Raw genomic sequence first — 85,486 nt, forward strand, 5'->3', positions numbered from 1 at the left:
AGCATCCTCATCACTCCAAGTTTTAATACTTCTATTTTAAAACAAAAAAAACTGTAGGCAAAGTCGATTTTCATCGAGTTTGTCTACAGTCTGAAACCACCTTAAAGGTGGTTTTTTTTATTAGGGTAGCAAGAAAACTATTTGAAAAGGATACTATAACTAAACGGCTAAATTAATTAATTTTTGATATGATTATACCCTCTATCGTTTCATTAAAAGAAAATTCCATATTAACCTTTTGGTTTTTATCAAAGTACCCCATTATTTTCGCACCAGAATCATCTCTTTCGTAGTAATTTTCTCCATATTCTTGTATAACATCTTCCTTTGAACTGCCCTTTGTTATTTTCTTTGATGTTTTATATGTATTGCTTGAAAAAAAATAACTAGCAACTTGCCCATTAACTATTTGAAATTCTATATCACTATTATCTCTATCTTTCCCATATATTAAATAGGTGGATTTTGACTTTTCTACCTCTTCAACAAAGTCTGGTTCTCCTAAAACTTCTTTAATCTTATCTTCTGTTGAATTTAAAGAAATTGTATTTACTTCCTCTGACAAACTTGTGCTATCAGTATTTTCATAGAAATCCATTTTATTAGTGGTTCCACAACCACTTAATACAATAATTGATAATAGTAAAATTGATACATACGGAAAAATCCAAACATTAAATTGTCTCCTTATAAATTAGTTGATAGCCATTGAGTTTTAGATTTGATCTGCTTGTTCAGTTTTAATTTCACTAATAATTTCTAGTTATTCTTTAGCAATTATGATCAACAACTCCCCCGTTCATTTTAAAAAAGTTATTTTAATATTACCATTTATCTAAATATTTTATTTACATTAGCCAGTAAAGCCCTTAAACTTTTGGTTACCATCCATATTCAAATAGAGTACTTGGATTTTCATTTATCGAGGAGGAATTTTGTATGCAAAGATTACAAGAAATTTTAGAGACCAGAGATTTTATTATGAGCAAAACGGACAATCAGCCAAAAATCGGTATGATTTTAGGATCGGGGTTAGGATCTCTTGCTAATGAAATTGAGAACCCATTCAAAATCCCATATAGTGAAATTCCTCACTTTGCAAAATCCGAAGCAATTGGACACGCAAACGAACTAGTAATCGGGCAATTGAAAGGTAAGACTGTAGTGGCTATGAAAGGACGCTTTCATTATTATGAAGGATATACACTAGATGAAGTGACATTTCCCGTACGTGTCATGAAGGCATTAGGGGTGGAGCAATTGATCATTACCAATGCTTGTGGCGCAGTTAATACAGACTTTAATCCAGGTGATTTAATGCTCATTACCGACCATATCAATTTAGTTGGTACAAATCCTCTCATAGGACCTAATAATGATGAATTGGGTACTCGCTTCCCTGACCTTTCCCAAACTTATCATCCTGACTTGCGAAACATTGCGTCCAAAGTAGCTAAGGAAAAGAACATTTCCTTGCAACAGGGCGTCTATGCTTGGTGGAGTGGTCCCGCATATGAAACACCAGCGGAAATTCGAATGATTCGTACGCTGGGGGCAGACGCTGTAGGGATGTCAACCGTTCCGGAAGCCATTGTAGCCGTCCATGGCAAGATGAAAGTGCTAGGGATTTCCTGCTTAACGAATATGGCTTGCGGGATTTTAGATCAACCATTAAGTCATGATGAAGTGATTGAAGTTGCAAGTAAAGTTAGAACGCAATTCGTTGGATTGGTCAAAGGAATTGTGGAAGAAATGGAATAGTAATAGAATTGTAGGCATTATGCGCCCCAAAAAAAGATTGTCGAGATAACTATATCTTCTCGACAATCTTTTTTTATCTCTACATGGAGCTTTTCCTAGAGCTTCATTCCCATCCGGCTCTTATAGCGTTTAATAAGGAGTTGGCAATCGACGCTGACAACCCCGACGACCGGATATAACTTTTCATTGAGGAAGCGTTCCATCTCCTGATTATCCGTGAAGATTCCATGCATATGCAGCTTACTAGGCCCCGTCATATGATACAAACTCGTTACTGCAGGCTCATCCTCCAGTTGTTGTGCCACCGATTCCAAATATTTAGGCTCCACCTCGACATTGAAAAATGCAGAAACATGAATGCCTATCTTAGCCGGATTGATGACAGCGGTAAAACGTTCAATCACCCCTTTTTCCACTAAATGATTGATTCTCGTCTGAACCGCCACTCTCGACAGTTCCACTTGCTTTGCTAAATCCGTATACGAAATCCGCGCATCTTCATGCAAGATCGAAATGATTTTCTTATCGATTTCATCCACCTTGGTGCTTGGAATTCTAAAGTCCTCTGCCATCTATGTAACTCCTTTTCGAATCATTTATTCTATTATCTCAAAGGATAGGGCCCTTCACCAATTATTTTCATGCAAAAGAAAAACTGCCAGAAAACCGGCAGTTTCGTTAATGAAGAATCAATAGCCAAATATATAGTCCAAACAGAGTAATGAATAGTGTTGGAACAGTCAGGATGATTCCTACTTTAAAATAATATCCCCATGTGATCCGGACACCTTTTAGCTTTAATACATGGAGCCATAAAAGTGTGGCCAAAGAGCCGATTGGCGTGATCTTTGGTCCTAAATCGGAACCGATGACGTTGGCATAAATCAGAGCATCCTTAATAGGCGCCGTTGTTTGAACTTCCGCAATGGCCAAGGCATTAATCATGACCGTTGGCAGATTATTCATGAATGAAGATAGAATAGCCGCAATGAATCCCATGATAATCGTCGCCGAAAACAAACCTTGATTGGCCGTTGCCTTAATGACGTCAGCTAACAGACTAGTCAGTCCTACATTTCGCAGTCCATATACGACCACATACATCCCAATCGAGAAGAATACGATATTCCATGGGGCACCGTTTAAAACGGTACGGATTTTCACGGCTGGACTTCTTCTTGCCAAAATCAAAAGGACAATGGCAATTGCACCAGCCACAAACGAAACGGGTAAACCTACAAACTCACTTGAAAAATAGCCGACTAGAAGAATAGCCAGGACGAACCAGGAAATCTTGAACATACGTGGATCCTTTACCGCTTCGGCAGGACGCTTCAAATGAGAGGAATCATAGGTTACAGGTAGATCCTTTTTGAAAAACAAATACAATACGAGAATGCTAGCTCCTAAACTGAATAAAGTCGGAACGATCATCCGGCTGGCATATTCGCCAAAACCGATCCCGAAAAAGTCCGCTGATACAATATTCACCAGATTACTGATGACGAATGGCAAGGAAGTTGTATCGGCAATGAATCCGCTCGCCATGATGAATGGGAGCACCATCTTATCGTCGAACTTCAATGCTCGCACCATCGCTAGCACAATCGGCGTCAAGATCAATGCCGCCCCATCGTTTGCAAAAAGCGCCGAAACGATGGCTCCTAGAATCATCACCAAAATGAAGAGACGGAAGCCTTTACCATCTGCATATCGGGCCATGTGAAGCGCAGCCCATTCAAAAAATCCAATTTCATCTAAAATTAACGAAATGATAATCAGGGCCACGAACGTCAATGTCGCATTCCAAACAATCTGCGTCACATCACTTACATCCTGGAATGAAACAACACCGAACAAAAGAGCGATGATCGCCCCTCCGCAGGCACTCCAGCCAATTCCCAGACCCTTTGGCTGCCAGATGACCAACACTAATGTAATCATAAAAATAAGTAGAGCTAAAAACGTCGAACTCATGATGCCAGCACCTCTAAGCCACTCCTTCTATAAAACTTTCGTCCTTTAACTATATAAGAATACTAGTTTTTACACAACGTACAAAGGCCACCAATCTCTTGGTAGCCCCCTGTCAATATGAACCTTCCAATTCACTTTCTTCTACATACCACAGGAAAGGTACATCCACATAATCATTCCCTGTTCCATACCCGATTCCATCGGTAGGCACTGTAGGAAAAACTACCTTACCATCCTTGTCATAGAATCTATTCCCTATTTTAAATGTTTGTCCATACTCAAAGAACCCATCAAAACTGGATTCCTTCTGTACTTCTGCATACTGATCCATAAGAGTCCGCCAGCTATCCGGATATTTTTCCACTCCATATGATTTATCCTCAACCGTGATGCTGTGCATCATTTCTAATCCGGGTTCATAGGTCGCCTCATCCCCTGATACACTGAAATTCCTATCTTTTTTCATAAACGCCTTAATTTCAGACACTTCGTCCTTTGGATTTAGATTCCACATAAAAAATGAATCTCCTTCTCCATTCCAGGCCTTTGGCTCACCCCCATTATCTACGGAAGCCGCTCTCCACTTTTTGTCCTTCCATACCCAGAAACTCATCCCGTATTCTTTGCTTTCATTGATGAAAGGGACAAAAACATGGGTTTCATCTAAATAAAGAACGTCTTGAATAACCTTGGGTTCTGCTTCAGGAAAAAAAGAATTGATTCGTTTAATCACTTGTTTATCCGTAAGAAATGCTTCAGGTTCTCTAGGAGCTCGAATGATAAAAAGGACACCCACTATAAGGAAAATCACGATCAATAAAATGATGGTTTTCGTTTTTTTATTCATTTCTTTCAGCACCTCCGATCAACACAGATTCTTCAGACCGGAAGTAAACCTGGCCTCCATTATTCGGTGTAATGAGGAAACCCTTTCCATCATCTTCTACATAAATGACTGTTTTAAGTCCGCTGCCCTTTTCAGGAACCGTTCCTATCAAAAGATAAGGGAACCGTTCTTTATACCCGTTCTTTTCATTAATTTTATAATACCAAGATTCACTTTTGATTTGATTTTGTTTCATCTTGTCCACCTGTACTTGCAACACTTCATTATTCAATGTGACATCCTTGCCAGCTGGGTGAGTGATAATCAGGGAAGCTTTTTCAACGTCCTGCATATAGGTCGAGGGTTGATCTTTTGGGAACATTAAATGTTCAAGCGGCGAGTTTAAGAATGAAGAAGCAAAAAAGATGAAATTCACGCAAAACCCTAGCCAAGCATAACGACGGTACCGCGGCCAACGCTCTGTATTGTCCTTTCTTCTCAAAAACCAATATAAAAAGACGACCCCTAATGGCAATATTGGTATCTTTGTCACTTCACTTGATAAATTAAAATGAATACTGAAAGAAAAAATCCCAATGAGCATAACTAGGAGCCCTTTCCATACCTTTGGCGGATTCTGTTGTTTTTTGTAAACAACAAAGAATAGTAGGGCAATAAGTAAATAACTGAAGACTAATAGAATAAAAGAGGGCATATGTACAAACACGTTCTGCTTCATTTTCAACTCATCCTCCCACCACTTAACGGATGTTTACCTATTAAATGTAATATAATCACTCTACCATATCCCATCTCTTTTGTAACCGCAGCCTCCCCCACCTTACTTAGTAATAAAGATGGGGTCTTACCTTTTATTGAAAACCGCGGTTATAGGTATCCACAGCTTAATCCTTCGATTGAACAGTATTCATTATATTTTTATATTCCTTATCATTGATGATTCCCAACTTCTTGAACAAGGTGGAATATCCAATGATTTTCTTTTGGGTACGGTTCGTAAAATTCATATGAATCCTCTCCTTTTTTATAATCTATGCAATTCCGACAAAATGTTTCCTTAAGGCAAAATAATTTGTACAAACTAAAATAAAAAACATGTCCTCCATTAGCAGGACATGTTTTTTAGAGGTCATGAATGACTATATGAACTCAATGCCAAAAAGACCTTATCGATAAAGGGATAAGGTCTTTTGACAGCTCATCATCATTATTTAGATGATAGTTCACTTTCCGTTACCCATTGATGATTTTTCACTTCAATCCCACCATCGGTAGGTTTGTAATCAACCATATAAACGGTAGTGGTATCGGCTTCCTCAATGACACCTTTTGCGCCTTCCATACCCTCCATATGATCGGTATCAAGAGTCACTTCAGTACCTGGTTCTAACGGAACTTCCCCAGCATCCTCGATTTCTTCATGGATCACCCATTTATGATTTTCAACTTTTTTATCCTCTGTTGTAGGTGTATACGTAACGGAATAAGCTGTCGTATCATAGGCTCCGACAATTGTTGCTTCGGCGCCATCCATGCCTTCCATATGATCTGATTTAATCGTTGCTTTACTTCCCACTTCATACTTTGGATTCTCTGCAGCTTTCAAACCATCAGGAACCTCTGCCTCATTGGAAGTATCTTTAGCATGGTCCATATGATTCGTTTCCTCTTTAGTCGTATCTGTATCCGTACTTTGTTCCGTTTTCGGTGTTTGATCCGTGCTTTTCTCTTCATTATCATCATTACATGCGGATAATGCGAAAGCTGATGCCAAAGAAACCAAACCAATTGCTAATTTTTTGCTTTTCATAGTTGTAGTCACTCCTAATAGATTATTTAATAAGTCGAAACAGAATGCTAGCCTAAAATATATGTATGTACTCTGCTCACCCTTACTACATGTGTAAGTATCCTGTCTCTCTTATATTTTTACCCCATTAGAATCACCATAAACATGGATTATTTGACATGATGAACAACACTATCTCTTTATATTGATTCCTTAACCCGAATGTTCGGACTAAAATTGATTCGTTTGTTTATAGCAATCTCTAGAGTTTCCAGCCCCTATTCCGAGATGGTTAGAGTCTGCTGAATTCTTGAAAGGCAAAGTTCATATGGGAAAATCGGAAGCGTTTGCAGTTAATATATAATAGAAGAAAGTCGTCCATGAGGAGAGATTTGAAATATTCGTTTTTAGGGGATCTGCATTCAAAAAAACTAAAAGCAGAACAATTTCAGTAATGGTTCTGCCACATGATTCAAAGAGTATACAGCTAGCTAGGTATTGTTTCTAGTCGATCAACTTGATCAACCCATTGTATCGTTAATAAATTCGGCAGAGTCGACAGTTCATGATGAATCTGAATATATTTTTTGCACTTCACTGTCGCAACACACTCAATAATAGAATGTTGATCTTCTATCAATACTTTATAGCTACCTACATTCGGTAACGAATAATTAGGTAGTAGACCATTCTTCTGACAATATTTCGTTTTATAAAAGCGTCCCAATAGCCTCGGTAATTCACTAAGCTTCCGTTCTGATAAATACCTCCGAATCAAGGTCGAACTGATTTTTTGATCATTCCACTTTAGCTCTTCGACAACTGAGAGGCCTACTTGCTGGATTGCTGCATAAGTTGCCAGGGTATGAACAGTTCCACTCGCTTTTGCCCCATATGTGTAATCGAAACCGCAAATGATTTCCTTAGCATTCAACCCAATAATATAATCATCTAAAAAATCGTTCGCTTCTACTTTAGCTAATTCCTTTGTGAATTCCACGATATAAAAAATATCCACTTCAAGCCTTTCTAGTTTCTCAACCTTTTGTTCTAGCGGCTCAAGATAGGAAACTTCTTTATCCGAAAATAGCACACTTTTAGGATGCGGAAAAAAAGAGAGAACCGCTAGTGATAAGTTTTGTGCTTTTGCTTTTTCTTTAGCGGTTCGAATAACTTTTTGATGCCCTAAATGCACACCATCAAAATAACCAAGGGCCATCGCTACATGGGGAGCGGTTTGCTTAATCTCTTGTAAATTATTCGCATTCACATAGATTACCTTCATTGCGATTCTCTCCTTTTTCTTTATCTTGCTAGATTTTGTGCCACTTCATAAATTAAATCTTCTTGCCCACCAACCGCTTTCATTTGGCCGATTTTCATTAAAAGGTCCCGTTCGTCGACACCAAATTGTTTTGCGGCCTTTTGTGCATGCAATAAGAAGCTTGAGTACACGCCAGCATACCCTAAGGTTAAGCTACCGCCAGTTATTTCTTGTGATTGTTGCATGATGGGCGCAATTACATCATTCGCCGTGTCCATTAATGTATATAAATCGATGCCCGTTTCAAAACCTAGTTTTTCTAAAACAGCGACCATTACTTCTGTTTGTGTATTACCGGCCCCTGCACCTAATGCACGCATGCTTCCATCAATATAAGTGGCTCCAGCCTCCACCGCTGCAACTGTATTAGCCATGGCCATCGATAAATTGTTATGGGCATGAAAACCAATATCACATTGTAAAGTTTGTTTAAGCGCTGTAATTCGCTCGGTTACATCTTTTGGTAACATGGCTCCAGCCGAATCTGTTACATATACGATCTCTGCTCCGTAACTTTCAAATAATTTTGCCTGCTCCACGATTTTTTCAACAGGTGCCATATGGCTCATCATTAAGAATCCAGCTGTTTTCAAGTCGAGTTTGCGTGCTAATTCAATATGTTGGGCAGCTACATCGGCTTCTGTTACGTGCGTTGCTACACGAACCATTTTCGCCCCTAAGTTCGCTGCATTTTCCAAGTCATGTTTTGTACCGATTCCAGGAATCAATAATACAGCGACTTCTGAAGTCGTACATTCTGATACAGCCACTTCAATCAGTTTCAGTTCATCGGTTGCTGACAAACCATATTGTAAGGAAGAACCACCCAAGCCATCTCCATGTGATACTTCAAAATAGCGAACACCCGCCGCATTTAAACCTTTTGCTGCAGCACGTACTTGTTCCTCTGTAAACATATGGCGGACAGAGTGACTTCCATCACGTAACGATACATCTAAAATATTTAATGTCATGAGATGACCTCCTCCTTCCCTCTTTGTAAATGACGTGCCATTTCATTGCCGACTTGCACGGCAGCTGCCGTCATAATATCCAAGTTACCAGCGTAAGCCGGTAGATAGTCTGCTGCCCCATTCACTTCGACAAATACGGATACTTTCCTACCTTCAAAAATCGGCGACACTTTTAATGTATAACCTGGTACGTAAGCTTGCACTTCCGCTACCATGTCGTGAATCGACTTGGTGATCGCTTCTTCATGACCTTCTTCTTCGACCAAAGCATGGATGGTATCACGCATAATAACTGGTGGGTCCGCAGGATTCAAAATGATAATGGCTTTCCCTTTTTTCGCACCTCCTACCACTTCGATCGCTTTAGAAGTTGTACTTGTGAATTCATCGATATTTGCGCGTGTACCAGGACCGGCAGAAAGGCTTGAAATGGTTGCGACAATTTCAGCATACTCTACCGACACAATCCGATTTATGGCATGAATGATGGGAATTGTCGCCTGACCGCCACACGTAACCATATTCACATTCGGTTTATCGATATGCTCTTTTAAATTTACTGGTGGAACTGTAAATGGTCCGATTGCAGCTGGTGTTAAATCAATTACTTTTTTATTGGCAGCCGTTAATCGATCGCTATTATGCTTATGTGCATACGCACTTGTCGCGTCATATACGATATCCACTAAATCAACACGTTCCATGAGTCCGTCAATCCCGTTTGAAATTATTTCATATCCGCGCTTCTTTGCACGTTTTAAACCATCGGAATTCGGGTCGATGCCTACCATCACACTCATTTCCAATACGGGGCTGCGCTCGATTTTGTACATTAAGTCGGTGCCTATATTTCCTGACCCGATGATTCCCACTTTAAGCTTCGTCATTTTTTCACCACTTCCTTAGAAATGTTAACGCTTACTTTTCCGAGCTGACCGAAGTCCACTTCGAATTTATCGCCTGTTTCAAAGGTCACGGCTTTTGATAGGGCTCCTGATAAAACAAACATGCCAGGCTCGATGGAGATCCCATATGTACTCACTTCATTTGCTAACCATACCACCGCTTGGAGCGGGTTGCCTAACACGGCCGCGCTCGTTGCTTCATCTAAGAATTCACCATTTTTATGCACGGTCATTGGTATATTCGTGATGTCTTCAATCTCTTCAAGCAGGGTCCGCTTTTCTCCTAAAATGGCACCTGCCGAAGAGCCATTGTCCGCCACTGTATCCTCGAACTTTATTTCCCAATTCGCAATCCGGCTATCGATCACTTCCACTGCTGGCACAACATATGCCGTGGCATCGATTACATCCTGCACCGTCACGTCAGGTCCTTTTAACTCTTTATTGAAAACAAATGCGATTTCAAATTCCACCTTTGGTTGAATGAAGGACTCAGTCCTTAAACCATCAGCCTCGTCGTAAACCATCGTATCTAAAATGAAGCCGTAATCCGGTGTATAGACATTCAACATTTCTTGCATCGCTTTACTCGTCAACCCAATTTTCAGCCCTTTTACAGACGCCCCGTTGTCCGTCTTTTGACGAATTTGCGCCAATTGCACGGCATAGGCATCAGCAGGGGTAATCTTTTCATAAGTTTCAGTTAATGGTGCAATGGGCTGTTTCGTACGTTCCGCTTCAAGCAATGCTTCCGCCATTTTTTGTGTATTCATAGACCATTCTCCTTTTATGAATTGACTGTTTCTACCGCATTCAACTGATGATATTTACCACTGAAGAACAATAACGGATTTTTATCTTCAAGATGTAAGTCGATTACTTTACCAATGAATAATGTATGGTCACCTTCTACATGTTCCGATACGACTTCACATGCAATTTGGGCGATGGCCCCTTTTAATACAGGTTGTTCAGCCAATGCTTCGAATTCTACTGCATCACCAGGTCTCCCAGCGAAATGACGTGAATAATGCTCTTGGTCTTCGGCTAAAATATTAACTGTGTATTTTTTGGATTGTGAAACTTTCTCTAAGAATTTTGCTTTATGTCCAACGGAAATTAAGACAAGCTTAGGATCCAATGATATTGACACGAAACCATTTGCCGTCATTCCATGTGTTTCACCTTCGTTTTCTGTTAAAAGAACGGTTACACCTGTCGCAAACTTTCCCATTGCATCTCTAAATAAACGATCATCCATCCTAATTCCTCCATTCGTAACTGAATAATTCAATCATAAATCAGTCCATTTAAAATTATCATTGTATTTTTTATTGAAAATTCAGATAAAAACAATAAAATTGCACATGAAAATAAATTTGAATTCTTTGTGAATTATTTTTACAAAAAATCAGCTGTATCATATATCCTTCCATTAAAAATTCCACATTGCAAATCGGAAATTTTTCTTTTTCATTTTTGTTCTCTTTCAAAACACAAATTAGTATCCTTATTTTTTTGCTTGTAAATCTCTTTTTTTTCAAATAGAATTCTGTTCATGGAAGAAAAATTTCCGAATTTTCCCACCATTCACTATTATTCTTGTAGAGAAAAGTGAAAATAATGGTGAAATGTGTGCCTTTACTTACAATAATGGAGGTGTTTGATGATTCCAATGCCAAATTGAAAGCGTTATCACTACTTTTCAGAAAAAGACAGAAGTATCAGACCACCAATACTTTTTTGAAAAACAATTGTGGATGGGGAAAATACGGTAATACAAGGGGGATTTTCATGCGTTGGGTTGTATTAGCTTTTCTATTCTTACTATCTGTTTTAAATTATACGGATAAATCGGTTTTAGGATTAGCCGCAGAGCCAATCATGACTGAACTGAATCTATCTTATGATCAGTTTGGTTTAGTAGGAAGTAGTTTCTTCGCTGCTTACGCTGTCGGAAGTATCGTTTTAGGTACCTTAACGTATCGCTTCAACACAAAATACTTATTAATGATGATTGCTACTGGATGGACCATTTCATTAGCAAGCGCTTATTTTGTAGAAACGTTAACACACTTAATTTTACTGCGTGTTGTCTTAGGTTTCTTCGAAGGTGGTACGCTCGGTCTGTGCATCGTGCACTTAGCACGATGGTTCACTAGTTCACAACGTGGCGTCGCTGCAGCTATCATGACTTCTGGTACAACAGTTGGAACGTACTTGGCTGCACCACTTTTAGTTAAAGGCATCACGAATTTTGGTTGGCAGCACACTTTCGCATTATTAGGGATAGCAAGCTTTGCATGGGCGATCCTCTTCTTCTTCATGAGAGACGAGCCAAAGCAACCCCTCATCGAAGACGTAAAAAGTTTAGCCTCCAACAAGGAAGTACCGTTCAAACATATCTTTAAAGTATTCATCAACCCTTATGTATTATCGATTTTAGTTGTAGGTTTCGTATCCATGTGGATTACAACTTGGGTCCTTACATGGGCACCAACTTACCTAACACAAATCGTGGGTCTTGAGCCACAGCGTATGGGCTTAATCTTCGCTGCAATGGGCATTTCAGGAACAGTGTTCGCAATTTGTATAGGTAAATTCACAGACTACTTATTCAAGAAAAATAAAAGCCTTATCAAATCTTATGATCGTGTATTAATTACAGTATTGCTGGTCGGCGCTGCTTCTTATGCGATGACCACGATTGTCGCTTCACCGGTTCTAGCCTGTTTGTTCCTAGGGATGGGCTTAATCATAAACACTTGCTTATTACCGTTAAATACAGCGATTAAAACATTGATCATTCCGAAAAATCTAGTAGGTAGCGTAACGGGTGTCTCATTATCCATTTCAAGTATGGCTGGAGTAATCGGGCCATGGATTACCGGGTACTTGATTACACAAGCAGGCGATAACGTGCGGTCAGGCTTCAACTTAGGTGTGTTGGTCATCGTTAGTTTATATGTTGTTACGGCCATCGTGTTAGTAGCCACACGTAAATTAAAAATCACCGCAACTGAAAAAGAAGATGCTCGTCGTGCTACAGAAGAAGAGCAGATAAACCTTGACATCGCCCCAGGGCGATAATACTCAACCATGGGTTCATCACATGTAAACAGACTGAAGACAAACTCAAAGAATGAGTTTGTCTTCAGTCTGTTTTGTTTATAAAAGCGGTTTACGTAACTCTTCCATCCATCTCGAGCCTAATGGTTGATAGACTCCGCTCTTATCTTGCAAATTCCTCGAAGCTTAAGCTATCCGACAAGATCAGTACCTGAATGACTAATAAGGTATACGCTGCAGTCGATGCGTCTTTCAGTGAAATTTGTAGTTGCTCTTCGATTTGCTTGATACGATATTGGATACCGCCGATAGATAACGTCAACTCGTCCATCGTTTCTTTCAAGCGCTGACTATTTAATAAATAGACGTAAAGCGTATGCAATAATTCCTTTTTACGGGGATCATCAAAATTGTATAAGTCTTTTAACGTCTTCTTCGCCATTTCGTGCAGATGCTCCATGCTCATGTTCTTTACGATATCCCCAAGCATTCCTAAATCTTCGTAATCCGTTAGCAGCTTATCGTTGGGAAAGCGCTGTGCAACACGCGCCTCTTGTAGCGAACGCTCGAAATCTTTGAAGTTACTAAATGTTCCGCTAAGCCCGATCGAATATTTATAATTGGCATTTTGCTTCTCCATCTTTTGAAAAATTTTCGTGATTTTCTTATTCCAGCCTTGCTTATCACTATTTAGCGAATTGAGGAGCGCAATTTCCTCACCAAGCACTGCAAAAATACAAGGCAAATCCCACTCTTTTGCCAACTTGGACAGCTGTGTCAACTGGTCATGAATGTCGATGATTTCTTTATTTTTCTTTTTCTTTTTGACACTGATAATACCTGTAGAGAACGGCGGCTGAAATTTAAATGGTAAAAATTTATAGTAAGATTCGATATCTTTAATTTTCCGATTATGAATTAAGCGCTCCAAAAGTGAGCTACGCATCCTTTGTTGCTCTTCAAACTGCGCCTCCTCATATAAAATACATAAGGCCACCACCGTAGAAATCCGCTCTAAAAATAAGTGGTCGTTTTCATCCATATCCTTTTCATCAAAGTAGAAAAATGAACAAGTGGCATAATTCCTTTTGTTAATAAGAACAGGTGCCGTCAACTTCCTGAATGTTTCGCCTTTGTAATGCGAAACGTTATGCGTATCGTCGAAATGCGATAATTTCACCTTATCTTTTTTTATTGCTAGTTGCTGTTCTTCCGTTAAACCAAAATGGCTTAACGCATTGCCATGGATATCCTCAATCAAAATCGATATGTTCAACAGCTCGGACGCAACCTGAACAATTTCATCCATCGAATGTTTATCTGTTACTTTTTGTGTGAGCTGACTATTAAACAATGAAATTTTCTCGAGCACTTGCTTATGGTGTAAAAGTGCATCATAAGTCATTTCAAGTTCAGATAAAATGTTGTCGTTTTGATAAAGGTGGATAAGCTCTTCCTCATCTTCGAGCCAATCGCTCTCCAAGCGCACTTTAAACTCACAGCACGGATCACCTTTTGCGACGCACTTGTACTCAACGGCAATAATCGATTCACCATACTCATAGGTCAATGCACCACTTGCAAACCCACATAACATATGACAAACACATTCGTTTGCTACACCATAATTTTTTAGGTGTAACGCGGCTTCGAATGATTCTACCCATTGTCCCCACGTATCGATGCATTCAACCGTGCCATCTGGATGTCGCACAATTTCCCCCATGAAAATTACATCCTTCACGTGACCTAAGCGTGAATGTCTCTTACCGACTGGATCTATCGAGTCTTTATTTTGAAGCATCTTTCTTGCTGATTCCATCCCGAACTCTTTCCCAAATCGAAATAAAAAGCCTTTTGTTTTATGAGAACCAATGTTGTTAAACAAGCTGTTCTTTAATGTATGGAAGGCATTTGCCGACATTAAAATATTTTTCGTTTCGCTGGAATCAAATGCAATTTCGCTCATTAAAATCACATCCCCTTTGACTATCTATTCCTCATATTACAAAAGTGAAATTGATTTTTCAATAAATTTTAAAGATTAACACTATTCTTTCAATAAAAATCAGTATAACGTTTGAAATTATTAACAGGTATACTCAAAACAGAAAATAAAAGCACATCAGTATGAGGAGGCAAAGCGATGACAATTCTTGAAGGGTTTCATAATAGTTACATATTGGCAAACGGTGTACGTACACATTATTCCTGGGCTGGAACAGAAGGACCAGCTGTAATTTTACTGCACGGTGCAGGACCTGGAGCATGCGGCGCAGCAGGTTGGCGTTTTATGTTACCTGCATTAGCTAAAGCTGGCTTCCGAGCATATGCAGTAGACCAACTTTCAATGGGCTTTACCGACGCCCGCCCTCACGCATGGCCTGTAAATGGTCATCAAAGCCTAGTGGATCATGTACATGATTTCATTGAAGCATTATGCCTCGACGAAGTATCACTTGTCGGCAATTCACAAGGTGCTTACGTTGCAGCTAAATATGCCATAGACCACCCAGAAAAAGTAAATAAAATTGTTTACATCGGTAGTAATACCATCTATCAAGCGATGCATGAAGTACCTGAGAGAAAGCTGCGGTCATTCTTAGAAGTGATTGGTTATGACTATACAGAAGAATCCTTACGTAAATTCATGTACCGTAATTCAAGCGAAGACACGGTCATTCCTGAAGAACTGATTCAACTACGTCATCAAGCGGCAACCCGCCCAGGCGTTAAAGAATCCAATCAGGCGTTCGATGCCTACTTAGCGAGAATGAACGAAGAGCCTAAGCTTTGGGATCGTTACTGCATGAAAGATACCTTACCAAAATTGAAAATTCCAGGCCTATTCATTTGGGGTAAGCAAGACGCCGTTGCACCAGTGGAGACAGGTTATAAACTCGAGAAACTATTACCGAACATATCATTTGAATATATAGAAAACTGCGGTCATCAAGCTCAAACGGACCAACCGGAAATCGTGAACAAACTTGTCGTTGACTTTTTGGCAGTGGAAAAAGATCAAGCCGTTACAGCACAATAAACTATTTTTGAAAGGATTGATCAAATGGTAACAATAGTTGAAAGTAAAGGGCTGTATGAAGAAATTATGCAAAAAGCAAAGCGCATCGGTGAAGCCGCAGAGTTAGAAGCAATCGAAGCTGATCGAAATTCGACCGTGTCCCCACGCATCGCGGAAATTATTCGTGAGGAAGGCATTCACCGTTTGATTTTACCGAAAGAGTTTGGTTATCCACAACTCGATTGGCATACATTCGTTGATATGGTAAGCACAGTTGGTTACCATAACTTATCAGCTTCATGGTTAACCTACTTCTTCTCCGTGCATAACTCTTGGGTTTGCTACTATCCTAAGCACATTCGTGATGAAGTCATTAACCAAGGTGGCTTTGTAGCTGACGTATTTGCTCCCATCGGTAAAGTGGAACCAGTTGAAGATGGCTATGTCGTTTCCGGAAAGTACAATTTTGTAAGCGGTATCAATTACTGTGATTGGGTTGGCGTTGGCGCCATGATGAAATTCGAAGACAATGACAAGCCCGAACGTGTCGGCATTTTATTGAAGGTTTCTGACTTGGAAGTGGTAAAAACTTGGGATTCCCTTGGTCTTCGTGGATCAGGCAGTAATACATTGATCATTGATAATGTTTTCGTTAAGCCTGATGCCATTTTACGCTTCAGCAAAATAATCGAAAAGAGCCAACCGCCATATGAAGATTTCGATCAAGACTATTTATATTACAATACACCATTCTATCCTGGATTCTATGTAGGGTTCGCCGCAATGGCTGTTGGTGGTGCAGAGCGTGTAGTTGACGAGTTCGAAAAGCATACAGCCGGCCGCGTCCGCTTCTCTGGCATAAACGAAAAGGATTCTCCCACAAGCCAACGCGTGCTTTCGGAGTTAAAGCTAGAAATGATTTCTGCAAAAAGCTTATTGAACGAATACATCCGGATGATGGAAGAAGATAAAGGTGGTCCATACGAAGGAGCAAAATATAAAGCGATTCGTGCAAAAATCATCGATAAGTGTACACAAATCGGTGTTAAGGCCCTACTGACTTTAGGTGGGCACGCATTATTAAAAGGTCATCCGGTAGAAATGCACACTCGTGACCTGATGGCAATCGCCACACACATTACTTCTTTATATGAAGACGGCATATTAGGATACGGTAGAAATTTATTCGGCGTTCAAACAAACATTCAAGGGTAATTTCAACATCGGAAAGTATGATGGATAAAGATTGAAATCATATTTTCCTTGTCCTCTTATTAAAAAAACATGACTATGAGGTGAATATAAATGGAAAAATTTCTTTACGCACCGGAAATTGCAAAATTAGGACACGTAGCTTTAGTATCAGCAGATCTTGAAAAATCTTTATGGTTCTTCCGCGACACAATCGGGTTAGAAGAAACCGAAGTGATAGATGGTGTACATTACTTGCGCGCTTGGGGCGATTTCGAACACCATACATTATCCATTACAGCTGGTGAAACTTCTTACATCGATCACATTGGCTGGCGTACAAAACGTCGTGAGGACGTAGCAACTTTCGCTAAATTATTAGAAGATGCTGGTACAGAAGTACGTTGGATAGAAGCAGGCGAAGAAGTAGCCCAAGGGGAAGCAGTCCGCTTCGAATTACCAAGTGGTCACCGCTTTGAACTGTATTACGATATGGAAAAAACACCTGCTGATGAATCTCGTAAATCAGTGCTTAAAAACCAAACGTATAAATCTTGGGCCAAAGGTGTATCACCACGTCGCATCGACCATGTTAACTTACAAACTTCACAAGATAACGCTGTGATCGTAAATTACTTACAACAAGCATTAGGCTTCAAGCTACGTGAATATTTCGTAAATCCAGACGATGTACAAGTCGCAAGCTGGTTATCCGTAACAAACTTAGTTCATGACGTGGCAATCATGTCTACATCCCGTTCAAAAGAACCAAACGAAATGCATCATATCGCTTATTGGTTAGACAACTCCCAAGACTTACTACGTGCTGCTGATATTTTATGCGAAGCTGATGTACAATTCGTAGGCCCTGGTAAACACGGTATTTCTCAAGCCATGTACATTTACGTAAAAGATCCAGGAAGTGGCTTACGTCTTGAAATCTTTACAAACAGCTATTTAATCTTCGAGCCAGACTGGGAGCCAGTGAAATGGACGTATGAAGAATACTTGAAAAACGGATCTGCCTACTGGGGCGACCGTCGCCGCGATGACGTAGATCGTGAAGCACAAGTTAAGGAATTAGCGAATTCATAATAAATTGACCACCAGCCATTCATGATGAAGGATGCTGGTGGTTCTTATGCGATGAATGTTATATAGGAAGGGGTGTCTCTATTGAAGGCAATGTTAAAAGTGTTAATCTTATCTTTCATTGGCGGTTATATTTTTAGCTTGCTGCACATCCCTATTCCCTGGATGCTTGGCCCAATTGTTGTCGTCATGTTAGCTCAATTTGTTTATAAAGGACCGCTTAGATGGTCCAGCCAAATGCGTGATTTAGGTGTCGTCATGGTCGGGACCGCGATTGGTGTACAATTCAACACCGATTTATTCGGCATGATGAGCTCCATTTTACTTTACATGATAACCCTAAACGTCATTTTGATCGGCGGTTCAATCGGCATCGCCTACTTAACGAGCAAATGGACAAAAATCCCGGTGAAAGCTGCCATATTAGGCGCCATCCCAGGCGGTTTAGGACAAATTGTCGTCTTTGCCGAGGAAGAAAAAGTTAAAGATATCGGCGTTATTTCTTACTTTCAAGTAATTCGACTTTTACTGGTCGTTGTTTTCGTACCATTTATCGTCGCTGGCCAAGTAATGAGCAAGCCACCAACTGACGCTAAGCTAACAATCAGTTTAGTACTACTAATTGCACTTGCTTGGGGTTGCTCTCATTTAATGAAACGCATCCATTTGCCGGTCGCATTTTTCATTACACCCATTCTTTTATTCATTACATTGCAACTCACAACACCACTGGCAATGCCTCAAATACCTGGCATAATCATGGATATCGCTCAGTTACTAATCGGTGCCCATATCGGACTCATGCTCAAGCCGCATATGATCAAACTGCCGGTACGTGTACTTATAGGGGGTATTTTCAGTGCCTTTGCACTGATCGCGCTAACATTTGGATCAAGCTTTTTCATGTCCTTTGCATTGGATACAACCTTCGCTACAAGTTTCCTAAGCACCGCCCCAGGGGGCTTAGATCAAATGGTGTTATTAGCGAATGCAGTACATGCAGATGTCTCGCTTGTTTCAATGTTCCAAACGTTCAGGCTCCTGTTCATTTTTATTTTAATTATGCCTTTGATGAAAATGTATTATCGTTGGCAAGGAAAAAAGAAATTGCCTAGCATCAAAAGAGCCATGTAGTAAAGAACCGATCATGTATATACCTATGGATAAGACGCTCCGATGATTGAAATTCATTCAGTGGGGCGTTTTTCGAATCTGATGAATGGTGAAACCAATTACCATATAATAGTAGAAACACATTCAAAAAAACCATGTATCTACATGGAAGTCTGTGGGCTAGATTGCTACAAATGCGATGAGGTTACGGATATTAGAGATTCAAATAGATAGAATACCATTTCTTGAACGAACCGGGAAAAATAAAAGGCATGAGCCCGGTACAATACCGAACTCACGCCCAAGGAACTGCATATCAGTTCCTTCCTCGACAATAATAGACTATATGCAGTTGGTCATGTTCTTCTTAACTGCTTACATATAACTAACTTCTAGTATTCAGCCACTCTACTTCTCCGCCTGGATAATCGCTGAGACAATATATTCTTCTACCTTATGTTCCGGTGCCCATTCCTTGATGAATTCTTTGGATTCATCTTTAGGGATAATGGAGATGTTCTTAAACCCAGCTTGTTTCATCGTCTCTGACAATTCTTCAATTGAAGATGCCCCGGCGATGCATCCGGAGTAGAGGTTCATATCCGTTTGCAATGCTTCAGGCAGATTCGCAGTCAACACGATATCGGAAATCGCTAATCTCCCGCCCTTTTTCAGAACACGATACGCTTCCTGAAAGACTCTTCCTTTATCCGGGGATAGGTTGATGACGCAATTCGACATGATCACATCAACGAATTGATCGGCAACAGGTAGATGTTCGATTTCCCCTAAACGAAATTCGACATTTACGAATTGATTTCTTTCGGCATTGCTCCGAGCTTTGCTAATCATTTCCGGTGTCATGTCAACGCCTATGACTTTTCCTTTTTCCCCCACTTTAGGAGAAGCCAAGAAAGCATCGAACCCTCCCCCGCTCCCAAGGTCAAGGACGGTCTCCCCCTCTTTTAAGTCCGCGATCGCCTGAGGGTTTCCACAGCCTAATCCCATGTTTGCGCCATTCGGGATATTTTGAAGCTCTTCTTTGGTATATCCCATCTTTTTAGAAATCTCTTCGACGGAAATATTTTGGTTTTCTTCGGGTGTACAGCAGCTTGGCGCACAACAGCTGTCAGAGTTCACGACTTTAAGGGCGATTTTTTTATAATTACTTCGTACGCTTTCGCGGATTTCATCTTTTTTCATTTCACTCATTCTCTCCATATCCTTCCCATTCATATTTAGCAGCAAGAGTTTTCATTATATCCTGTAAGCACTATGCCCATTTCACCATTTTCCTCTTCTACATCTATGGTTACATCTGATAACTGTTCCTTCATCTCAGATTGAATGGCAATGTTCACCCCATTCACTTCTACCACCATATCATTTGTTTCTGCTTCTTGTAAGGCAACGCCAAGGTTCATTCCGCAACACCCTGCAATTCCATAAAATCGTAGAGTGGATACGTCATTTGCCTTCATCGCTTCTTGTAAATACTCTTTTGCTTGATTGGTCATTTTCATGTTCTATTCCTCCAATAGGTTTCGCATGTCATTTTTACATGTCCAGAATTTGATGCAATTGCTTGATTCCCTTTGGCTCTTCCCGGCTCCAAGGGAGGATGACAGTTTGGTTGCCGGATAGCTCTTTCACTTTCTCGATCCATTTCTTCTCTCCCTTTGCTTTCCTGGTAAGCATCGGTTCCATTGTATCCGTGACGAAAAAACTTTGGTTGATGAGCCACCAATGGATGGATATATTCGCCCGTTTCAAATCTTCTGCCAATCGTTTTGCTTCCAAAACAGGTGTCATCTCAGGAAGTGTCGTAATGATGATGCTCGTATAGGACCCGTCTCTTAATTTTGGCAACAAATCGCGTACCGGCTCTGGTATATCACCAGAAGAACGGGAAATTTCTTTATGATAAGCTTCAGATGCATCCAATAATAGAAGGGTATGACCTGTTGGTGCCGTATCAATTACGACCATGCTATCTTTGGACTGCGCCACAACATTGGCGAGTGCCCGGAAAACGGCGATTTCCTCGGTACAAGGAGATTCCAGGTCTTCTTTTATAAAGGCCAAGCCTTCTTCATCCATCGTTTCACTTGCTTTGGAAAGCACTTCATCTTTATACTCTTCCACGACTTTCTTCGGATCGATGCTGCTTATCGTTAGATTGTCATATAAGGTGTTAGCATCAAAAGTCCAAGCAATATGAGCGGCTGGATCCGTGGTCGTTAAGTGGACCTTTTTCCCTTTTTCGGCGAGTCCCAAGGCGACAAGTGACGCTACTGTCGTTTTTCCTACCCCGCCTTTTCCCATCGTAAGGATGACCCGATGGGAGTTTGATTCATAATAATCTACCAAATCTTTAATAGAGTGATGAGGGATCGTTTCTATTTCATCTAATAAGTTTTCAGACTCCCCATATGTTTGAGTGAACCATTTCTCCATGTGATTGATTCCTGTGATGGCAAATGAAACAAGAGGCAAATAAAAAGTCGGATGTTTTTTCAATGGATACGGAATGTCTTCCAATGCCCGCTGTTGTCGGTCATGCAAGGCATTTGCGTAACGATCACCTCGATCCGTCTGTTCGAAGACACCGTTCACGATCAAGAGTTGATTGGCAATCCCGATTTCCTTCAACTCATCCGACGCACGTGCCGCTTCCCTCAATGGCCCCTCTTCAGGTCGGCTCACAAGGACTAGTGTAGTCTGCCCTTTGTCCGCCAACACCTTGACGGCCTTCTGATACATCTGCTTCTGACTTTCCAATCCCGCTAACGGACCCAGGCAAGATGCCCCGTTTGTATTTACATCTAAAAAACCGGACCATGCAGTTGGTAGTTGCAATAACCTCAGCGTATGACCAGTTGGTGCGGTATCAAATACAATCCGGTCATATTCCTCCGTAATTGTTGAATCCGTCAAAAGGGTCGAGAATTGGTTGAATGCCGCAATTTCTACGGTGCAAGCCCCTGACATTTGCTCTTCCATCGTTGCAAGCACCGCATCTGGTAACTTTCCTCTATACGGGGCCACCATCCGTTCCTTGTATTCGGTTGCCGCTTGGACAGGGTCCAAGTTCAGGGCATACAGGTTCGATGTGCCCTTGATCAATTGGGGATGATTGGTTAACGGTTGCCCGAATACATCTTGTAAGTTCGAAGCGGGATCTGTACTGATCAACAGAACTTTTTTTCCTTGCTTCGATAAAGAAAGGGAAAGCGAACTTGCCACGGATGTTTTCCCCACTCCACCTTTGCCTGTGAAAAATATAAATCGCGTTTGTGGGAAGAATTCATCAGTGAATAACTTCATGTCAGCTCTCCCCATCTTTTTGCGTCTTCAGTGACAATCGCACTTTCGGCTTTTGGATCAGTTCCTCAACAGAGAACCCCGTCCACCTTCCCAACTCCTCATTACTTGGATAGCTCCCTGTTCGTACCACGTTTCCATCAACGAAAACAATCGGTAAGACATCCGGACCCTTTTCGTTCAATAACGTACTCACTTGTTCATGTTGCATGAACTGTTCGGTATCATTGGTTAAATTATATCGTTCGATCGGATAATCCTTTTTCTTCAGATTACTTGTCACAAAAGACATCCTTAATAGCTCAGGGTCGATTGAAGGACCGCATACACCTGTAGGGCAACACATGGCAGGGTCAAAAATCTGTATTTCTTTCATTGAAGTCACTCCTTTTTATATAAATAAGCAGATGCCTATATTACGGATAAATCAATAGCCAAGTAATTTGCCTTGGCTATTTGCAGGCTCATTCTCCCATTTCAGCGAATTCTTCGATCCGTTCGCCAATTTCATCACGCACGCGTTGGAAGAAGGACCACTTTTCCTCATCGGTTCCTTCCGCTTTGGCTGGATCATCAAAACCCCAGTGGACTCGCTTTACTTGTGGAGGCGTGATTGGGCAATGCTCGTCTGCATGCCCACACAATGTAACCACTAAATCTGCATGATTCAAGGTTTCCCTATCAATCACATCCGATGTATGATTGGAAATATCAATGTTTACTTCCCTCATCGCCTTAACAGCATTGGGATTCAATCCGTGAGCTTCCAGGCCTGCACTTTTCACAGTCCAATCCAGTAAGAACTTTTTCGCCCAGCCTTCTGCCATTTGGCTCCGGCATGAATTGCCTGTGCATAAGAAGTAGATGGTTTTTCTATGTGTCATGAAGGTTTCCTCCTGTATTGAAAACAAACAGTTATAATTTAATGGTCCGGAAATATTTCTTTTCCCAACGTAGAGCGACATGGACGAGAGCAATCAGTACCGGCACTTCCACGAGTGGTCCAATGACCGCCGCAAACGCCGCGCCGCTATTGATTCCGAATACAGAAACGGCCACCGCAATCGCCAGTTCAAAGTTATTGCTTGCTGCCGTAAAGGAAAGGGAAGCCGTAACCGGATAGGATGCTCCTGCCTTTCTTGATGCAAAAAACGATACGGCAAACATGATTAAGAAGTAGATGAAAAGCGGTATCGCAATCCGCACTGCATCAAGCGGCAAGGCAATGATGGTGTCCCCTTTTAAAGAGAACATCATGACGATCGTAAACAATAAAGCAAACAATGTTAATGGGGAGATCTTGGGTAAGAACTTATTCTCATACCACTCCTTCCCCTTAACTTTCAACCCAATGAATCGGGTCAACATCCCTGCTACGAAGGGGATGCCAAGATATATCATGACGCTTTTCGTGATTTCCCACATCGATATCACGACAGATAGGTTCTCCATGCCGAATACGCCAGGTAACACATTCAAGAAAAAGTAGGCGAATACGGAATAGAATAGGATTTGGAATATCGAGTTGAACGCCACGAGTCCCGCGACATACTCCCTATCTCCCCGAGCCAGATCATTCCAGACAATGACCATAGCAATGCAACGGGCCAAGCCAATCATGATCAATCCGGCCATATACTCCGGATAATCGCGTAAAAAGAGAATCGCAAGGAAAAACATCAAGACCGGCCCTAACAGCCAGTTTTGAAACAAGGAGAGCAGAAGCACTTTCCAATCCTTGAACACGCGCCACATTTCTTCGTACTTCACTTTTGCAAGCGGTGGATACATCATGACGATTAACCCAATTGCGATTGGTATAGAAGTAGTTCCTACCGAAAAGGTATCTAATACACTTTTGAAATCGGGTACCCATACTGCAATCATGACTCCGACGAACATCGCCACAAATATCCATAGAGTAAGATAGCGATCCAAGAAGGATAATCGCTTTGTTACACTTTTATTTTCCATCCTTTTCTCCCCTAACATGATGAAGAATTAGCATTCCGTTGAACAACATGGAGCCTGGACAGGTTCTAAAGAATCGATGATGGCTTGAATATAAGGCTGTTGAACATCATTTAATCGGAAATGTTTCCATGTTCCCTTTTTTCTTTCTAAAATGATTCCTGCGTCTTTTAATTTTTTCACTTGTTGACTGACTGCTGGCTGGGAAATCTGCAGGATATTCACAAAATCACATACACAAACTTCACCTTGTTTCAGACATGCCAGCAACTTTAACCGGTTCGGGTCACTCACGGCTTTTAACAGACGAGACATCTCCTCGATTTGGTTCATCTAGTGTCCTCCCACTATACATAATTAAATGCTTATATAATATAATGCTTATGTTATCACGATAGGTTTGACCGTTGCAAGGGTTTTGGCTTGGAGAGATTTTATCAGAGTACTTCTCGAATTGCCTTCATGAAAAAAAACTGCCGATCTCCCGGCAGCCTCCATTCCTTATAAATACTTGCGGTGAATCCCTTTTCCGTCGTAGGAAAACATGACTTCTTTCCCCTCCATGACCGATTCCATGTGCACAGGACGTCCCCAGAGCTGGTGGATATAGGGCATGACTTTTTCGAGATATTTCAGGTCGAGTTCAATATCTTCGTACCAGTGTTTCAAATACAGCTCGCCATTTCGCATATAGTCGCCGTCATTGACCGTGATATACGGGAATCCGCCGTTCACCCGCATGCTGACGAGCTGATCGCGCACCTGTTCCCATGCCTTATCAACGATTTTGTAGTCTTTGCCTTGCTTTTGGAATAAATACATATCCTCACGCATGACAAGATCTTTGGTCAAATAGTTACGGAGGAAGGAAATATCCGATTCTATTTCCCTGACTTCGAACATTTTTTCCCGGCCCGTTCCTGGCTTGATGCCGAGCTTGAGCATTTCCTCTGTCGGGTTATCATAGCGTTCTTCGATATCTTCAAACACCTTCAGCCCTAGATAATAAGGATTGATGCTCGTTCGTGATGGCTGCACGACTCCGGCATTCAGTTTTGCAAATTCAATCGATTCGCCAGAGGTCAAATCCAGTTCACGCATGATCCTTTGATGCCAGTACGATGCCCAGCCTTCGTTCATGATTTTCGTTTCGAGCTGCGGCCAGAAATAGAGCATTTCCTCTCGGATCATGGTCATGATATCTCTTTGCCAATCGGTTAAATCCCTGCTGTATTGTTCAATGAATAGCATGATATCTTTTTCAGGACGTGGCGGGAACTTCTTACGCCTTTTAGCGGTCGGATGCTTCTTCACATCTCTGTCTTCGAGATTCCATAAATCATCATACTCCGTCGCTGCCGGCTTGATTTCCTCCTCCTCTTCCTCATCCTCCATCGTCCAGGCAAGCTTCGGCCTCATCAGTGATGGGTCGATATGTTCCTCGATGGCAAGAAGGGCATCAAGGAATGTTTCCACTTCCCGCTTGCCATGCAACACTTCGTATTCCCGGATTCTTTCAGCCGTGGCCGACATGCTTTCTACCATATCCCTCTTGGTGTTCCGGAAACGGACATTATTCTTGAAGAAATCACAATGCGCCAAAACATGCGCCACGATCAATTTGTTTTGCACAAGTGAATTCGAATCCAGCAAGAACGCATAACATGGGTCAGAGTTAATGACCAATTCATAGATTTTGCTTAATCCGAAATCATATTGCAGCTTCATTTTATGAAATTGTTTCCCGAAGCTCCAATGTGAAAAACGGGTCGGCATTCCATACGCACCAAATGTATAAATGATTTCCGATGGACAAATTTCATAACGCATCGGGTAAAAATCCAATCCGAATCCAGTGGCTATTTCTGTGATTTCACTGATGGCATATTCCAGAGCCTTCTGCTCCGATCCATTCATCTTATATCCCCCTAGTCTTTTGTCTTTAGTCTAATGTATGAAAAAAGGGCGGAAAAATGCTTTGTTCCTTCTTAAAGGGCAATCGTACATAGAAAAAAGACATCCTCCAAAAGGGAAGATGTCAGGAATCAGTAGAACAGGCACTCTTTCTTACTATTACTTGGCTACTTCTGCATGTAATGCCCGTTTTTTCGTTTTTGAGCGAACCCACGAAATGATAAGAGCTGCAATGATGACAAAACCTAAATATCCTGTAAGAGGATATACCGTACCAACCAATTTAATGAAGCCAACAAAGCTGGCAAGGAAAGCTAACATCCCTACGACGATGACCGAGATTTTAAAATTCTTTGTTTCGGAAGGTACAAGTCTAGCAGTAAATGCGTACAGCATACCAACTGACGTATTATAAATCATGCCTAACAGCACTACGGACAGAATATTTCCCAACCAAGGCGAGATTTCATTTGCTAAATAAAGAGTGGGCATGCTTACTCCCTCAATCGATTTAAGGTCGGACATCATCCCCATATTGATTAGAAGTAATAAAACCCCTAAACCTATCCCGCCTAAAATGCCTCCCATTCCTGCTTCTTTCTTGCTTTTCATTGTGCCTCCCATTACGGCCAGCATCGCGATTCCAGCCGTCATATTATAAGAAACATATAGCAATGAACCCATTAGCCAATTTCCCGTTGCGGCCGTTTCTTTACTGGATGAGGCAATGATTTCACTGAAGCTAAGATTTGATGTAAAGAATGAATAACCCGCAATGACAATCATGATGATGAATAAGAATGGCGTTACGGCACTAATGATCGACATGATTTTATCGACTTTAAGCAAAAGCGTTCCAATGGTGAGGATCGTCATGATCGCGGCACCCACGATACTTGGGATGCCAAATTGTTCTTCGAAAATAGATCCGGAACCTGCAATCATGATCACCGTTACGCCAAATAAGAAAAAGGTAATGATCACATCGACAACCCTGCCTAGATGACGGCCACAAAGGTGATCGATTATGCTTTTATGAGAGCGTGTTTGAAGCGAGCTCCCTAACTCCGTAACTTGCATTCCAAGGAAAGCGAATAATACAGTCGCTACGACAATTCCCAATACACTATAGATTCCAAAGCTCGTGAAAAATTGCAATACTTCTTGTCCTGAAGCAAAACCTGCCCCTATGATGATTCCAATATATGCGCCTGCTAGATTGATACTGTTCTTCATGGAAATCCACCCCAATTTAAAGATAATTCTGACAATTTAGTGCATGGGTAGCTTTTGGCTACCTCACGTTTAAAGCTCCGCCAATCTTCAGTAAGAAAATACCAAAGCTTGGCGGACTCAACCTGCTCAATTTTTGTATCGTTTACTATAGGAGGTAAATTCATCGACAATGGTCGTATCTACTTCGTATCCAATACCTGCCGTCTTTGGCACGGTGATGACCCCATCTTCCACCGTCACTTCCGGCTTAATGATGTCTTTATGCCAATAATTCGCAGAAGCGGCCGTATCGCCAGGCAATGTAAAATTATCAAGTGTGGTCAATGCGATATTATGTGCACGACCGACCCCAGATTCCAACATGCCACCGCACCATACTGGCACGTTTCGCTCTTTACATAAATCATGAATTTTCTTAGCTTCCGTTAAGCCACCCACTCTACCAATCTTGATATTGATGATTTTACAGCTTCCCAAATCCAGCGCCTTTCTGGCATCTTCGACGGAATGTATGCTTTCATCCAAGCAAATCGGTGTTGTGATGCTCGCTTGCAATGTCGCATGATCGACAATATCATCCGATGACAAAGGCTGCTCGATCATCATTAAATCGAATTGATCCAGCTGTTTCAATAATTCGATATCCTTCAAACGGTAAGCCGAGTTTGCATCCGCCATGATCGGTACATCCGGATAACGATTACGTACTTCCCTGATAACATCGACGTCCCAGCCCGGCTGAATCTTTATCTTGATTCGTTTATAACCATCTTTCAGTCCATTCTCGATTTTTTTCAATAAATCTGGAACGGTTTTTTGGATACCGATACTGATGCCGACATCGATTTTATCCAGCTCTCCACCTAGTGCCGTGCTCAGTGGAATGTTCTTTTCTTTCGCGTACAGATCCCAAATAGCTCCTTCGATTGCCGATTTCGCCATATTATTTTTCCTAATATGAGCGAACAGTTCCGCTACTTCACCTGGGTGCTCTATTTCTTTATCAAGCACGAGCGGAATCAGGAAATCCTCCAGCATCGTCCAGTTCGTTTTGATGGTTTCTTCGTTATACCATGGCGCGGCAAAAGCTACAGATTCAGCCCATCCTGATAATCCCGCTTCATTTTTCACCTCTACTAAAATAAACTCTTTATCCACGAATGTACCAAAGCTAGTTGTGAATGGAGCAATCAAATCCATATTCAGATGACGTAAACGCACTTCTTTTATTTTCATGTTTAATTCCCCCACTTATTTCTGTTTTTGTAAGATGTAATGTTGTATGTTGTCCTCTTTGATCCGTTCAATTCCCACTACAGCATATCCCTGGGCAAAGAGGTTTTTGAATATCTCTCTTGTTTTCGAACGCCAATCAATCGCCAACGAAAGATTTTCCTTCTTCATTTTTTGTATCTCCGTTGGTATCGGAATGGCAATGACGTCTGCTTGTGTATCCAGCCTATATTCCGTGATGACTGGAAAACCTTGTTCATCCTTTTCTATCGTCACTAATTGTGACGCTTCACTAGGGAGATTCCCATCCGACTGCAAATCTTGATTGATCGTCCATTCCACCATGAAGCGGTCCGTCGACAGCCCTTCATTAAGTGAGCCTTCAAGCTTTCCGTAGCAATCTTCCATATAGGTACGGCAAACTGCTTTAAGTTTTCCGATATTTAAATTCGCATTCACGCTTTCCAATGGATCGTATGTCCAGCAAATCAAGTCGTAGCCCTTTTTCAGTGCTTCTTCTTTTTGTGCCAATTTAAGCAATCTTCCGTACCCCTTCTTTTGATGTTCCGGGTGGATCGCCAACAAGTGTGAGCAAAGAAAGACCTTTCCATCCTTAAAACCAGGGAAGCTGTATTGAAAGCCCACTAACTGCTCATCGAGGTAACCGCCTATGACAAGCCCCCCGTTTTTAACTGCCGTCAGCGTCTGGTGGGTTGGTATGGAATCCATCCCCCATACAAGCGTCTCTAATTGTTGCACCTCTTGTAACTCTTCTAATGTCGATAATGATTTGATGTGTAATTCATGAGTCATGGCGATCCCCTTCTCCATATTTATCGAAAGTAAGAAGGATGGCTTTCGTTACAATTTCGATCCCCGAAAGCAGCGCTTCTTTATTAAAGGTCATAAGTGGATGATGCAGGCCTGGCGTTAAGCCACAACCCAATCCAAGCATCGTCGCTTTAATGGTCGGTTTCTTCAACGTATAAAAATGAAAATCCTCTCCACCAGTCGTAATGACGGGAGGCACCAAATTTTCTTTACCGAGTGTATCTGTTATGGCTTCTGCCATGATGGCTTGGGCTTGTTCGTCAACATGTGCAGCGGCTACATATGCACTTGGTTCAAGGGTAATTTCAACGCCATTGGCAATGGCCAGAGCTTGTGCGATTTTCTTCACCTTCATGGTCAATTCCTTCATGACATCATTATCCTGGGCGCGCAAGTCCAGCGAAAAAGTAGCCTTCCCTGGAATGATATTCGAACTTTCCCCGCCTGCAGAAAACTGCGTCATTTTCACGGAATAAGGGATGGAAGGATTAAGATGGATGCTGTTCAACAATGTGATGAAAGAGGCCCCGATCTCGATTGCATTTTGACCTTGATGGGGCCTTGCACCATGTGCATCCGTTCCTAGGATTTCGCCCTTTATGAACTGTGCTGAACCATGAACGATGGCTGGTGCCGCCTGGCCATCGCTCACTTCCTCCGCAGGCCTTACATGCACGCCATACAGAAAATCTATATCATCGACGACTTTTTCCTCAATCATCTTCAAGGCACCCGTTCCTTTTTCTTCTGCAGGCTGAAAAAGGAATTTGAGTTTCCCTTTTGGTTGAAAGTTCATTTCCTTCAATACAAGGAAAACGCCAAGAGCCAGAGTCATATGCCCATCGTGGCCACATGAATGGTTGGCCTGGAATGTGTCATTCACTTCTTGCCATAATGCATCGATATCCGATCGTAGGCCCACCGTGAACCGGCCTTCCCCCATCTCACCAATCACGCCGGTACAGTCGGAAAATCTTGTCACGGTACATTGGTTTTCCGTTAAAATGTCCGCAATGAAGTCTGTTGTCTTCACTTCATTCCAACTCGTTTCTGGATGAGCGTGCAGATGGTCAAATATCTCGATGATCCGTGGTCTTAACTTTACAAGCGATTGTGTTATATCCATTTCCAACTCCCCTTCAGAAGAAAAAATCATCCTGTTTAAATGTGTCGTATTTAGACTTTCTATCTTTGAATCCTTGTTCGTCTTTTATTGAGACACCCGCTACTAAACTATTCAATAAGGAAAATAAAACAGGTGCTGTATCGATGGTCGAAGTCTTCGGCGTTGATACCGGTAATAAGACATCCGCGAAATCTGCAAGAGGGGCAAGTTCGGAGTCGGTAATCCCGATCACAAAGGCCCCAGCCTGTTTAGCCATCTCCGTAATTTTCACCGTTTCTTTCACATAACGGTGAAAGGATATCGCTATGAAAACGGAACGTTCCGTCATTTTATCCAATTGTAAAAAGATATCGTCTGTATCCGGCCGGTATAAATGAACATCCTCCTTCACAAGCCTTAGTGTGAACGTCAGCCAATGTGCGGCCGAAAAGGATAAACGATGTCCGGAAATTAAAATACTATCGGCTGACGTAATTTTGTCCACCGCTTTTGTAAAATCCTCATTTGATAGATTATGTATGGTCTTTTTGATGCTCTCGATATCTTGTTCCATCACTTGTGCCATGAAGTTTGGCTCGTTTGCGACTTCGAGTTTAGAAGTATGGTATTCATTCAAGCTACTGCTCTCGAAAATCAGCTGATTGCGAATCAGTTTTTGAAGTTCAGCAAAACCACTTAGCCCTAGCGAATAACAAAAGCGAATGATCGTGGTCTCACTCACGCCAATTTCTTTCCCTAACACTTGAGCTGGACTGACGGCAAATGTATGGGCATGAGTCAACAAGTATTTGGCCACTTTTTTTTGCCCAGTCGTTAATGCCGGGAATATCTCTTTTGCTTTTTGCTGAACATCCATAAAATCCTTCCCTTCAGTAACAAAAATGAATCGTATACTTTTTTTAAATAGATTTGAAGTTCTAACTTCACTGATAATAGAGAACATTCTAACACCCACCTTTCCATAAATCAATAATATTCTGAATATTTTAATAAAATAATCAAAATGAATTCGAAAAAACCCACGAAGAGTATCTCCGTGGGTTACATCTATCTTTTATTTTTTGTGGCGCTTTGCGTAGCCACATCGTTTACAGAGTTCTTCAACGGCGCATCTTCTCGAGAAGCCATCATACATATTCTTCGCCCGTTCGCCATCCAGGATTTCTTCTAGGGATGAATCGAATATATTCCCAAGTGGTATCTTTCCTTCACTATCCAAGCAACAAGGAACCACCGTACCATCCACCAAGATTCCTAGTTGATCTCTCAATGCATAGCAGAAAATATTTTCATCAATGATATCGCGGTCAAGTTCCGGCCACTCGAATTTTTCCGCCATATTGATATAAACCCGATCCTTCAGTTTGATATTATTCTTTTCCTGAAGGGCTTCACTTAAACGAATGTCTAGTGAAAGCTTCTCTTCCAACATCGAAAGAATATCATCATTCAACCCATTACTCGCTTTAAGTTCATCTGAATCCATATTCCATAGTCGTATGGCACAGATCACTTCACTCGTTGCATTTGCCTCATTAATGAAATCCGTTATATTACTTACGTAACTTTCCAGGCTATTGCTCGTATCGTTCGCTTCAAAACTATGAAGGGAAATATTCACCTGACGAAGCGCTTTTTTAGACAGAAGCTTATCCTTCACCTTTTGGATCAGTGTGCCGTTTGTCGTAATATTCACTTTCAAATCATTCTCGGCGCTAATATCCAGGAACGTGCCCAAATCTTTATTCAAAAATGGTTCACCCATTAGATGGAAATATATATGGTCCGTATGTGGTTTTATCTTTTCAATCACGTGCGTAAAACCTTCTGGATTCATAAATTTCAATGTCCTTTGCAAGCTAGAACTCGGACAAAAATTACACTTCAGATTACATATGTTCGTTATTTCGACATATACTTTTTTAAACTTTCTCATTATAATTCCCCTAAAATCTTGCTGTATTTAATCTGTTATTAACTATACTTGTTCCTTCCTTATAAATGCAATGGAAAAATGGATTTCCGAACAAAATGAAGGGAACTTCCACATTTAGAAGTTCCCTTCTTTCTTCCATTAAGTCCCTTTAGAGGACCAGGATTTACGTCCATTCCTTCCTATGCTCAGAAATGAATGTCATTTCGTTTCGGTAATGTTCAAGATGACCTTGCTCCACCATCTTTTGAAAGGCAAGATCACCTTCACTCGCTCTTCTTGTGATTGTCTTACATAATCCTTCTAATCGTAACAGGATCATCTCGATATAATTCTCCGCAATTCCTTCACCGTAAGCATCAAAAAATGATCTAACCCTGTTTTTTATGCGGGATGCATCGTGAACTGAATGATAATGGACCGTCTCACCCGTCTCAGTAAGATACAATCTGCTTAATGGAACACAAGTGTAAAGCGTATACGCGATGTCCCAAAGTCGTGGACCAGGTCCAGCCACGTCAAAATCAATAATGCCAATCGGTCGTTCATTTTGAAAAATGATGTTGTACATGGCAAAGTCATTATGGCATAACACCTCTGCTTGCTGTGGGGTATTATCGATTGCTTGCCAATGATCATCCAATGCAAAGTCGCTTACAGCATCATGATAAAGACGGAGCATCTTCGCGATTTCCCGTAAGACATCTTCTGACCACATGTATGTTTGTAGAGGATAATTCCCCGCTTCTCCTTCAATGAAAGATAGAATTTCTCTGCCCTTATCATCGATACCAAGGAATTTAGGGGCATATTCGTAACCTTTTCCCTCCAGGTGCTTTAATAACGCATGAATCCTTTGGCTATTTGGCTTCATTTCCCGTCTGACGGTATCACCTGAACGATATACTTTCGAGACGTTCCCACCTGTTAACTCTTCCTCATTGGAAAGATCGGGCATAGATACACCTCCACTGATCATGCAACTATTCACAGGAAAACCATGTTAATTCTAGTGTATCATAGGTCAGAACCAAAACAATCTAGATATGGATGCATATGCAACTACGGACATAGAAAAAAGCACCTTCGATAAAAAGAAGGTGCTGATTCCTTTGCATTCATTTTCTTTTCTGTTCCATGACCTTCAAGCTCAAAAGCTTTTTATTCTCCAGATCATGCTGGACGGTAACGATGACGTTGAATTCCTTGCCATTTTCCACCACTACGAATACAAAGTCGTCTTCCACTTGTTTATTGCCCAAATTTTTACGGCCTTTATATTGATAGTCGGTCACATCGTCTCCAGGATAATCTGCCTGAACGACAGTGATGGCAATCTTCCCGTATTTCTCATAATCCGGGGTTGCAGCAAGTGGTGCACTTGGAGCCATTTGCGTTAGTATCATGAGCCCCATGACCAGCATCAGAAGTTTTTTCATCCCTTTACCTCCCACCATTTCTCACTTATTAGTCTTATTATGTATAACATCTCAATAGTTATTCAATCGATTCGCTTCTTGAACAAGCATCATCCCCACTTGACGGTTCCGGTCCCATTCTTCGGGAAATACGGACAAGGGTGGATTCGTTTCCTCCACTAAATAACTAAGTTCAATGGTCAGCGCCGGCCGTTCGAATTCGGTAATGAACCAATCCGTAAATCCACTGCCTATTGCTTCCTTTTCCGGGATGGTCAGTTCATAACCGGTTAGCTCTGCCGTTTTCTTCGCTATGCCATAATCCCTTGCCATGTTCTTAGGTTTATTGTGATAGTGCCAAAATATTTCCCGTCCAGACGTATGGTAGGAAACAGCAATAAGGGGGCCGAGCTTCTTCGTGAAGGACACAAGTGCTTTTGCCTCCGATGCCATCAGTGGACGTTTTCCTTTATAAAACTGATACGTGGGTTGTTTCGCTTCATTGATTATGTCATCCCAACCACTTGGATATTGCCTGTTTAAATCGATACCATTCGCATTGGCTTTCCACCGGGACCACTCTGTGCTATAGTCGTTCATTTTCCAGACCGCCACTCGCTCCCATACATTTAAGTGAGAGAAATCACCCTGCTGGATCCTGACCCCGTCAGGATTTAACATCGGGATGAACCAGATGCTGACCTCATCCAATAAATCCGAGGGGATTTCACCGATTGGCTTACCCGTTTGATAGGCGGAGGCATAATCTTGTAGCATCTTCATCAGAATCATCGTACTAAGCCATTCCCGTCCATGATGGGCACCGACCATTAAAATCGACTTCTGCCCCCTACCAAGTTTAACGGCCTTTATCGGTTTTCCTTTTTCAGTTTCACCGATTGTTACCGTTTTTAGTTGATACTTTTTTTCCATTTCCAGAAGATCTTTTTCCATTGTTTCAGGTGAATATAGCTGTTCAGAGAATGCGTATGAAGGATAAAGCAGAAAACAGATCCACCAAAGCAAAATGATTTTTTTCATGAACTCACCTTTGATTATTATTCAGGTAAAAAACAACAAACGCGGTTTTTCTATATCACCACTTATTGTAAGGAGAGCTTCTGCCCATTCTGTACAAAATACAAATAGCTCCTTAGTAAGGAGGAGAATGATATGAGGATAGCGGATTATGATCAGGCGTTGTTTCACACACACCGATCGGATTGGGACAGCCTTTTAGTTTTGATGGTACGAACGAAAGATCACATTCTTTCGAAGAAAATTGAGCATTTTTTACACGCATATCGGTTTGAGCATGATTACCAAATCGTTCAATCTCAGCTGTATGCCCTATTTCGTTATCTCGATCATGCTGCTGAACAGACGAGTGAATATGAATATGTAACGGAAGTTCAACAATAGTTTGTACAAAATGGGAAATATTATGCAAGTTGCTTATCAGGGATTAAACTATGGCTGGTGAAACCCTAATGGAAACAAGGAAGGGGTCAGGTATTTTCATACCTGACCCCTTTTTCCATTATTTCTTTATTGTCGCATATGCACTTGCATACATTTTCAATTCATCCATCAAAGCGTCGACAAGCAATGCGGATTCTTCATTCAATCCGTCATTTTCGTAATCGAAGCAGTGCGGATCAAGTACTAGTTGTTTTGGAATCACGTTCGCATAAAGGCTGCGGCCTACCGTTCTCACGGAATTCAACGCGTTGATTCCACCTTTACCTCCGCCTGAAACGGCAAGAAGCGCGACTGGTTTATGTGTGAATTGATCGCTGCTTAGGAAATCCAACGCATTTTTCAAAGCACCACTCATAGAACCGTGATATTCCGGCGTCGTTAAAATGACACCATCCGCTTCTTCGATGCTTGTGCGAAGATCTTGAATCACTTTCAATTGGTATTGCTCGCCTTCCCCGGTATATAAAGGGATGTCACTATTGCTTAAATCGATTAATTCTGCTCCGTATTGTTTAGATATGAAGCGTGAAGCAATCCCTGTACGTCCTTGTTTACGTGGTGAACCATTAATGATGACTAATTTCATGGATATTCCCCTCCTTGGTAAGTTTGAAATGATAGGTCTGAAATATATTTCATCAAAATATCCCATTATCCTCAATCAGTATACCAAAGTCCATGCGTAATTTCCTTGAATTTGAGACATTCCATTTCTATCCTATTTCGGAACAAAGAGCGAAGAACTTGCCTTCGCTCTCCCTTTATTTATTACACCAAAGCTTCTATTTCACTCATGAAATCGTTAATGACGGCGGAAAGCTTATCTTCCGATTCCTGCAGGGAACTTCCTTGGACCCCGAAATAGAATTTAATTTTCGGTTCGGTACCTGAAGGACGGAGGCATACCCACGTTCCATCATCGAGGAAATATTTTAAAACGTTGGATGTCGGAAGTTCAATCACTTCCTCAACAGTCGTTCTCAAATCGTACTTTTTACCGTTCTGATAATCTTCGGCGATGACTACGGGGATACCCCCGATTTGAATAGGTGGGTTTTGCCTGAATCGATCCAATATTCCTTGGATCTGTTTTGCCCCTTCCATTCCTTTTAGAGTTAATGAACGTAGCCCTTCCAAATAGAATCCGTATTTTTCAAAGACATTCATCAAGCCTTGGTAAAGGGTCAAGCCCTGCTTTTTGTAATAAGCACATACTTCAACAGCAAGAACCGCTGCTTGGATGGCATCTTTATCACGGGCGAAATCCTTGATTAGATAGCCATAACTTTCTTCATACCCGAACACGAAGCTATGTGCCCCGGTTTTCTGATACTCATTTATTTTCTCGGCAATGAACTTGAATCCGGTCAGAACATCCACCGTCTCCAACCCGTAGGACTTTGCAATCGTCCTCCCGATTTCCGAAGTCACAATTGTTTTCAAGACCACTCCATTCTGAGGAATCGTCCCTTTTTCCTTTTGCTGACTCAATAAGTAATCCAAGAACAAGGCTCCCGTTTGATTACCAGTTAAAACGACATATTGATTCGCTTCGTTTTTCACGGCAATCCCTAACCGGTCGGCATCAGGGTCCGTTGCAATCAATAGATCGGCTTCCACCTGATTGCCAAGTTCGATGGCCATTTCAAATGCGGCTGGCTCCTCAGGATTAGGAGATTTCACCGTCGAAAAGTCCGGATCGGGCAATTCCTGTTCCTTGACGACATGGACATTGTGATACCCCAGGTCCTTAAGTGCGCGCCTAACCGATTTATTGGCTGTTCCATGAAGAGGGGTGAAGACAAGTGACACATCTATTTCTTCGGCTAATTGCGGATTCTCAGGAACCGTCAAAAGCTGTTGATTATAAGCGATATCCAACTCTTCCCCAATGATTTCGATAAGCCCCTTCTCTTTTAACGCTTCCACTTCTTTAATTTGTATATCAAGTTCACTTTCAATGGCATTCACGTACTGAATGACCTGGTCAGCGGCTTTTGGAGGCAACTGTGCACCATCCGGCCCGTAAACTTTGTATCCGTTATATTCAGGAGGGTTATGGCTTGCTGTAATCACGATTCCCGCAAAGGCATTCAGCTCCCGGACGGCAAACGATAATTCAGGCGTTGGTCGCAGCTCATCGAATAAGTAGGCTTTCACACCGAAAGTCGCCAATGTTTTAGCCGCTTCCAGTGCGAATTCCGGTGACTTGTGCCTCGAATCATAGGCGATGACCGTCCCTCTACTTTTTGCCTCTTCCCCAAATGATGAAATATATTGTGCCAGTCCCACCGTTGCCTTTCGAACCGTATACAGGTTCATCCGGTTCGTTCCAGCTCCAATTTCCCCACGCATGCCACCTGTCCCAAATTCCAAGTTCTTATAAAAGGCATCTTCGAGTTTTGCTTCATCCCGTTGCATTTCCTCGAGCAGGACACGTAATTCCCCATTTAAATTCTGGTAACCTGCCCAAGCGGTGTAGAAAGATTTCCATTCCATCTCCAACATCTCCTCTCAACGCCCATATTTTGAATTTTATGTATTAACCCTATTATAAAATTAACATATTTTTCCCCATAAATGAAGTAAAGGCTCGTGATGAAAAAGCAACTGTTGCTTTTTCTTCACGAGCACATGTAAATCCTTATTTATCTCCTTTTTGGTATTGCAATTTGTAAATGTCATGACGACGATCTTTTAATTGTCTTACCGTACCGGATTGACGCTCCCGTCGTAAGATTTCCAGATCGACATCTCCGATAAGCACCATCTCAAGGTTAGGGCTCGTTTCCCCTACGATACCATCACGGGCAAACTCGAAGTCTGAAGGGGCAAAAATTCCAGACTGTGCATATTGGATATCCATGTTTTCCGTTTGTGGCAAGTTCCCGACAGTTCCGGAGATGACTGTGTAGACCTGATTCTCCACAGCACGTGCCTGGGCACAATAGCGAACCCTCAGATAACCTTGTCGGTCTTCCGTACAGAAAGGTGTGAAAATGATTTTGGCACCCATATCTGTCGCTATACGAGCAAGTTCCGGGAATTCGATGTCATAACAGATTTGAATGGCGATCTTTCCGCAATCCGTATCAAAGACCCGTACGCGGTCTCCCGCATTAATCCCCCACCATTTTCTTTCATTTGGTGTAATATGGATTTTATATTGTTTCTCAATGGTTCCGTCGCGACGGAACAAGTAGGCAATATTATAAATATTGTCATCTTCCTCTTTAACGAAATGAGAACCACCGATGATATTGACGTTATATCTTACTGCAAGCTTCGTGAACAATTCAATGTACTGTTCCGTGAATTCCGAAAGCTTCCTGACTGCCAGACTTGGAGACCGTTCATTTAAGAACGACATCAACTGGGTTGTGAACAGCTCTGGGAATACAGCGAAATCAGCATTGGCGTCGGACGCTACATCCGTGAAATACTCCACTTGGTTCGCGAAATCTTCAAATGATTCGATACGACGGAGCATGTATTGCACGACGCATATCCGAACAGGTTCGGACGTCTTGTAATAACGCTTCGATTTTGGCTGGTAATCCCAATTATTCCATTCCATGAGTGTCGCGTATTTATTGGAAGCCAGATCATCAGGCAAATAGTTGGGATTGATCCTCATAAGGGTGAACCCATTTAAAAGCTGGAACGATAAGACTGGATCATATATTTTATGCAGTTGCACTTCCTTGACATATTCTCTCGGTAGCAATTCATCCGCATACTTATGGTAGTTTGGAATTCTGCCGCCGATAATGATACTTTTCAGGTTCATTTGTGCAGCTAGTTCTTTTCTTGAATCATATAGTCGTTGTCCTATTTTCATCCTGCGGAATTTTGGATGAACCATGACTTCAATTCCATATAGATTATAACCGTCTGGATTGTGATTCGTGATGTAGCCATTATCCGTTACATCATCCCAAGTATGGCGATCATCATATTCGTCAAAATTGATAATGAGGCTTGAACAAGAACCAATCACTCTGCCATCGTACTCAGCTACGAATTGGCCCTCCGGAAAGATTTCCAAATGGCTCTCGAGCTGATCTCGTTTCCATGGATCCATCCCTGGAAAACAAGACGCTTGCATAGCAATGATTTCGTCTATGTCCCCTAGCTTCATATTTCGTATTTCCATGATTTTCTCAAATTTATGCAGGTCTAAATTAGGCATTTTTCTCAGGCTCCTTTATTCTCTTCATCGAAGATTATACCCCTAATTTTAAAAATATAACACTTGAAACTCCTAATTCCCTTGTTATGTACCTGGAAAAAACCCCGTCTGAAGCATATTTTAAGAACATATATTTTACAGACGCCATCGATACAGACTATACTTTTATTAAAGAAAAAGAAGGTGGAGTAGGGAAGCGATGAACAAGACAAAAGACAGTAAAGAAAACTGGCTATTTATTGCATGGGCTGCTTCCATCATTGCCATGTTTGGAAGCTTATATTTTTCTGAAATTAAGCAATACGAACCTTGTACCCTTTGCTGGTATCAACGGATCATCATGTATCCTTTTACAGTCATTTTAGGTATAGCCATCATTCGTAAGGACCATTGGATCAGCTTTTATACCATGATATTGTCCGGTATCGGTGCACTCATTTCAACCTATCACTATTTGATTCAAAAGGTTTCATTCTTTTCCGACCATTCCCTTGCGTGCGGAAGGGTCCCATGTACAGGTCAATATATTAACTGGTTTGGATTTATTACGATCCCTGCCTTAGCTCTCGTTGCATTCATCATTATATTCCTATGCAGCTACATCGTATGGACAAGATCCAAGGAGGCTTCAGCTTAATGAAAAAGATTGCGATATTCTTAGTCTTAATCGTCGCCCTATTTATCGTATTGGGCGTTGTGACAAATATGAAAAAAGAAGAAAAGGCAAAGGGCAATCCTTACGGAAAAGATAGTCTTAAATCCGCCACCGTCGATCAATTGGATGATCCCAATTATCAAAATCTGATTCTCCCTGCCGAGTTAGAGAATGACCTGCAGGAAAAAGAAGCAGTGACGGTTTACTATTATAGCCCTACATGCGTGCATTGCCAAAAAACCACCCCAGTCGTCGCACCCCTGGCCGAAGAGATGGGCATTGACCTTGTTCAATACAATTTATTGGAATTCGAGCAAGGATGGAGCGATTATGGGATAAAGAGCACGCCGACCATTGTCCATTATGTTGATGGAAAAGAAAAAGCCCGGTTAGTTGGCTACCATGAAAAGTCAGACTTTAAAGAATGGTTCGAGGAAAACGACATCAATTAATAAAAAGAACCGGCTATAACGGGAACAGTCCGTTATAGCCGGTTCTTTTTATTTGCCTTATACTAAGTATGAATTCGCCACTTGAACATTGTACATGGGCAAACCTTCCATTCCCACATGTTCGCTCATTCGGTTAAAATGATTAGAATCAAAGGGGAAGAATATCCCGCATTCATTCAAAAGTGTAATGTTACGCTTGAACAATTCATCTGATTTACGTTCAGTTGCCTTTGAATCCACCTTCTCCTCCTTGTCCATAATGGTTAGGAGGACTTGAAGGCATGTCATCACCTGATACGCTTCCCTAAGTGTACCATTGTAGGTGAAACGGTCTTTATTAGGCTGTAAAACGCCTATTTCTTTAAAATGAAGGATTTCATCTTTTGTGAAGTAACTCGGAAATACAGATTCGTAGAAACGTTCAACAAGATCAGCAATTTCTTGCTCTTGTTCTTCCGTTGATGGAGAGACAACCTTCACAACAAAACCACCTTTTTCAAATACTTTGGTCCTATCTTTGTTTGCTTAATCTTAGAGGATCATCCTTTTTTTTATAGAATAACATAAAAACTGTAAAAATAATGTGGTAATTTAACCCACCGACTCATTTTCAATAGGTCTAATGATTCTTTTTTCACAGTTCATTGTAATTATTATATATTTTTTTCTTAAAAATACAATCTAATCCAACGAAAGTAGGAATAAATTTGAAACATTTCACAGTAAAAAACGATGAATTATTCATCACTGTACATAAACAATTGGATGGTTTTACATTAGAAGGTCTTTTTAGAGACCACTGGAAGGCTCCAAAGAAACTTGTTCATGAATGGAGAATGAGTAAGGAAGTAAAAGTGAATGATGTCATCACTCCTTGGACAAGTAAAATTTCTGAAGGGGATACGATCCGGATTCCGTTGCTTCACGTTGATGATGATCGAGTACCCGCTACAGATTTGGGAATCACCATCTTATATGAAGATGATTTGTTATTGATCGCAAACAAACCGGCAGGAATGGATACCCACCCCTCTCATTCCGGTGATAGGAATTCGCTGATCAACGGGGTGGCCCACCACCTTCAGGTAACCGGCCAAACCTGCATGATAAAACATATTCATAGACTCGATAAAGATACCACCGGCGCCGTCCTTTTTGCTAAAGAGCGACTGACCGGCTCCATGCTCGATAGAATGCTTGAAGAACGGAACATCAAGAGAACCTATTATGCTTTAGTGGAAGGGATCCTTCAAAAAAACGCAGGAAAAATCGAAGAAAAGATTGGGCGGGACCGGCATCATGCGACGAGACGAAGAGTATCTCCATCCGGACAGACAGCCATCACTCATTATCAAGTCCTTGAACGGTACCCTAAAGAAAATCGGACACTTGTCAGCTGCACATTAGAAAGTGGCAGGACCCACCAAATCCGGGTGCACTTCAGCCACTTGAATCATCCATTGGCCGGGGATACTCTGTATGGCGGAAAGAGGTCCTTTCCACGTCAGGCCCTTCATGCCAGGAAAATGGAATTCATCCATCCTATCTCCGAAGAAAAAATCGCCATCGAAGCGCCTTTCCTGGATAAGCCCAGTATCTTTGATACGTTATAAACCATAAAAAAGCTGGCTCATCGTCTTTGAGCCAGCTTTTTTTGATTATGATCCTTTTTTTAATGTAGCGGCCGCCCAATTCCCAAAAGATTGGATTAGCTGAACGAGGCAGATCAATAGGAGGACCGTCAGGAACATGACAGGAAGATCCCATTGTTGGTACCCATACCGTAGTGCCAGATCACCGAGTCCCCCCGCTCCCACAGCCCCGGCCATTGCCGTTGCTCCGATTAACCCTATCGTTGCAATCGTCAAACAAAGGACGATCCCCGGTCTAGCTTCACGTAACATAATTCGAAAGATAATTTGTGTCCGTGTCGCTCCCATTGCCAAGTAGGCTTCAATGATGCCGCGGTCCACTTCAAGCAAAGCCGTTTCTATCAATCGTGCGATATACGGGGCAGTAAATACGATCAGCGGGACAATCGCGCCCTTAACGCCTATCGCCGTGCCTGCCACCCATTCAGTGAAAGGGATGATGGCCACGATTAAGATGATGAACGGCACGGACCGGATGATGTTAACAAGTATATTCAATATAAGAAAGACCATTTTATTAGGTGCAAGATGATCTTTTCTCGTTATCACCAATAACACCCCAAGCGGAATGCCAATGATGGTGGCAACGAAAAGAGCGACCCCAACCATCATTACTGTTTCGTACAGCGACTGAGTAAATAACGGCGACATCTCTACCAATCTCTCCATCATGACATCATCACCTCGGGATCCTGTTTTATTTCCACATGATGAACCGCCTGTTTGAGAAAATCGATGGCCTGTAAAATCGATTCTTCCTTACCTGAAATATGTAGCACCATCATCCCAAGTGGCATTCCTTTCACTGAAATCATCGAACCGCTTAGCACATTGGTGACCACGGAAAACCGTACGGCAAGAGAATGTAGCACAGGATTAAGTGCATCGTCTCCCCTGAATGAGATCCTGACCACTTTATAAGACGAACTTCCATGCTGCATTTTATTCAACAAGTCTTTGGGAACCGTATCATCGAATACGGTTCGGATAAAGTTTTTCGTCGTCGGGGCTTGAGGTGTACTGAAAATATCATGAACTGACCCCTGTTCGATGATTTCCCCCTGCTCCATGACAGCCACCCGATCACAGATTTTTTTAATGACATCCATCTCATGGGTGATCAGCATGATCGTCAATCCCATCTTTTCATTAATATCAAGCAAAAGCTCAAGAATGGATTCCGTCGTTTGTGGATCCAACGCGGAGGTGGCCTCATCACATAAAAGAAGTTCGGGGTCCATCGCCAAGGCGCGAGCGATCCCTACCCTTTGCTTTTGTCCTCCTGACAGCTGGGCAGGATATTCCCCCGCTTTATCCTGCAAGCCCACTAACGAAAGCAAACCGTCCACCTTTTGCTTGATTTCTCGTTTGGACATCTTATTCATTCTTAAGATTTCTGCGACATTATCAAACACATTATAGGAATCCAGCAAATTAAAATGCTGAAAGATCATCCCGATTTTCTTTCGGGATGACCGCAATTCCCGTTCACTCAATTGCAGTAAATCGACTCCATTCACAATGACTTTTCCGCTAGTCGGCTTTTCCAGCAGATTGACCGTCCGAAGCAACGTGCTCTTTCCGGCTCCGCTAAAACCAATCACACCGAAAATCTCTCCCCTGTTCACGGAAAGGGATACACCCTTTAAGGCATGAATGCTTTTTTTCCCCTCTACATATGTTTTGTGTATATCAGTCAACTGGATCATTCTTGCCCCCCTACTTATCCATCATTTCCAGGTTTGGACCAGCAAAGAGCCTTCTTTACTGTGCCTTTCTCTCCTTTCATTCAAAAGGATGATCGACCGTTTTGAACACACCATCGTACTTTTCTTTAATGAATGCTTTCACTTCTTTGGAACTATATAATTCAGTTAATTTTTTATAGTCTTCATTATCTTTATTTTCTTCTGCGGTTGCCAAGTAAATCGGGAACTTGTCCCCTTGTTCTATATATAATGGATCTTCCTTCGGGTCGTATCCATTCTGGATTGCAAAATTACTAGGGATAATCGCTACGTCCAGGCTATTCATCGCTGGAGCAAGCATGCCGCCTTCTAACTCCTTGAATTTCAATTTTTTTGGATTTTCTGCGATGTCCTGGATGGTTGCGTAGTTTTCAAGACCCGGCTTCAATTTAATTAAACCCGCTTCTTCATATAACAAAAGACCACGCCACAGATTAAGAGGATCATTCATGATTCCTAGAGTGGCCCCTTCAGGAATTTCCTCGATCGTTTTGTATTTTTTCGAATAAAAAGCCATATTCGTGGTGAAAACCTTCCCCACCGTTGCGATATTGGCTTTGTGATTCTCGTTATATTGTTCTAAATATGGTTTGGTTTGGAATACATTAACATCCAAGTCCCCATTTTCAAGAGCGCGGTTAGGCGTGACGAAATCATTGAATGGGACAATCTCCATTTTGATTCCCTCTTCCTTGGCCACCTCTTTCACCTTTTTGGCCACTTCTTCAAAAGGTCCCGCGGAAACGCCCACTTTAATCGTCTGTTCTTGAACTTTCTCTTCACTACCGCAGCCTGCCACTAATAATAAGCCCGTGACTGCAAGAAGCATCCCCATCATTTTTTTTGATATCATCATTCTCATTCTCCCTCCCCATTTTTCAGTATACAATTATTATTATTTTAAAAACATCATAATTTTACATTCATCCTATATATTGATTGTTTATCCTTTTTATTAAGTAAATGACAATAATTTTTATATATTTAAATAGCAAATAATGCTTTCTTCTATATTAATTAACGGAAAGAAGGCAACCGCTATTAAAAGCGATTGCCTTGAAATTCCCCAAAAAAAATAAGCTGACCGTTTAGGCCAGCTACATTTTCTTTATTTATGAAGCTTTTCTTGTTCCTCTTAAGATTAAGCTTAAGATGAAGACAAATACGATAGCACCGATTAATGCTGGAATGATAGCGAAATCTGCTACTGAAGGTCCCCAAGTTCCAAGAATTAATGAACCTAACCATGCACCAACAAAACCTGCAATGATGTTACCAACGATACCGAATGGTACGTCACGTCCGATAATCATACCTGCTAACCAACCGATAATACCACCGATAATTAATGACCATAAGAATCCCATAATATATTTCCTCCTTGAGTAAATGAATTTTATTCAACAGACTTGAAGAAATTCTCATCACTTTCATTATTCGTGTCCGATCAACACCATAACCTTTACACTCAAAAGGTATAATGCCTGGTACGCATATCTTAATAATGCGAATGTTTTTGGTTATTTAAAAAGGTAATTGTCATTTTAAAATGAAGTTGATTGGACACCGCTTAACGTCTGTGTGTGTTTTCTTCTTGTTTGCTGTTGTACTAAGTATTTTCCCCTTATTCTAAATCTAAAACCTTATTTTATTTTAATTTTTTTGGAACCGAAAAAGAGATTATCGATGTAGAGAAAGGGGTATATACTATTTTTCATTTCGTCTTCCACTGTTAGTATAGACAGTTTCCATCTATAATATGTTAAAAAAAAGAGTGTCCAGAATTTCTCTGGGCACTCTTTTTAGGGTTCGTGAAATTGGTTAAAAAATCAGTTCATCCGGGTTGCTACCGAATCGTTCATTTTTATTCAAGGCGTCGATTTGGTTCATCTCATTAAGGCTCAATGAAAAGTCAAACACTTGAGCATTTTCTACGATACGCGAAGGTGTAATCGACTTTGGAATAACTACGATATCATGTTGTAGGTGCCATCTGATCAATACTTGTGCAGCGCTTTTCCCATGCTTTTTCGCAATATGGTTGATTGTAGGTTCATCGATTAAATGCCCCCGTCCAAGCGGACTCCACGCCTCTACCTTGATATCATGTTTTTTGCAGTAATCACGAATTTCGGTTTGAGTTAACAATGGATGTAATTCAATTTGATTGACGACAGGCTTAACCTCACTGTTTGCCAATAAGTTTTCCAGATGGTGAACATGGAAATTACTTACGCCGATCGCTTTCACTTTTCCATCATGATAAAGTTTCTCAAGTGCCTTCCATGTTTCCAGGTATTTATCCTGACCTGGCCAATGAATCAAATATAAGTCCAAATACTCCAAACCTAGACGTTCCATGCTATCCTCGAAAGCTTGAAGGGTCGTTTCATATCCTTGTTCCGTATTCCATACTTTCGATGTAATGAATAGTTCTTCACGTGGGATGCCACTTTCCCGAATCGCCTGCCCCACACCTTCTTCATTTTCGTAGATGGCGGCCGTATCGATTGCACGGTAACCTACCTCAATGGCCTTCTTGACTGATTCAACCGTTTCCTCACCGTTTTTCACCTTAAAGACACCGAAGCCCAGCTGCGGCATTTGCACTCCATTATGTAAAGTTATCTTCTCACCAACACTTGAAATCACGTGACATTCCCCCTTAGTTTTATTTTCCAATTATAGCATCAGATACCTTGCATTTCTAACCATTCACCTCGGAATTTTCAGCTTTTAATCCACCAAATCCTTTGGTAAACTATCCATTATTATTTAAAAAAAGAATGAATAGGCAATTTTTCATCGAATGAATAAAATATTTTGTAAAAAAATGACGAAACATCTATCCTTATAGATAAGAAATTCGTTACAATTGAATAGTTGGGCAAAAAAATGTTAAAAGTAGGTGCCACCTTTTCAAAAGAATAATCAATCGATATAACTCCCATTCTAAATAGTAGGAGTTTCAAGACTAATCTCTCGTCCACTTTGTATCCGCAAACTAGGTTTTATATTTACATACTTGAACATTAAGGGAGTCTTACATGCATGAGTAGTCTATTCATTTTAACAGCTGCAATTATCTTCTTTGCTTTAGTTTTTGACTTTATCAATGGGTTCCATGATACGGCCAATGCAATCGCTACCGCTGTTTCAACTAAGGCACTACAACCTCGGCACGCCATCATCATGGCTGCGATCATGAACTTATTGGGAGCATTGACCTTTACAGGGGTAGCCCAAACCATAACGAAGGACATTGTCGATCCATTTACCTTAAATAATGGTTCTTATGTCATTCTTGCCGCCCTACTATCTGCAATTATTTGGAATTTGGTCACCTGGTACGTTGGCATTCCAAGCAGTTCTTCCCATGCCATCATCGGATCCATTGCTGGAGCTGCCATAATATCAGGTGGTTTCGATTCCATCAAGTGGAGTGGGTTTTCTAAGATCGTCCAAGCCTTGATCTTATCTCCTATCATTGCATTTGCAGTCGGTTTTATCGTGTATAGCATCTTCAAGATCATCTTTAAAAATAATAACTTAGGCAAGACCAATAAACGTTTCCGGAGGATTCAAATTCTTACTGCTGCGATTCAATCCTATACACACGGAACAAATGATGCGCAAAAGTCGATGGGGATCATCACATTGGCTTTAATGGCTAATGGATTTGCTCATAGCTCCGACATCCCATTCTGGGTACAACTTTCCTGTGCGATTGCCATGGCCTTAGGTACTTCAATAGGCGGATGGAAAATCATCAAGACGGTCGGTGGGAAAATCATGAAGATCCGTCCGATAAACGGAGTGGCCGCTGATATGTCGGGTGCCGCCATCATCTTAGGGGCTACCTTCATTCATATGCCTGTAAGTACAACCCATGTCATCTCCTCTTCAATACTTGGTGTAGGCTCAGCTCACCGAATCAAAGGGGTAAAATGGACAACCGCCAAAAGCATGCTGGTGACATGGTTCATCACGTTACCAATTTCCGCAGGATTGGCTGCAACCATATACTATATTATTTCATTATTTTTATAATCCAACACTTGAACCTTTCCAATCCGGAAAGGTTTTTTTCTTCTCTTTTCTCTCTTCATCATTGTAGATATTCCCAAATTTCACTTTTCCTTTATCTTTTTGTAAAGTTTTATTAAGATTTTGTAAATTTTCGTCGAAAAACCTTCCCTATTGCTAGATGAATTCGTTACAATCAAGTTGTTAATACTAAAGCGTACACATCTATACGTAAAATTACGCTTGACTAATTGGGAGGCATTAACCATGGCTTTTAAATCTAAAAAAGACAAATTTGCAGTGATGTTATTAAATATTGCTCAAAACATCAAAGAAAGTGCGGACTATTTCGCAGATTATAAGCTTAAAAATATCAGCGACTTAAAAGTTTTTTCAGATACGATGAAAGATTATGAGCACAAGGGCGATGAAATGGTTCACACCATCATTAAAGAATTAAACAACGCCTTCATTACTCCTATAGAGCGTGAAGATATTCTTGAATTAACCATGAGAATGGATGATGTCATAGACGGTTTGGAGCATTGTTCCGCTCTATTCGAAATGTATTCTATCGTTAATGCCGATGAGTACATGCTTAAATTCGTCGATGCCATTAAAGAATGCACCTATGAAATCGAAACAGCTGTCGATACGCTATCTACTAAAAAATTACCAATGATCCGTGAAAACGCGATTAAGATTAAAGAACTTGAATCTGTTTGTGATGGCATCCAACGCCAATCCATCAAAAACCTGTTTACGGTTGAGAAAGATCCAATCAGAATCATCCAATATAAAGAGATTTACGAGAGCCTTGAAGAAATTGCCGACAACTGTCAAGCCGTTGCCAATACACTTGAAACAATCATAATGAAAAACGCCTAAGGAGTACCCCCAAAAATGGATACTTTATTGATTTTAACGATTATCATTGTTTTCCTAGCACTTGCATTCGACTTCATCAATGGTTTCCATGATACAGCGAATGCCATTGCTACATCTGTTTCAACAAAAGCGTTAAAACCAAGGCATGCTATCATCTTAGCAGCTATCATGAATTTTGTTGGAGCCATGACTTTCACAGGCGTGGCGAAGACGATCACGAAGGATATTGTGGATCCGTTCACCCTCCCGAATGGTTCTTATGTAATCATGGCTGCTCTACTTTCGGCCATCATATGGAATCTTCTTACTTGGTATTACGGAATACCAAGTAGTTCCTCCCATGCATTGATAGGTTCGATTGCAGGTGCCGCAATTGCAGCAGCCGGATTCTCCTCCATTAAGTGGGAAGGGTTCTTGAAAATTCTCGAAGCGTTGATTTTCTCTCCTATCATCGCTTTCGTGATAGGGTATATCGTTTACAGCATCTTTAAAGTTGTTTTCAAAAACAACAACCTGACGAAAACGAATCAAAGGTTCCGTACGATCCAGATTGCTACAGCAGCCCTTCAATCGTATACACATGGAACGAATGATGCTCAAAAGGCGATGGGGATCATTACACTGGCCCTGATCGCCAATGGATATGCATCAAGCACGGATATCGCTTTATGGGTTCAATTCAGTTGTGCCTTGGCAATGGGTCTTGGAACCTCGATCGGTGGATGGAAAATCATCAAGACCGTCGGTGGAAAGATCATGAAGATTCGCCCTATCAATGGGGTTGCCGCTGATTTAACGGGTGCCTTCATCATCTTCGGTGCCACTTTGATTCATATGCCAGTAAGTACGACTCATGTTATTTCATCTTCCATCCTAGGAGTCGGTGCATCCCACCGGGTTAAGGGTGTTAAATGGGGAACGGCAAAAAGAATGCTAATCACTTGGTTCATTACCTTGCCTATTTCTGCTACATTAGCAGGGTTGATTTACATGGTTATTAATTTCTTTTTCTAACGTTTCCAAAAACCTGCTGATTCAGCAGGTTTTTTCATTTTCTGGAATTCTTCTATCCTATCACTATGTTAAATAAGGATAATCGTTTAAAATTTGTATAAGAAGGAATTTTTTAAGCGAGGTGCCTTAGCAGTATGAAGGAATTTACGAAAAATAGAGATATTTTTAAAGACCTTTATGGGGATATGATGGAGTTTGCTGATAGAATCAGTTCCGTTTTAGGTTGTCCGATTACAATAGAAGACGGAAACCATCGTCTCCTTGCCTATAGTACCCATGATGATACAACAGACCAAGCCCGGATCATGACCATCATTGGCAGACGGGTACCCGAAAAAGTCATCAATAGCTTATGGAAAGACGGCATCATTCCTTCCTTGTTAAAAGATGGGATGCCGATAAAAATAGATGCCAGGCATGACGTCGGGCTTGGCAATCGGGCAGCGGTTTCCATCCGGAAAAACAATGAAGTCCTGGGCTTCATCTGGGCATTGGAAGTAAACGAACCTTTCTCCGAAGAGGATATGGAATTTCTCCACTTCTCTGCCAAGGAAGCCAAAAATCAACTACAACAACTGCAATTGAAAAAGAAAAGGAAAGAAGCGGGACACCAGGAGTTTCTTTGGCGCATGTTGACGGGACACTATCAGGAAGAATCGGAAATACTCGAGCATTTCACTAAGTTTTCCATCCATGTCCCAGTCGTCTTTTCCATATTGGTATTTGAATTCCCAAACGAAATCAACCGTGAAGTCGAACGTTTCATTTCCTATATGCTAACGACCACCCAAAAGATTCATAGTTTCCTTTTTGCCATAGACCAGAATAGGCTCATCCTTTTTACTGGATTCAATCAGGAGAATGAATCTGCCTTCTCCACTTATGAATTCATCCCTTACTTCATATTGGAAATGCAACGACGGTTTGGTGTGGAACATATCCTTGGAACATCCGGGAACATGTATAAAAACCTGACCGACGTGAAATCAAGTTATGAGGAAGCGCTATATACCCTGAAAATGAAGTCGATTTTTCCAAACGATATGAATCACATCCTGCATTATGAAGAGCTCGGCATGTTTCAAATGCTTGATGTCTTTGCAAACAACAAACAGCGAACGGTCCATCCTTCTGTTTTAAAGCTCAAAGCATACGATATGAAAAATCAGACCGAATTATTGCACACACTGACCGTCTATCTCGAAAAAGACGGCAATCCCAATGAAGCTTCAAGGACTCTCCATATCCATGTGAATACGTTGAACTACCGATTAAAACGGATAAGTGAAATCGGGAATATCCGCCTAAAGGACCCGATTCAAAAGATGTCCCTCTTTCTAGACATCAAGATCGAACAATATAAAGAATTTCTAAAAAAAGCACGATGAATCTTACATTACGGGTAAAGATAGGAAGACGGAAAGGAGAATGACAACCATGAATCTGGAACCAAGAGAAGAACTTGAGAAAGAATTGCAAATCATAAATAAGTGGGAAAAGGAACAGAAAGGTCTATGGTTTTGGGACCGGATCGGTCGCCTCCCCTTTAAGATACTCGACAAAGTGACCCCGTCCTTCATTCAAAAAAGGTTGGGTGCCCTGCTCGATGAAATAGGTAGCTACATACAAACAGGCGGCAAATACCTAACGAAGGAATCTGCCATCATCAGGAAGGTGGAGGTTCATAGCCCAAATTTGAACATCACTACCATTGAAGATATATCCAGGGATGTGCCACTCCAAGTGATGGACAAAGTTGGTCAAGATATTAAAAAATCGGGTAGTCATTTAGCGACGGTCCAAGGGGCCAGTACAGGAATAGGCGGAGTTTTCACTTTAGCCATCGATATCCCCCTCCTCCTTGGCATGTCCATTAAAACCCTGCAAGACATGGCCGTAGCCTATGGTTACAATCCACGGGACAAGCAGGAACGGGTTTTCATCGTCAAATGCCTACAGTTCACTACATCTGATGTCGTCGGGAAAAAGACGCTCTTAAAGGAAATGGAGAACATGGTCCTTCCTGGGTCCGAATCTAAAAGAGAAATTGCTTCCGAGCTTCAAGGCTGGCGGGAAGTGGTCTATACATATCGCGATCAATTCGGTTGGAAGAAACTTTTGCAGATGGTTCCCGTCGCAGGCATCATCTTTGGTGCATTCACCAATCGTTCCATGATCTCCGATATGGCCGATACAGGCATGATGCTTTATAAGAAAAGAAGAATTATAGAACGAATGAAGGAAATCGGTTCCACTGATTAGTTCCATGTCAGATTTTCTTACGTACACCTTGGTCATCCAGGCTCGTATCCAATAGTTACCCATACCTTTTGACTCTGCCTTTGTGGAATTTCACAAAGGCCTCTTTTCCACTTTTCTGATTTCCACATACTAACCTTTTCCAATCGCGTTTATACTTTAGGTAATACTTAAAAGAAACCATTGGAGGTATTTTAGATGAGAATAGGCATTCCGAAAGAAATCAAGAACAACGAAAACCGTGTAGCTATCACTCCCGCTGGTGTTATGGCATTAGCCAATGCCGGACATGAAGTTTTTATAGAAGTAAACGCAGGCTTAGGAAGCAGTTTCACCAATGAATCCTACCAGGAAGCCGGCGCCATCATGGTCGAAGATGCTGCAAGCGTTTGGGAAAGCACGGACATGATCATGAAGGTAAAAGAACCTATCCCATCTGAATATAAATATTTCCGTAAAGACTTGATTCTTTTCACATATCTTCACCTTGCCGCCGAACCGGAATTGGCAAAAGCATTAAAGGAAAATGGTGTATTGGCCATTGCCTATGAAACCGTTTCCGTAAATCGCACACTTCCATTATTAACGCCAATGAGCGAAGTCGCTGGACGCATGGCCTCACAAATCGGTGCTCAATTCCTTGAGAAAAACAACGGGGGTAAAGGTATCCTCCTAAGCGGTGTACCTGGTGTCAAACGCGGTAAAGTAGCGGTCATCGGGGGTGGTATGGTTGGAACGAATGCAGCCAAAATCGCCATCGGTCTGGGAGCGGATGTAACCATCCTTGACTTAAGTCCCGACCGTCTGCGCCAACTGGATGATATTTTTGGAAATCAGTTGACCACTCTCATTTCCAATCCATTCAATGTAGCGGAAGCCGTTAAAGATGCGGACCTAGTCATCGGGGCTGTCCTGATTCCAGGTGCAAAAGCTCCAAAACTTGTCACGGAAGAAATGGTCAAATCCATGTCGCCGGGGTCAGTCATTGTCGATGTAGCCATTGACCAAGGTGGTATCTTTGAAACGGTTGACCATATCACAACACATGACAACCCTACTTACGTAAAACACGGAGTTGTCCACTATGCAGTGGCGAACATGCCTGGTGCGGTCCCTCAAACATCGACCACAGCGTTGACGAACGTAACCGTTCCTTACGCATTGCAAATTGCCAATAAGGGGGCTGTTAAAGCCATTCTTGAAAATGAAGCCCTTGCAAAAGGGGTAAACGTGGCCAACGGCGAAATCACGTTTGAGGCTGTTGCGACGGACCTTGGATATAATTACGTCAATGTAGTAAGTGCCTTGGATCAAAATAATATTAATGCCTAAAATGATAAGCTCCAGTGACGTTCATGACGTCCTGGAGTCTTTTTTGTATTTGTATTTTTCTACACGCACAAGAACATGATCATTTTCGACCCACCGTTATGTGTGGTCAGTCTTCAAATACTTTGCCAGGATTCATGATGCCTTTCGGGTCCAAAGCCTGCTTGATCGTTTTCATCACTTCGTATGCAGTGCCATGCTCTCTCCGCTGATATTTTCTTTTCCCAAGTCCTACTCCATGTTCCCCCGTACACGTACCGCCTTTAGTTAGTGCGTATTCGACAATCTCCTCATTTATCCGCTTTGCTTCCACCACTTCCTCTGGGTTACTAAGGTCCACCATGAACAAGACATGATAATTCCCATCACCCACGTGACCGACGATCGCACCTTCCACTTTCGATTGTTCGATCTTTTCCCTCGAATCCAAAATGGCTTGAGACAATTCGTTCAAAGGCACGCTTACATCAGTCACCATCAATTTTTTGCCTGGTGCACTATGGATGAATGCATAAGCAAGATTATGGCGGGCTTCCCACAATTCGTTACGCGCTTTCGAATCCGTTTCAAACTGGATATCTTCACACCCTAAATCCCGGACAATTTCCTTTGCGAATGTCACATCCTGCTCAAGCCCCGCTGCATTCCCGTGAAACTCCAAGAATAATGTAGGTTTTACATCATAGGACTTATCCAAGAACTGATTTACCTTTTTCATAGATTCCGAGTCCACTAGCTCGATTCGTGCGATGGGAATTCCGGCAACCATGATGCCATTCACGGCTGCTACCGCAGCTTCGACGGTTGGAAATGAGGCCCTCCCCGCCATCGTCACTTCCGGGATCCCGTAGACCTTTAACGTTAATTCGGTAAATACCCCTAGCGTGCCTTCCGAACCGACAAATAACCCATTCAAGTGAATCCCGGATGAAGATTTTGCCGCTGAACTTCCGGTATGTATGATTTCCCCATTCGCAAGCACCACTTCCAAATCCCTAACCTGATCCCTCATGATCCCGTATTTAACAGAAGTCGTCCCACTTGCATTCGTTGCCGCCATCCCACCTAATGTTGCGTCGGCACCTGGGTCAACCGAGAAAAAGAGCCCGTATTTTTTCAGTTCTTTATTCAATTGTGTCCGTGTTACTCCCGGTTGGACCTTCACTAAAAAATCGCCTGCGCTGATTTCAAGCACCTTATTCATCAAGGATAAATCAAGTGAGATCCCTCCGTTTACAGGGACTACATGCCCTTCCAAACTCGACCCCAAACCAAAAGGAATGATTGGGATTCCTTGCTCATTGGCGTACCGTACGACAGCACTCGTTTCTAAGGCATTTCTCGGATAAACGACCACATCCGGTAACCTTGGCGCATGATACGATTCATCATGACTATGTTGTTCCAGTATCGTTTCATTCACGGATATTTGTCCTGCCGATAAAATGCTTCTTAATTGTTCAATATGTTCCTTCATGTCTTTTCCCCCTGTTTTTTAACGAAATATTCTGATTAAAGTTCCCGGGGAAGTTACCCATTTGTCAGGCAAATTCCCTTCTCTCAGTGATTGATTCCCTTTGTTTTATCCGTGCAGGCCTTCATCGCCTCCAAAACGCTTGCCCTGAACCGATTCTCTTCCAAAGTGGCAACGGCCGCAATCGTTGAACCACCCGGGGTACACACATCATCCTTCAACGCTCCTGGATGCTTCTCCGTTTCAAGTACCATTTTAGCCGCGCCTAAAACAGCTTGGGCAGCCATCCGATAAGCTTGCTTCCTCGGGATACCATCACGTACACCGCCATCCGCGAGGGCTTCGATGAACATGTACACATAGGCGGGTGAAGATCCACTGATTGCCGGCACCGCATCCATCAGGTGTTCTTGGATGAGCTCCGTTTTTCCAAAGCTGTTCAATAGTGTTGTGACTTCCCTTATGTCGGCAGTATCGATTTCATCATTCATGCTGATTACTGTCATGCCTTCCCCTACAAGTGATGGAGTGTTCGGCATCGTCCTTGCAACCTTCACCCGTTTTCCGATGCCCTCTTCGATTTGTGACGAGGTGATTCCAGCGGCCATCGTAACGATCACAACATCTTCTTTTATATAATCCTTCACTTCAGATAGCACCCGCTCGTGCATGGACGGTGGAATAGCAAGGAAAAGCATATCGGCAAATCCTGCCACTTCCTTATTGTCCAAACACCCTTGCACTCCATGTTTTGAAGTGACTTTAGTCAAGGTCCCTACACTTGCCGTACTGACCATGATCATTTCTGAAGATACGACGCCCGAACGAAGCATGCCTCCCAGCATCGCCTCTCCCATTTTACCGCATCCAATGAATCCAATTTTTTTATTCATATTTCCCACTTCCAATCATAACTTCATTTAGTATCTTATTATAACGGATTCAGAAATGAGAAACATGCCCAAGACTTCCTAGTGTGTGTAAAAGAAAAATATAACGGGATCCATTCCTTTAAGATTCCATCCCAATCAAGTGATTTTTTTAGCGAAAAATATGGATTGACTATATAGTCAGAAAAAGTTTATAATTTTGGCCACTTAGTCAATATCTTACAATGGAGATTGAACTTTACAAGAATGGAGACGCGAAATGGATATGGAGAAAAAGTCAATCAATACCACGCTTGTCTTGACCGGATTGATCATCGGGATGTTTTTCAGCTCATTGGAGCAAACGATTGTCGGTACAGCAATGCCGACGATCATCGGGGAATTGAATGGCTTCACCATCTTCGCTTGGGTGACGACCGCCTATTTAATTGCCTCCACCACCGTCGTTCCTATCGTCGGGAAATTATCGGATTTATATGGCAGGCGTTCCCTTTACCTGCTGGGAACGATCATCTTTACGATTGGCTCCTTTTTATGTGCCACCGCCACTTCAATGGAACAGCTCATCATTTACCGTGGCCTTCAAGGAATCGGGGGCGGGATGATCATGCCCTTATCCCAGACTATTATCGGAGACATTTTCACAGCTGAACAGAGAGCTAAATGGCAAGGTGTTTTCGGGGCCATTTTTGGATTAAGCGCCGTTATCGGTCCATTTTTGGGTGGACTGATTGTAGACCATATTAGCTGGCATTGGATTTTCCTCATCAATGTACCAACCGGTTTATTAACAGCAGGAATGATTTACGTCGGATTAAAGCATGAAACCATCTTGAAAAAAGAGAACGTTCACATCGATTATCTAGGGATTTTCACCTTAATCCCTGGCATCGTGTTGCTTTTGTTGGGCTTGACCTTCGGGGGTGATAAGTTCGAGTGGATGTCGATCGACTCTATTTCCATCTTTGGGAGTACTCTCGTTTTCCTTGCCCTTTTTGTGGTGTTTGAAAGAAGGGCCGTTGAACCGATCCTGGATTTATCCCTATTTAAAAATAGGGTATTTGCCACCACGAACATTTTAGGGTTTCTACTGGGCCTTGGCATGTTTGGGGCCATCATGTTCGTTCCGCTTTTCATGCAGGGCGTGCTTGGCGTGTCACCGACTAAAGCGGGTTCGACCATGACCCCGATGATGATCGGCATGATTCTCGCCAGTATCGTCGGGGGCCGGCTGCTGTTAACCTTCCGCTTTCGTACGGTGCTTACCTCCGGAATGTTTTTTGCAACGCTTGGATTCATCCTCATGAGTACGATGGATGGTGAAACCAATATCCTGACCGCCTTTATTTTCATGGCAGTCCTTGGAGTGGGAATGGGGCTAGTCATGCCGACGTTGATGATTGCCGTTCAGAATGAATTCCCAAAGTCGCAGCTTGGTTCGGTCACCGCAGCCTCTACCTTCTTTCGTTCCATTGGCGGAACGATGGGGATTACGATCTTGAATGCCGTCATGAACCATCATCTTCAACAAAATATGGATGATGCCGTGCTGAGCGAAAAGAACCCTGTACTGCATGAAACCTTGAAAGGGCTAGCCAATCAGACAGATAAGCTATTCAATATCATGCTTTATCCTGAAAACCTGAAACTGCCGGATGAAGCCCGCCAAGTCCTGATCAAGACGATTGAACATGCTTGGATCGATGCCTTTTCCAGTGTCTTCATTACCGGTGTCTTTTTTATTTTTGCCGGAATATTGGTCGCTCTTTCCGTGGGGCCGGGTAAAATCAAGCGGGATCAGGAAATGCAAAGCGATAGGAGCCTATAAGCTAATGGATCGGCTGCATGCGTAGTCGATTTTTTCATTTTGTATCCTGAGGTTTCTTTTTCTTCGATAAGGGAATTTTAACTGTAACCTACTTATTGGAGTGATACGATGCAAAAAGAACCTACCATCCCATCCATTTTGCCACCGGAATTTTACAACCAGCCGACGATTGAGCTGGCCCAATCCCTTTTGGGTTGCCTGCTTGTGAAAGAGACCCCGGAAGGAACGGCTGCTGGTTTTATCGTCGAAACCGAAGCCTATATGGGGGCCATAGACAGGGCAGCTCATAGCTTTGGCAATAGAAGGACGAAGCGGACGGAAGTCATGTTCGGTGAATCCGGCATGATTTATACATATTCCATGCATACCCATACCCTTGTGAATGTCGTGAGTGGCGGTCCCGAAATTCCGGAAGCCATCTTGATTCGAGCAGTGGAGCCCTATGTGGGAGTGGAATTAATGCATGAAAGGCGTGGTCTTTCTGATGTCCGCAAACTGACGAACGGACCCGGGAAGTTATCCAAGGCACTTGGCATCACGATGTCAGATTACGGACATATGTTTACAGAACCCCCACTTTATCTTGCTTCCGGCAAACGACCCGATCACATTTCAAGCGGACCCCGTATCGGCATCGGGAACTCGGGGGAAGCGAAAGACTATCCTTGGCGCTTTTGGGTGACCGGCAGTCCTTTTATTTCACGCTAGCATGTCAAAAGCGAATGCAGAGAAATTGCGGGTGAAAGCTAAGCTTTTAAAAACTTGAAATGTCCCGATTAGCACAAAAAACGGTACGGCACACATTTCTTTTCGCCTGCTGGCTTCCCCACGCTTTTTTTGCCTCTCTTACCCATTAAATAGCAGTCATTCTTTATTGAAAGAGACATTCTCAAGCAAAGCCAGTGTCTACCTGCTAAAAGTACATTGGCTAATCACTTCCTCTTCCCTCCTCCTTTACCATTTATATCCCCATCCACCAATACACCTCCCTTTTTTATTCCTGATGCGTTCAATTCACTGGTCTTCACCGTCTCAAGGAAATGTTTGTAAGGCAACCAGTCTTTTAGACTAGCAATTCTTAAAATCCATGAAACTTTAGAACTCACAATTTAACATTTTTTTGAACAAAACCTCTTAAATATGTTATATTATGTCGAGACGTGCTTTAAATGGAAAAAATATCGGCTGAAATAAATGGAGGTGCCTTTCGAACAATCATAATCTTTGTTGCCATTTTTATAATAACGATCAATCCATAACTGACTGTTATTATTAGTCATTTTCTTTGTGCGTCCTTATAACTAAGGAGGTCACCCATTATGTTTAAAAAAATCCTACTACTTACAATGGCCGTATTCTTCATAACGACCACTTCACTCAGCCCTTCGCTTAAGGTCAATGCTGCAGAATCCAATGACACGGGAATTATCCATACAATAAAAAGTGCCAATGTCTATAAAGGGCCTGGTAAGGCTTATGGGACAACGGGCGGAAAAGTGCGAAAAGGGGAATTGGTGACAATCATCAAAACCTCCGGCAACTGGACGTATTTCCAAAGTAACGATGATTATGGCTGGATTGCTTCAAGGTTTGTACAGTCTTCTCTTGGTGAAGCTGTACTGACAAACGGAAAAGCTTCCCATCTTCTTTATTCCGGACCTGGAACATCATTTGGGAAAGAAGGATCTTCAAAAGCAGGTACTACAACCATCCTATTTGAAAAGACCGGCTCTTGGCGACATATTTATGTAAATGGTCAGGAAGCATGGGTAGCTGAGAAATACATTCAGCCTACATACGGTGTAGGAAAGGTCAAAGCTAGTTATGTCAATTTGTATAATGGAGCCGGCAAGAAATACGGTACGTCTGGGAAATTGAGCAACGGTAGTGTTGTCGCATATGCAGAAGTGAAAAATAATTGGCGTCATGTGTTTGTAAATGGAAAGAGCCATTGGATTTGGAACGCTCATTTAACTAACACCGATTACGATACCCTTTCACACCAAACTGTCATCTCAAAAAATTATGCCAACCTATATAAAGGACCAGCCAAAAGTTCTGGTGCTAAAACAAAAGTGACCAACGGTACACCGCTTGTTTCGTTAGCAACGATGGGAAATTGGACATATATCCAAACCTCATCAAATGAAGGGTGGGTTTGGTCAGACTCTCTTGTAGACACGACAGCTACCGCAAAAATCACTGGTACGAGTTCGGCTAAAATCTACAAATCTCCTAATAAGATCGGCGGAACCACAGGCAAAACCCTTGCGAAAAATAAAACAGTTGCCATTAAAGAGCTGAAAAACGGATGGCGCTCTGTGAGAAGCAGCAATACAACGGGTTGGATTGAAGATAAGTACATGAAGGAAACGATGAAGATTTCCTCCAAATCTGAGGGTGTTTCTCAATCTATATATAATGTAAATGTATATTTATCTGCCACAAAGTCATTAGGAACGATTGGTCTTATCCCAAAAGGGTCTACCGTGAGCTATTTTCAGGAGAAAAATGGTTGGAGATACATCCAGGCTGGTAATCTTCAAGGCTGGGTTTGGGATAATTCTCTCTCCACCGTCTCCCCATTAAGCGAACTTAGCATCATTCTCGATCCCGGTCATGGTGGAACGGACCCCGGTGCAGTGGGTAATGGTCTGCAAGAAGCCGCTCTCACTCTGGAAATCAGCGAGAGAGCACAAGATTTATTTGATAAAACACCCATCCATACGATCATGACCAGAACCTCAAAGACAAGCAGTGTTACGGCGGGAAGTAAAATTTCCACCAGCCAATCCCTGCAAAAACGCATGGACTTTGCTTCAGCGAACAAGAAATCAGATGATGATGTATTTGTCAGCGTCCATATTAATGCCGGCGGTGGCACTGGCGGCGAAACGTACTATTATAGTTCGTATAGCAGGGCTGCCGTCAATCCATACAATGCTGATAGCAAACTTCTAGCACAAAAAATACAAGCAAGATTGATAGATTATATGGACTTTAAAAATAGAGGGACAAAAGAAGCTAACTTCTATGTTCTAAAATACAATTCCATGCCAGCAACGCTAGTGGAAGCAGGTTTTATCGATAATGCTAGCGATGCAGCCAAACTGAAACAAACTTATTACAAACAACAGGCTGCCAAAGCAATCTATCAAGGTACACTAGATTATTACAAAGCAAAAGGTTTCAACGTCGACGCTTATAATCTGTAAATGATCAACCGGCCCGGACTCATGGACATTCACATGTTCATCGTCCGGGTTTCTTTCTATCCATTTTGTTTTCTTCTCCATCCTAAAGGAGGTGTTTCTATTAACAAAACGTTATGGCTCATTCCTTTATTATTTCTCCTCCACAACTCGGAAGAATCATTAAGTATGACCGAATACTTAACAAAACACTTTCATATACCTTTTATCAGTCAATCTCAATTCATCCTTGCCGCTTCTATCTTGACTGTTCTAGTTTTCCTCACCATTTGTCTTTATCAGATTCAGGTCTTATCATCCATTCATTGGGTCATCTTCACACAGGGTGCCATTTTCTTCAATGCGGTACAGCATCTTGCTTTATTCTTTTACTTTGGCTCGTATAATCCAGGAGCTATTACAGCCTTTTTCATCTGTCTCTTTTCTATGATACTGCTTGCACACGTATTAAAAAATAAGGTAGTCCGAGTATGGAGTTTATGTATAACGCTTACCGGAAGCCTACTTTCCTACCCCCTGATCATCTGGCTTATGCTTCGTTTAGCTGGATTTTTCACATGAAAAATAAGAGGCCCCCATCAAGAAGGCCTCTTTGTTTTCATTATTTATTGGATACCCCTGCTGATTCAAATGTTGCCATTTCTTTTACGACCAGGGTCGCTGCCTGAAGAATGGGAAATGCAACCGCAGCACCGGTTCCTTCCCCAATTCTCATGTCCAATTGGAGAATCGGCTCTTTACCAAGCCATTCTATGGCCGTTCTGTGGCCGGGTTCTGCCGATTGATGGCCAACGAACATATAATCAGCGCAACGATTCGAAATCAAGTTTGCAATCACACCAGCCGTTGTCGTAATGAACCCATCAAGCAAAATCGGTATTCGTTTGTTGGCTGCTGCAAGCATCGCCCCTGCCATACCGGCAATCTCGAGTCCACCGATTTTCATTAAAATATCGATTGGATCTTTCGGATTAGGATTTCTTAACGAAATGGCCTCTTCAATGATTCTTTGTTTATGTATGATTCCTTCCCTTTTCAGGCCGGTCCCCTGACCTACTAGCGATTCCACGCTTTTTCCACTAACGACCGAGATGATGGCAGAACTCGCTGTCGTATTGCCAATTCCCATTTCACCAAGGATCAGACATTTCGCACCCTGCTCGATCATCGCCTCTGCCCGTTCATACCCGACTTCAAGCGCTTGGTTTACTTCTTCTAGCGTCATCGCGTCCTCTTTATAAAAGTTTCGAGTTCCTCGACGAACTTTCCTTGACGTCAATTCAGGTGCTTCAATATCCGCATCAATCCCAATATCGACAATGTCAAAGTAAGCGGATATCGCACGGCTAAATACATTGATTGCTGCTCCATTATTAAGGAAATTGAGCGCCATTTGTTCGGTCACTTCTTTTGGATAAGCGGATACCCCTTCATCCGTAATCCCATGATCTGCCGCAAATACGATAACGCCTGGTCTCGAAACCTCCGGAAATGCCTCGCCTGTCATCTTCGCCAGTTCGATAACCAATTCCTCAAGCCTTCCCAAACTTCCCTGCGGAACAGTCAGCGAATCCACGTACCCTTTCACTTGCCTTCCCATCTCTTCATCCAACTTTGGGATGGATAGAGCGGCTAGCCCATTCTTCATCATTCAAAAAACCTCCACATATAAAATAAAAGACCTTACCCAATGGAAAAGGTCCCTATCTATCATCTTCTAAAAGTTCGAATTAGTCTATACTATCTATCCATAGGATTATTTTTAATCAACAAAATATCATGTCATTGAGGGGCACCCAGTTCATTCAAAGGGAAGAAACGAAACTCCACTTTCCCTACAAGTGAATCTTCGTGGATGACACCGAACCTTCTGCTATCCCAACTATGCCTGCGATTATCTCCCATTACGAATAAAGTCCCTTTTGGAACTTTCACGTCGAAATTCTCAGTCAAGTTTTCATCAGATTGGATTTCCTCTTTTTTTGATTCCACGTATGGTTCCTTATATTGTTTCCCATTTATGTAAAGCACGTCATCCTTCATTTCCACACTATCGCCCGCAAGTCCGATGACTCTTTTAATATAATCTTTTTCTGCATCCGGAGCGTGAAATACAACCATATCAAAATGCTCGATGTTTCCGACTTTCGTAACGACAATCCGGTCATTATTTTCGTAAGTGGGCTCCATGGACTCACCTTTTACAGTCACTGGAACAAATAAAAACTGACGACAAATGAAAACGACGATTAATGCAATAAGTACCGATTTTACCCAAGAAAAAAGTTCTTTTTTCATGAAATCCCCTTTCGCTCCAAAATATTAGTCATTAAAAATATTTTACTAAACTGGTTTATTTTTGTATATACACAAGTGTGATAAACTAAGGATTTTTGTTCCGATATTCATTGTTGGGAATATGGTACACTTAAAAACGAAGAAACTAAACGGTAGGAAGTGGATGGATGTCACTGCAGTCAATCAATACATATTTAAATAGAGCCATGCCATTCATCACACCGATAAGCGTTGTCATCGGTGTCTTGTTGGCCGAACGGCTAACCGATTATACATTTTTGGTTCCATGGATTTTTGCTTTCATTACCTTTACCGGTAGCCTAGGCTCCAATTTCAAATCCTTGAAACGAGCAGTCTATCATCCTTTACCCATTTTCATAGTATTAATGATCCTGCATATCCTTATGCCGATTTGGGCCTGGGCCCTCGGGCACCTGGTGTTTCAAGGGGATGCTTTCACGATTACCGGATTGGTCCTTGGTGTCGTCATTCCAACCGGAGTCACCAGCATCATCTGGATCACCATTTATAAAGGGAATGCCGCGTTAGCTTTGACGATTATCCTTATCGACACCCTTCTTTCCCCCTTCATTGTGCCTTATAGCGTTTCACTTTTTGGGGGAGGCACGATTGAAATAGAGATATGGCCCATGGTGAAAGGCCTGATCGGGATGATCGTTATACCTTCGATGCTTGCGATGTTCTTGAACCAGGCCACAAAAGGGAAAATAAAAGAGAGGCTTGCCCCCCGTCTGGCTCCTTTTTCCAAACTAAGCGTAGGGATTGTCGTGATCTTGAACAGTTCAAAAATCGCACCCTACCTGACCCATTTCAACGAGAAACTACTGGTCATGGCACTCTTGGTACTCTTCATCGCCGCTTCAGGCTATGCATTTTCCTGGTGGATTGGTAAACTACTACACTGGGAAAAAGAAGACGTCATTACCTTGACCTTTACCGGGGGGATGCGCAATATCAGTGCCGGTGCAGTCCTTGCCACCACCTATTTCCCTGCAGCCGTTGCCGTGCCCGTGATTCTCGGGATGCTCTTTCAACAAATGCTTGCATCCGTTTTCGGCTATTTCCTTGATAAGTATTACCATCGAAGGGTAAACGAGGCATAGATTTTTTATCTCTTGAATGGAGACATTCGAGCAAAGCATATGAGCGTCTCTTTTCCCTTTCAATAAAATAACAATTATACTATTAATGAAGAATCAGCTCGTGCAATCAAATAATAGGAGGTTTTATGATGAAAGTTGTTGCCATCGTTGGAAGCATTCGAAAGGAATCTTATAACCTGAAACTCGCTAAATACATTCAAAAGCGGTATCAAGATAAATTCGAACTTGAAATCTTGAACATTCGGGATCTACCATTTTTCGACCAGGATATCGAAAACGACCCGCCAGTCGTTGTGAAAGAGTTTAAAAACAAAGTGGCCCATGCGGATGCGGTTTTGTGGGTGACCCCTGAATACAACGGGACAGTGCCAGGCGTGTTAGTCAATGCGATTGATTGGATGTCTCGTGTGGATAAAGTCTTGATTGGTAAACCATCGTGGATCGTCGGGGCTTCCATGGGGAATTTGGGGACGGTTAAGGCCCAATTGCATTTACGGGATATCTTATTTGCCGCAGGCGTCTCGTCTCCGCTTCTTCCTGGAAATGAAGTGTATGTAGGGGCCGTGCATGAAAAATTCGATCAAGAAGGCAACCTGACCCATGAACCGACTGTACAGTTTTTGAATGTGGTCGTCGATAATTTCATTACTTGGTTTAACCAGCATAATCGGTAATACTCAGCCTGAAAATCCCAGTAGTCTTCATTTTACTGGGATTTTTTGTATTTATTATACATCACTCACTTCTTCATTCTGTACGATAAGGGAGCCTGGTACTCTTTTTTTTAGCTGAATTAACGCCACATCATCATTGATTCCTTTTAGAGAAGCCTTGAATGGAATTATCTCAAACCTTTCGAGCCCCATGATGATTGCTTGCATTTTTTCATTTTGAAGGGCATCCTCACTAAGCACTAAATCATGACCGGCGCTTTGACCTTGTACGCGTGCAGCCATATTCACAGTCCTTCCAAAGTAATCCAATCGATCATTCGAATTCACGGCAATCGCTGGGCCACTATATAAACCTAGTTTCAAGACAATGGGATCACCTACCGTGGCATTGAACTCTGACACATGTTCTTGTATTTGAATGGCGGCTTTCAGGGCATCCTCCGGCAGATGAAATACCGCCATCACGGCATCTCCGCTCGTCTTGACGACACCCCCGGAATTCTTTGAAATCCAATGGCTCAGAAACTCGAAATGCCTGCGAACCTGCCCGTAGGCGTCTGCATCCCCTATGCTTTCGTATAAGGATGTCGATCCTTGAAGGTCGCTAAATAAAATGGTCACGCTCTCGATGCCAACCTGCTGCCCGGGGGATAATACTTCAGACGAAAACAGGTCCCGGAATTCCTGCAAAGAGGTGACCCAAGCAGCTGTTACGACTTCTTGGTTCCATTCGGCTTTTTCCATGACAACGACGATATCCGACGAACTTTCATTGGATATCATCATTTCATCATTCTTTAGATTATATTGTTCTCCGCTTCTATGCCAACCGTTGTCCTCATATGTATAGGCCATCGCCTTAATATTTTCATCTTCCGGCCATTCATCGAATGTAACAATATGATTCGCCTGCAACACGCGTATCCTCATTTTCACAAAACCATCGGGAAGAGGGAAGGCAAAGGAATCCCCCTTTTGTATCACCCTTTGCATGTGTACATGCGGGGTGATCATCGGCCCGCCTACACAAAAAACCTGGTCATATGCTTTCCTTATGGATGGATGCACGGAAAAATTCAGTTCCACATATTTACCGAAGTCCGCGTTATAGTCAATTCCGCATAAATCACAATGAAATTGACCTTCCAGCTTTGATAAAGTCGTATATTCCACCTTGGAGACACGACAATTCGGGCAAATCAGGTTCCAGCTTAAATTTAAGAGGCCCGCTTTTGTTGCGTAGAGAAAAAGACGCAAGACCTCTAGTGGCTCCGCTCCCCATTCGCTTGCAACTTTATAAGGATTCATCTTGACTACATCATTGCTTTCGCCATCCCTCAATAATCCATGCAACTTTATCCTGTAATCCGGGTTAACGGGTGCTTCATCAAGCAGCGTTTCTAAGCGATTCAATTCCTCAATATTTATTTGCCCTACTGATTTTTTCTGATAGTGGATTTTTTCAATGGTACCGTTGGCCACTAGCATCTGCTCGTCCACATACCGGATCGTGTTTTTCATTGATTTGATTCCTATGAGGGGAATCGCCGCCAAACCCAATAGATTACGAGGAGTAAATTCACTCTTGATCAAGACCTTGCATCCATTTTCGTATATCGTTGATTCCAAAAATTCAAAAGTGGTTACCAACTTAGTAAAAGGGCCTTTTTCGTATATGCGTTCAAAGGTATATTGTTCATTTTTCACCCACTGAAAGGGATATTCCTTCCACAAGATATCGACGAATCCAGCTACCTTTGCTACTGCATCTCGATAAAAAATCCCACCTTGCTTGTTTTCCACTTTACCGAATTCGACAGGGAATAAACCAATGAACCGGTTTAAGCGATCATTGTCCCCCAACACCTTCCAAACGAAGGACCTAGATAAAGGAAAATCTTTTTCGATGCTATATTTTCTTATAAAACGTTCCATTCCCTGTTCCCCCTTTATGAAAGATAAATCGCTATGGCCAGTAGAATGATATGGAAGATTTCATCGACCATGATCGATAACCAACCCTGGATCTTTTCATCGGCCATTTGGATATTCCTCCCCCAGAAAGAGACGAAGGTTTGCCGATCCAATACGATATGTCCGAAATAGATGACTGTGAGCCCCCAAAGTAAGATTCCTCCTGCCAATAAACCGAATAAAAAAACGATGAAGTAAGACAGTCACATGCGTGAATAGAGAATCCACTTTGTGGCTTTGTTGCTAGCCATACACCGGGTCTAAAAACAGAAAGTCCCCCACGAAATGCCCAATCAGCATGAAATCAAATGGATTCATTTACCTTCCCTCCAATGCATGTCCCTCTTCTATCGTTATGTATTTCCTCTCTTCCAAGGCGGTCAGAAAAGCAATAACCAATGCTTCATCGAAATGTGTATCCTTGCATGTCATCAGCTCTTTTGCCGCTTCATTGTAACTAAGTCCCTTGTTATATGGTCGATCCGTCGTCATCGCATCGAATGTATCGGCAATTCCGACGATTTTCGCAAAGAGAGGGATTTCCTTTCCTGCCAATTGATCAGGGTATCCACTTCCATTCAGCCTTTCATGATGGTATCTTGCCGTTTCCACCGCATTCAAGATTGTTCTTTTTGGCTCCATGGTCGACAAAATATCCGCGCCGATTTCAGGATGCTTTTTTATGATCTCGTATTCTTCATTCGACAGTTTAGTAGGCTTTCGTAGAATTTCATCGGGGATACCGATTTTCCCAATGTCATGAAGCAAGGCCGCTTTATACAATTCCTCACATGCTTTGGTATCCAAGCCGATTTTTAGAGCCATCCATTTAGAATAAGTGGCCACCCTTTCCGAGTGACCGGCAGTATATGGGTCTCTCTTATCTAGGGTTTTGGCAAGCGTGCGGATCATGCTTAGATTAATATTTTGAATTTCCTCGAACATTTGGCTATTGTACAGTGCCAATGCTGACTGGTTGGCTAAAACGAGGGCCATTTGGGCATCTTTCCTAGTGAAATTTTGGCCGTTCTTTTTATTAAGAAGCTGCATGGCACCAATCGCTTTCCCTTTTGCAATTAACGGAACCGTAAGCATGGACTTGGTGGTAAAACCGCTATCCTTGTCCACTCTCGGTGCCCAATCCGGATCTGTTGATACATCAGAAATCAACTGTAGTTTTCCTGAACAGATCACTTTTCCGACGATTCCCTCATCCATTTTCAATTCTACTTTGAGAATGTTAGAGGAAGTCGGCCCATATACGGCAGTGGCTTTTATTACATCACGATCGGGATCTGTCACCCATAACGTACCTGCTTCTGCATCCAAAAGCTTGGCCATCTGGAGAATGATATTCTGAAAGACAACCTTCACATCTAAATCTGAATTCAACTCCTTGAAAGCATCTAAAAGATTTAATAATTCATTTTCCATATACCTAGTTTCTTCACTCATTTTTGATCCTTTCATCCGGCCGAATTATCAATTTATTCCATAATATCGGCTGTTTATTGTTTTTATTTATCTATTCCCTGCCGAGCTTCGTACTTGAAAACAAACCGCTAATGGAAATGCCATCCCTATGAAGTGTAGGGATGGCGGAGCTGGACGTTTTTATAGTTTGAACGTACCTAATAGTTCCTGTAAGTCACTGGCCATCCTCGAAAGATTATTTGAGGCAGAAGCTATTTCTTCCATGGATGCCAATTGTTCTTCCGTGGCAGCTGCAACGTTTTGACTATGACCTGTTGCATTTCTTGCAATGGTCGTGATGCTCGTTAAATTGGTTAAAACCTCTTGAGCGCTATCTGACATTTGCTCGGAAGTTGCGACCATTTCTTCGATTTGATCACTCGAATCCCTAATCGAATCCAAGATGACTTTGAAACTTTCCTCTGTTTTCGAGACGATACCAAGTCCCTCTTTCACGTCCAATTTGACTTGGTTGATGGATTGATTGGATTTCATCATGTCTTCTTGAATTTCTTTAATAAGTTCAGCGATTTGAGTCGAAGAGTGCTGAGACTGTTCAGCCAGCTTACGGACCTCATCAGCGACCACGGCAAACCCTTTCCCATGTTCTCCTGCCCTAGCTGCTTCGATGGCCGCATTCAATGCTAACAGGTTCGTCTGATTCGCTATCTCTGTAATCGCTTTTGTTATTTCGCCTATTTCCTGAGACCTTTTATCCAGTGATTGAATTGCTTCTCCACTTTTATCAACTGATTGGGAAATCGTCTGAATCTGTAGCGCCGTTTTATCAACGAATTCGCCACCCAATTTCGCTTGCTCAGCGACATGTAATCCAGACTTCGCAATGGCATGGGAACTTTCTGCCATATGATGAATGGAAAGCGATACTTCCCCTAACTCCGTCGAACTTTCCTCAAGGCTTGCTGCAGAGCTGCCGGCTCCATCCGCTATCATTTGGATGGCACTGGAGATATCCGCCGTTGCCTTACTTGTTTGTTCAGCACTTGCTGTCAGCTCTTCTGACGAGGCAGCCACCTGATCGGATGTGTGGAATGCCCCCTTCATCATATTTCTAAGATTGCTTACCATTTCATTCATTGATTTGGCAAGAACCCCCACTTCATCTTTCGTATCAATATCCGATGTTTGGGTTAAATCTCCTTTTGAGATATCCACGACCAATTGCACGACCTTATTCAACGGTTTCGATATCACCTGAGAAATAAAATAGCCTAGAGCAATACTAAGCAATACTGAAAAAATGATAAGGATATATGTAGTACTCTTAGTATGGGTGAAGGAATCATTGGCGCTTTTATAAGCATCACGGGCCAATTCATCCGTCATGATATTTAGCTCCTCAATCTTTATTTCCAATTGGTCGCCCTTCCCTTTGTTTTCTTTTAATGTTCGGAGGAATCCTTCTATATCATTCGCCTTCCCTAATGCCATATTTTTTTCCGTCAGGACATAAAAATCCGCCAGGGCTATCTTGTATTCTTCAACAAGGCTTCTTTCAGAAGCATTCATATTACTGCTTTCAAATTTCTTCGTTAATGCATCAATTTCGTCCATCTTTTCAAGGATTACCTGCTCACCCGCTTCTTTTTCTGCAGGCGTTTTTGCGACAAATGCCAAATTACGGACACCGATTCGAATATCTTGATACGCAACCTCGATTTCATTAAGATATTGCTGGGGCACAAGCTGGTCATGATACATGGATTCAAGATCATCGTTAGAATGACTTAGATTCGTTAATCCGTATATTCCGACAGCTCCTAGAATTATGCTCATTAACAAAAATGCCACAATCAATTTTACTTTTATCTTCAAGTTCCTATACATCTTCACTTTATTTCCCTCCGTATACTATTATTATTCTTAAAACTCTCCCCTTTTAGGTATAAAGTCCTTCATTCTTTTCTTATATCGGCACTTCAAGAAATTAGTTAATGCAACCAGCACACTCACATTATAATTTTATTTATAACTGCTCCTAGGAAAAGACCATTACCCATCATTTCTTAGAAGAGTTTGTGAACGCTTACACAATAAACTTTGATGATTCAAAGCACTTTATAATATTTTCCTTATTATCAGCGGATTTAACTCCTTTACAACTTAGAATATTTAAAGTATTATTGACTTTATCGCTTTTAAGGAGTTGTGTTTTTTTGGAGGAGAATAAAGGGATTACAGTCGACATGTTAATAAGTGTTTATAATGATTTGGCCAAGAAAATGGCAAACAATCGGTTAAAGGCATTCGCCAGCCATTTGAGAAAACAAGAGTTGACGCTCAATCAATATTCCATATTAAGCTATATCGAACGGAAGAACGCTTGCTTATCGATTCAATTGGCACAGCATTTAAACTTAAAAGCAGCATCGATCACTTATTTAGTCGATTCTCTTGAGAAAAAAGAATTGGTTATACGGGGGGAAAACCCTTTGGATAAAAGGAGTCAACTCATCCAATTAACGGATGCTGGATATAGCGTCGTTTCTTACTCTGTAGATAACTCCCATGCTTCTAAGATATTTGAGGAAATGGATCTGGAAGACAGGGAAGTGCTGTACTTAATGGTAAAAATCATGAATAAAAAGGTATTTTCAAAGGCAGAATCAAATGACCGACTTGATGACTGACCCGTTTCACTAGTTTGAGGAGAATGATTGATTTGAAGAAATTATTAAAAATTAAAATGACCTGGTTTCCCATCTGGGCGGTACCCTTGCTAATGCTAAGCATGATATGCATCTATTTGCCCGTATTCAGTGGAGCCGATCCAAAATTGTCCAACTTTCCGTTAATCATCGTGAATGAAGACGAACAGTTCACCTCTTCTGCATTCGGTAAAAGTCTGCTAAGTAACCTTTCCAAAGAAGTAGACGGGCATTCCTTACAATGGTCTGTGGTGACAAGCAAAGAAAAAGCAATCGATCAAATTAAGGATGATAATGCTTATGGAGCCATCGTTATACCTGAAAACTTCTCAGCTTCCATTAACGAATTGAAGGGTGGCTTCATTTCAGGGGAGACGGATGGAAAAGCGGCCGAGGTGGAAATCTTGATCAATGAAGCTGGTGGTCAGATGGCTACTGCAGTTGCTTCTAATGTGCTACAAACGATGGCATCATCAGCATCCGATGGCCTAAGCGGCCAAATTAAATCCGCATTGGTTTCAAAAAATATGCAAGTATCTCCACTTTCAACTTCTGTATTAGATCAACCCATCCACTATACATCAACCAATGTCCTTGGATTGCCAGCCAATTTAAATAAAGGGATGACCCCCTTCATGATTGTGCTGATTACATCAATAACAGGACTGCTGGGTGTACAAATGATAAATGGCTATATTAATAAAATCAGTGAAACTCTTAACTCAAAGGGACACACGATCAGCAACACAAAAATTCTCATTACAGAATTGCTCTTCGGTTTAATCGTAACACTACTGGTTTCAGCCATGCTTCAACTCGCTGTGTTCGGATTTTTCGGGAGTGTGCATTCCATTGGCATATGGCCAATATTCTGGTTTACCTTGTTAAGCAGTATGACGATGTTCCTCATGTTTAAAGTAATCAGCCTATTCTTTGGCAAATGGGGAATGCTTATAATGTTCCCGCTCAACATCATGGGTATTTTCGGCAGTGGTGGGGCGGTTCCTATCGCAAACCTACCGGATTTCCACCGTATCGCAAGCATCTTCCTTCCAACGAGGTACATGGTCGATGGAATGAGGTCGTTGCTTTACTATGGTGGTAATATGCAAGCCAGCCTTGGTACGGCATTATGGGTCATCTCCAGCTTATTTGTTGTATTCCTAGGCATCTGTTTAGTTGTAACACTTACCACCCATAAGAAAGATTCTTCAAAAGCTAAGCTGGAACCCTCTCTCGTAGAGGCCTAAAGCCAACAAAGAAAAAGAAGCCATCACAGGCTTCTTTTTCTTTGTTTTACGCGTATTTCTTACTTTCTTCTTCCTTGAAAAAGCTCTTCATCGCATGGAATACATCGGCCTTTTGCTTAAGGATATAATGCCTGAATTTTTCATTGTCAATGTTCTTATAGGCAGTCATGAGGGTGGAATGGCGGTTATACTGGTTGACTTCGCCATAACCGAACATATTGGAGACCTTCATGAGTTCTTCCACGAGCTTGACGCACCTGGCATTATCGGATGTGAGGTTGTCACCATCGGAAAAATGGAACGGGTAGATATTGAATTTCACAGGGTCATATTTATGATCGATAAGTTCTAATGCTTTACGGTAGACGGATGAACAAATCGTTCCACCGCTTTCCCCTTTTGAAAAGAAATCCTCCTCAGGCACAACTTTCGCTTCAGTGTGATGGGCAATGAATTCTATCTCGACGGTTTCATATTTTGTCCGTAAAAAGCGGTTCATCCAAAAGAAAAAGCTCCTTGCCATATATTTTTCCCACAGACCCATGCTTCCTGATGTATCCATCATCGCCAGCACGACTGCTTTGGAATCCGGCTTTTCGACCTCATTCCATGTCTTGAATTTGAAGTCTTCCTTATAAATGGGATGAAAGCCTGGATCGCCGCTTAAGGCATTCCTTTTGAAGGCCGATATCATCGTTTTCTTTTTGTCGATATTCCCCATCAAGCCGGTTTTCCGGATATCATTGAATTCAATATGCTCAAGCGTATGCTCCGCATGTTCCTTTTTCTGAAGGTTCGGCAGCTCCAATTGGCTAAACAATGCTTCCTCCAACTCCATCATCGACACTTCGGCTTCATAATAATCCTCGCCCGCCTTGTCCCCAGCACCTTGCCCTTTTCCGGAACCGGCATTCGATGGCGATCCATCTCTTGCAATGACATCCCCGACTTTACTATCCCCGTCCCCTTGACCGACATGTTTGTTTTTATCATAGTTATAGCGGATCTTATATTCATCCAAGGAGCGAATCGGGATTTTGATAACATCCTTACCATTGGACATCACGATGCTTTCTTCAGAAATCAAATCAGGCAGATTATTCTTGATAGCCTCTTGCACCTTTTCCTGATGGCGTTGTTGATCATCATAGCCTTTCCGATGGAGGGACCAGTTTTCCTCTGAGATCACGTATTGTTTATTATTCTCTTCTGACATTCTCTTCCCCCCTTAAAAATGTTTGCACGCTTTTCATCATTCCTTCATATAATAAATTAGTGTGAGAAAGCCCACAGCAACACAGGTTTAGCTATTCAAATATACAATTCGAGAAAAATCGGATAAAAATAAAAGTATTACTCTATCCTATGCAGCGGCGAAGGATAATTTACACAAAAATTCATTAATGGTTGTTTTGCCCAAAAAAATAAGACGGGTTCCTACGCGATAAAAGAAATTGGACATGCTTTGCGGCTGGCCCAGGCCGACAGTGAAGGATAACCTGAACATCAAGAAACCCACTGCGTGGAATATCCTCAGTGAGTGACCAATGTTAATGAGATGATTTAATCGAGCGGAGTCGTTTGTTTCAATGGGAATAAAATAATACGGGGTTTTTAAGATTTGTAGGAATCTTTAAAAGAAGGAGTTGTAGGAGCAGGGGATGTCGGTCTCCCATCTCGATCAATGCGGTTTTTCAATAGGCATTGACACAAGTAAAAGGGCATCCCTGTGATTTCCTTGGATACCCTTTTTTACATGGATGGAACGATTTCAATGGCACGCCTTTTCACTCTTTTTTTTCCTCGACTTCATGTTGGACGGTACCTGGTCGTTTATCCCATTCCTTCAGTTCTTCGTTCGTTCTCTGCCGTTCCATTTGCTTCCCAAGTTCTTTCATCTCGTCTAAGTCTTTCGCCATCGAACTGTTCTCTGGAACATGTTCTCTTTTCAATTCTTCTTTACTCATTTTATATCACCTCTACCTTATTGATACCCTATATTTCCAATTTTCAAACCGTACATATGTCCAATGGATAAAGGGTATAGATAATCTATATGAAAAAATCCAGGAGGTGAATGGAGCATGGAAACCACTACACTCTATGTGAGGGAAGCGACAACCGAGGGCCCGATTTTAAATTTAGAGTCCATCCTATTGAGTACGGAAGGCGTCGAGCGTGCCATCATCGATGTGGATGACGGCGAAATCAAAATCGAATACCGCGAAGACAAATTATCACCAAGCCAGCTCGTCACACTCATCGAACAATACGGATTAAATGTCACTGAATAAAAGAACCCACAACACAAAAAATACCGAACTCTCCCAAGAACGGCAGAGTTCGGTATTTTCATTTATAACGTTTTACAATTTCCTGCAGTTTCAATGCCAAAGCGATGTTTCCATCTACCTTTAGGCCACCTGTCATGAAAGCGACCGTTGTATTTAAATCGTCCTTTAATAACTTGGAGAAATTCTTCTCTGATAATTTCAATGTCACTTCTGGATCATTTGTCGTACCTTCGATCACTTCAACTTGTCCATTATTAATCAACAGCTGAACCGGTCCAATCTCTTCAATGTTGAATTGATACACACGATTTTCCTCGTTTTGGATATGCTCCGGATTACTGTTGATTTTACCAGCCAATTCATTCAATTCAGCGATTACACTCATTTGAAATCCCTCCATCAACCTTTTTATGATTACGCTTACAAAACAGAAAAAACCTTACTGATCCATGACAACGACAACGTTTCTTCATGTACATGTTGGACGATCATGTGAAAATATCCGAAGCGCGAAGTATTTCAGAGGATTTTAATAGGTTGTATTATTAACATCGGAGAATAACTGCTTCAGCTAAAAGATATCACGAATTGGTATTATTTACAATATTTTCTTTCAATAAATACCCCCACCTTTTAAGGCAGGGGTCTTCTTGTTTTTAGCGGTTTAACAAGCTTCCTACGTAGCGAAGTAAGTCATTGGCGGAAGTCGAGTTATACCCATGTTCGTCAATAAGTCTCTTGATGACTTCATTCACTTTCTTCAGTTGTCTTTCATCCGGTGTCTTGGTTGAAGTCGTGATTTTGACAACATCCTTCAAATCAGCAAACAGCTTTTTCTGAATGGCTTCACGTAGGCGGTCATGGGAATTATAATCAAATCGTTTTCCTTTCCTTGCATAGGCCGAGATACGGATCAGGATTTCTTCACGGAAGGCTTTTTTGGCATTTTCAGAAATGCCGATTTGTTCTTCAATCGAGCGCATCAATTTCTCGTCTGGATTGATTTCCTCCCCAGTCAGTGGATCGCGCAGTCTTGATTTATTGCAGTATGCTTCGACGTTATCTAGGTAATTGTCCATAAGGATCTTCGCCGACTCTTCATAGGAATACACAAACGCTTTTTGCACTTCATTTTTGGCAATCGAATCATATTCCTTACGTGCAAGCGAAATGAAGTTCAAATATCGTTCCCTTAGCTCGTTCGTTATCGACGGATGCTGGTCAAGGCCTGCCTTCAACGACATCAATACGTCAAGTGCGTTGATAGACGGGTTTTCCTTCCGAATGATAGTGGAGGATATCCGGTTAATGACATACCGTGGATCTATCCCGCTCATGCCTTCATCTTGGTATTCCTTCTTCAGCTCATTGATGTCCGCGGAGTTGAATCCTTCAACATTTTCCCCATCGTACAGTCTCATCTTTTTCAATAAATCGATATCACCTTTTTTCGGATCCTTTAAACGGGTCATGATACTGAAAATGGCTGCCACCCGCAAGGTATGCGGAGCAATGTGGACATCGGAAACATCGCTTTCATGGATCATTTTTTCATAAATCTTCTCTTCTTCGCTCACCTTTAAGTTATACGGGATCGGCATGACGATAATCCGGGAATGTAGGGCTTCATTTTTTTTGTTGGATATGAATGCCTTGTACTCCGTTTCATTCGTATGGGCAACGATCAGTTCATCTGCACTGATTAATGCGAACCTTCCTGCTTTGAAATTCCCCTCCTGGGTCAGTGAGAGCAAATGCCATAAAAACTTCTCATCACATTTCAGCATTTCCTGGAACTCCATCATTCCGCGATTTGCCTTATTGAGCTCACCATCAAAGCGATAGGCTCGCGGATCTGATTCAGATCCAAATTCGGCGATCGTCGAAAAGTCGATGCTTCCGGTCAAGTCGGCAATATCCTGTGATTTAGGGTCGGACGGACTGAATGTACCAATCCCCACACGTTTGTCTTCTGAAAGGAAGATACGCTCAACCATCACGTCTTCAATCCGGCTGCCATATTCCTGTTCCAATCTCATCACATTCAGCGGTGACAGATTCCCCTCAATCCGGATGCCATACTCCTCAAAGAAATCCTGCCGCAAGTTTTGAGGAATGAGATGCAGTGGATCTTCATGCATCGGACATCCTTTTATCGCATAGATCGCCCCTGAGTCATTTAACGAATAACTTTCAAGCCCCCTCTTAAGGAGTGAAACCAATGTAGACTTCCCGCCTGATACCGGTCCCATCAAAAGCAAAATCCTCTTTCGGACATCCAACCGCTTAGCGGCGGGATGAAAATACTCCTCGATGAGCCTCTCCAATGAATCCTCAAGTCCAAACAGCTGACCACTGAAAAAGTTGTACTTCTTCGTTCCATCTACTTCCTCTATCCCAGCATCTCTGATCATGTTGTATACACGCGAATGAGCAGATTGTGCAACTAATGGCTTTTCTTTCAGTATCTCTAAGTATTCTGCGAAGGTGCCTTCCCACTTCAGCTTCTGTTCATCTTCTCTAAATTTTTCGATTTTCTTTAAAATATCCATCTAGGAACCTCCCCCTATCACTTTCAGAGAATACTTAAATCTATGCGCCGAGTTTGACAAACATGTCAGACTTTCCAAAGAGGTTCATCTTGTCCGGCTGCCCAATCCAAGGTTTTCCTTTAAAGTCTTGAATATTTGGTGACAAATCACGAGGCAAGAAAATTTACGTGCACATCTACTAAAAATTGGGGTATACTAAGCCTATACTTAAGTGGGACAATATGGGTAAAGGGAGGTTACATCATGGGAACAGTTATTGTCATTGCCGTAACAATTGCGTTTTTAGCTGCCATCTTCACTGGTGGATATGCCGACAAACCAGGTGTGAAAAATAAATAAGAGCATACGAAAAAGGGAGCTATCCCACAAGTCATGAAAATGACTTGTGGGGGCAGCCCCTTTTTTTGGAAGAAAAGCATATAAAAAAGAGACACCAAATAAGTGCCTCCCCTAAGAGTGACTTTCCTTTTACTTTTCAAACTCTTCAGCAAGCATGCTTGGAATAGAGATTTCCCAACCGGCTTGGGAAGTGTAGCTGTATTCGCCAGAAATAGTTCCGTACACAGTAATAACATCATCTTCTATATAATCGGTCGTACCTGCATACATGACCATTATAATGTCATTAGGATCATATCCATATGATGTTTTTGTAACAGCTAAACGGATGGCCGTAAAGTCCTCTTCTTCCTGGATCTGAATAACCTCACCCGTATATTTCGTATACTCACCAATCATTTTATCTGGATTTTTCTTCAACCTATTATATTCAATAGGTTTTGCATTTGCTTTTTTAGCAGCCGCTTCTTCTTTAGCTTTCTTTTCAGCTTCTTCTTTGGCTTTCTTCTCAGCTTCAGCCTTCTTCTTAGCCTCTGCTTCATCCTTAGCTTTTTCTTCAGCAGCCTGTTTCGCTTTCTCCTCAACAATGGCCTTCTCCTTGGCCTCTCTCTCTGCTTTCTCTTCAGGTGTTTCTGCCTTTTCTGTTTTCTGTTCTTGAGCTGGCTTCTCTTTATCTGTTGTGGTTTCTTCAGATTCCCCGCTTGCTCCTATAATAATAAATGAAATGATGGCTACAATAAATGAACCACCCACTCCAATAAAACGTGATTTTGCCTTTCCGTTCTTTTTGAGTAGTGCTACTATACCTAAAATGATAAATACAAAGATAGATATGAAGCTACAAAAAAATAAAATACCACCTAATACCTGCAAATTGTTACTTCCTTTCTTATTATGAAGTTATCAGTACAAATGTTTATTATATACTTAATTAGGCTGTGAAGTTTTCTCACTATTGCCTTTGTTAATATTTACTTTGTTAAAAAGCGGATAATGCTCTTAATACATGCCTCTATGAAGCTTTGAAAACCATTCATCGTAAAAAGTTTCTTGCATCATATCCGGAAAAGAATATCCATATTTTTTACTTATAAAAGAAATAAGGAGCCCAACACATAGTGTCAGGCTCCTTATTGTTACGCTCTATATAATTAATGGATGCTCCAACATGAAGTATAGAATCATCCACCTATGATTATTGTTTTTTCAATCCTTGGTTTTCCACAAAGTCCTTCATATACATCCGGCTTTTCTTGCCGGCCATGTCCGCCATTTGTTGCGTCCAGGTCTCTTTCCGTTTTCCTTTGGTCCGTTGCTCATAATAGTCGGAAATCGTTTCATTGTATGCTTCTAGCTGACCGATGAAGGTCTGTTTATCCGTTTGATAGCCATTTTCATGATATACATTGGCTTGAGGAAGTCTTGGCTTTTTGTCTGAACGTTTTTTTGGATACCCGACAACAAGGCCGAATAGAGGAACGACACGATGTGGGATGTCCAGGATTTCCGAAACTTGTTGAAGGTCATTACGAATACCACCAATATAGCAAATGCCGAGGTCCATTGATTCAGCAGCAAGCGCCGCATTTTGAGCAGCGAGTGCGGCATCGATGCAGGCCACCATGAATTTTTCCGTACTTTCAATTGGTGCAGTAAGATCTTCGTTTTCCATCTCGGCTACTATGTCCATACGATGTAAATCGGCACAAAACACGAATAAATGTCCATTATTCTCTACATATGATTGAGGTCCAGCCAATTCAGCAAGCTTGGCTTTCTTTTCCGGGTCGGTCACCCCGATGATCGAATAGGCCTGGATATAGCTTGAAGTTGATGCAGCCTGTGCACACTCAACAATCGTGGAAATTTGTTCCGCAGACAATAGCTTGTCCTCAAAAGAACGGACGGAACGGTGGTCCAGAATTTTCTCGATGATGTTATTCATTGCTTTACCCCCTAATTATGTATAAGCATTCGTCAGCAAAGCATCCCCACCCCGCTGACGAATAACTCCTTAATATTCTCTTTTTAATTCCAAGTCACGGTAATCCTGTTGTCTTAACGCCTCATAAATCAAGATGGCGGCCGTATTGGAAAGGTTCAGTGACCGGATTTTATCCGTCATTGGAATACGGAGACATCTGTCCATATTCTCTTTGATCAACTCTTTTGGCAGTCCTGTCGTTTCGCGTCCGAAAATAAAATAAATTTCACTTTCTTGATCACTGTAATCGAAGGTTGTATGCGGCTGTTCACCAAATTTGGTTAAGTAATAAAATGCACCGCCGGCATTCTTCTCAAAAAACTCTTCCAATGAATCATAATAATGAATCTTCACATGTTCCCAATAATCGAGCCCAGCCCGTTTAAGCTGTTTATCATCCGTTGAAAAACCAAGCGGACGGATAAGGTGCAGGTGTGAATCCGTTCCTGCGCATGTTCTTGCGATATTTCCTGTATTTGCTGGAATCTGTGGTTGATATAAAACTACATGTATTGCCACTTCATTTTCACCTCTAGTTTAAACTTCAACTAATTATAGCATTAAACAAACAGACTAAAAACAATCACACTCCATCTAATATCACGAAAAATTTATAGACGATGTTCGGTGTATATCGAGTCGAATCCTCATACGTCCAATATCGATGGCGACTATTCATCGTATGGGCATTCACAAGAGGCATGCCTTTTTGGTCCTTTGCCGTCACAATCAAGTTATGATCGAACCGCCCGTCACCTTCAAAGTCAATGCACAGGATGTCACCCAGGTTCAATTCCTGTGCCGTCTCCACTTCTTTTGTCCTGATCCCTTTCCCTCCCTTAAGCAGATGATACAAAGAATGAGCTGTCGTCCAGGTATAGCTCCAATTCTTTCCTCTGATCCACCACCCTTTATTCTTGTTCGGCTCGCCCCACATCGGGATGTTCCCGGCATGCAAGCACTGGGAAATAAAGTTGGTGCAGTCATCGGTGAATTTATAATACTGTGGATTGAACTCATTCCACCATCGCTCCGCATACTGAACCGCCTTCATCCGGTCATACTTATAAGTAAGCCGATCCAAACCCACTTCCCAATTTTCCGGGTCCTCGTCAGGTTCTAAATCAGGTTCAAGCTCCCGTTCTTCTATTAAGTATTCATCCCGAAACCGCGCCTCCCTCTCTTCCATCTCCTCTTCTATATAGAAGCCATCCTCCTGCTTCATTAAATACTGCAGATGCACTTGATAGGTCAGGATTTTCAAATCCCCTTCCTGCCGTTCCGAGTCAACCTTTCCAGCAGCATTCACACGGACAATTTCCGTATCATGCTTCTTCAGTGCTTCCTTTTTCAGATAGATCTTACCCTCTCCCCGTACATGCTCATTGGAAGTGTAAAGTTCAACCCTTTCCTGTAAAAGCCGTTTCAACTGTTCCCTCAAAATCAAGCCCTCCTTCATAGCGCCTCTTCTAATGTGTATGAAGGAGGGCTTGGTTAAAAACACAACTTCATTCGGTCCATTGCTCAACTGAGAAGCAATTATCGGTCGATGGGGTAGTTTTATCAGTCAATTCGGCTTTTTATCGGTCGTTTTGCCACTTTTATCGGTCAAATCACACTATTTATCGGTCAAACTGCTAAAAATGGAAAGGGGCTGTCTAATAAGTCCTTATTCCATTGAATTTCGCAAAAACAAAGAGGCAGAAATGTTGTTAAATCAACGTTTCTGCCTTTTACTATTTATTCAATTACGGGGTAATTACACCTTTTGGGACAGCCCCTTCCTTTTTATTCATTATGGTAAGTGAACTGTAATCCTTTTTCAATTTCCGCGAGCACTTCTTCGTCTTTTTCCTTCAACCTGGCTTCTTCCAAAATGGAGGTCGACCGTTCCCGACCGATTTTCCCGATCGCCCAGGCGGCCGTGCCACGCAAAACGGGGCGCGGGTCTTCTTGCATGATTTGGATCAGTTCCGGCATGGCGGTTTCATCCTTAAAGTGAGCCAATGCCAAGATGGCATTCCGCTGAATCGGCTTTTTGCCACGCCATGATCCAGATACATGTCCGTATGTCTCTTTAAAATCGCGATTGGAGATGGTGAGCAATGGCTTCAGCAGCGGTTTGGCAAGCTCGGGATCCGGCTCCATCTCTTCATGAAAATGAAAATCCATCCCTTTATTTTTTGGACAGACAGTCTGACACGTATCACATCCATATAACCGGTTGCCTATTTTCGTCCTGAATTCATCCGGAAGGAAATCTTTCGTCTGCGTCAAAAATGCAATACAGCGTTTGGCATTCAACTGTCCACCTTGCACAAGGGCACCTGTTGGGCATACATCCACACACTTATTGCATGTGCCGCACTGATCCTCCATCGGCTGATCCGGCTCGAACGGCAAGTTGGTAATCATGTCACCCAAATACACATACGAACCAAATTCCGGAGTGATGATCATGCTGTTTTTAGCGCTCCATCCGATTCCTGCCCGCTCAGCAACGGCCCGGTCCGATAGCTCCCCCGTATCGACCATTGATTTCGCCATGGCTCCAGGGACTTTCCCTTTTATGAAATCTTCAAGTAGCTGCAGTTTATTACGGAGCACGGTATGGTAATCCGTTCCCCAGGAGGCCCGGCAAAAAATCCCGCGACGCTCTCCTTTCTTGCTTTGAGGGGCATCCTTCAATTTCGAAGGGTAGGCAAGCGCAATTGATATGATTGATTGCGGTTTATCGAAGATCAATTCGGGCCTGACCCTTTTTTCGATATCCTTTTCTTCAAAGCCCGACTGATAATCCAGCTCCTGCTGTCGGATCAGCCTGCTTTTCAACTCCGTGAACGTCGTGGCTGACGTAAAACCGATTTTATCGATGCCTATTTCCTTACTATATAAAATCACTTCTTGCTTGAGTGCATGCATATCCATTTCTATCACCTTCGTTCTCTTCATTCTACCCAATGATGCTTGTAACATATCAAACCATTGGTATCTATGATAAACTAATTTCAATCATTTTTGGAGGTGTATCACTTGGAAATTAAGATTTCCTCTAATCTCGCAAGCAAAGTTCCCGATTTCAAGATTGGTTTCATTACATACGAAAACATCGAAGTCGGCCCCTCGCCGCAAATGGTAAAAGGGAGACTTCAATTATTTCAGGAAGCTTTATTTTTTGATCTTGAAGAAAAGGAACTCACGGATTTTCCGGGTATCAAAGAATGGCGGGAGATTTTCAAAATGACCGGGACGAACCCTTCACGCTATCGCCCTTCCGTCGAGGCCCTATACCGCCGAGTCAAAAAGCAGAATTACTTATCCCCTATCCATTCAGCCATCGACTTGAATAACTTCTTCTCGCTTTTATACGAGGTCCCGATTGGCATCTATGATGCAGATGCATTATCAGGTGATCTCTCCATTAAAATTGGTGGAAGTCCGGACCAATATCCTGGATTGAATGGGCGGGTGAACTCGATGGAAAACATGATCGTTTCAGCTGATGATGACGGCGCATTCGGGAGTCCCTACGTCGATTCGGAACGGACGAAGGTCACCGAAGACACCAAACATGCCATCCAGATCATCTATTTACAAGCAAAGACACCCATCAAAGAAGCCGAACAGCTCACAAAGTCATTGATGGATATGTTCCTCGAGATTCACGGCGGAGAAGGATCTTTTTCCGTCCTAGAAGGATAATGCAAAAACATGAGTCATATCGAGATAATGGCTCATGTTTTTTTTGTGTATTTTTTAACAGATTCGGAGGCTACTCCCCTGAAGTGCTCAATTCTGCAGTTGCAATTGCTGCGTGGCGAGCTTTCGATACAAGCCATGACTTGCAAGCAATTCTTCATGTGTCCCCGCCCCAGTAATCCGTCCTTCTTCCACAACCAGTAATCGATCCGCATCAATGACCGTCGACAGCCGATGGGCAATGATCAGGGTCGTCCTGCCTGCCATCAGGTTCTTGATAGCATGCTGAACAAGAAGTTCCGATTCACTATCGAGATTGGATGTCGCTTCGTCCAATAGCAGGATTTTCGGATTGCGCAACACAGCCCGGGCAATGGCAATCCGCTGCCGTTGACCACCCGATAACTTCACGCCTCTTTCCCCTACCTCCGTATCAAAGCCATCCGGAAGCCTTTCGATAAACTGGTTGGCATTTGCCATCTTTGCTGCGTCGATGATTTCATCCATTTCAACTTGACGGCCTAGCCCGTACGCTATATTTTCTTTTATCGTCCCCGTCATGATTGGACTTTCCTGTGACACATACCCAATTTGCGACCGCCAGATGGAAAGTTCAATATCCTTAATTGGCACCGTTCCCAGCGAGACCATCCCATTCGTGGGTTCATAAAAACGTTCAATCAACGAAAATATCGTCGTCTTCCCACCACCGCTTGGTCCCACCAGGGCGACCGTCTTATTGGCAGGAACCGTAAACGATAAATCATTCAAAATGGGCTTAGACGCTTGATAGGAAAATGATACATCCTTAAACGTCAAATCAGCTGTGACCAATGTGTCATGCTTCCCTTCATAGGTTTCACCAGGTATCGAAAGGACGCCCTGGATTCGTTCCGTCGCTCCCATCGCCTTTTGAAATGCCGTAAAAAATGAGGCCATCTGACTAAAGGGCACGATGATTTGGATCATATAAATAATGATGGCAACAAGTGTCCCCGCTGTCAGTGCACCAGAAGCCACCCGAACTCCCCCATATCCAATAAGGATTACGAGAATCACCATCATGATTGTCGTCATGAAGGGGGAAATGATGGCTTGGATCCTAGCCTCCTTCAATCCAAAACGAAAGAGCTCCCTAACGCCACGATTTCCTTTTTCACGTTCCAACTCTTCGCCATTATGCGACTTCACTAGACGGACCTCGCCTAGGACCCTCCCTAGATTTCCGCTGAAGGTGGCCATTTCATCCTGCGTCTGCTTAGAGACTTTATACATCTTCCGCCCAAGCGGAATCAGGATCATCATGGATAATGGTACGATGCTGAGCATGATGACCGTCATCCGCCAGTCCAACAGGAATAAGATGATGATTGACCCGATGATCGATATGATTCCTGAAATGAATGTCACGAAATGGTTCGTGATGATCGTCTTAATCGTATTCGTATCCTGAGTGATCCGGCTAAGCGTTTCACCGGACTGGTGGGAATCAAAAAACGATACGGGCAATTGTAAAATATGATCCCATAATTTCCGACGGATTCCAGCTACAACATTTTCACCGATATAGCTCAGAAAGTAGAAGGAAAAACCTCCCGCAACGGTCTGGACAATAAAAGCCCCTAGCAAAAGGAATATCGTTGTTCGCTCGATCCCGCTTCCAGATATCATATCGACCAGATTCTTCGTAACCAACGGGACGACGAGACTCGCCACCGTTTCCACCAAACTTAACACTACGACAAATAACACCATTCCCATTGGCAGTTTTTCCGATCTTAACAAGGAAAAAAATGATTTCACATTCAGCTTCTTATCCATGTACAACCTCATTCCTCCATTTTCGCTTACCTAAATTATAGGCAAGAGAACAGATACTTACAAATTTATACAATAAAAAGAAATCCTGCTGTAATCAGTAGGATTTCTGTTCGAAAATATAAAAAACGCAAAGCTTCGTTCTCCAAGTAACGAAACCCTGCGTTATGAGTATGTATGATTGGAG

The 85,486-nt window shown here is 42.0% G+C and carries 82 protein-coding genes; 26 read left to right on the forward strand and 56 right to left on the reverse strand.

Annotation, left to right across the window (positions count from 1 at the left end):
• Positions 1-172 precede the first annotated feature (172 nt).
• Positions 173-598 (reverse strand): hypothetical protein, encoded by a 426-nt coding sequence (locus ACIQXU_RS15395; RefSeq protein WP_402990597.1) that lies wholly within the window; start codon positions 596-598, stop codon positions 173-175.
• A gap of 341 nt (positions 599-939) precedes the next feature.
• Between ACIQXU_RS15395 and ACIQXU_RS15400 the strand changes: the two genes are divergently transcribed.
• Entirely contained in the window at positions 940-1,761 is an 822-nt protein-coding gene (locus ACIQXU_RS15400) for a purine-nucleoside phosphorylase (RefSeq protein WP_402990601.1), read from the forward strand.
• 95 nt (positions 1,762-1,856) lie between these two features.
• On the opposite strand, the gene chrS is transcribed toward ACIQXU_RS15400, so the two are convergent.
• From chrS to ACIQXU_RS15455, 11 genes are all read right to left on the reverse strand, one after another.
• Positions 1,857-2,333, reverse strand: coding sequence for a chromate efflux transcriptional regulator ChrS (chrS, locus tag ACIQXU_RS15405; RefSeq protein WP_402990604.1), 477 nt, complete (start codon positions 2,331-2,333; stop codon positions 1,857-1,859).
• Between the two features lie 106 nt (positions 2,334-2,439).
• Positions 2,440-3,738 carry an arsenic transporter gene (locus ACIQXU_RS15410; protein ID WP_402990607.1) on the reverse strand — a complete coding sequence of 433 codons (1,299 nt, stop codon included), beginning with the start codon at positions 3,736-3,738 and terminating at the stop codon, positions 2,440-2,442.
• 112 nt (positions 3,739-3,850) lie between these two features.
• Entirely contained in the window at positions 3,851-4,585 is a 735-nt protein-coding gene (locus tag ACIQXU_RS15415; RefSeq protein WP_402990610.1) for a hypothetical protein, read from the reverse strand.
• Positions 4,578-5,303, reverse strand: a complete 726-nt coding sequence (locus ACIQXU_RS15420; RefSeq protein WP_402955415.1) for a hypothetical protein — start codon at positions 5,301-5,303, stop codon at positions 4,578-4,580. Before ACIQXU_RS15420 ends, ACIQXU_RS15415 begins: the two co-directional genes overlap by 8 nt.
• A 166-nt stretch (positions 5,304-5,469) precedes the next feature.
• Positions 5,470-5,592 carry a hypothetical protein gene (locus tag ACIQXU_RS15425; RefSeq protein ID WP_402867568.1) on the reverse strand — a complete coding sequence of 41 codons (123 nt, stop codon included), beginning with the start codon at positions 5,590-5,592 and terminating at the stop codon, positions 5,470-5,472.
• 200 nt (positions 5,593-5,792) lie between these two features.
• Positions 5,793-6,395, reverse strand: a complete 603-nt coding sequence (locus ACIQXU_RS15430) for a YdhK family protein (RefSeq protein WP_402867567.1) — start codon at positions 6,393-6,395, stop codon at positions 5,793-5,795.
• 466 nt (positions 6,396-6,861) lie between these two features.
• On the reverse strand, positions 6,862-7,659 hold the full coding sequence (locus ACIQXU_RS15435; RefSeq protein ID WP_402867566.1) for an adenylyltransferase/cytidyltransferase family protein: 798 nt from the start codon (positions 7,657-7,659) through the stop codon (positions 6,862-6,864).
• Between the two features lie 20 nt (positions 7,660-7,679).
• Positions 7,680-8,672 carry a 4-hydroxy-2-oxovalerate aldolase gene (dmpG, locus tag ACIQXU_RS15440; RefSeq protein WP_402867565.1) on the reverse strand — a complete coding sequence of 331 codons (993 nt, stop codon included), beginning with the start codon at positions 8,670-8,672 and terminating at the stop codon, positions 7,680-7,682.
• Complete coding sequence (locus ACIQXU_RS15445; RefSeq protein WP_402867564.1) at positions 8,669-9,559, reverse strand: acetaldehyde dehydrogenase (acetylating); 891 nt, start codon at positions 9,557-9,559, stop codon at positions 8,669-8,671. The genes dmpG and ACIQXU_RS15445 overlap by 4 nt, the downstream gene beginning before the upstream one ends.
• On the reverse strand, positions 9,556-10,350 hold the full coding sequence (locus tag ACIQXU_RS15450) for a 2-keto-4-pentenoate hydratase (protein WP_402955403.1): 795 nt from the start codon (positions 10,348-10,350) through the stop codon (positions 9,556-9,558). The genes ACIQXU_RS15445 and ACIQXU_RS15450 overlap by 4 nt, the downstream gene beginning before the upstream one ends.
• Positions 10,351-10,364: 14 nt before the next feature.
• Positions 10,365-10,838, reverse strand: coding sequence for a flavin reductase family protein (locus ACIQXU_RS15455; protein WP_402990613.1), 474 nt, complete (start codon positions 10,836-10,838; stop codon positions 10,365-10,367).
• Between the two features lie 533 nt (positions 10,839-11,371).
• Between ACIQXU_RS15455 and ACIQXU_RS15460 the strand changes: the two genes are divergently transcribed.
• Entirely contained in the window at positions 11,372-12,667 is a 1,296-nt protein-coding gene (locus ACIQXU_RS15460; protein ID WP_402867561.1) for an MFS transporter, read from the forward strand.
• A 142-nt stretch (positions 12,668-12,809) separates the two neighbouring features.
• Here ACIQXU_RS15460 and ACIQXU_RS15465 read toward each other — a convergent pair whose 3' ends face one another.
• Complete coding sequence (locus tag ACIQXU_RS15465) at positions 12,810-14,615, reverse strand: V4R domain-containing protein (RefSeq protein ID WP_402867560.1); 1,806 nt, start codon at positions 14,613-14,615, stop codon at positions 12,810-12,812.
• 177 nt (positions 14,616-14,792) lie between these two features.
• Between ACIQXU_RS15465 and ACIQXU_RS15470 the strand changes: the two genes are divergently transcribed.
• From ACIQXU_RS15470 to ACIQXU_RS15485, 4 genes are all read left to right on the forward strand, one after another.
• On the forward strand, positions 14,793-15,689 hold the full coding sequence (locus tag ACIQXU_RS15470; protein ID WP_402955397.1) for an alpha/beta fold hydrolase: 897 nt from the start codon (positions 14,793-14,795) through the stop codon (positions 15,687-15,689).
• 24 nt (positions 15,690-15,713) lie between these two features.
• Positions 15,714-16,883, forward strand: a complete 1,170-nt coding sequence (locus ACIQXU_RS15475; RefSeq protein ID WP_402990616.1) for an acyl-CoA dehydrogenase family protein — start codon at positions 15,714-15,716, stop codon at positions 16,881-16,883.
• Positions 16,884-16,973: 90 nt separating this feature from the next.
• The gene (locus ACIQXU_RS15480; protein WP_402867557.1) at positions 16,974-17,954 is read left to right on the forward strand and encodes a VOC family protein; all 981 of its coding nucleotides are present in this window, start codon (positions 16,974-16,976) and stop codon (positions 17,952-17,954) included.
• 90 nt (positions 17,955-18,044) lie between these two features.
• Positions 18,045-19,085, forward strand: a complete 1,041-nt coding sequence (locus tag ACIQXU_RS15485; protein ID WP_402990777.1) for an AbrB family transcriptional regulator — start codon at positions 18,045-18,047, stop codon at positions 19,083-19,085.
• A 387-nt stretch (positions 19,086-19,472) separates the two neighbouring features.
• On the opposite strand, the gene ACIQXU_RS15490 is transcribed toward ACIQXU_RS15485, so the two are convergent.
• The 17 genes from ACIQXU_RS15490 to ACIQXU_RS15570 all read right to left on the reverse strand — a co-directional run bounded on the left by ACIQXU_RS15490 (position 19,473) and on the right by ACIQXU_RS15570 (position 35,091).
• Positions 19,473-20,276, reverse strand: coding sequence for an arsenite methyltransferase (locus ACIQXU_RS15490; protein WP_402990619.1), 804 nt, complete (start codon positions 20,274-20,276; stop codon positions 19,473-19,475).
• Between the two features lie 26 nt (positions 20,277-20,302).
• Positions 20,303-20,587 carry an iron-sulfur cluster biosynthesis family protein gene (locus ACIQXU_RS15495; protein WP_402867554.1) on the reverse strand — a complete coding sequence of 95 codons (285 nt, stop codon included), beginning with the start codon at positions 20,585-20,587 and terminating at the stop codon, positions 20,303-20,305.
• A 34-nt stretch (positions 20,588-20,621) separates the two neighbouring features.
• Positions 20,622-22,391 (reverse strand): arsenical pump-driving ATPase, encoded by a 1,770-nt coding sequence (arsA, locus tag ACIQXU_RS15500; RefSeq protein WP_402990621.1) that lies wholly within the window; start codon positions 22,389-22,391, stop codon positions 20,622-20,624.
• A 1-nt stretch (position 22,392) separates the two neighbouring features.
• Positions 22,393-22,764: an arsenite efflux transporter metallochaperone ArsD gene (gene arsD, locus ACIQXU_RS15505; protein ID WP_402955379.1), complete on the reverse strand. Its 372-nt coding sequence runs from the start codon at positions 22,762-22,764 to the stop codon at positions 22,393-22,395.
• Between the two features lie 88 nt (positions 22,765-22,852).
• Positions 22,853-23,272, reverse strand: coding sequence for an arsenate reductase (thioredoxin) (arsC, locus tag ACIQXU_RS15510; protein ID WP_402990623.1), 420 nt, complete (start codon positions 23,270-23,272; stop codon positions 22,853-22,855).
• A 31-nt stretch (positions 23,273-23,303) separates the two neighbouring features.
• Positions 23,304-24,362 (reverse strand): ACR3 family arsenite efflux transporter, encoded by a 1,059-nt coding sequence (gene arsB, locus ACIQXU_RS15515; protein WP_402990626.1) that lies wholly within the window; start codon positions 24,360-24,362, stop codon positions 23,304-23,306.
• Between the two features lie 27 nt (positions 24,363-24,389).
• On the reverse strand, positions 24,390-24,692 hold the full coding sequence (locus ACIQXU_RS15520; protein WP_402867549.1) for an ArsR/SmtB family transcription factor: 303 nt from the start codon (positions 24,690-24,692) through the stop codon (positions 24,390-24,392).
• Positions 24,693-24,860: 168 nt separating this feature from the next.
• Positions 24,861-26,276: a SpoVR family protein gene (locus ACIQXU_RS15525; protein WP_402990629.1), complete on the reverse strand. Its 1,416-nt coding sequence runs from the start codon at positions 26,274-26,276 to the stop codon at positions 24,861-24,863.
• Positions 26,277-26,432: 156 nt separating this feature from the next.
• Positions 26,433-27,509: a YkvI family membrane protein gene (locus ACIQXU_RS15530; protein ID WP_402990631.1), complete on the reverse strand. Its 1,077-nt coding sequence runs from the start codon at positions 27,507-27,509 to the stop codon at positions 26,433-26,435.
• Between the two features lie 126 nt (positions 27,510-27,635).
• Complete coding sequence (gene menC, locus ACIQXU_RS15535) at positions 27,636-28,745, reverse strand: o-succinylbenzoate synthase (protein ID WP_402990634.1); 1,110 nt, start codon at positions 28,743-28,745, stop codon at positions 27,636-27,638.
• Between the two features lie 15 nt (positions 28,746-28,760).
• The gene (locus ACIQXU_RS15540; protein WP_402990637.1) at positions 28,761-29,555 is read right to left on the reverse strand and encodes a GNAT family N-acetyltransferase; all 795 of its coding nucleotides are present in this window, start codon (positions 29,553-29,555) and stop codon (positions 28,761-28,763) included.
• Positions 29,545-30,699, reverse strand: a complete 1,155-nt coding sequence (locus tag ACIQXU_RS15545; RefSeq protein ID WP_402990640.1) for a M20 peptidase aminoacylase family protein — start codon at positions 30,697-30,699, stop codon at positions 29,545-29,547. The genes ACIQXU_RS15540 and ACIQXU_RS15545 overlap by 11 nt, the downstream gene beginning before the upstream one ends.
• A gap of 13 nt (positions 30,700-30,712) precedes the next feature.
• Positions 30,713-31,555 carry a MurR/RpiR family transcriptional regulator gene (locus ACIQXU_RS15550; RefSeq protein WP_402990643.1) on the reverse strand — a complete coding sequence of 281 codons (843 nt, stop codon included), beginning with the start codon at positions 31,553-31,555 and terminating at the stop codon, positions 30,713-30,715.
• Between the two features lie 198 nt (positions 31,556-31,753).
• A complete protein-coding gene (locus ACIQXU_RS15555) occupies positions 31,754-32,635 on the reverse strand; it encodes a radical SAM/SPASM domain-containing protein (RefSeq protein ID WP_402867542.1) in 882 nt (293 codons plus the stop codon).
• A 163-nt stretch (positions 32,636-32,798) separates the two neighbouring features.
• Positions 32,799-33,590 carry a phosphotransferase gene (locus ACIQXU_RS15560; RefSeq protein ID WP_402990646.1) on the reverse strand — a complete coding sequence of 264 codons (792 nt, stop codon included), beginning with the start codon at positions 33,588-33,590 and terminating at the stop codon, positions 32,799-32,801.
• A gap of 160 nt (positions 33,591-33,750) precedes the next feature.
• The gene (locus ACIQXU_RS15565) at positions 33,751-34,071 is read right to left on the reverse strand and encodes a DUF3889 domain-containing protein (RefSeq protein WP_402990649.1); all 321 of its coding nucleotides are present in this window, start codon (positions 34,069-34,071) and stop codon (positions 33,751-33,753) included.
• A gap of 51 nt (positions 34,072-34,122) precedes the next feature.
• A complete protein-coding gene (locus ACIQXU_RS15570; protein ID WP_402990651.1) occupies positions 34,123-35,091 on the reverse strand; it encodes a M14 family zinc carboxypeptidase in 969 nt (322 codons plus the stop codon).
• A gap of 132 nt (positions 35,092-35,223) precedes the next feature.
• Here ACIQXU_RS15570 and ACIQXU_RS15575 point away from each other — a divergent pair, with 132 nt between their 5' ends.
• The gene (locus ACIQXU_RS15575; RefSeq protein ID WP_402867538.1) at positions 35,224-35,472 is read left to right on the forward strand and encodes a YhdB family protein; all 249 of its coding nucleotides are present in this window, start codon (positions 35,224-35,226) and stop codon (positions 35,470-35,472) included.
• A gap of 118 nt (positions 35,473-35,590) precedes the next feature.
• Here ACIQXU_RS15575 and ACIQXU_RS15580 read toward each other — a convergent pair whose 3' ends face one another.
• The 3 genes from ACIQXU_RS15580 to ACIQXU_RS15590 all read right to left on the reverse strand — a co-directional run bounded on the left by ACIQXU_RS15580 (position 35,591) and on the right by ACIQXU_RS15590 (position 39,724).
• A complete protein-coding gene (locus ACIQXU_RS15580; RefSeq protein ID WP_402990656.1) occupies positions 35,591-36,118 on the reverse strand; it encodes an NADPH-dependent FMN reductase in 528 nt (175 codons plus the stop codon).
• A 182-nt stretch (positions 36,119-36,300) separates the two neighbouring features.
• Positions 36,301-38,031, reverse strand: a complete 1,731-nt coding sequence (locus tag ACIQXU_RS15585) for a phospho-sugar mutase (RefSeq protein WP_402990659.1) — start codon at positions 38,029-38,031, stop codon at positions 36,301-36,303.
• Positions 38,032-38,176: 145 nt separating this feature from the next.
• Positions 38,177-39,724: a GNAT family N-acetyltransferase gene (locus tag ACIQXU_RS15590; protein ID WP_402867535.1), complete on the reverse strand. Its 1,548-nt coding sequence runs from the start codon at positions 39,722-39,724 to the stop codon at positions 38,177-38,179.
• 199 nt (positions 39,725-39,923) lie between these two features.
• Here ACIQXU_RS15590 and ACIQXU_RS15595 point away from each other — a divergent pair, with 199 nt between their 5' ends.
• Together ACIQXU_RS15595 and ACIQXU_RS15600 are read left to right on the forward strand one after the other, a co-directional pair.
• Complete coding sequence (locus tag ACIQXU_RS15595) at positions 39,924-40,361, forward strand: disulfide oxidoreductase (RefSeq protein ID WP_402990662.1); 438 nt, start codon at positions 39,924-39,926, stop codon at positions 40,359-40,361.
• Positions 40,361-40,831 carry a thioredoxin family protein gene (locus ACIQXU_RS15600; protein ID WP_402990665.1) on the forward strand — a complete coding sequence of 157 codons (471 nt, stop codon included), beginning with the start codon at positions 40,361-40,363 and terminating at the stop codon, positions 40,829-40,831. Before ACIQXU_RS15595 ends, ACIQXU_RS15600 begins: the two co-directional genes overlap by 1 nt.
• A gap of 57 nt (positions 40,832-40,888) precedes the next feature.
• Here the strand turns inward: ACIQXU_RS15600 and ACIQXU_RS15605 are convergent, their stop codons facing one another.
• Positions 40,889-41,311, reverse strand: a complete 423-nt coding sequence (locus ACIQXU_RS15605; RefSeq protein WP_402990670.1) for a DUF5365 family protein — start codon at positions 41,309-41,311, stop codon at positions 40,889-40,891.
• 227 nt (positions 41,312-41,538) lie between these two features.
• Here ACIQXU_RS15605 and ACIQXU_RS15610 point away from each other — a divergent pair, with 227 nt between their 5' ends.
• Complete coding sequence (locus tag ACIQXU_RS15610) at positions 41,539-42,444, forward strand: RluA family pseudouridine synthase (RefSeq protein ID WP_402990673.1); 906 nt, start codon at positions 41,539-41,541, stop codon at positions 42,442-42,444.
• A 45-nt stretch (positions 42,445-42,489) separates the two neighbouring features.
• Here the strand turns inward: ACIQXU_RS15610 and ACIQXU_RS15615 are convergent, their stop codons facing one another.
• From ACIQXU_RS15615 to ACIQXU_RS15635, 5 genes are all read right to left on the reverse strand, one after another.
• The gene (locus tag ACIQXU_RS15615; RefSeq protein ID WP_402990780.1) at positions 42,490-43,152 is read right to left on the reverse strand and encodes a methionine ABC transporter permease; all 663 of its coding nucleotides are present in this window, start codon (positions 43,150-43,152) and stop codon (positions 42,490-42,492) included.
• Positions 43,152-44,192 (reverse strand): methionine ABC transporter ATP-binding protein, encoded by a 1,041-nt coding sequence (locus ACIQXU_RS15620; RefSeq protein WP_402990676.1) that lies wholly within the window; start codon positions 44,190-44,192, stop codon positions 43,152-43,154. The genes ACIQXU_RS15615 and ACIQXU_RS15620 overlap by 1 nt, the downstream gene beginning before the upstream one ends.
• Positions 44,193-44,268: 76 nt before the next feature.
• The gene (locus ACIQXU_RS15625; protein ID WP_402990680.1) at positions 44,269-45,087 is read right to left on the reverse strand and encodes a MetQ/NlpA family ABC transporter substrate-binding protein; all 819 of its coding nucleotides are present in this window, start codon (positions 45,085-45,087) and stop codon (positions 44,269-44,271) included.
• A gap of 256 nt (positions 45,088-45,343) precedes the next feature.
• Complete coding sequence (locus ACIQXU_RS15630) at positions 45,344-45,598, reverse strand: GlsB/YeaQ/YmgE family stress response membrane protein (RefSeq protein ID WP_402867528.1); 255 nt, start codon at positions 45,596-45,598, stop codon at positions 45,344-45,346.
• Between the two features lie 454 nt (positions 45,599-46,052).
• The gene (locus tag ACIQXU_RS15635; protein WP_402956022.1) at positions 46,053-46,835 is read right to left on the reverse strand and encodes an aldo/keto reductase; all 783 of its coding nucleotides are present in this window, start codon (positions 46,833-46,835) and stop codon (positions 46,053-46,055) included.
• Between the two features lie 447 nt (positions 46,836-47,282).
• Here ACIQXU_RS15635 and ACIQXU_RS15640 point away from each other — a divergent pair, with 447 nt between their 5' ends.
• From ACIQXU_RS15640 to ald, 6 genes are all read left to right on the forward strand, one after another.
• A complete protein-coding gene (locus tag ACIQXU_RS15640; protein WP_402867527.1) occupies positions 47,283-48,281 on the forward strand; it encodes an inorganic phosphate transporter in 999 nt (332 codons plus the stop codon).
• A 243-nt stretch (positions 48,282-48,524) separates the two neighbouring features.
• Positions 48,525-49,145, forward strand: coding sequence for a DUF47 domain-containing protein (locus ACIQXU_RS15645; RefSeq protein ID WP_402868506.1), 621 nt, complete (start codon positions 48,525-48,527; stop codon positions 49,143-49,145).
• A 15-nt stretch (positions 49,146-49,160) separates the two neighbouring features.
• A complete protein-coding gene (locus ACIQXU_RS15650; protein ID WP_402867526.1) occupies positions 49,161-50,159 on the forward strand; it encodes an inorganic phosphate transporter in 999 nt (332 codons plus the stop codon).
• 134 nt (positions 50,160-50,293) lie between these two features.
• A complete protein-coding gene (locus tag ACIQXU_RS15655) occupies positions 50,294-51,547 on the forward strand; it encodes a PucR family transcriptional regulator (protein ID WP_402867525.1) in 1,254 nt (417 codons plus the stop codon).
• A gap of 49 nt (positions 51,548-51,596) precedes the next feature.
• Complete coding sequence (locus ACIQXU_RS15660; protein WP_402867524.1) at positions 51,597-52,421, forward strand: EcsC family protein; 825 nt, start codon at positions 51,597-51,599, stop codon at positions 52,419-52,421.
• Between the two features lie 195 nt (positions 52,422-52,616).
• Positions 52,617-53,750: an alanine dehydrogenase gene (gene ald, locus ACIQXU_RS15665; RefSeq protein WP_402867523.1), complete on the forward strand. Its 1,134-nt coding sequence runs from the start codon at positions 52,617-52,619 to the stop codon at positions 53,748-53,750.
• Between the two features lie 106 nt (positions 53,751-53,856).
• Here ald and ACIQXU_RS15670 read toward each other — a convergent pair whose 3' ends face one another.
• Together ACIQXU_RS15670 and proC are read right to left on the reverse strand one after the other, a co-directional pair.
• The gene (locus ACIQXU_RS15670; protein WP_402990683.1) at positions 53,857-55,224 is read right to left on the reverse strand and encodes an FAD-binding oxidoreductase; all 1,368 of its coding nucleotides are present in this window, start codon (positions 55,222-55,224) and stop codon (positions 53,857-53,859) included.
• Between the two features lie 83 nt (positions 55,225-55,307).
• A complete protein-coding gene (proC, locus tag ACIQXU_RS15675) occupies positions 55,308-56,114 on the reverse strand; it encodes a pyrroline-5-carboxylate reductase (protein ID WP_402990686.1) in 807 nt (268 codons plus the stop codon).
• A gap of 256 nt (positions 56,115-56,370) precedes the next feature.
• Here proC and ACIQXU_RS15680 point away from each other — a divergent pair, with 256 nt between their 5' ends.
• The 4 genes from ACIQXU_RS15680 to ACIQXU_RS15695 all read left to right on the forward strand — a co-directional run bounded on the left by ACIQXU_RS15680 (position 56,371) and on the right by ACIQXU_RS15695 (position 61,712).
• The gene (locus ACIQXU_RS15680) at positions 56,371-57,939 is read left to right on the forward strand and encodes an MDR family MFS transporter (RefSeq protein WP_402990689.1); all 1,569 of its coding nucleotides are present in this window, start codon (positions 56,371-56,373) and stop codon (positions 57,937-57,939) included.
• A gap of 108 nt (positions 57,940-58,047) precedes the next feature.
• Complete coding sequence (locus tag ACIQXU_RS15685) at positions 58,048-58,647, forward strand: DNA-3-methyladenine glycosylase (protein ID WP_402990692.1); 600 nt, start codon at positions 58,048-58,050, stop codon at positions 58,645-58,647.
• Positions 58,648-59,258: 611 nt separating this feature from the next.
• Positions 59,259-61,154: an N-acetylmuramoyl-L-alanine amidase family protein gene (locus ACIQXU_RS15690; RefSeq protein WP_402990695.1), complete on the forward strand. Its 1,896-nt coding sequence runs from the start codon at positions 59,259-59,261 to the stop codon at positions 61,152-61,154.
• A gap of 33 nt (positions 61,155-61,187) precedes the next feature.
• Positions 61,188-61,712, forward strand: coding sequence for an HXXEE domain-containing protein (locus tag ACIQXU_RS15695; RefSeq protein ID WP_402990783.1), 525 nt, complete (start codon positions 61,188-61,190; stop codon positions 61,710-61,712).
• Positions 61,713-61,752: 40 nt separating this feature from the next.
• Here the strand turns inward: ACIQXU_RS15695 and cobT are convergent, their stop codons facing one another.
• Both cobT and lepB read right to left on the reverse strand, forming a co-directional pair.
• Positions 61,753-62,799: a nicotinate-nucleotide--dimethylbenzimidazole phosphoribosyltransferase gene (gene cobT, locus ACIQXU_RS15700; protein WP_402990786.1), complete on the reverse strand. Its 1,047-nt coding sequence runs from the start codon at positions 62,797-62,799 to the stop codon at positions 61,753-61,755.
• A gap of 134 nt (positions 62,800-62,933) precedes the next feature.
• Positions 62,934-63,449 (reverse strand): signal peptidase I, encoded by a 516-nt coding sequence (gene lepB, locus ACIQXU_RS15705; protein ID WP_402990698.1) that lies wholly within the window; start codon positions 63,447-63,449, stop codon positions 62,934-62,936.
• 167 nt (positions 63,450-63,616) lie between these two features.
• On the opposite strand from lepB, the gene ACIQXU_RS15710 reads away from it, so the two are divergent.
• Together ACIQXU_RS15710 and ACIQXU_RS15715 are read left to right on the forward strand one after the other, a co-directional pair.
• Positions 63,617-64,573: a bile acid:sodium symporter family protein gene (locus ACIQXU_RS15710; protein ID WP_402990701.1), complete on the forward strand. Its 957-nt coding sequence runs from the start codon at positions 63,617-63,619 to the stop codon at positions 64,571-64,573.
• A 128-nt stretch (positions 64,574-64,701) separates the two neighbouring features.
• The gene (locus ACIQXU_RS15715; protein WP_402990704.1) at positions 64,702-65,247 is read left to right on the forward strand and encodes an NADPH-dependent FMN reductase; all 546 of its coding nucleotides are present in this window, start codon (positions 64,702-64,704) and stop codon (positions 65,245-65,247) included.
• A gap of 54 nt (positions 65,248-65,301) precedes the next feature.
• Here ACIQXU_RS15715 and ACIQXU_RS15720 read toward each other — a convergent pair whose 3' ends face one another.
• From ACIQXU_RS15720 to ACIQXU_RS15730, 3 genes are all read right to left on the reverse strand, one after another.
• Positions 65,302-67,182 (reverse strand): adenylate/guanylate cyclase domain-containing protein, encoded by a 1,881-nt coding sequence (locus tag ACIQXU_RS15720; protein WP_402990707.1) that lies wholly within the window; start codon positions 67,180-67,182, stop codon positions 65,302-65,304.
• Positions 67,183-67,539: 357 nt separating this feature from the next.
• A complete protein-coding gene (locus ACIQXU_RS15725; protein ID WP_402990710.1) occupies positions 67,540-68,676 on the reverse strand; it encodes an HD domain-containing phosphohydrolase in 1,137 nt (378 codons plus the stop codon).
• A 159-nt stretch (positions 68,677-68,835) separates the two neighbouring features.
• The gene (locus tag ACIQXU_RS15730; RefSeq protein WP_402956018.1) at positions 68,836-70,542 is read right to left on the reverse strand and encodes a methyl-accepting chemotaxis protein; all 1,707 of its coding nucleotides are present in this window, start codon (positions 70,540-70,542) and stop codon (positions 68,836-68,838) included.
• A gap of 329 nt (positions 70,543-70,871) precedes the next feature.
• Between ACIQXU_RS15730 and ACIQXU_RS15735 the strand changes: the two genes are divergently transcribed.
• Both ACIQXU_RS15735 and ACIQXU_RS15740 read left to right on the forward strand, forming a co-directional pair.
• A complete protein-coding gene (locus tag ACIQXU_RS15735; RefSeq protein WP_402990713.1) occupies positions 70,872-71,345 on the forward strand; it encodes a MarR family winged helix-turn-helix transcriptional regulator in 474 nt (157 codons plus the stop codon).
• 32 nt (positions 71,346-71,377) lie between these two features.
• Positions 71,378-72,613 carry an ABC transporter permease gene (locus tag ACIQXU_RS15740; protein ID WP_402955252.1) on the forward strand — a complete coding sequence of 412 codons (1,236 nt, stop codon included), beginning with the start codon at positions 71,378-71,380 and terminating at the stop codon, positions 72,611-72,613.
• A gap of 46 nt (positions 72,614-72,659) precedes the next feature.
• Here the strand turns inward: ACIQXU_RS15740 and yhbH are convergent, their stop codons facing one another.
• Together yhbH and ACIQXU_RS15750 are read right to left on the reverse strand one after the other, a co-directional pair.
• Positions 72,660-73,829, reverse strand: coding sequence for a sporulation protein YhbH (gene yhbH / locus ACIQXU_RS15745; RefSeq protein WP_402867508.1), 1,170 nt, complete (start codon positions 73,827-73,829; stop codon positions 72,660-72,662).
• Between the two features lie 571 nt (positions 73,830-74,400).
• Complete coding sequence (locus tag ACIQXU_RS15750) at positions 74,401-74,580, reverse strand: hypothetical protein (protein WP_402955248.1); 180 nt, start codon at positions 74,578-74,580, stop codon at positions 74,401-74,403.
• A gap of 117 nt (positions 74,581-74,697) precedes the next feature.
• On the opposite strand from ACIQXU_RS15750, the gene ACIQXU_RS15755 reads away from it, so the two are divergent.
• Positions 74,698-74,907 (forward strand): heavy-metal-associated domain-containing protein, encoded by a 210-nt coding sequence (locus ACIQXU_RS15755; RefSeq protein WP_402955245.1) that lies wholly within the window; start codon positions 74,698-74,700, stop codon positions 74,905-74,907.
• A gap of 58 nt (positions 74,908-74,965) precedes the next feature.
• Here ACIQXU_RS15755 and ACIQXU_RS15760 read toward each other — a convergent pair whose 3' ends face one another.
• The 7 genes from ACIQXU_RS15760 to queG all read right to left on the reverse strand — a co-directional run bounded on the left by ACIQXU_RS15760 (position 74,966) and on the right by queG (position 82,710).
• Positions 74,966-75,292: an SCP2 sterol-binding domain-containing protein gene (locus tag ACIQXU_RS15760; protein ID WP_402867505.1), complete on the reverse strand. Its 327-nt coding sequence runs from the start codon at positions 75,290-75,292 to the stop codon at positions 74,966-74,968.
• A 271-nt stretch (positions 75,293-75,563) separates the two neighbouring features.
• On the reverse strand, positions 75,564-77,459 hold the full coding sequence (locus tag ACIQXU_RS15765; RefSeq protein WP_402867504.1) for a PrkA family serine protein kinase: 1,896 nt from the start codon (positions 77,457-77,459) through the stop codon (positions 75,564-75,566).
• Between the two features lie 468 nt (positions 77,460-77,927).
• The gene (locus tag ACIQXU_RS15770; RefSeq protein ID WP_402867503.1) at positions 77,928-78,671 is read right to left on the reverse strand and encodes a hypothetical protein; all 744 of its coding nucleotides are present in this window, start codon (positions 78,669-78,671) and stop codon (positions 77,928-77,930) included.
• Between the two features lie 322 nt (positions 78,672-78,993).
• The gene (nfsA, locus tag ACIQXU_RS15775) at positions 78,994-79,743 is read right to left on the reverse strand and encodes an oxygen-insensitive NADPH nitroreductase (RefSeq protein ID WP_402990716.1); all 750 of its coding nucleotides are present in this window, start codon (positions 79,741-79,743) and stop codon (positions 78,994-78,996) included.
• A gap of 69 nt (positions 79,744-79,812) precedes the next feature.
• Positions 79,813-80,301, reverse strand: a complete 489-nt coding sequence (gene trmL / locus ACIQXU_RS15780) for a tRNA (uridine(34)/cytosine(34)/5-carboxymethylaminomethyluridine(34)-2'-O)-methyltransferase TrmL (protein WP_402867501.1) — start codon at positions 80,299-80,301, stop codon at positions 79,813-79,815.
• Between the two features lie 64 nt (positions 80,302-80,365).
• Positions 80,366-81,223 carry an amidase domain-containing protein gene (locus ACIQXU_RS15785; RefSeq protein ID WP_402955239.1) on the reverse strand — a complete coding sequence of 286 codons (858 nt, stop codon included), beginning with the start codon at positions 81,221-81,223 and terminating at the stop codon, positions 80,366-80,368.
• Between the two features lie 347 nt (positions 81,224-81,570).
• Positions 81,571-82,710 carry a tRNA epoxyqueuosine(34) reductase QueG gene (queG, locus tag ACIQXU_RS15790; protein WP_402955236.1) on the reverse strand — a complete coding sequence of 380 codons (1,140 nt, stop codon included), beginning with the start codon at positions 82,708-82,710 and terminating at the stop codon, positions 81,571-81,573.
• Positions 82,711-82,815: 105 nt separating this feature from the next.
• Between queG and ACIQXU_RS15795 the strand changes: the two genes are divergently transcribed.
• Positions 82,816-83,484: a B3/B4 domain-containing protein gene (locus ACIQXU_RS15795; protein ID WP_402867499.1), complete on the forward strand. Its 669-nt coding sequence runs from the start codon at positions 82,816-82,818 to the stop codon at positions 83,482-83,484.
• An 87-nt stretch (positions 83,485-83,571) separates the two neighbouring features.
• Here the strand turns inward: ACIQXU_RS15795 and ACIQXU_RS15800 are convergent, their stop codons facing one another.
• A complete protein-coding gene (locus tag ACIQXU_RS15800; RefSeq protein WP_402990719.1) occupies positions 83,572-85,302 on the reverse strand; it encodes an ABC transporter ATP-binding protein in 1,731 nt (576 codons plus the stop codon).
• Positions 85,303-85,486 lie beyond the last annotated feature (184 nt).

Source organism: Peribacillus sp. NPDC097284, from assembly GCF_044761765.1.
Classification (GTDB): domain Bacteria; phylum Bacillota; class Bacilli; order Bacillales; family DSM-1321; genus Peribacillus.

Excerpts from the sequence above, each read along its gene's own strand:
- yhbH (WP_402867508.1), bottom strand. The coding sequence starts at position 73,829 with ATGTCAGAAGAGAATAATAAACAATACGTGATCTCAGAGGAAAACTGG.
- ACIQXU_RS15570 (WP_402990651.1), bottom strand. The coding sequence starts at position 35,091 with ATGAAAAAAATCATTTTGCTTTGGTGGATCTGTTTTCTGCTTTATCCT.
- ACIQXU_RS15555 (WP_402867542.1), bottom strand. The coding sequence starts at position 32,635 with ATGAGAAAGTTTAAAAAAGTATATGTCGAAATAACGAACATATGTAAT.
- arsA (WP_402990621.1), bottom strand. The coding sequence starts at position 22,391 with ATGAAGTTATTCACTGATGAATTCTTCCCACAAACGCGATTTATATTT.
- ACIQXU_RS15575 (WP_402867538.1), top strand. The coding sequence starts at position 35,224 with ATGAGGATAGCGGATTATGATCAGGCGTTGTTTCACACACACCGATCG.
- ACIQXU_RS15410 (WP_402990607.1), bottom strand. The coding sequence starts at position 3,738 with ATGAGTTCGACGTTTTTAGCTCTACTTATTTTTATGATTACATTAGTG.
- ACIQXU_RS15615 (WP_402990780.1), bottom strand. The coding sequence starts at position 43,152 with ATGGAGAGATTGGTAGAGATGTCGCCGTTATTTACTCAGTCGCTGTAC.
- ACIQXU_RS15710 (WP_402990701.1), top strand. The coding sequence starts at position 63,617 with ATGTCACTGCAGTCAATCAATACATATTTAAATAGAGCCATGCCATTC.
- ACIQXU_RS15650 (WP_402867526.1), top strand. The coding sequence starts at position 49,161 with ATGGATACTTTATTGATTTTAACGATTATCATTGTTTTCCTAGCACTT.
- ACIQXU_RS15645 (WP_402868506.1), top strand. The coding sequence starts at position 48,525 with ATGGCTTTTAAATCTAAAAAAGACAAATTTGCAGTGATGTTATTAAAT.
- arsB (WP_402990626.1), bottom strand. The coding sequence starts at position 24,362 with ATGGAAAATAAAAGTGTAACAAAGCGATTATCCTTCTTGGATCGCTAT.
- ACIQXU_RS15435 (WP_402867566.1), bottom strand. The coding sequence starts at position 7,659 with ATGAAGGTAATCTATGTGAATGCGAATAATTTACAAGAGATTAAGCAA.
- ACIQXU_RS15550 (WP_402990643.1), bottom strand. The coding sequence starts at position 31,555 with ATGGATGTTCAGCAAAAAGCAAAAGAGATATTCCCGGCATTAACGACT.
- ACIQXU_RS15475 (WP_402990616.1), top strand. The coding sequence starts at position 15,714 with ATGGTAACAATAGTTGAAAGTAAAGGGCTGTATGAAGAAATTATGCAA.
- nfsA (WP_402990716.1), bottom strand. The coding sequence starts at position 79,743 with ATGAATAACATCATCGAGAAAATTCTGGACCACCGTTCCGTCCGTTCT.
- ACIQXU_RS15640 (WP_402867527.1), top strand. The coding sequence starts at position 47,283 with ATGAGTAGTCTATTCATTTTAACAGCTGCAATTATCTTCTTTGCTTTA.
- ACIQXU_RS15760 (WP_402867505.1), bottom strand. The coding sequence starts at position 75,292 with ATGAGTGTAATCGCTGAATTGAATGAATTGGCTGGTAAAATCAACAGT.
- ACIQXU_RS15415 (WP_402990610.1), bottom strand. The coding sequence starts at position 4,585 with ATGAATAAAAAAACGAAAACCATCATTTTATTGATCGTGATTTTCCTT.
- ACIQXU_RS15580 (WP_402990656.1), bottom strand. The coding sequence starts at position 36,118 with ATGAAATTAGTCATCATTAATGGTTCACCACGTAAACAAGGACGTACA.
- chrS (WP_402990604.1), bottom strand. The coding sequence starts at position 2,333 with ATGGCAGAGGACTTTAGAATTCCAAGCACCAAGGTGGATGAAATCGAT.
- proC (WP_402990686.1), bottom strand. The coding sequence starts at position 56,114 with ATGAATAAAAAAATTGGATTCATTGGATGCGGTAAAATGGGAGAGGCG.
- dmpG (WP_402867565.1), bottom strand. The coding sequence starts at position 8,672 with ATGACATTAAATATTTTAGATGTATCGTTACGTGATGGAAGTCACTCT.
- ACIQXU_RS15490 (WP_402990619.1), bottom strand. The coding sequence starts at position 20,276 with ATGAGTGAAATGAAAAAAGATGAAATCCGCGAAAGCGTACGAAGTAAT.
- ACIQXU_RS15495 (WP_402867554.1), bottom strand. The coding sequence starts at position 20,587 with ATGAAAATGACCAATCAAGCAAAAGAGTATTTACAAGAAGCGATGAAG.
- ACIQXU_RS15460 (WP_402867561.1), top strand. The coding sequence starts at position 11,372 with ATGCGTTGGGTTGTATTAGCTTTTCTATTCTTACTATCTGTTTTAAAT.
- queG (WP_402955236.1), bottom strand. The coding sequence starts at position 82,710 with ATGGATATGCATGCACTCAAGCAAGAAGTGATTTTATATAGTAAGGAA.
- arsC (WP_402990623.1), bottom strand. The coding sequence starts at position 23,272 with ATGACACATAGAAAAACCATCTACTTCTTATGCACAGGCAATTCATGC.
- ACIQXU_RS15630 (WP_402867528.1), bottom strand. The coding sequence starts at position 45,598 with ATGGGATTCTTATGGTCATTAATTATCGGTGGTATTATCGGTTGGTTA.
- ACIQXU_RS15425 (WP_402867568.1), bottom strand. The coding sequence starts at position 5,592 with ATGAATTTTACGAACCGTACCCAAAAGAAAATCATTGGATATTCCACC.
- ACIQXU_RS15730 (WP_402956018.1), bottom strand. The coding sequence starts at position 70,542 with ATGTATAGGAACTTGAAGATAAAAGTAAAATTGATTGTGGCATTTTTG.
- ACIQXU_RS15625 (WP_402990680.1), bottom strand. The coding sequence starts at position 45,087 with ATGATGATATCAAAAAAAATGATGGGGATGCTTCTTGCAGTCACGGGC.
- ACIQXU_RS15485 (WP_402990777.1), top strand. The coding sequence starts at position 18,045 with ATGTTAAAAGTGTTAATCTTATCTTTCATTGGCGGTTATATTTTTAGC.
- ACIQXU_RS15720 (WP_402990707.1), bottom strand. The coding sequence starts at position 67,182 with ATGGAACGTTTTATAAGAAAATATAGCATCGAAAAAGATTTTCCTTTA.
- ACIQXU_RS15585 (WP_402990659.1), bottom strand. The coding sequence starts at position 38,031 with ATGGAATGGAAATCTTTCTACACCGCTTGGGCAGGTTACCAGAATTTA.
- menC (WP_402990634.1), bottom strand. The coding sequence starts at position 28,745 with ATGAAAATAAAAGAAGTGCGTTTACGTCATCTGAATATGGATTTGATT.
- ACIQXU_RS15420 (WP_402955415.1), bottom strand. The coding sequence starts at position 5,303 with ATGAAGCAGAACGTGTTTGTACATATGCCCTCTTTTATTCTATTAGTC.
- ACIQXU_RS15685 (WP_402990692.1), top strand. The coding sequence starts at position 58,048 with ATGCAAAAAGAACCTACCATCCCATCCATTTTGCCACCGGAATTTTAC.
- ACIQXU_RS15660 (WP_402867524.1), top strand. The coding sequence starts at position 51,597 with ATGAATCTGGAACCAAGAGAAGAACTTGAGAAAGAATTGCAAATCATA.
- ACIQXU_RS15765 (WP_402867504.1), bottom strand. The coding sequence starts at position 77,459 with ATGGATATTTTAAAGAAAATCGAAAAATTTAGAGAAGATGAACAGAAG.
- ACIQXU_RS15670 (WP_402990683.1), bottom strand. The coding sequence starts at position 55,224 with ATGAAGGAACATATTGAACAATTAAGAAGCATTTTATCGGCAGGACAA.
- cobT (WP_402990786.1), bottom strand. The coding sequence starts at position 62,799 with ATGAAGAATGGGCTAGCCGCTCTATCCATCCCAAAGTTGGATGAAGAG.
- ACIQXU_RS15620 (WP_402990676.1), bottom strand. The coding sequence starts at position 44,192 with ATGATCCAGTTGACTGATATACACAAAACATATGTAGAGGGGAAAAAA.
- ACIQXU_RS15755 (WP_402955245.1), top strand. The coding sequence starts at position 74,698 with ATGGAAACCACTACACTCTATGTGAGGGAAGCGACAACCGAGGGCCCG.
- ACIQXU_RS15715 (WP_402990704.1), top strand. The coding sequence starts at position 64,702 with ATGAAAGTTGTTGCCATCGTTGGAAGCATTCGAAAGGAATCTTATAAC.
- ACIQXU_RS15395 (WP_402990597.1), bottom strand. The coding sequence starts at position 598 with ATGGATTTCTATGAAAATACTGATAGCACAAGTTTGTCAGAGGAAGTA.
- ACIQXU_RS15520 (WP_402867549.1), bottom strand. The coding sequence starts at position 24,692 with ATGAACCAAATCGAGGAGATGTCTCGTCTGTTAAAAGCCGTGAGTGAC.
- ACIQXU_RS15750 (WP_402955248.1), bottom strand. The coding sequence starts at position 74,580 with ATGAGTAAAGAAGAATTGAAAAGAGAACATGTTCCAGAGAACAGTTCG.
- ACIQXU_RS15600 (WP_402990665.1), top strand. The coding sequence starts at position 40,361 with ATGAAAAAGATTGCGATATTCTTAGTCTTAATCGTCGCCCTATTTATC.
- ACIQXU_RS15545 (WP_402990640.1), bottom strand. The coding sequence starts at position 30,699 with ATGGATATAACACAATCGCTTGTAAAGTTAAGACCACGGATCATCGAG.
- ACIQXU_RS15680 (WP_402990689.1), top strand. The coding sequence starts at position 56,371 with ATGGATATGGAGAAAAAGTCAATCAATACCACGCTTGTCTTGACCGGA.
- ACIQXU_RS15430 (WP_402867567.1), bottom strand. The coding sequence starts at position 6,395 with ATGAAAAGCAAAAAATTAGCAATTGGTTTGGTTTCTTTGGCATCAGCT.
- ACIQXU_RS15465 (WP_402867560.1), bottom strand. The coding sequence starts at position 14,615 with ATGAGCGAAATTGCATTTGATTCCAGCGAAACGAAAAATATTTTAATG.
- ACIQXU_RS15560 (WP_402990646.1), bottom strand. The coding sequence starts at position 33,590 with ATGCCCGATCTTTCCAATGAGGAAGAGTTAACAGGTGGGAACGTCTCG.
- ACIQXU_RS15450 (WP_402955403.1), bottom strand. The coding sequence starts at position 10,350 with ATGAATACACAAAAAATGGCGGAAGCATTGCTTGAAGCGGAACGTACG.
- ACIQXU_RS15695 (WP_402990783.1), top strand. The coding sequence starts at position 61,188 with ATGTTCATCGTCCGGGTTTCTTTCTATCCATTTTGTTTTCTTCTCCAT.
- arsD (WP_402955379.1), bottom strand. The coding sequence starts at position 22,764 with ATGAAAGAAATACAGATTTTTGACCCTGCCATGTGTTGCCCTACAGGT.
- lepB (WP_402990698.1), bottom strand. The coding sequence starts at position 63,449 with ATGAAAAAAGAACTTTTTTCTTGGGTAAAATCGGTACTTATTGCATTA.
- ACIQXU_RS15590 (WP_402867535.1), bottom strand. The coding sequence starts at position 39,724 with ATGCCTAATTTAGACCTGCATAAATTTGAGAAAATCATGGAAATACGA.
- ACIQXU_RS15400 (WP_402990601.1), top strand. The coding sequence starts at position 940 with ATGCAAAGATTACAAGAAATTTTAGAGACCAGAGATTTTATTATGAGC.
- ACIQXU_RS15595 (WP_402990662.1), top strand. The coding sequence starts at position 39,924 with ATGAACAAGACAAAAGACAGTAAAGAAAACTGGCTATTTATTGCATGG.
- ACIQXU_RS15655 (WP_402867525.1), top strand. The coding sequence starts at position 50,294 with ATGAAGGAATTTACGAAAAATAGAGATATTTTTAAAGACCTTTATGGG.
- ACIQXU_RS15455 (WP_402990613.1), bottom strand. The coding sequence starts at position 10,838 with ATGGATGATCGTTTATTTAGAGATGCAATGGGAAAGTTTGCGACAGGT.
- ald (WP_402867523.1), top strand. The coding sequence starts at position 52,617 with ATGAGAATAGGCATTCCGAAAGAAATCAAGAACAACGAAAACCGTGTA.
- ACIQXU_RS15800 (WP_402990719.1), bottom strand. The coding sequence starts at position 85,302 with ATGGATAAGAAGCTGAATGTGAAATCATTTTTTTCCTTGTTAAGATCG.
- ACIQXU_RS15565 (WP_402990649.1), bottom strand. The coding sequence starts at position 34,071 with ATGAAAAAACTTCTGATGCTGGTCATGGGGCTCATGATACTAACGCAA.
- ACIQXU_RS15635 (WP_402956022.1), bottom strand. The coding sequence starts at position 46,835 with ATGCCGCAGCTGGGCTTCGGTGTCTTTAAGGTGAAAAACGGTGAGGAA.
- ACIQXU_RS15530 (WP_402990631.1), bottom strand. The coding sequence starts at position 27,509 with ATGAAGAACAGTATCAATCTAGCAGGCGCATATATTGGAATCATCATA.
- ACIQXU_RS15525 (WP_402990629.1), bottom strand. The coding sequence starts at position 26,276 with ATGAATGGATCGGAGCAGAAGGCTCTGGAATATGCCATCAGTGAAATC.
- ACIQXU_RS15690 (WP_402990695.1), top strand. The coding sequence starts at position 59,259 with ATGTTTAAAAAAATCCTACTACTTACAATGGCCGTATTCTTCATAACG.
- ACIQXU_RS15540 (WP_402990637.1), bottom strand. The coding sequence starts at position 29,555 with ATGACTCATGAATTACACATCAAATCATTATCGACATTAGAAGAGTTA.
- ACIQXU_RS15445 (WP_402867564.1), bottom strand. The coding sequence starts at position 9,559 with ATGACGAAGCTTAAAGTGGGAATCATCGGGTCAGGAAATATAGGCACC.
- ACIQXU_RS15470 (WP_402955397.1), top strand. The coding sequence starts at position 14,793 with ATGACAATTCTTGAAGGGTTTCATAATAGTTACATATTGGCAAACGGT.
- ACIQXU_RS15725 (WP_402990710.1), bottom strand. The coding sequence starts at position 68,676 with ATGAGTGAAGAAACTAGGTATATGGAAAATGAATTATTAAATCTTTTA.
- ACIQXU_RS15480 (WP_402867557.1), top strand. The coding sequence starts at position 16,974 with ATGGAAAAATTTCTTTACGCACCGGAAATTGCAAAATTAGGACACGTA.